Below are 115,343 nucleotides of genomic sequence, written 5' to 3'. Positions count from 1 at the left end.
TGTCCGTGCATGAAGGCGTCGAGCTCTTTGTCATCGGTGCCATTTTTCTGGCGTCTGGCATATCCAGCATCGCGGGCTTCGCCTTCTCCGCAGTCTGCGGCGCAATGCTGTTCCATCTCTCTGCCGACCCGGTGCAGATCGTCCAGATCATGATTGTCTGCAGCATCGCGAACCAGACAGCAATGGTCTGGTCACTCAAACGGGATATCCAGTGGCGGGCGCTGGCTGTTTTCCTGGTCGGCGGCGTGGTCGGATTGCCCTTGGGCATCACCGTACTGCTCACGCTGGATCGTCACGTCTACACCCACGTGCTTGGCGTGTTCCTGATTCTCTATGGGTGCTACATGCTCGCGAGGCGGCCGCTGGTCATCCGGCGCCAGGCGAAGGCACTCGATGTGTTAGCGGGATTTCTCGGCGGCATCACGGGTGGCGCGGCTGGCTTTCCCGGAGCATTTGTGACCATCTGGTGCGGGTTCAAGGGGTGGAACAAGGACCGCCAGCGTGCCATGTATCAGCCGTTTATCCTGATCACGCAGGTCGCCGCGCTCGCTGCAATCAGTCTCTTGCGACACTCCGCCGGCAAGACCGGTTTCGCCCCAGCCATTCTGCTCTGTATACCCGGGTCGCTGCTCGGAACCGCGATCGGCATGACGCTCTATAAACGGCTGTCGGACAATCATTTCGCACGGGTCGTGAACCTGCTGTTGATTGTCTCGGGGATCAGCTATTTTGGATAACTAGACGAATTCTGGCTGACCACCGTGATCGAAGGCAGGCCGATTTAGGGCGCCCGTGCGGTTTGAACGAAGAAACACCTTGACGAAAATACATGATGGACGAACAAACAACGGTCCATGGCGTCATGCAAGGGTCGCGGCTTCAATGATCCACATCCCATGGTTGCATCGTAGGCGACCATTCGGTGAGCGAACTCAAGTTTGTGGGAGTGCCCGCCATACAGGCCGAAAATCCGTCGGCCTGTAAGAGCCTGTGAATGACCGGTTGAACCTTGGAAGCGGCCGTATTGATCGCGCTGAGTCGACGGTCCGTAGTGGGTCGCAAGTACTCGTTCGCTTTCCGCGGGACAAGTCATTCCCGACCACCGACCTGTGAATGACGGGAAAGCGCCCCAAACCCGTCTGACCGGCACCGATGCTCGAATGACGGCTCAGGCCGAATTTTTGTCATTGAGCGAGAGTACCGGGTGACTGCCGGACTCTGATGCCCGGCGTCTGACCTCTCGCGTCGCGACGGGCGGCAGTGGGTCCGGCGCCCGCCTGATCAGTCCGGAGAAGAGCGGGATACCCGCGTCGTCCCTGCGTTCCGGCGCCCCCAAAGAAAAAGTCCGCGCGCGGCGGGCCGGAATCCATGCGGAGACATGGAGGAGACGGCTTAGGTATGAACCCTGGCTCGATCTTCTGCACGCCCGAGGGTGAAAGACCGTGTCACGGACCCGGCCCCCACGCCACGGCCGGGGAGGGCGCGCCGCGCCGGGGACGGGGAGTGTCTGTGCGCCCCGGCAGGCCGGCGAGGGCGGGGGCGGGCTGGCGGCGATAACCGGCGTTATCGCCGCCAGCGGGCGGCGGGGGGCCTTGTCGACGCGGAACGGAGGCAGAGAACCGTCCCCTGCGGAACCCAACTCAACTGGTGGTGCTCCCAGAATTTGGTCCGACAGCGTCCCTTGTGAGGGGTGGACTGCAAGTCGGTTGGCATATAGCGACACTCGTAGGTCGACTCACCCTCACGGCAGGAGACGCGTTCACACGCGAGGCGGCGAGGAATGGTCCACCTTCACGCACGCTTCCAGTCGCTTGCGGGCCGCCACGTGTCGGACGATGTGCGCGTCCGTTTCTCATTGATCGTTACGTCTGCCTAACCATTCGCTAGAACAAAATTCAATCCGCCTTGGTCTTAGTGACTCACGGGGTCATGCGATGGGGTTGTGCGCAGATCTCGTGAAGCAGTCGAAATTACCGGGAGCCGCCTTGGTAAGAGAGTGCCGACACGTTTTATCAGAAACACGTTTTGAATGGGTGAGGCCGCGGCGTCATCTGAGTGTGCGTGTCTCGCAAAGACGTCAGCACACTGTCTCGGCCACGCGAGCTTGACATCTCGTCATGAACAAGTTCGCTATCAATAGCAGGCTTGAATGTGGCGAAATCGCGGCATTCAAAGATATCTGCAGCCCGGCGCCAACAGGTGGGCGTCCGGGAGGCTCTCACAGTTGCCGGGTAGAAACATGTTCTAGCGAGCAGAGCAGGATTTTCTAATTAGCGTCCAAGGTGCAGAGCAGCAACCGCCTGCCCGGTGGACAGGGGTCCTTCACCACTTCCGCGCTTAGACCGATCTAGCGTCGACCGTGGAATTGCGTAACTTTGGAAGACGCAGATGGCCCCTCCAAGCTGGCCAGTTTTGCCTGCAGGTCGGCGTTCTCCATGGTTAGTTCGAGTATCTTCGTGTCGGCTTCAACCAGCAGCGACGCTGCGCGATCCCGCTGGGCTTCGATCTCTTTGATTCTCAGATTCAGGTCGCGATTTTCGCGCCGTTGGGTGAGAACTATCTGCCGTTGCGGCTGTGGTTTGTGCTGCGGATGGTCTCTAATCCAGCGCTGTATCTCGCTGATCAGAGCGGGATATCGCGCTTTACGAAGCGCGGACGGATCGCGGCCTGCTTCTCTTGCCACGTTGTTCTGCGTAACCGGGGTACCTCCGGGCAGCGTTTTTGGGACGCCATCTTTCAACCGACTGAATGCCCGACGAAATTCCGCTTCGGCGGACTCAGACGTATTGACGTCACTCTTCATTGAGGATTCCAAGCGCATTCTCCGCAGCAAGTTTCTGTGCATTGAGTGAGTCGTGGAGTGGTGAACCGGCAGGTGTGTCGGCCAATCTCTCGTCCAACACCTCGACGATCTTGGATATAAAAGGCCTCTGCTCTTGATCGAAGAAGGCATCATTGCACGGGCCGCGGCCGTCTCCTCCCCCACAACGGATGATGTTATCGATGCCCCCGTACTCGCATGGACCGCGACGTGTGCAGACCCCAAGCAGTGTCTGTCGGCAGGCTACTTGGCCGGATTTTCCCGCTGCCACAAGCTTCTTCGCATCGTTAGGGTCGATGAATCGCAGAATTTCTGCTTTTCGCTCCGGTCCGTAGGGACTGCGGAAGCGATCGGTGAACAGACGCGCGATTTCCTTACCCATCATCTCATACATTGTACGAATATACTCTTTTCGTGCGGACTCGTTCAGATGTACGTGAGAATATCCCTGCCCATAAAAGAGAGACATGGCGCGGGTTGCATGTTTTGCCTGATACTGCATCGACGAATCTGAGACGACTCCTGATGCCTGCATGTTTACCATGCCGGTGCGTCGCAGTTGGTGATATGCAAGTGGCCAGATTTCCCCCACCTGGAACTTCTTGCCATCGAGCGTAGGGGTCACAAGCTTGGCAATCTGCAGATCGCTTTCAGTGATGCGCAAAACATCAGAATCAAAAAGGTTCGGGCATGATCTGATCACTGCACGATATCCCGCTAGCGGCGAGCGCACGCTGATGGGTACGTCGCAGTTATCGTGCCCCCATGGTTCGTACGTACGTTGGAGTAAAGTAGGATTACTGATTTCGTAGGATTCTTCCAGAACATCAGGATAGCCTTCAGCGGCTCCTATTCTTAGTCGCGTAACGGCCTTTGCCGCGTTGATTGAAACTTCGACGGAGGGCGAGGCCACCCATCGGGCGTCGCTATCTTCTACGGTCTTGGTTGTAGCTCCTCTGATTAGATAAATCGAACCAAACGATGGGTCATGCTCTATCAGCAAGCAGTCAGCGCGCAAAGAGGCGACCTCAGATTTCCGCATCAGCGAAAAATTGAGGATATATATGAGACCGATTTTGCTGACGTTGGTTAAATAGCTCGAAAATATGCTGATCCTGGCATTATCGAGAGAAACACCTGGTGGCATACACCACCGTTGCAAAAGTGCATCAATGCCGAACCGTTTGGCGACATCAGAGAAGCGCCCGTGATATGTCCCGAGCCTATTGCGATCTCGCGAAAAAGGCGGGTTACATTGTTGTCGGTTGCCGGAACATACCGCATGGAGCGAACCAAAGTTTTCTATATAGGCGTTAAGGCAGAAGCGATAGCATTCCTCGATTTTTTTCTGATGCGCAAGGAAGTCATCGAGGAAAGTCCGCAGGCGTAGCAACTGGTAAGTCCAAATGCGAGGCGGGATATATGGCGTTTGTTGATTCTCGTGGTCCGGCAGGTCCGCGGCTAGGCGCCGCAAAGCCTCTCGATCCAGCAGGGTGAAACCGATCTCTTCCCGGCGCTCAAACAGCGTATGAAGTAGCACAAACGACGCTTCCGCACGCGCCGGATTTAACACGGCGGAGATTTTATCGATGACGGCTGGAAATCGGAACAGTGCGGATGCAAGAATGCCTTCTTGCGAACACAGAACAAAAATCGGCTTCAGGAGCTTAACATCGTGATAGATCGTGATAGGTTTTTTGACCTCGCGGCCACGGAACAATATCCACGCCGTAACCTGGCGCAGGAGTCGGGCGTTCTCAGGAGATACCACTCCTGCCCCCGTACGTTGGGGGCCATCACCAAATCTTAACGTGAGCGGATGGCCGTGCCACGGCGACATGTCCCAACTTGTATCTCCGTACCTGCTGACGACCTTCTGATGTCGGTCGATAATAATTGGGAAATCGTCAGATGGCGGCCATGTAGATGGCCGAAAATTTGGGCTCGATGGGACGATTAGCGTCGAATCCACCATGAGTCGCAACCTGCTGGTATCTGCGCTCATTTGCGAATCTCCGTCAGTTGGATGAATCCGTCCCACGCGGGGTGAAACACCCCTTCATCGATCCGCGTCAGGGCTTCGTTGACCCATTGTGCGTGCCGCGAATCGATTGAACGGAGCGCATCAAGTTTGGCACCTATTCTGCTAATCACTAGCGCCGCAGGGTGCGGGTCTTGCCGTTTGTTTGGCGGGCGGTATTTCGAGAGTTCCAGCGATTTCAGATAACGGTAGCTCGCGAGCGACCACACATAGTTCTCCTCGTCGAGATCGCGTTGGTGCTGACAGAACAGGCAACCCGCGGGGCTTACGCAGTCAGGTCGCGGTGCCCCGGACGGTGCGTTTGGCAAGGGTTCCGGGCTTTGGTCAATACATGCTCCCGGGCCCGGCGGTACGATGGTTGGATCGGATATGGAATGAAAATGGCTGATCTCGACCGCAGCAAGTTGGTGATTGGGATCTTCGTAGGTTCTCAACAGCGTCTCTTTGGCGTTCTGCGCCATCTCCGCCGTCACCTCTGGATCCTGCGTGCGCCGAAGGAGCCAGTTCGTGCGCGTCTTCCGGAGGACCTGAGGACCGCAGTAACGGATACCCAGAGTTTTGCACCGTTTTTTACAGCCTGAAAAGCAATTAAAACTGGTTCCTGAGTGCGGTCCGCTTGCCACCGCGGAAATAGCCGATCGTCGTTCGGGAACATCATTTGAAGCCAAACTAGATAGCGTTCAAGATGCTCACGATATTCTCGATAGATTTCGAACTCAACTTCGCCCTTGCGTCTGTCCTTGTAAATGCGACGGACTTGGTAGCCATCGAGGTGACTGGCATAGACAAAGCGCCCAAGTTTCAGCGTACGAGCTTGGGCGAGATTCATTCCCGTGCAGGCCATAAATATTAGCAACTCAGCTTCAATCCTGAGGTTTGCTAAGGGATGTCGGTTTTTGAGGGGATCATCCGGGTCTAGTTTCCTTCTTTCGACCGACCGGCGTTGATCGAAAGTCCCGAGGGCTAAGAATCTTGCACTATCCAGTGGTAGATATCCACACCACTCCTCAAGCAACTGCCCTGTCCGGAACCGAACCCGTACGGGCAACTGACCTCGAATCGTTTCGACTGTCAGTGCGTCCGTCAGATCGAGCAACATGTGGCCAAATGAAAACGCCTCGGAAATGTTTTGTTTATCGGCTTCCGTGCCCAAAACACGCTTCCGACGAGTCGACTCTCGAAGCCGAATTCGACTTTGCCCCAACAATGTGACAGGAGTGTCTGATAGCTTATCGAACACGCGTCCTACAACAGCCGCATACTTATAAAAAGCCCGGTGGCCCAGTTTGCCCGCAGCGCGTTGCAGCAACAGATACTCAGTCCAGTCGAGAAAATCGCTCCGTGCTGACGTGAGGGTAGGCGACCTTTCCACTTCGTCTGCCCAACGGTAAAAAACCCGAAGACAATAAATTGAATCCTGGACCGTGCGCTGGGATGTCCCGTTCGCAAGTTCATCCTGTAATGCTTGATGAAGTGCCACGATCATGGGCAACCGTTTAAAATCGATAGCCCCAAGCAATCGCTTGTCGATTCGGCTAAAGGCGCGCGTTGTCAGCTTCGCCGCGTTCGGATAGAGCATATAGTGGAGAACCCACGGAATCTGCCGCTCCGTAAAATTTGCGCCTGGAAAGGTCAGGTCAGGGATTCTCCGCTTGTACATCGTTCTTCTCCTGACGTGCACTTAGCAACCCAAGGAATTCCCGATCGAATGCGTTGCCAACTTCTTCCTTGACTTTAGTTTTCTCGACAAATTTCACGTAATGCATGGCAGCGGATTCGTTCTTCTGAAGCAGTGTCTCCCTGATAATCCCAATGGCAAAGAGAGAACCTCCGAGCCGAATTGCTAGGCGCGCGAGTTCAGTGGCGAAGGTGCAACGGCTTTGATGAAAGTGAAAATCTCGCATCGAGACAAGGCCGTTTGCCGCTGCGTTCTTTCTGAATGCGGCCATCTCAACATTTATGGCATTGCTATTGTGAGATCCTCGTTGGCAATATGGATTGCCATACCGTGTCAGAAATACCAGATCTTTGTTAACTCCAGATGCCTTCACCTCCCGTTTCAGCCGTCGCACACTGGATGCATATTCCCGGATTCGATCGAGATGTGCCTCGCAGATCGGAATCTGCCCGGTAACGCCGAACTTGGTTGCGACCGGGGGGGCGGTCGCAGGACCAACGAAGAGTTGGTAGAAGCCTTGAGCATTGGGATTCGGCACTGCGTTTTCAAGCGTCTGAATCTTGAGATCAGCAATCGTCCCAATCCGCATGCCCGTAAAGAAACCGAGCGTTAACATTAGGAACAGTTCTTCAGAGGAATGTCTATCAGCGAACTCAAGAGCGGCGTCCCGGTCGATAGCCGAAATGGGAAGCAGTCCATCTTCAAGGCGTTCTCCTGGCATGCTCCGGTTAGGTATACTCAGATCGGTAGTTATGACACTGATGGTGCGCTCAAATCCGACGGGATCTTTTAGGTGAATGCCGACAATGCGCTCCTCCCACATTGGCCACGAAGTTGACAGCAAGCCGCAGTCTCGAAGCCACCGATAGAATTGAATCGCGACCTGCATCCGGTGCGATGTGGTCGACGGCGCAAGACCACCGGCTCTCCGAGATCGGATAAGTTCGCCCCGATAACGAACGAGGCAGCGTTTCGCTCGAAGCATCGGAAATTCCCACCAATCCGTGCCTGTCGACTCTAACCAGTTTGCGTATGCCAACAAGGCGCTTGCCCGGGATTGCACAGTTCGGATGTCGATCTCCCCGGTGGTTGCGGCCTCCAGTGCCCAGACATTGGCCTCTCGCCAAGGTGCGCCGCACTTCCAGAAGATCATCGGAAGGCGCATTTCTTCCTTCTTTTCTGGAAGTGGTGCCCAGCGAACGCCGGCGCTTTCCACCAATGCACGGTGTGGCTTGAACAAAATCGACTCGAGTCGCGCCATAGCGCCTCCGTCTACGTCACCCCGAGGTTCGGCATTTTTTACCCGTGCCGATGCACTTGATGTTGCTGCGTCCCTAGCCCGAGAACAACGGAGTCGGACTCGCCGGCAACACCCTCGCTAGTCAATCTTTGCGACGATGAAAAAAAATTCAAAAAGAAATCTCTCGCTCAAGGTCAGCTCGCATTCGGTTCTCGACAACCTCATGAACGGATCCGTTGGTTGGCGTTCCCCGTGTGCACAACTAAGCTGCCCACACCGCAAGGGTGTGGACAGCCGCCTGCGGCGGTTCCTCAGTTGTACACACTCGAGCCTGACGCGCGCCTGCGGCGCTTGTCCCACAGAGAAAATATTCACAACCGAACGGCCGGGTCTTCGGACGGTCGGGTTTAAGCGGTAGGTGGGTTCATGTCGATAGGTCAATACCCTGAACCTAATTTTGTGCGATGTCAATGCCCAGAACTAATGCGTGGCGCACGACACGCTCGTGACCTACAACTGGATGTTCGGACCGCAACGCGCGCGGCCGTGCCCGATGTGCACGTCGCTACTGAGCGCGTGGGACGGCGAAATGCCCGATATCCTGCAGCGCGTCGCGTTCGCGGTGATCGGCCGCTCGCCGGTCGACAGGCTCGTCGCGTTCAAGCAGGAGCGCGGCTGGCGGCATCTGCGGCTGTATTCGTCGGGCGGCAACACGTTCAATCGCGATTACGCGGCCGAAGATCCCGCCGGCGACGACCTTCCCGCGCTGAACGTATTCACGCGCACGGGCGGCGTCGTGCGGCACTTCTGGGCCGAGGAGATGGGGCCGTCGACGTCGGACCCCGGACAGGACCCGCGCGGCGCGCCCGATCCGATGCCGTTGTGGACGATCCTCGACATGACGCCGGGCGGCCGTGGCACCGACTGGTATCCGAAGCTGGCGTATTGAGCGGCGCTGCCATGGAGCGATCGAGCGCTACGAATGCGTCTGCGCCGCGTGGCTCTGGGCCAGCGCGGTCCACAGAAACGTGCCGACCGCGCTCGCCCGCATCGGCAGGCTGAACAGATAGCCCTGCACCGCGCGCGCGCCGAGCGCCTTCACGACCTGGGCCTGCAACGGCGTTTCGAGTCCTTCCACCACGCATTCGAGCCCGAGGTTGCGGCATAGGTCGATCACGGATTTGATGATCTTCTTCGAGGCGCTGTTGGTATCGACGTCGCTCACGAAGCTGCGGTCGATCTTGATCGCGTCGAATGGCAGCCGATGCACGTAGCTGAGGCTCGAATAGCCGGTGCCGAAATCGTCGAGCGACAGCCGGCAGCCGGCCTGCTTCAGCATCGTCATCGCGCTGTGCGCCTGCTCGAAATCGCGCGTCAACGCGGTTTCGGTCATTTCGAACGTCACGCGATGCGGCGACACGCCGCTTGCCGCGACAATGTCGATCAGGCGGCGCGCGCGCGCCGACGTCGAGATATCGATCGCGGACAGGTTGAACGACAGATACAGATCGGCGGGCCAGTGCGCGACCTCGGCGAGCGCCTGGCGCAGCAGCACGTCGGTGATGCCGAGGATCAGCTCGGTCCGCTCTGCAATCCGAATGAATTCCTCCGGCCTGACCATGCCGAGCCGCGCGTTGTGCCATCGACCGAGCGCTTCGAGGCCGATCGGCCGGCGCGTGAGCAGATCGTAGATCGGCTGGAACTCGAGAAACAGTTCCGCTTCGAGGTCCGCATGGCGCAGCTCCTGCGTGACGAGGCTTAGACGCCGCATCTGCGTTTCGTGTTCGGTCGAGAAAATCACCGGCATGCCGCGGCGGTTTTCCTTGCCGACGTAGAGCGCGGCGTCGGCGCGTTCGAACACCTGCGCGACCGTCGAGCCCGCGTCGGGAAACGCGGCCCAGCCGATCGTGCCCGACAGCTGCGCGACATTGTCGGCGACTTGATAAGGCTGGCTGAGCGCATCGCAGATACGCAGCCCCAACTCGACCAGCGCTTCGTTCGACACCTTGTGGCGCACGAGCACGCCGAATTCATCGCCGCCCAGACGCGCGAACATCAAGCCCGTTTCGCCGATCAACACGAGCCGCGTGCCGACTTCCTGCAGCACGAGGTCGCCGCTCGCGTGACCGTAAATGTCGTTGACCTGCTTGAAGCCGTCCAGATCGATGAGGCCGACGTTGAAGCCGCCACCGGTTTCGAGCGCCTGCTCCGATATCGCGCTCAGCGCCGCGAAGAAACTGCGCCGGTTCGGCAGGCCGGTCAGACTGTCGATGCTGGCGAGCCGGTAGTTGTCGTCGCTGAGCCGTTGGGTGTTGTGCTGGCTTGCCTGCAGTTCGCGTTGCGCGTGCACCGCGTCTGCAAAGGTGCGCCAGTAAAGCTGGATGACCGCCGCGAGCGCGACGCCGACCAGCGCCATGTCGACGGCCATCGCGAAGAACACCGGCGAGCCGCTCGACACGAGGAAGCCGGAGAAACTCAGGATGACGATGCAAAGCAGCAGAAGCGCGGGCTTGCGCAGATGGATCAGGCAGAACATGCTGCCGACCAGCGTCGTCGCCATATAGAACGCGACCTGCCCCTGCTGGTAGGCGGTGCCGTACGGAAACAGCAGCACCGACCAGCCGCTGAACGCGACGCCGAACACGCCGACGATCCATGTCACGCTGCGCAATTCGCGGACCGCCTGAGCGTCCGTCATCTTATGGTTGCGTTTGCGCCACCAGCGCACGCAGCGAAACACACACAGCGCGCCGAGCGTGCCGGGCACATACATCGACAGCCAGGCCGGTGCGCTGTCCAGATGCGTCGCCGCCACCGCCGCCGTGTTGACGAGCAGGATGAAGTAGAGAAGCGGTACCTGGCGGCGGAACGCGTGCAACTGCGCACGCATCAGCTCCCGGTCACCCTCGGCGACCGACAGTACCTTCTTCAATCTCGCAAGCCAAGCCATCGCCATCCCTTTAACGTTTGCGCGCTAAACGCAGCTGTTTATATCGGCGCGAGGCTGATTAACTTGAGCGCTCAAAGGGGTAACGGAGCATCGCAGTCAAGGGTCCGTGAACCCGGCTGCGCGCTTACGGATAGTCGGGCGGTAAGTACTACCTGGCGGCGCGTGTTGGCGGCGCTGGAACCAGACGTTTGTGCCGGATGCCGATCGCGAGACTCGAGCAAAAGGCGGCCTTCGCGCATGCTCAAAGCGTGGGGCACGACAGGACCCGCTGCGGCCGCATGGCGGTGCCGGGCTGGCCGGCCGGCGCGGGTGTGCCACGCGGCGCGGCCGAGACGAGCCGGACCGCGTCGGCGCCAGCATTCGCGAGCACGTATTTTTCCGGGCTGTCATCCGGCTGCCAGTACGCGCGAAACACGTTGCCGTCGCTGAACACGAGCAGCTTGCCGTGCACCGTTTTTCCGCCGCCAACGAAGTCGACCGGTTCGCCGTCGCGCAGCGAAAAGCTCTGCGCGGCGCTGGAGTTCGTCGCACCGATGAGGGTCGCGCACGCGTTGTCGTCGGCCGCGGCCGCCGCCGACGACAACGCGGCGAGCAGCGCGCATGTTGCAAAGTGGCGAATTCTCACTTCTTTATGTCTTGCCGAAAGTTAACTTGTGACATGTGCCGCAAATGGCGCGCCCGCGCATCGCGAAAAGGGCTATCGTCATCGGGAAGCCGGCGCGGGATCGCGTAACGCGACCTAAAGTACTGAAATTGCAACGGATTGTGATGCGCGGCGAATGCTCATAAGGTGGCGCGCGTGCATAAGCTCGCGATTCTTATGGCAGTTTGGGGCGCAAAAACGTCAAACCGGCGGCTCTGCCTTGATACAAGCCTTACACCAAGGGTTTGCGCGAAGGTGCGCCTATGCGTTAGTGTGTCGGTCCCGGCGCCTCAGAGGGCGCCGGTTCCATGATTACCATACGGGAAGTGCTATGAACAAACAGGAACTGATTGATGCAGTCGCCGCAGCGACGGGCGAAAGCAAAGCGGCAACCGGCCAGACCATCGACGCGATCGTCGAGGCAGTGACCAAGGCCGTGGTGAGCGGCGATACGGTGCAACTGGTCGGTTTCGGTTCGTTCTCGACCGGCGCGCGCGCGGCACGCGTGGGGCGCAATCCGTCGACGGGCGAAGAGATTCAGATCGCCGCGGCCAAGACGGTGAAGTTCACCGCAGGCAAGGCGTTCAAGGAAGCCGTCAACGCGTCGTAAGCAACGCGCTTCACGCCGGAGCATTCGCGATGCGCGCCGCAGCCCCGCTGTGAGGCGCGCGTGAGTGATGCGTCGGGCGTGAGGATCACGCGCTGCCCAACCCGGCCGGGCGATTCGCCGGCAACTGGTGCGGCGCGTGTGTCTGGCTCCTTGAGCCAGGCGTTCGTGGGCTCGACCGGCTTCGATCGAGTCTAAAGCGGACCCGCCGCGGCCATCGCGATCGGGCGGTCCGTGCGTTGCCCTGTCAGCCCGCGCGACGCTTGCGGGTTGCCTCGGCGAGCGTGGCGAGCACCGGTTCGGTCTGCGCCCAGCTCACGCAGGCATCCGTGATCGACACGCCGTAACGCAACGGCACACCGGCCTTCAGGTCCTGACGGCCTTCTTCCAGATGACTTTCGAGCATCACACCGATGATGCGGCGCTCGCGCTCCGACAGTTGCCGCGCGATATCGTCCGCGACCTCGATCTGCCGCAAGTGCGATTTGTTCGAGTTCGCATGCGAGCAGTCGATCATCACCTGCTCGCGCAGACCCGCTGAACTTAGCGTTTCACAGGTCGCCTGCACCGACGCGCTGTCGTAGTTCGGCCCTTTCTTGCCGCCGCGCAGGATCACGTGCGCGTCGTCGTTGCCGCGCGTTTCGAAGATCGCGGCCATGCCCATTTTCGTCATGCCCATGAACGCGTGGCTCGCACGCGCCGCGACGATCGCGTCGGCGGCGATCTGCACGCCGCCGTCGGTGCCGTTCTTGAAGCCGATCGGGCAGCTCAGTCCCGACGCGAGCTGACGATGACTCTGGCTCTCGGTCGTGCGCGCGCCGATCGCACCCCACGCGATCAGATCGGCGATGTATTGCGGGCTCAACAGGTCGAGAAACTCGGTCGCCGTGGGCAGGCCCAGACCGTTGATGTCGAGCAGCAATTGCCGGGCGAGACGCAGGCCTTCGTTGATGCGGAAGCTGCCGTCCAGACGCGGATCGTTGATGTAGCCTTTCCAGCCCACCGTCGTGCGCGGTTTCTCGAAGTACACGCGCATCACGATCAGCAGATCGTCCCGGTAGTGATCGGCGGCGGCCTTCAGCTTGCGCGCGTATTCGATCGCCTGGTCGTGGTCGTGAATCGAACAGGGGCCGACGATCAGCACGAGCCGGTCGTCGCGGCTGTGCAGAATGTCGGCGATTTCGACGCGAGTCTTCTCGACCAGCGACTGCACCGCGGGCGGCACCGGCAGTTCGTCCTGCAGCAGCGCGGGGGAAATCAGCGGACGGACCGCGCCGATGCGCACGTCGTCGATGCGCGTGGTGTCCTGGGTGGCGTCGGCCGAGCCGACTTCCTGATCGTGCAGGGGATTGTCGAGGGCGCTCAAGATGTTCTCCGCAATCGGTTGATGAGGCGGCCTTGCCGCCTGATTATGCGAGCGCCGCCGCGATGAGGGCGTGCGGGCGCCGCGTGGGTTTGACGTGGACCGTGCGGATTGGGTTACTGCGTGCCTCGGGCGAGGTTTGACGCAAGGTCTCGCGTCGGGCTTGACGCGAAGCCGACGCGACCGCGCACGGATGCGCTGGCGCGATTATGACACCCGCGCCGGCCTCATGGCAGGTGGACCGGCGGGCAGGCGGCGCGGCGGATTCAGAGCTTCTTGAGCAACGCCATCGCGGCGGCCGGATTGCGCTCCTTGAAGCCGCTGATCACATATAGATAGACGTCGCGCGTGGCGGCTTTCGCGGGCGGCTCCGCGCAGGTCTCGAGCTCGTCGGGCGTGATGCCCGCGGCGAGCTGGCGCGCGCGTTCGGCCCATGCGTCGAGCGCTTTCGTCGAATAGCCGTTGGCTTGCTTTTCGCTCGTGCCCATGATGCGCACGTAGACGAACGGCGCGGTGATGTCGGCGATCTGCGGATACTCGCTGTCGGCCGCGAGCACGACCGCGACCTTGTACTTGCGCGCCAGCGCGATGAGTTCCGGTGTCCTGAACGAATCGTGACGAACCTCGACCGCGTGCCGCAGCTTCTGTCCTTCGATGCTCGCGGGCAGCAGCTTCAGAAAGGCCTCGAAATCGTCGGCGTCGAATTTTTTGGTCGGCGCGAACTGCCAGTTGATGGGCCCGAGCTTCTGCTTGAGCAGCAGCACCCCGCTTGCGAAGAATCGCTCGATCGTGTCGCCGGCTTCGGCGAGCACCTTGCGGTTGGTCGCGTAACGCGGCGCCTTTAGCGAGAACACGAAATCGTCGGGCGTCTCCTGATACCACTTCTCATAGCTGGCCGGTTTCTGCAAACCGTAGAACGTGCCGTTGATTTCGATCGACGTCAGATGCCGGCTCGCATATTCGAGTTCGCGGCTTTGCGTCAGGTCTTCCGGATAAAACGGCCCGCGCCACGGCGCATAGGTCCAGCCGCCGATGCCGATGCGAATGCGTGCGGCGGACGTGGATCTGGACGACGTTTCGGTTGATTTTTTCGTTGGCGCTTTCTTTGCGGCTTTCGGTTTGTCGCCGCGTTCTTCGCCAGACTTCTCGCTTCGCTTGTTGCTTTCCTTCGCGCTTGTCGCTGCGGGCACTTGGGCTCTCCTTCGGGCTGCGGCGGGAAAGCTCGTAGACTAGCCGCTTTTCTCGCGGCGCGCGGCGCTGGCTTCGTCGAAACGACGGCTCGCTGCGGCCACTTCCACGCGAAAGCGCTGCAACGCGCCGAGTGCGAGGTCGGGCGGCGTCAGCGCGACCCACAGCACGTCGATCAACTGATCGGCGGTGGCGTCGATATCGATCTGCCGGTTCGTCAGCGTCGCGTCCCACAGCACATGCTCCATCGGGCCGAACACCATCGAGCGCAACAGGCGCAGCGGCATGTCGGAGCGAATCTCGCCGCTCTGCTGGCCTTGCGCGAGCACGCGCATCAACGGCGCGGTGTAGCGGCGCTGCAGTTCGGTCAGCGCTTCGCTCAGTTCGTGATGCCGCGTGCGGCCTTCGGACAGCACCAGCGCGCACAGATCGGTGCCATTCACGAGCATCAGCCGCAGATGCATGCGCACGATGAACGCGAACTGCTGGCGCACGTTGCCGTCGCGCGGCAGGCCCGCTTCGATCGCGTCGATGATCTCGTCGTACCAATCGCGGATGACACGAGCGCACAACTCGCGCTTGCCGCGAAAGTAGCTGAACACCGTCGCCTCGGAAACGCCCAGGCGCTGCGCGATTTCCGCGGTCGTCGCGCGTTCGTAGCCCTTTTCGGAGAACACGTCGCGCCCCGCCTGAAGAATCTCCTTCACGCGCTGCTGCGACTTGCGCCCGGCTGGCTGGCGACGCGAGACAGGTAATCCGGCCTTCTCGGCAACCGTCATATGAGTCAAATTCAGATTTGTGATGCGGATTGGGGCTCGAGCTGGCGTTTGAACGCTGCGTCTGTGCCAGATGAACGCGATCGTAGCACCGAATCGGCCGGCTGACGCGGGTTTATAAATTTCTGAGTAACACTCAAAAATAGCTATTGACGCTTACGTCAATCTGGCGTGAAATGCGCGTTGACATGCTTTCGCGTGCCGCTTCGCGCTCCATCAGCGGCCGCCCACGAACTCAGGAGACACCGCAATGCCCAATCTGCCCGGTTTGCAGTTCCCGCTCGGCGAAGAGATCGAAATGCTGCGCGACAGCATTGCGTCGTTCGCCGCCAAAGAAATCGCGCCGCGCGCCGGGGAAATCGATCGCACCGATCAGTTCCCGATGGACCTGTGGCGCAAGTTCGGCGACCTCGGCGTGCTCGGCATGACGGTTTCCGAAGAGTACGGCGGCGCGAACATGGGCTATACCGCGCACATGGTCGCGATGGAGGAAATTTCGCGTGCGTCGGCATCGGTTGGCCTGTCGTACGGCGCGCATTCGAACCTGTGCGTGAACCAGATTCATCGCAACGGCACCGACGCGCAGAAGCGCAAGTATCTGCCGAAGCTCGTGTCGGGCGAGCACGTCGGCGCGCTCGCGATGAGCGAGCCGAATGCGGGCTCGGACGTGGTCAGCATGAAGCTGCGCGCCCAGAAGAAGGGCGATCGTTACGTGCTGAACGGCACCAAGATGTGGATCACCAACGGCCCCGACTGCGACACCCTGGTCGTCTATGCAAAGACCGATCCCGAAGCGAATTCGCGCGGCATTACCGCGTTCATCGTCGAGAAGGGCATGAAGGGGTTCTCGGTCGCGCAGAAGCTCGACAAGCTCGGCATGCGCGGCTCGCACACCGGCGAGCTGGTGTTTCAGGACGTCGAAGTGCCGGAGGAAAATATCCTTGGGGCATTGAACGGCGGCGTCAACGTGCTGATGAGCGGTCTCGACTACGAACGCGCGGTGCTCGCGGGAGGCCCGACCGGCATCATGGTCGCGGTGATGGACGCGGTCGTGCCGTATATCCACGACCGCAAGCAGTTCGGCCAGTCGATCGGCGAATTCCAGCTGATCCAGGGCAAGGTAGCCGATCTGTACACGACGCTGCAGGCATGCCGCGCGTATCTGTACGCGGTCGGCCGCCAACTCGACACGCTCGGCAACGACCATGTGCGCCAGGTCCGCAAGGACTGCGCGGGCGTGATTCTGTACACGGCCGAAAAGGCGACCTGGATGGCTGGCGAGGCGATCCAGATTCTCGGCGGCAATGGCTATATCAACGAGTATCCGGTCGGTCGTCTGTGGCGCGATGCGAAGCTCTATGAAATTGGCGCGGGCACGAGCGAAATTCGTCGCATGCTGATCGGCCGGGAGCTGTTTGCCGAAACGCTGTGATACAAGCGCGCTTGAGCCCCCTCAATACGCCGCACTTTGGAGAAGCGACGTCATGCCGATCATCGAATCGAAACTGAACCCACGCTCGGACGACTTTCGCGCGAACGCGGCGGCGCTCGAAGCGCTCGTTGCCGATCTGCGCGCGAAGATCGAGCAACTCGCGCAGGGCGGCGGCCAGGCCGCGCGCGACAAGCACACGAGCCGCGGCAAGCTGCTGCCGCGCGAGCGGATCGCGCAACTGCTCGATCCGGGCACGCCGTTTCTCGAACTGTCGCAACTCGCCGCGTACGGCATGTACAACGACGACGCGCCGGGCGCCGGCGTGATCACCGGCATCGGCCGGATCGCGGGACAGGAGTGCGTGATCGTCTGCAACGACGCGACCGTGAAGGGCGGCACCTACTATCCGGTCACCGTGAAGAAGCACGTGCGCGCGCAGGAAATCGCCAGCGAAAACTGCTTGCCGTGCGTGTACCTCGTCGACTCGGGTGGCGCGAATCTGCCGAATCAGGACGACGTATTTCCCGATCGCGATCACTTCGGCCGCATCTTCTACAACCAGGCGAATCTGTCGGCCGCGGGTATTCCGCAGATCGCGGTCGTGATGGGCTCGTGCACCGCGGGCGGCGCGTATGTGCCGGCGATGAGCGACGAGTCGATCATCGTCAAGAACCAGGGGACGATTTTTCTCGGCGGCCCACCGCTCGTCAAAGCCGCGACCGGCGAAGTGGTCAGCGCCGAAGATCTCGGCGGCGGCGACGTGCATACGCGTCTGTCGGGCGTCGTCGATCATCTTGCGCAGAACGATGCGCATGCGCTCGGGATCGCGCGCAGCATCGTCGGCCATCTGAACCGCGTGAAGCCGGCGCCGCTCGTATTGCAAGACCCGAAGCCGCCGCGCTACGACACCCAGAGCATCTACGGCGTGATTCCGGTCGACACGCGCAAGCCGTTCGATATCCGCGAGGTGATCGCGCGTATCGTCGACGATTCCGCATTCGACGAATTCAAGGCGCGCTACGGCACCACGCTCGTCTGCGGCTTCGCGCATATCTGGGGGCATCCGGTCGGTATCGTCGCGAACAACGGCATTCTGTTTTCCGAGTCGGCGCTGAAGGGCACCCACTTCATCGAGCTGTGCTGCCAGCGCAAGATTCCGCTCGTGTTCCTGCAGAACATCACGGGCTTCATGGTCGGCCGCAAGTACGAAAACGAAGGCATTGCGAGGAACGGCGCGAAGATGGTCACCGCGGTCGCGACCGCGAAGGTGCCGAAGTTCACGGTGATCATCGGCGGCTCGTTCGGCGCGGGCAACTACGGCATGTGCGGCCGCGCGTATTCGCCGCGCTTCCTGTGGATGTGGCCGAACGCGCGCATCTCGGTGATGGGCGGCGAGCAGGCCGCGTCGGTGCTCGCCACCGTCAAGCGCGACGGCATCGAAGCGAAGGGCGGCAACTGGAGCGCGGAGGAAGAAGAGGCGTTCAAGCAGCCAATCCGCGAGCAATACGAGCATCAGGGCCATCCGTACTACGCGAGCGCGCGGTTGTGGGACGACGGCGTGATCGACCCCGCGCAAACTCGCGACGTGCTTGGGCTGGGTTTGTCGGCGGCGATGAACGCGCCGATCGAAGACACGCGTTTCGGCGTGTTCAGAATGTGATGGCCCGCGTCACCGCGATGCGACCGCGTAAGGCAAAGGAGTGTTACGCATGCAATACGAAACGCTGAAGGTCGAGTTTGCCGGCCAGATCGCGACGGTCGCGCTCAATCGTCCGGACGTGCGCAACGCGTTCAACGAAACGATGATCGCCGAGCTGACCGCCGCATTCACCGCGCTCGACACGCACGACGACGTGCGCGCGGTCGTGCTCGCCGCGAACGGCAAGGCGTTCTGCGCGGGCGCCGACCTGAACTGGATGAAGAAAATGGCCGGCTACTCGGACGAGGAGAACCGCGCCGATGCGATGCGGCTCGCCGGCATGCTGTCGGCGGTATATCGCTGCAACAAGCCGGTGATCGCGCGCGTGAGCGGCGACGCATACGCGGGCGGCATGGGCCTGATTGCCGCATGCGATATCGTCGTCGCGGTCGACAGCGCACACTTCTGCCTGTCCGAGGCGCGGCTCGGGCTGATTCCCGCGACGATCGCGCCATACGTGATTCGTGCGCTCGGCGAGCAGGCGTCGCGGCGCTACTTCCTCACCGCCGAGGCGTTCGACTGCGCGACCGCGTTGCGGCTGGGTTTAGTCAGCGAAGCGGTCACCAGTGCGGAACAGCTCGATGCGACGGTCGCGCAGCTCGCGCAGACGCTGTGCGCGAACGGCCCGCAAGCGGTGCGCGCCTGCAAGCGGCTCGTGCAGGACATCGCGGGCCGCGAGTTGAGCGACGCGCTGATCGAGGACACCGCCGTGCGGATTGCGAAAACGCGGGCCGGCGCAGAGGGCCGCGAAGGCGTGGCGTCGTTCCTCGAAAAGCGCACGCCGGGCTGGCGCAACTGACATGCTCCGCTAACAACCATCGCCCCGTACCGCCCATTTCATCGAGACACTCATGTTCAACAAGATCCTGATCGCCAACCGGGGTGAAATTGCGTGCCGCGTCGCGGCGACCTGCAAGCGGCTCGGCATTGCGAGCGTGGCCGTCTATTCGGACGCCGACGCCAACGCGAAACACGTCGCCGCCTGCGACGAAGCGGTGCATATCGGCGGTTCGACGGCGGCGCAAAGCTATCTGCGCATCGAGCGCATCATCGAAGCCGCGCGCGCGACCGGCGCGCAGGCCGTGCATCCGGGCTACGGCTTTCTTTCGGAAAACGAAGACTTCGCGCATGCGTGCGAGGCGGCCGGCATCGTCTTTATCGGACCGCCGGTCGAAGCGATTGCCGCGATGGGCTCGAAGGCCGCCGCGAAAGCGCTGATGCACGCGGCCGCGGTGCCGCTCGTGCCCGGCTATCACGGCGACGACCAGGAGCCGCAGCTGTTGCAGCGCGAGGCGGACACGATCGGTTATCCGGTGCTGCTGAAGGCGAGCGCGGGCGGCGGCGGCAAGGGCATGCGCGTGGTCGAGCGCAGCGCGGACTTCGCGGCCGCGCTGCTGTCGTGCAAGCGAGAGGCGGCGAGCAGCTTCGGCAACGATCGCGTGCTGATCGAGAAGTATCTGACCCGGCCGCGTCACGTCGAGGTCCAGGTGTTCGCCGATCGGCACGGCGGCGCCGTTTATCTGTTCGACCGTGACTGTTCGGTGCAGCGGCGTCATCAGAAAGTGCTCGAGGAAGCGCCCGCGCCGGGGCTCTCGGCCGAGGTCAAGCGCGCGATGGGCGAAGCGGCCGTGGCCGCCGCGCGCGCGGTCAACTACGTTGGCGCGGGTACGGTCGAGTTCATCATGACGCCGACCGGCGAGTTCTATTTCATGGAGATGAACACGCGGCTGCAGGTCGAGCATCCCGTCACCGAGATGGTGACGGGGCAGGACCTCGTCGAATGGCAGTTGCGCGTTGCCGCGGGCGAGAGTTTGCCGGTCACCCAGCAGCAGTTGAAGCTCGACGGCCACGCGATCGAGGCGCGCATCTACGCAGAGCATCCGGCGCGCGGCTTCCTGCCGTCCACCGGCACGCTCAAGCATCTGCGCATGCCCGAAGGCGTCGAGTTCGCGATCGACGCGGCCGGGCTCGGCGAGCCGGGCCGCAAGGCGCCGGTGCGTATCGACAGCGGCGTGCGCGAGGGCGACACGATCACGCCGTTCTACGATCCGATGATCGCCAAGCTGATCGTGCACGGCGCGACGCGCGAGGAGGCATTGGCGCGCCTCGCGCGTGCGCTGCATGCCTGCGAGGTGGTCGGGCCGCACACGAACGTCGAGTTTCTGCGGCGCATCGTCGCGAGCGAACCGTTCGCGAGCGGCGAGCTCGACACCGGTTTGATCGAGCGTCATCACGACGTGCTGTTCGCGCCGGCACAGAAGCCGTTCAAGGAAGCGCTCGCGCTCGCGTGCGCCGCGTTGTTGACGCGCGAGGGCGGCACCGCGCACGGCGCATCGCCGTGGGACGCGTTGTCGCACTGGCGGCTCAATAGCGGCTACACGCAAACGCTCGGCTGGCGCGTGATCGACGACGGCGCCAACGACGACAGCCCCGACGCGTTCACGGTCGTTTTCGCGCGCAACGGGGACACGCGAGCGCTCGTGCAAACACTCGAACACGACGGCGTGCGCGAGGACTTCACATGGTCGGTCGGCGCGGGTGCCCATGAATTCCGCGCGACGATCGGCGATGCGCGCGTGACGGGGCGTGTATTCGTCGACGGCGACAGGTTCCACGTGTTCTGCCATGGTGAGACGCTCGCATTCGAATGGCAGAACCTGCTCGCGCATGCCGCGGATGCCGAGCATGGCGAAGGCCGTCTGACCGCGCCGATGCCGGGCAAAGTGATCGCGGTGCTGGTCGAACCAGGCGCGGTGGTCGAGAAGGGCGCGCCGCTGATCGTGATGGAAGCGATGAAGATGGAGCATACGATCGGCGCCCCGGCGGCGGGCACGGTCGCCGAGGTGCTGTATGCAGTCGGTGATCAGGTCGCCGACGGCGCGCAACTGCTGGTGCTGGAGGTGCAGCAGGCGGGTGAATAAGCGCGTCGAGTGGCAGATGAGCGTGTAGGTGAATCAAGCGAGCCGCGCGTAGCCCGCGGCGCGCGCTTCGCTTTCCAGCTCGCCGATGCGCGCGTAGTCGGTCAGCGGCAACCTCGAAAAACCCCTTAAACGCAGCCGTTTTGCGCGCTCGGGGCGGACGCTCAGCGCCTCGTTCAACGCGTCGCGCAACGCGGCGACCGTGGCCGGCGGCACATTGGCCGCGGCGATCAGCGGCAAGCCCGGCGAGGCGGCGGTCATGCCGATCGCGCGCACGCGCCCCGCGAGTTCCGGAAGCACGTCGCAAACGAAGGCGTAGGTCACGCAGTCGATCGCGGTGACGTCCGCGCGATTGTCCGCGACCGCGCGCAGCGAGCCGACATGCGAGCCCGTGCGCAGCACCGCGCCGAAGAACATGCCGGCGCGCGCGAGCGGCGCGACCGCGTGACGAAATGCGTTCATGCCGCTGTTCGAATCGTCCTGGTTGTAGGCGGCGCGTGCGCCTCGGCACGAGGCGAGTGAGTCGAAGCGCGCCTCGGCACGCGTGACCAGTACGCTCGAGTAATGCGCGCCGTCGCAGCCGGGCGCATCGAAACAGGGTGTCGCGACCAATTGCACCTGCGCGTGCAGCCCCTGCATCAGCGGATAACCGCAGGTCTGGGAAATCAGCAGATTCGGGCGCCGCCAGAAGCCGTGCAGTTCCTCGTCCGGTTCGACGATGCGGCACGCGGGCTTGACCCGGCGCAGCACGTCGTCGAGCCACTCGCGCCATTCGAGGTCGAGCGCGGGTGTCACGTTGTACATCGGCAGGGCGGCGATCCAGTTCATGAAGGCGTTTCTCGCGCCTAATGTCTGACCAATTTGAATTCATCGAGACCGAGCCGCACCGGCTCGCTCGGCGTGAATTGCCATCGCTGCGCGGCTACGGAGAGGATCTCGTCCTGCGCATCCTCGAACGCGACCAACAGGTCCTGCTTGCGACGGCTCACGGCGCCACAGAACTCGACCAGCGCGTCGGCGCTAACTTCAAAAATCTGCGCACGATCGTCGCAGCACACGCGGAACGCGACCGTCGCGCATTCCGTCACACAGGGCCGGAACCCTTCATCGACATAGACCGACATGGCGAACTCCTTCGGACGCCTGAATCGACAGGATGACAAACCGCGCCTGCCAGGTATGTGGGAGAACCGGCATTGACGGCCAAATGCCCGGCGCCGCGGCAGGCGCGACGGTCCGGAAACTGGCGAAAAGTAAGCCAGAAACTGGCGGCGGACTCGTTGAAGTCCGAGCCAGGGCCGCGGCGTGAACCGTGGCCGGAGGGAGACGGCGGCGGTTCGAGTCGCCATCGGTCTCGCCTGCTGGAGGGCCGCCCCGGGTCAGAATCGCGGCGGGCACTGCTCAGAAAACGCTTAAAACGGGCGCTCCAATCCAATGTCGAAATCGACGCGAGAGCCGCTCGCGCCGGTCTCGGACTGTGTTTGGATTTTCTCACCAACCTCGCGGTGCAGATCGGCGTAGGTATCCACTTTACGATTAGCGCGCGTTTTGTGCAGGCGATGCGTCCGGCGGGGCTGGCCGGGTTGCGTGAGCGGCCGGGATATTGAGCCGACGGATCAGCGGGCCCAATGTCGTCGCCTGAATCAGCAGGCTGAATACCACGACGAGATACGTGACGCCGATGAACATTTCGCGTCCGTGAAACTCCGGCAGCGACAGCGCGAGCGCAATCGAGATGCCGCCGCGTAGTCCGCCCCATGTCAGCACGACAGCCGAATGCGGACTGAGCCGCCGGAAGTTCTGCAGCGCGAGCAGCGGAATCGCGACGCTGACGCCGCGCGCGAACAGCACGACCGGAATCGCCGCGAGCCCGAGCCAAACGATCTCGACGCGCAGCGACAGCGCAATGATTTCGAGTCCGATCAGCCCGAACAGCACGAGATTGAGCAACTCGTCGAGCAGGTCCCAGAAGTTGAACAGATGCTCGCGCGTCTTCTCCGACATCGACGTCGACGCGCCGTGATTGCCGATCACGAGCCCCATGATCACGACAGCGAGAGGCGCTGACACGTGCAGCGCTTCGGCGAGACTATAGCCGCCGGTCGCGAGCGCGAGTGTGATCAGGATTTCGACCGGATAGCTGTCGATACCTCGCAGCAGCAGCGACGCGCCGAAGCCGAGCGCCGCGCCCAGCACGAGCGCTCCGGCGACTTCGCGCAGCAGATCGAATGCGATCGCGCCCGCGGAAAACTCGTTCGCGCCGGTCGCGAGTCCGACTAGCGTGACGAATGCGACGACGGCCGTGCCGTCGTTGAACAGCGATTCGCCGGTAATCTTGGTTTCGAGGCTTTCGGGCGCCGCCGCGCGCTTGAGCACGCTGAGTACCGCGATCGGATCGGTCGGCGAGATCAGCGCGCCGAACACGAGACACCACGGCAGGCTCACCGGCTGGCCGAGCCATTGCGCCGCGTAGTAAAAGCCGAAGCCGACCACCGCGATCGAAATCAATACGCCGATCGTCGCGAGCATCAGCACCGCGCGCCGCTGTGTGCGCATCTTCGACAGATCGACGTGCAGCGCGCCGGCGAACAGCAGCAGACTTAGCAGGCCGTGAAACACGATGTCGGCAAAATCGATCTGCACGACGATCTTGCGCGCGGCGATCGCCATCGCCGGATAGTAGAACCCGAGCGCAGAAATGCCGACGCAGACGACGAGCCCGACCGCGGTGATGCCGAGCGTGTCGGGCAACCTGATGAATCGATAATTGAGGACGCCAAACAGCGCGACGATGGCGAACAGCGCACCGGCAATCTGGAAGACGCTCATCGTGCACGCTCTCCCGCTTCGCGGCGGCGCGAGCGCGTGATCACGGTGGCACCGAGGTAACTCGCGCGACAAGGCATAAAGCAGGCAGGCAGAGAATGCCGACACAATTGCGATATTGAACCAGCGAGATGTTTCACCAGCAATTCCTTATTCAGGCTCATTCAATCCGATAAGCGATCTGCGGTCTGTAATGACACGATCTATGCCGCTGGCGATCGAGCGACGTACCGGGACGGACACTTTATTCAAACGCAGCGGACGATGCGGCCAGACGCAGCGTGCTTTTTATCGGACCACGAGCGGATGACGGCGAACCGGGCGGAGCCAGGCTCGCCGGACGGGCGCCACGATGGGCAATGGCAGTGTTCGGACTACTGAAGCGCCGGAGGAGTTCCGGTCTTTATTTTGGGATATAGCTTTTTATTTCGAGATGGTTCGCGGGGCTTGATTCGTCGAGGCTATTCAATCGAATCTGAATAAACGGTATGAATCTGTAATCCGAATTTGCCGGTCCGATGACTTCACATTGCATGGAGCCTTGTGACTCATTGTTCCAAAATCTGTAAAGCATATATCTAATCTCACAGTAAAACTGTTTTGCTCGTCATTGAGCATCGTTGACGCCGGAATTGGCAGGTCGAGAGCAGGGAAAGCTCTAACCGGGAATCGCCCAGGATATGACAATTGTTGACAAACGCGAGTCGAGAATGATGCAGCATCGATACATGGCGAAATGCTGTTGTGTAGCAATGGGTGAAGACGGAGAAGAGCATGGAGCAAACCTATCGTTATCGGGGATTCGACATCGTGGTCAACGCGTTGCGCGCGACCGATATGTCCACCCGTGTCGGCAGTGCCACGGCGCGGCGCGCGTACGTGGCGAGCGTCACGTTGAAGACGCGGCTGATCGGCGGCGAGTGGTCGACCGCTTTCCGGGTAGCTTCGGTGCCCGGTCGTTCGTCGACCGATCTGCGGGAAGTGCTGGCGGCTGGATTCGCGGCCGCCACTCGGGTCGTCGACGACGTGGTAAGCGTGATGGGCGACGGGTTCGCGCGCAAGGCGGCCTGAGTTCCACACGGGGCGCTCGGCGCCGTGGTGCCACGCGGCAGGCGTGAGCGCGCACAGGGGTGCCCAGGCGGTCCCGGCATTTCAAAGCACTCGCGATCATTGACCGTCGACTACGGTTGTCGGTTGTGGCGAGCGTCAAAATAACCACGCGTATCCCTGCGGTGCGTGTGGGTCCCAGGCAGGGCGTGCTCGTCTCCTCAGCGTCCTGTTGTTTTAATCCCGCCCCCTGTGCGGGATTTTTTTTGTCAGTCGACATTGCGGGCGCTCGGTAACGCACTGCCACATCCGCACGGCAGGGAAAAACAACGATTTTAACTTTTGTCTGCTTTGCGTTTCTTGCTTAATCGTTATAGTCGAACGGGAATCGCGAAAATGTGATTCGGGGTTCACTTTTTATATTTTATGCACAAGCGATACAATGAAAAGAGCATGTTTAGCTCGCGATTTATGGCGGCTGTGTGAAATGCGGGTGAAAAAGCAAGCGGAACAAATAATGCTTATTCGAAAATCCTTTCTGTTTGCCGTTATTGTCTCCGTCGCGGGGACGACTCAGACCGATAGTCCCGATCCTCACGAACGGCCCGCGCGCATGAATGCGGCGGACGGCACACCGGCCACGTGATCGCTTGCTAACGGGGCAGCAAGGAAAAAAGCCTCGAACACGAGGCGTGATCGAGGCTGCCGAAGGACAGACTCAATGCCTGTCTGGGAAGGTCGATCGGACCCGTGATCGACCTTGCCCACTATAGCGAGTTACCCGCCGAGCAACTGTGAACAAATGTCGCGGTCGAATCGACCGGCGAATTCCCGAATAGATCTGAATCGTAGCGTCGGATTCGACTGGCATGCGGATAACGCTGATTACCCACGCCCCTGCATCCGGCGTCGTATATGCAGCCGCCCCGGCGGCTCGAAATACGTGCCGAAGCGCACGAGCCCGGCCTTCTTCAAATGACATGTCATTTCGAAGCTGACCAGCACGCCGGGGTCGTCGTCCTCGAGGATGTCGATGTCGATCGCGCGAATACGAGGTTCATATTTCAGCAGCGTCGCTTCCATCTGCTGCTTCAGCGCGTGCGCCGACGACGGCAATGCCTTGTAGATGTTCGTCATGTCCGGCAGACCGTAATCGGGCAGGTGCTTCAATGCGCCCGCGCGCGTGTTCAGAATGCGCTGCACGTTCTGCTGCACGCTCAGGCATTCGAGCGTGCGGTCGTCGTATGCGTCGAGCGGCTCGCCGCCGATCTGGCCGAGCAGCATATCGTAGAGAGACGGTCCCGCCGGCATCGAGTGGCGCTCCGTTAGCCGTTCGCCGCATGTTCAGCCACGGCTTCTTCGCGATCGATGAAATCGATCGTCAGACTACCTTCGGGTGAACCGGTCAGCAGGATCCTGGCGGGCGCGATTCCATATGCCATGCGCGCGAGCAGTTCGCGCGACACCGTGGGCAGAATGCGCTGATTGACAAACGCATCGACGTTGCGCGCGCCCGATTCGCGCGCGAGACACAACGCGGCCATCGCATCGATCAGCGCTTCGTCGCAGCTCAGTTCGACACCGTGCTGGCGGTGCAGACGCTGCGCGACGTTACCGAGCTTCAGGCGCACGATCGAGGCCAGCGCGCTCGCATCGAGAGGGCGGTACACGAGCGTCTGGAAGCGCGCGAGCAGCGCCGGTTGAAAGTGGCCGACGAGCTGCGGATGAATCGCGTCGAGCAGTTCGTCGTGCGAGATCTGAGGGCTTTCCGTGGTCGTGTCATCGATTTGCGCGCTGCCGAGATTGGACGTCATCAGGATCACGCAATTGCGAAAGTCGATCTCGCGCCCCTCGCCATCGCGCATCATGCCGCGATCGAACACCTGATAGAACATGTCGAGCACGTCGCGGTGCGCCTTTTCGACTTCGTCGAGCAGCACGACACTGTACGGACGCTGCCGCACCGCCTCGGTCAGAATGCCGCCGCGTCCATAACCGATGTAGCCGGGCGGCGAGCCCTTCAGTTGCGAGACTGTGTGCGATTCCTGGTACTCGGACATATTGATCGTCGTGAGCGCGGCTTCACCGCCGAACAGCAGGTCGGCGAGCGCGAGCGCGGTTTCGGTCTTGCCGACGCCCGATGGTCCAGCAAGCAGAAACACGCCGAGCGGCGCGTGTTCATTCTTGAGCCCCGCCTTGGCGGTCCGCAGGCTTTCGGACAGGGCGGCGAGCGCGTCGTGCTGCGCGACGACGCGTGTCGCGAGCTGCGTTTCCAGCGTCAGCAGGCTTTGCAGTTCGTCTTCGACGAGACTGCCAACCGGCACGCCGGTCCACTCGGCGACGACGCGTGCGATCGCCTGGGCGTCGACGTCGGCGAAGATCAACGGGGCCTTGCCTTGTGCAGTCGTCAGTGCGCGACGTGCTTGCGCGAAAGCGCTGGCATCGCGCGAGACGGCATCGCTGTCGCGTTGGCGGTGCAGCGCCTGGACGAGTTCGAGCTCCTGTTCGTAACGTGTTTGCAGCGCCGCGAGTTCGGCCTTCGCGCTCGCGAGCGCGGCGTCCAGTGCGCCGCGGCGTGCTTCGCTATCGTCGATGCCGATGCGTTCGTCGTCTGCGAGCGCCGCGCGTTCGAGCTCCAGCGCGGCGACCGCGGCCCGCGCGCGTTGCAACTCGGCCGGCGGTGCTTCGAGGCCCATGCGTACGCGCGCGGCGGCCGTGTCGATCAGATCGACGGCCTTGTCCGGCAGTTGCCGCGCCGGGATGTAGCGACGCGACAGCTTGACCGCGGCGACCAGCGCTTCGTCGCGAATGTGTACATGGTGGTATCGGGCGTAGCGGCTTTTCAGGCCGCGTAGCATCAAGCAGGCCGCGTTGTCGTCGGGTTCTTCGACCTTGATCATCTGGAAGCGGCGTTCGAGTGCCGCGTCGCGCTCGAAGAATTGCTTGTATTCGGACCACGTGGTCGCCGCGATCGTGCGCAATTCGCCGCGCGCGAGCGCGGGCTTCAGCAGGTTCGCGGCGTCGGCGCCGCCCGCCGCGTTGCCGGCGCCGATCAGCGTGTGCGCTTCGTCGATGAACAGCAGGATCGGCACGGGTGAAGCCTGCACCTCGTCGATCACGGTCTTCAGGCGTTGCTCGAATTCGCCTTTCACGCCGGCGCCCGCTTGCAGCAGGCCGAGATCGAGCGTGAGGATGCGCACGTCGCTTATTACGTTCGGCACGCTGCCTTCGGCGACGCGCAACGCGAGCCCTTCGACGAGCGCGGTCTTGCCGACACCCGGTTCGCCGACGAGGATCGGATTGTTCTTGCGACGGCGCGCGAGCACGTCGACCATCTGCTGGATCTCGCGCTCGCGCCCGAACACAGGATCGATGTCGCCGCGGCGCGCCTTGTCGGTCAGGTCGATCGCAAAGCGGGCGAGGGCGTCGGCGCTGGCAGGTGTGGTTTCTTTTGCGCGAAAGACGCCGTTCGCCGCCGCGGCGCTTGCCGCAGGTTGCGGCTGTTCAGATCGTTGTTCCTCGTCTTCGCTTTCGATTTCACTTTCGCACGACCGATGCGCCATTCGCGGCAGCAACCGTTCGATCTGCGCACTGCTGACGGCAAGCAGTGGCCACGCATTCTGGGCGCGCAGCATATGCGGCGCATCGACGATCGCCTGCAGCAAATTCCCCGAGCGGATTCGCGCCTCGGCGCTCTCCGAAGATGCGTGAAGCCATGCATCCCTAAGCAGTGCCGCCAGCTGCGGCGACAGGGCGGGCTTGCCGCGCAGATTGCGCGGCAGACGGTCGATTGCACCGAGCAGCGCATCCCACAGCGCGTCGATATCGATCGTGCAACGCCGCAGGATAGCGGGGATGTCGCCGTCGCCGGCTTCGATCAGCTTCAGCAACCAGTGCTCGACCGTGATCTCGTCAGCCAGTCGCGTCTGGCAAAGACTCGCGGCCGCTTCGAGCGCCTGCGCGCAGTGCGGGTTGAGTCGGCGCAGCAGATGAGTGGTGTCCCAAAGGGCGCTTCTTCGGTCGTCGCGCAAGGTCATGTCGGCAGTTCGGTCACGGAGGGAAGCGGCAAGTGCGCTGTGCACTCGCCGATGAAAAAGGACCAGCCCGCCACGCGGACCGGTAAAGACGCGTCAACGCACGTCACGAGACCGGCGCTGCGCCGGTCCTACTTACCACGCTTACATCAGGAACGCTCGTTCCAGGTGTCCTTGTGGATGATGTTGCCGTCCTTGTACGACCACGTGATCGTCTCGTAGCGCAGCTCGACGTCTTCGATGTGGTTGTGCTTCTCGTAGTCGGGATTCTTGATGTCGAACATTTTGGGCTTGACCGCGACGATCTTCACGTTGTCCAGCTTCGTGTTGAAGTACTCCTTTTCCTTGCCGGCGTCGTCGATCTTGTACCACTTGATCTCGACCGACTTCAGTGTCTGGCCGCTCGTGACAGCCTTGTACAGATACGGCGTCGACGCATCGGTTTCCTTCGTCAGCGTGATCGGTTTGTGCACGCGGGTGCCGGTCAGCTTGCCGGTGTTGCCGTCGGTCGGGATATGCACGCCGTGATCGAACGCGACGAGCTCGACGCTGCCTTCGCGGCCTTGCACCGTCACCGAACCCTTGATGTCAGCGCCGCCGTCGTCCTTGAGCCACATGTAGGCCGGAATTGCCATACTTTCTACTCCTTGATTTTTCTACTGCTGCGACAACCGCCCGGAGCAGCCCCCGAGCGTCTGGATCCCGAAGCGCGATGCTTCAGGGGCGAAACACTGCGATTTTTTCGCCTATTGGTTTGAAGGAGCGTCCGGCACGAGCGTGATTTCGACTCGCCGGTTCTTCGCGCGTCCGTCGTCGGTAGCGTTGCTCGCGATCGGCCGCGTGTCGCCATAGCCCTGAATCGCAAACTGCGACGCCGTGAGGCCCGACACGTCGATCAGCCAGTCGCGCACGGCTTGCGCGCGAGCCGTGGACAACTTCAGATTGCTCTGCGGATTGCCGACGTTATCGGTGTGCCCGGCGACCAGAATCCGCTTGTCTGGATTCGTCCTGATCATTTCGAGTGCACCGACCATCGCGCGCGTCGAGCCGGGCTTCAGCTGAGCGCGGCCGCTGTCGAATAGCGACATGCTGTCGAGTGTGACGACCGCCGGCGGCGGAGCAGGCGGCACGTACGACGCGATCGCGGTGTCCAGCGCCGGCAGCAGTTGCGCACCGCGATACATGCCGAGCGAAAGTCGCAGCGGCACTCCGATGCGCGCGTAACGGTCGAGTTGATCGCGATCGGCGACGAGCGCTTGCAGCGCGTCGCGTTTGGCGTTGTCGTGCGCGGCCGGAATCATCGAATAGCGGCCGAGGTCGGTGCCGATGCGATCGAGCAGGGCTTCGTTGTTTCTCGCGGCGGACCACGACGCGACGGCGGCTGCGCAAGCGAGCAGCGCGAGCGCATGCGCGCAGGCAGTGCGGCGCGGCGACATCCAGTAGCGCCGCGGTGTTGCTTCGATCAGCGGTTGCGGTAGCGGCCACGGCAGCGGTGATGCGCCGACGGCGGCGCGGCTCACACAGGTTTTCATCTGCACGTCGCGTTCCCACGGATCGGCCGAACCGGTTGCCGAACCGCTTGCTGGACCGCAATCGATCCAACCCGCGCCGAACAACGCCCACGGCGTGGCGGGCTGCTGCGGGTCGGTCAACGTGCCGATCACGACCCGCTGCGTCCAGCCGACGAGCGACGCGAGCGCCGCCGCGCGCGCGGCACCCGTGGTAGGCGTGGTAGGCGTGGTAGCCGTGGTACTGCCCGCCTCGCCAGGCACGCGCTGAGGCTCGGCTTCGGCCGCGCGGACCACGAGTTCGAAACGCTCGGCATCGACGATTCGCGTCGCCGACGACACCCCGTACCACGCAGGCGCCGACAGACCAGGCGGGCACGTCGTCATCCGCTGATAGACGGCGACATAGCCCGGCAGCCGCGTGCCGAGCGTGCGAGCCGCATCGGCGACGCAATGGCGCACGACGCGCAGCTTCTGCGTGAGCATGTCGGCCCCGACATGCAGCGAGGGCGCCACCGACAGCACGACGCCATCGGGCGCACGTCCGTCGCGCCACTGTCTGAGCGCAACCGCGAGACGCGGTAACTGCTGCGGATGATCGACGCGCAACCAGATCGCGCCGTCGCCGACATGCGCGAAGCGCTCCTCGTGGTTGCGATCGAACAGAGCCGGCAGACCGTCGCCGGTAACGAGCACGAGCGGCATGCGGGTGCGCAGTCTCGGCGGAATTCCGGCGGTCGAGGCGCCGAGCGCGGCTAGGACCTGCGCGCTCTGTTCGCCCGCGCGGGACAGCCAGAGCGTGCGCCATCCGACGAGTACGCCCACGAGCAAGCCGACGACCGCCGTCAGCGCCCATGCGATGCCGCGTCCGCCCGGCAGCACGAACCAGATCGCCGCGAGCGCCAGCACGGCCGTGAACACGAGCATCGCGCGCAACGGGTAACCGAGTCTCTCGTACGCGCGATCGGGCGTGCGCGTCGGCGTTGCGGACAGGATGCGCAGATCGGACTTCACGGCTGCGTGGGCTTCGCGTGCGCGAGTTGCGCTAGCTGGCTGTCGAGCAGGGCCGACCAGATCACCCAGACGATGACGGCGACCACGCATGCGAGCCCTGCAATCGCCCACGGCGAGAGCCGGTAGAACCAGTCCGACAAGCGGCGGCCGGGGCGATCGGCGATGAAGGTGCGTGCGGGCGCTGGGCGAAGTTTTTCCAGCTGCGCATGCAGCGCTGTCGTCAACGCCGTGCGTTTCGCTTCGCCATCGCGCGCGAAACGGCCGATCAAGCCGAGGCTCAGAATCGCCGCGTAGCATTCGAGCAGCTCGATGTGCGGCGACGCTTCACGCATGCGCGCTTCGAGCCGTTCGAACACGCGCTCGCCCGCGTCGTGCAGGTTGAACAACTCGACTTGCAGCGGTTTCAGTTCCCACCCCGCGCGGCTTTCGGGCGGCAGATAGCGCAGCGCGACTTCATCGAGCAGCCCGCATTGCGCGAGTAGCGCTTCGCGCCGTACGTCGTCGGGATAGCCGCGCCGCTCGAGTGCAGTCGAGAAGTTGGCGATCAGCGAAGCGCAACGATTGCGGAAGTCGATTGCGTGACCCGCGTGACCGCCGGGCGTAAGCGTCGTGACGAGCAGCGCGGTGTCGCGCAGCAGGTCGCGAATGCCTTCGCGCGACGCGCGCGTCGCGCCGGGCGCGCTGTCGAGCAGCGCCGCTTCGTTGGGGCTTCGGCGCAGGGCGTTCATGAGCGCAGTACCGCGTAAAGTTCGAGCGATGCGTCGGGCACCGACGCCGGCAGATAGATCTGGCAGGCGCGCGCGGCGAGCATCTTCGCATGCGCGGCGTTCGCTGGATCGAGCGCGAAGTATTGGTTGTCGAGGCGCACCGGAATCGCGGCCGGCACGCGCGCTACCGCCTTGAGCGGGATGCCGAGCAGCGCCGAATTGATGATGTGCTCGACGTCGTCGGGCGCGCCGATCTTGCACAGACGCGGGAACTGCTCTGCGAGCTCGAACGCCGGCATCGGCGCGTTGACCGACAGATACCAGTCGGCCGCGCCTTCGACGATGCGCTCGTCGAGGAACTGACCCGCCCACGTGGTCGCGCTCTTGCGCGTGAGGCCGATCGACACGACGCGCGACGGAATGATCGCGTCGAGCAATTCGCGGATCGTGGCCTCGAGCTTTGTGAACACCTCGTCGGCGCGCGCGTGGTCGTAGGCGGGAATGTCGGTGAGTTGCACGCGCGTCGAGAACGTGATCAACGCGCTGACCAGTTGCGCGAGCGTCGTGTAGAGCTGCTCCGGTGAGCGGCGCGGATGCGCCGCGTAGAGCCGCAACTGCGGCCACGCCGCGTGAATGCAGTGCAAAAGCCAGAACAGCTGCACGTCGGCGACGCCATATTCGGCGACCTGTTCGAGCCGTTCGCTACGACGCGCGCCGAGCGCAACGCTCTTCGCCTGCAGGATATCGGCGAGGCGATTGATGCGCTCGACATGCAGTGGGTGGCTGCCGAGCGTCAGGCACGGCGGCACGAAACGGTGATCGACCTGGAACTGGCCGCTCGTGCTGCGCGTGAGCCGCGCGATGGCGCAGACCGTGTCGTCGGCATGCGATTCGAAATCGAACAGCAGACGCAGCGCGTGACGCTCGGACGCGATCTCGGTTTCGCTGCCGCCGTTCAGATCCACGACCTTGACGAATTCGCGATACGTGCGGCGTGGACGCGCAAGCGACGTTTCATCGAACCGGCAGTTGTCGCCGTTCGCATCGGGCAGCGCGAGCGCCGCGAACACGACGACGCTTTGCAGATCGGCGGGCACGCCTTGCGCCAGATCGCGCGCGGCGGGCAGAGCGTCGGTCAGCGTCGTGTCGACCGGCGTGCCGTCTGAAAAACGCAGCTTGAGCCGTGCGAGCTTCAGACGGCCGGTGGCCAACGCCTCTTCGTCGATCTCGACGCCGAGCGTGCCCCACGGCTGCGCGAGCGCGGACGTGGCGAGCTGCTGCAGCGCGAAGCCGGCCCATCGTTCTTGCTGCTGGAAGTGCTGCTGCGTGAGGATGAGGCCCTCATGCCAGAGCGGTTTGTCGATCCGCATAAGTATTTTGGTCTGATGCTTGTTGCTGATTTAATCTGGATTACCCGAGATTCCGGATTCTATATGTCGTATTCGCCGATCGTATACCCATATTTCGGCTGACGTTGAAAATATGACAAAAATTGACCAATTCAAATTTGAGATGCGGTTGAGATTTATTCTGAGAAAGCGAAATTAAATTTGAGATTGTGTCAAATAAATGCGTGGTGAATTAACTAAGTTTAATAAATGTTAAATTGCGTCAATTCCTCGTTCCCCGCTACGGGCGGTGCGATGGCAGAGAATCTGCGAAAACAGAATCTATTTAACCATTGTTCACACTGTTTGATTCCGCGTCTCGGTCAATATGCTTTGACGTAATGCGGAAAAACCTGCTTTAATATCGTCTGAATTTAAATGAGGTGCACTATCCGAAGTCGTGCAATGCGGTATCGTCGTCGTAATTCCCATTGCGAGTCGCGCATATCTTTTTAAGTGCGCGGGCATGCGCGAATGGAGCCACCGCATCGCCATGGGCGAGATCTGCGGGTTGTGTCGAATCTGATTACATGAGGAGTATGAATGGACAGCTTTCAGCGCGAAATTCCGAAGAGTCGCGTCTCGATCACGTTGGACCTGCACACGGGCGGCGCGCAGAAGAAGGTCGAACTGCCTCTCAAGCTGCTGGTCGCCGGCGATTTCAGTGCGGGCCGCGAGCAGGCGGCACTGGCGGAGCGCAAGAAGGTCAACATCGACAAAAATAATTTCGACGCGGTGCTCGCCGACTACGCACCCGACCTGAAGATCGCGGCCGAGAACACGCTCGCCGACGATGGTTCGGAGCTACCGGTCAAGCTCGCGTTTCGCTCGATGAAAGACTTCGAGCCGGAGCAGGTGGCGCGTCAGATTCCCGAATTGCAGGCGCTGCTGGCGATGCGCAATCTGCTGCGCGATCTGAAGTCCAATCTGCTCGACAACAGTACGTTCCGTCGCGAGTTCGAAAAGGTCCTGAAGGACCGGCGCCTGTCGGACAAACTGCGCGGCGAACTCGCGCAGATCGCCACTGCCGCGACCCAGCCGGAAGGCCATGCCTGAGCGGGGACGGTCGAAGCAAGCCGTCACCGCCTGGCGCAACCGCATTGCTGCAAAAACTCAGCCAGGAACACAAATGGAACAGAACGAATCCCGTCAGGGCGCGACCGAGACCGTTGTGCTCGATGCCGCGCAAGACATGTCTTTCGCCGGCGACAGCGTCTATGCGTCGCTGTGCAACAAGATCAACCTGAAGCCCGTATCCGAGGCGCGCCCGCTCGAGGCATTCCGCGATAGCGACATGCTGTCCGAGGCGTCGGCCGACGAGCGCATCGCGCGTGGTATCGGCGCGTTTCTCGAGCTGGTCGCGCAATCGAGCCAGCCTGTCGAGCGTCTCGACAAGTCGCTGCTCGATTTTCATATCGGCCAGCTCGACCGGCAGATCAGCCGACAGCTCGACGCGGTGCTGCATACCCCTGAGTTTCAGGCGCTGGAGGGCCGCTGGCGTGGCCTGAAGATGCTGGTGTCGCGCACGGATTTTCGCAAGAACGCGCGCATCGAAGTGCTGGACGTGTCGAAGGATGCGCTGCAACGCGACTTCGAAGACACGCCGGAGCTGATCCAGAGCGGCCTGTATCGCCTCACGTATATCGAGGAGTACGACACGCCGGGCGGCCAGCCGATCAGCGCGTTGATCAGCGACTTCGAGTTCGCCAATTCGCCGCAGGACGTAGCACTGCTGCGCAACATCTCGAAGGTCGCGGCGGCTGCGCATATGCCGTTCATCGGCTCGGTCGGCGCGGCATTCTTCGGCAAGAAGTCGATGGAGGAAGTCGCGGCGATCCAGGATATCGGCAACTACTTCGATCGCGCCGAGTACATCAAGTGGAAGAGCTTCCGCGACACGGACGACGCGCGTTACGTCGGTCTGACGATGCCGCGCGTGATCGGCCGCCTGCCGTATGGCAAGGACACGACGCCGGTGCGCGCGTTCAATTACGAGGAAGCGGTGAAGGGCCCGGACCATGACCGGTACCTGTGGGTCAACGCGTCGTTCGCGTTCGCGGCCAACATGACGCGCAGCTTCGTGAACAACGGCTGGTGCGTGCAGATCCGCGGCCCGCAGGCTGGTGGCAAGGTGGAAGACCTGCCGGTGCACCTGTACGACCTTGGCACCGGCGTGCAGCCGAAGATCCCGAGCGAAGTGCTGATTCCGGAAACGCGCGAATTCGAGTTCGCGAATCTGGGCTTCATTCCGCTGTCGTTCTACAAGAACCACGACTTCGCGTGCTTTTTCTCGGCGAATTCTGCACAGAAACCGGCACTGTACGAGACCAAGGAAGCGACGGCCAATAGCCGTATCAACGCACGGCTGCCGTACATCTTCCTGCTGTCGCGTATCGCGCACTACCTGAAGCTGATTCAGCGCGAAAACATCGGGACGACCAAGGATCGACGTCTGCTGGAGATCGAGCTCAACAACTGGATCAAGGGTCTCGTGACCGAGATGAAAGATCCGGGCGACGAGTTGCAGGCATCGCACCCGCTGCGTGAAGCGAAGGTGACCGTCGAAGACATCGAGGACAACCCGGGCTTTTTCCGCATCAAGCTCTTCATCATCCCGCACTTCCAGGTCGAGGGGATGGACATCGGGCTGTCGCTGGTGTCGCAAATGCCGAAGGCGAAGAGCTGATCCTGTAGCCCGTATGTGTCAGTCGCCTGGGCCATGACGGCTCCGGCGTCGCGTTTGTTCGCTCAACGGAGTTTCTGCATGTCGTCGATCCTGCCTACACAGGCCTACGAGTTGAAACTGGCGCCGCATCCGGCGCCCTTCTCCGTGCTCAAATTCACGGGCCGGGATGCGGTGAGCGAGCTGTACCGGTACGACATCGAATTTGCATGCCCCGTGTCCGGCATCCCGATGGATGAGGTGGTTGGCCGTCCCGCGAAATTTATCATTGCCCCGGTTGATCCGAACATGGACTATCTGCGCAAGATGTTCGGGGAGAACGCGGAGCAATTCAGCAAGATGCCGCCCTCATACACGATCCATGGCGTGATCACGGAGTTCGATGAGCATGCGACATCCGCCGACGTGACACACTATCGGGTCCGGCTTGAGCCCGCGCTCGCGGACCTGAACCGGGGCGTCACGAGCCGCCTGTTCCAGAAGCAGTCGGTCGAGGAAATCGTCACCGACACGCTGGGCCATTATGGCTACCGGGCAGGTGTCGACGTCGAATTTCAATTGCGCCACAAGTACAAGCGGCACGAGTACGTCACTCAATATCTCGAGACAACGTTTGCCTTCATCCAGCGCATCTGTGCGCAGGAGGGGATCTGGTTCCGCTGGGAGCAGAAGCAGGACCGGGCGGTGATGGTGTTCGGCGACGATCTGGACGCCTATGCGCGCAAGCAGCGTACGGTGCCGTACCGGCGCGACTCGGGGCTCGAGAGTTCCGGCACGGACGCCATCAAGACGCTCGAGAAGCGGTCCCGGCGCGTGCCCGAGGTCGTGCGGTTACACGACTACAACCATCGTGAGGCCGGCGTGTCGCTGCTCGTGGAGGAAAATGCTGCGCGCGTCGACAAGACGACGCACGGGATCGACTACCGCTGGGGCGAGCACTACCAGACGCCCGAAGAGGGCAAGAGCGTGGCCCGTTTGCGCCACGAGGAATATCTGGCGAAGCAGATCACCTTCAAGGGGACCGGCAATCCGTTCTGGCTCGGGGCGGGCGAAGTGATGCGCGCCGACCCGAATCCGGCCGATGCGAAGCACGGAATCTTCATCACCTCGGTCGAATCGAGCGGTGGCCGCAGCGAGTCGTACTGGGTCACCTTCGAGGGGATTCCATCGGACCGGGTCTGGCGTACTCCGATGGCCTCAATCGAGCGACCGTCAATCGACGGCATCCTGCCGGCCCGCATTACGTCACCGGGCAGCTACAAGTACGCGTACCTGACCGAGCAGGGCTGGTACGTGATCAAGCTGCCGTTCGACCTCGACGAATGGAGTCCGGGCGGCACGAGCCGGCCGGTGCGATTCGCGAAGCCGTACAGCGGCGACAATTACGGGCACCACTTCCCGCTGATCGATGGGGCGGAGGTGGCGATCGTCTTTACGGACGGTCATCCGGACAGGCCCGTGATTATCGGCGCGATGCACGACAGCCTGCATCCGGATCTCGTCAACAACCTGAACCATACTCGCAACCTTATCCGCACGGCCGCGCAGAACGAACTGCGGATGGAGGACAAGGAAGGTGTCGAGCACGTCCATCTGACCACGCCGCACCAGACTAGTGAGCTCAATCTCGGGCACATGGTCGACGGCGATCGCCAAAACCGCGGGCACGGCGCCGAATTGCGAACCGATGGGGCTGCGGCTGTTCGCGGCGCGAAGGGCGTGCTTGTCACCGCCGAAGAACAACCGGGTGCCGCGGGCCAGCAACTCGCCATGCAGGATGCCGACATGACGCTCGAGCAGGCCGAACAGGTCCTGCGTGCGCTGAATGACTCGGCGAACGCTGCGAAGGCGCTGCAGGCTGACATCGATCAACAGCGCGTGCTGATCCAGCAAAAGCTCAAGGGTCTGCAGAAGCCGGTAATTTTGGCGACAGCTCCGGAAGGTGTCGGTCTCGCGAGCGGCGGACAGATGCAATTTGCGGCTCGCAAGCAAATGTTCGTTACCGCAGGCGACGGTCTCGACATCGGCGTCATGAAGCGTATCGCGGTCGCCGCTGGCGAGGCGATTTCGCTTTTTGCGGCGCGGCTTGGAGTCCGGATCTTCGCCGCGAAGGGCAAGGTCCAGGTTCAGGCGCAATCCGACACGATGGAACTGATGTCAATGCAGGACATGACAGCCAGTTCATCGGATGGCGAAGTCATCGTCACGGGCCGCAAGGGCGTCACGATCGGTGACGGGTCCGGTGCCTACATCAAGGTCTCGGGCGGCAAGATCATTCTCGGCAGTCCGGCCGGAGAAATCGAGCTCAAGGGCAACCTGAAGGTCGACGACGCGGACGGTGGCAGTTTCAAATTTCCCGCCTGGTCCAAGGCGCCGCTCAACGACGTAAAGGACGCAACCAACTTCGGATTTTCTGAGTAAGCACAACCTAAGCACAGCCATGACGAGTCAACCTGCACCGAAGAAACCGCAAGCGCCCACGCCGGCCCCGGCCAGGCTGAAGCCGTTGCCGTTCGCCTTTCCGTTCCTGTGCAAGGGACGGGGCCAGTCCGGGGCTTCCGCACAATTCACCGACGAGCACGAGATCTACCGCCTGCTGGCCGAACGCGAGCCATCAGGCGCGTATCTCGTGAGCCGCAAGGGTATGTGGCACGGTGGCATCCACGTCACGGAGGCCGGCGCAGGGCAGTTGCTGGATCTCGACGCGGGGCTGCGCTGCATCGCCGATGGCGTGCTGATTGCGTTTCGCGCCAACAGGACCTATCCGCTTAGCGAGATTGCTGCAGCCGGTGGCGGAACAACGGTCCAGGCGCCGTATAGCACGGGCTTCGCGCTGGTGCGGCACACGATGGAGTTTCCGCCGGGCACGAAGCTGACGTTCTACAGCCTGTACATGCACCTGATGTCCTGGGAGGACTATGCGAACTTCCCGAAGCGTGACAAGCCGTCGTACTGGCCACGGCAATGGAAGGTCACCCCGCACGCGCAGGACAAGCCCTCGCCGGGCCCCAACGGGCAGATGGCCGATCCGTCGCAGCAGGGGTTGCGGGTTCGCAAGACCCCCAATGGCACGCCCGTTGGCATCCTGGCGCAGGGCGCGAGCGTGAGCATCGGCAAGAAGGAGAAAGTGCAGGGACAGGACTGGGGCCAGGTGACGGCGCTGCACGGGGCATCGCTGTATCCGCCGGAAGCCGGCGGATACGTCGAGCCGTCCCGTGCCATCGGTCGCTGGGTTTGTCTGGGCCAGGAAAACGGCGGGCCGGTCGCTGAGGAGGTCATCCCGGACTCGATGTTCGACCGGGTGATCGTCACGACGGATCAGACGTGCACGAAGGGAGATCCGCAAGGCGATGGCGGCGGCATTCCGGTCAAGGCCGGTGACCTGATTGGTCACCTTGGCCGCTACGACTCGCTGAATCAAGGCACGTCCGGAACGCGGATGGCGCACATCGAGGTGTTCTGCGACGACAGCATCCAGCCGTTCCTCGAGCAGGGGCGCGCATGGGTCAACCAGCACGGTCCGCACAAGGAGGACTGGGCGGCACTGGGCCTGCCGTACGAGCCGACGATCCTGCGGATCGCACCGGGCACGGTGCTGTGTCAACACCAGGACAAGAAGTTTGTCCTGGGCGCTGACCCGCAGTCGAGAAAGACGGACACCGTTCAGGTGTATTCGCTCGCCGAACTGGCGCGCGATTCGAATCGACGGATCCCCGAGCCGCACCCGCATCGCGATCCGGGTTACCCGGTGAGCTGGTGGCACGTCGACGGGGTGAATGCACAGGGTCAACCGGTCGACGGCTGGGTGTGCGACTTCAACCACCCGAGCGGTCGGGTGACGCCGGAGTTCGCGCAGAAGTGGGTCGACTTCGAGTGCCTGGCGGATGCCCATGATCCGGCGCATACGATTTTTGCGACCACCCAGAAGTGGGTTGATTATGCGAGCGGCGCCAATGTTGCCGACCTCGCTTCGCGTTCGAATCTCAGTCCGTTGATCCTCAAGGTATACGACGCCCTGTTCAGGAAAGGCGATGGGAAGCAGGCAGCTGATGAGCTCTGTACGCTGTCACAGACCGAGCGTGGCGGGTATCCGTGGCTGATGCAGGCGGCGTCCCGGCTGATTGTCAGGCACGAGAGCGAGTGGGCGAACCCGGCAAAATGGAAGCAACTGATCGCCGAGCTGGAGAAGCAGACGGGGCCCAAGCCGCAGCACGAGGAAGAGCGGAAGCGGATCGAGAAGCTCGCGTGGTGGGATGAGGTGAAGACCCATATCCCGGGTTTCCCTGCGCCAGATGTCTTTCACATTCATCCTATTGCACTTCGAGCGAACTTAGCCTCAGATCCTGACGAGTGCAAATGTGCATGCTGCTACGAAGAGGTGTTTCAGGTTACACGAATGGGGTCCAATTACGGTCCAGTGTACTGGGGTTCCAAGCCAATGGGAAAATCAACCGCACTCGGTGACATGGTGAGTGCCGGCGAACTGTCATCAAGCGAACAACGGATACTTATTGCCATGTCCGCAAACGAAGGAAAATTGGACTCTGTGCAGTCATACGACAGCGAAGTCGTAACTGCAGGCGCAATGCAAAAAACGATCAATTCGTCTGGAAACGGAGAATTCCCAGCTCAGGTTGCACAATTCAAGAAATCGAACGAGGCAGACTATCGAAACCTGTTTGAACAATGCGGCTGGGCGGTCGAAGGAACGGGTTTGACTGCCATCATGTATTACTCTCACCCGACACTTACGGGTGGAGAGGAAATTACCGGCGATAGATTAAAAAAGCTCATCAGAAATGGATGTTCGAACAGCAACTTCAGGGCTATGGTCAAGAATGTACCCTTGGCCGCAATCGTCCATGCGATTTCAAGCAAGCCGTACGAAAAACGTCAGTTGATGGATTTCGTTGATCGCCTCAGGAATGTAGTATTGCGCACTGTTCCGGCGCATTATTCACACACAGTTGGAGAATATTTCACCTCGGATTTAGGGCGTGCAACGGCGCTAGATCAGAGCGTAAACCGACCATCATACGTCGGGCGTGACATCGGCAAGGCGCTGAATACGTTCTTCTCCCGCCATCCATCTGTTCCTAAAAATCCGGGTGATTGGGGAGGTAATCACGAAGATTACGAGTCTGATATCTTGGAAATATATGGTCCAACCAGAGAGATGGCGAGGGTTGGCGGTGTCAGCGTCGCACCGGCAAGATATTCATCACTCAAGAGCAGTCTTGCTTAAAGGAGGGGTAATTGAATCCGATCCAATTTTCGTTAGTCCAATGTTTATCCTTGGCCTTGGTGATGAACTCGCAAATGTGCCGCGCGAGCGAGGACCATACGCCCCTTCTGGGCGGCGCTATGCTCGCATTCTCGGCACCGCTAACGGCTAAGGAGCAAAAAACCTTTGGATCTGGTTGGAAGACTGCTACATATACGAGTGCGGAAGGAGATAAATTCAATCTGTTCCCCTTGGAGGCATTAACCCCAACAGGGGGGGTGATATTTGGCAACTCTATTCCTCCAAGAGTATCTCCAACTGGCAAATATGCGGTAATTGACATACTCAGAGCTGGCATCGTCGATCCAGGACCCTCCGGGAAACCAGAGGTTCAGACTAGGCAATATTGTCCGGTATTAGAAACAAAGACCGGTTGCGTCGTAAGCAGCCAGTCTGGTGAGCTATGCGAAGGGCAGTGGGGAAAGCAGGGCGATCGTTGGGTAGTTTCCGGACTGACGGATGATGCGAGCAGTGAAATGCTCAAGCATCAATTTGGGGACGCAAATGCCTTATGGAAAGGATATGTAAACTCTGTCGGCAAGCCATTTAACCTTTCAATTCGAGAGGTGATTTCGTCAAACTTGGGGGTTTATAACTTGGTGGCATGCGATCGCCCGAGTGCGAACAATGTTGCGGCATACAAGAATATTGCAATGGAGCTAAAAAAGGTAGGAGATAATATGAGCTCAGAATATGTTTCGATGAAACTTCAAGGTATCGCCACCCAGAGAGGTCATATCGAGTTGCGCAAAATTATTGCCAAAATGGCGTTCCTGTTCGATGAACCAGGCGGCGAATATCAAACCAAAATGTACTTGGTTAAAGGCGATGACGTAAGGATCCTGAGCGCGAAGGAAAGGGAGTGGTTAAAAATAGAGTACGTAGAAAAGAGCGGGCGCTCGATTCAGAAATGGATCCGTTGGGAGTCTATTAATTGATGCAACATCGCATGCCGCTCGAACAATTCGCGAATAAAATGAGGAATCTCGCTTGTCGAATAGTCTCAGTTTTAATCATTGGCCTTGTTTCAGCGATGGGTGCGCATGCCGAAGGATTGTGTACAATAAATGAGACGGCAATCTTCAACTGCGAACTTGAAAAGTCTGTTTCATCGCTGTGTCAATCGACTGAAAATGGAACTCTGACCTATCGTAATGAGGTTGATGGAAAGATAAATTTGCAGATCTCAGACAGCAAAAGAAAAAAGAAGGATGTATTCTATTTTTCCAACACGCCATACGCGGGTGGCGGGGAGGCTCATATTCGATTTTCTCGCTTGGGCTACACGTATTATTTGTATGATAGGACCATTAAAACCGATGAAGGCCCGACGTTTTACGCTGGTATTGCAGTATATAAAGGAAAAAAAAAGCATTTCCAATCTTTCGTGCAATAACGATGCATCGATACGCGAAAGAGCCTATCAAGCAATTGCCATTGAAAAATATCGATCAATTGATGTACGCTAAGAGAAGTAATGTTTATTTTCAGGTTATTGTACAGCAAGTGCGATGCAGTTCGTTTTCACGCTCAGCGGATATGGGGCTGAAAGTGTCGTCATCGATTGCCCAGTGGCAAATGTAAAGAACAACGTGTTCGATGCATCTGCGTTGGTAAAAGATTCAAGGATTCCCATCGAAAACGGCACTGCCGAATATCCGTTGATTCTTGATTTCTATCGGCCGACGAAAAGCGGATGTGAAAAAGCCGAGCTTGCACGATACTCAATTGAGGGGAGTGCGCCCGTAGTCGAGTCGATTTTTTTATGTCTCTGCATGGTCGCGTCAATGTGTTTTCCATTGTTGCGTGGGATATAAACAATCGCGGCGATGGAACCTATGGGCGGCTTCATCAGGTGTACGCCTACAATTTTGATGAAAATGGAATGTTGGTGGAAAACAAGCGTGTCTCTGAAGACGATTCAATGACTGTGGTGGAGGGCTATGTCGACGGCAGGGCGTCTAAATTCCGATACAGAACATCCGCAGACGTTAAGAAATACTGGCGCAGCAAGCCGAGATAGATTTCGGTGATGAATCTGTCCGGCCGGCGTAATCGAGCTCAAGGGCAACCTGAAGGTCGACGACGCGGACGGTGGCAGTTTCAAATTTCCCGCCTGGTCCAGGGCGCCGCTCAACGACGTAAAGGACGCAACCAACTTCGGATTTTCTGAGTAAGCACAACCTAAGCACAGCCATGACGAGTCAACCTGCAGCGAAGAAACCGCAAGCGTCTACGCCGGCCCCGGCCAGGCTGAAGCCGTTGTCGTTCGCCTTTCCGTTCCTGCGCAAGGGACGGGGCCAGTCCGGGGCTTCCGCGCAATTCACCGATGAGCACGAGATCTACCGCCTGCTGGCCGAACGCGAGCCATCAGGCGCGTATCTCGTGAGCCGCAAGGGTATGTGGCACGGTGGCATCCACGTCACGGAGGCCGGCGCAGGGCAATTGCTGGATCTCGACGCGGGACTGCGCTGCATCGCCGATGGCGTGCTGATTGCGTTTCGCGTCAACAGGACCTATCCGCTTAGCGAGATTGCTGCAGCCGGTGACGGAGCACCGGTCCAGGCGCCGTATAGCACGGGCTTCGCGCTGGTGCGGCACATGATGGAGTTTCCGCCGGGCACGAAGCTGACGTTCTACAGCCTGTACATGCACCTGATGTCCTGGGAGGACTATGCGAACTTCCCGAAACGTGACAAGCCGTCGTACTGGCCACGGCAATGGAAGGTCACCCCGCACGCGCAGGACAAGCCCTCGCCGGGCCGCAACGGGCAGATGGCCGATCCGTCGCAGCAGGGGTTGCGGGTTCGCAAAAGCCATCCGCACGGCGAAATTATCGGCATTGTGCCGCAAGGGGCGAGCCTTAGCATCGGCAAAAGGGAGAGGGATTGGGGTCAGCTAACGGACCTGTACGGGGCATCGCTGTATCCGCCGGAAGCCGGCGGATACGTCGAGCCGTCCCGTGCCATCGGTCGCTGGGTTTGTCTGGGCCAGGAAAACGGCGGGCCGGTCGCCGAGGAGGTCATCCCGGACTCGGTGTTCGACCGGGTGATCGTCACGACGGATCAGACGTGCACGAAGGGAGATCCGCATGGCGATGGCGGCGGCATTCCGGTCAAGGCTGGTGACCTGATTGGTCACCTTGGCCGCTACGACTCGCTGAATCAAGGCACGTCCGGAACGCGGATGGCGCACATCGAGGTGTTCTGCGACGACAGCATCCAGCCGTTCCTCGAGCAGGGGCGCGCATGGGTCAACCAGCACGGTCCGCACAAGGAGGACTGGGCGGCACTGGGCCTGCCGTACGAGCCGACGATCCTGCGGACCGCACCGGGCACGGTGCTGTGTCAACACCAGGACAAGAAGTTTGTCCTGGGCGCTGACCCGCAGTCGAGAAAGACGGACACCGTTCAGGTGTATTCGCTCGCCGAACTGGCGCGCGATTCGAATCGACGGATCCCCGAGCCGCACCCGCATCCCGATCCGGGTTACCCGGTGAGCTGGTGGCACGTCGACGGGGTGAATGCACAGGGTCAACCGGTCGACGGCTGGGTGTGCGACTTCAACCACCCGAGCGGTCGGGTGACGCCGGAGTTCGCGCAGAAGTGGGTCGACTTCGAGTGCCTGGCGGATGCCCATGATCCGGCGCATACGATTTTTGCGACCACCCAGAAGTGGGTTGATTATGCGAGCGGCGCCAATGTTGCCGACCTCGCTTCGCGTTCGAATCTCAGTCCGTTGATCCTCAAGGTGTACGACGCCCTGTTCAGGAAAGGCGATGGGAAGCAGGCAGCTGATGAGCTATGCACGCTGTCACAGACTGAGCGTGGCGGGTATCCGTGGCTGATGCAGGCGGCGTCCCGGCTGATCGTCAGGCACGAGAGCGAGTGGGCGAACCCGGCAAAATGGAAGCAACTGATCGCCGAGCTGGAGAAGCAGACGGGGCCCAAGCCGCAGCACGAGGAAGAGCGGAAGCGGATCGAGAAGCTCGCGTGGTGGGATGAGGTGAAAGCCGAAGTATCGGGCTTCCCGGGCTCAGATGTGCATCATCTTAGCCCAATTGCCACAGTAGCAAATTTCGCCAGTAAAAATCTTGTCTGCAAGCGGTGCGGCGCAATAATCACATTGACCAGGGACTTCTTGAGAAAAATTGCCCCCAGCGCTGGGACAGATTTTGTTGTCGCGATGACCCGCGCATCCGTTGATTTATTTCCACAATATGGCGTTAACACCTGCCGCCAAATGAAGCATCTTTTGGCACAGGCCAAGCACGAGACACAGCGCTTTACAGCATTTAGAGAGTCGCTCTACTATAAAAAATACACAGGAAAAAGCTTATATGAGATGGCCCCCACAGCCATCAATAATGGATTTGCTCGCAAGAACATGACCTTCCCGACTCCTGCGGAAAAAATAGCATGGATTCAAAATCATCTTATCGCAAATGATGCTGCTTACGGGGAGCACTGCTTTGGCTCAAACGAACAACCTGGAAAAGATTTTCGCGGTCGCGGCCTGCTTCATTTGACTCATTACGAAACCTACAAACGCTGTGCGCACGCGATTGGCTATCCCACTGATAGCCAGCCGGAGCTTGTTGAAAATAACCCCAGAGTGATCATAGAAACTGGATTATGGTTCTGGAGCGATAGGGGAATTGGCTCGATCGCCGACAATCCGACGACTCTCGGTGATGAGGGTGTAAAAAAAGTTACTCACCCGATAAATCCTGGGTACAAAGGCATTTCCGAACGCCAGCAGTTCAAGCGAGAAATTTCCGCCATATTCGATCAAGATTTTTCATCTGGGTGCACTGATGATTAAGAATAGCATTATTCTGTCGATCATTCTTATAAGTAGTTCAGCATGCGCGAAGAGTACATGTGCAGATCTTCGAGGCAAGCAAAGTTATCCGCCATTGAATATAAAAGCCGGAACGATTTGCTTCGTTCAGGAATCGATAGTGGACGATAAGACAGGCGGGCCGAGTGGTCTTGATGGAATCTCATTGTATTTTATCGCTAATGGAAATGTACCAGTGGAGGCGGAAGGCCGAGGGCTGCCTTATGATGATACGCCCGGTGAAATTGTTGACGCCTTTTCCATGAACGTCGGTCGCGATCACCAGGAAGAAATTTTTGTAGTGCATTCTTTTGAGGTGCGAGACTCGCTCGCGGAGCCAAACTCATCCGGCAAGTTCTATTCCGTTTCTGTCTTTTATCCATCGGGGAATATCCTGCATCAGGACGAGCGTTCTACCGATTGGTTTGGGGTTGGTTACAGTTGGCTATCCGATGGAAAGAGGGTAATTTACAGATTCCCTTACCAGACGAAGGCCGACGTTCAGCAAGCAATAGATTCCCCTTTTGCTTCTCTTATGATTGACGGTGGCAACATTCCTGTCCGGGTGAAAACCAGATCCTACCTGTTCGAAGAGTCCAACGTTAGAAGTAAGACGAAAAAATACTTGGTCGCAGGAGACCGGGCGGTAGTTGAAAAAATTGCAGCAGGATGGTGCCAAGTCAATTATTCGGGAGGCGCAAAGTCAATAGACATGTGGCTGATGTGTAGCGCGCTTGATGTTGAGGCGAAGACAAAGAAGGTAAATTAGGATTTATTTGTGTGTCGCGCGACGTGAACAGCGTAATGGGTCTGGGATTTTCTAATATTCACGAGAAAAGATGGAAAAATGAAAAATCAAGCATATGGAGGCGACGCAACGAGCCGCGGCGGCAAGATCCTGCGCATCAAAGTGAAGGGTCGCCGGGCCGCCCGCATCGACGACAGGGCCTAATAAGAGGAAGACGGAAAGTATTGGTGGCAGAAGAGGACATTTCGCTAATGCCACCTCGCGGGCAAATTTCCATTGTGGATATTTCAAGATTATCCGATGGTTTACTGTGAATGTGATAAATAAGATCAGCGATCAAGATGCGTTGCTCAACGAAATCGCGGAACTTCGACGGCAATACTACACGGATATAACAGTGAGAAACCCTTCTCAGATAGTTTTCTTAAAGGGATGGCTTAATCGTGTTGATGATTGCCTCAATGTGAGGATTTGAATAATGAGCGGAGCAAAATTCTTTAAAGCATTATTTTGTCTGGTCGTCTTTATTTCTGGTGCCGCATTCTCTGTCGAGCCTTCTTTTTTTAATGGGAAATGGGAAAAAATTGAAAAAATCGGTGAATCGGAGAAGCCATATTCGGTTCTAGATCTGTCCCTGACTGAAGATGATGCAGGAAAATTAAAGGGATCGTATTGTTTTGTCTCTCAATACGGCAATAGAATTGACTGTAGTCCGGATGGTGATATTAATATAATTGGTCGCGTGACGAAGAGTAATCGGAAGAGGGCTACCGTAAATTTCAACACGTTTTTTGAAGCGAAAAATGGCGTCGCCGAGCTTGTAGTCAATGACGATGGCTCGATTGTATGGAGCGTGGTTACTCAACCTCAAGGGGGAGATTTTTTCGGTCCGAACCACGCTGTCTTAGGAAAAGTTACGTCCGAAGCACATGGTCAGACCGGAGGGAAATTGGTCGTCACAGATAGAGCTTACTTATATGATGCGCCTTCGTATTTAGGTCGCCACAAAGCATATTTGATAAGAGGCGATTATGTAAAGCTGATTGGTGTCTCGGTAGATTTGAAATTTTGGCAGATAGAATTCTTAAAAAAAGACGGAAATCCAATTAAGAAGTGGATCGGTTGTGGCGATATAGACTTTTGTGCGAAATGAAGCTCAGTCGGTGTTGCGGACGGACAATATATATTAAATAAGTAATGAATTGCATTTTTCGTGAATAACGTTTCAAGATAAAAAATTGAGAATGAATAATCTCGCATATGAAGGCGACACAACGAGCCATGGCGGCAATATCCTCACCGGCTCGGACCGCATCAAGGTGAACGGCCGCCGGGCCGCCCGCATCGGCGACAGGGTGTCTTGCCCGATTCACGGCGACAATGAAATCGTCGAAGGCAGTGACAGGATGAAGGATGGCACCACGCCGCTATCGCGCGACGGCGATCACACGCAGTGTGGGGCGGTCCTCATTGCCTCGTCCGGCGGAGCACAGGTTCGGTAAGCAATGCCTGTCGATTTCAATCGCGTGCCGCCGCGGGTAGACGTGCCGCCCCCACCTCGGGTCTCGATGATCGTCTGGACGGTCCTGCTGGTACTCGTCATGACAGCGGGGTCGGGTCTGACGATCATGCTCTGGCCAACGGGCAGTCCGACCAACACGCTGTGGTTCTGGTTCTGGTTCTGTGTCGCCGGTTATCCCTTTCTGGCCTGGGCATTTTTACTGTTCGCGTGGCTCGGATACGGTCACGTTCGTCGCAATCAAGGGATTGCGACGAACCGCGTCAGCGATGAAGCAGAGCAAGCGTGCCATGCATTAGCGAGCAGACCGCTGGCGATACTGGGCCATGCATGGTGCTTCGCCGCGGACGATTCGGAAAACTCCCTCGAAGGCGTACTGAGGGGGGCTGAGCTGGCGAAGCTCCGGCCGAGCGCCGCGACCGCGGATACGGACGTCAATGCGCGATGGCTCGACATCCCCGATATGCACTTTCAGCCGGGTAACGAACTCACCGAACATGCTCGCCATCATGCCGTATGTACATGGCTGCTCGAACGATTGATCGACCGCCTCGTGCCGCAGCTCAGGACTCTTCCACCGCGAACGAAGCTCCAGATCGAGCTTCATCATCAATCCAGGCTGAAATCCGAGGCAGTCGAAACCCGCATGCGGGAATTGATTGCCGAACGGGCGCCTGCGTTGAAGGTGGGCATGGTGTCGGGCGAACATTCGCCCTCCCTCTTCCGGACGGACGCGTTGCTTGACAATCGTGACGTCAACATGGCTCATCTGCTGGTCGCTATTGAGCTTCGCGATGCAATCAGTGCGGTCCTGTCCGATGGGGTTGCGGAGGCGGGCGTCGCCGTGCTCGTTGGGCGCCCGCGTCTTGTGTCATCGGCCAGTTCCAGCGGGGTGCTGCTGCATCGTCCTGCGAAAGCCACGCTTGATGCTGCCGCCCGGACGCTCGAGCTGGCTGCCCGTTGGGGACAATCCTCGCGTGACCGTCTGCGCACGGTGTGGGCGCATGGCTTGACCGGTGACAGTGTGAGTGCGGTTCGGCAAGCCGCCTCATTGGCGGACGAGACGCAATGGAACGCGCTCGAGACGTCCGTGGGTGACTGTTCGGGAGCGGGGGCATGGTTGGCCGTCGCCCTTGCGGCAGAAAGTGTCCGGATAACGGGCGACCCACAGATGGTGCTATGTGGCGAAGGTAAAGAACTGATCGCCCTCATGTGCAGAAAGCAGACATGAACGACAACAAGAATGAATACAGGACTCGACCGGCCGGCCTTTTCATTGGCATCGCGGCCGTTATCGTCTTCCTTGCGCTTGGCATTGCGGTATGGGTGGTGGGCCCTCGTCACGGATGGTCCCGCGATACGCGGATCATCATCGAGCTTTCCCTGTTTTCGGCGTTGCTGGTGGCAATCCTGCTGGTCAAGTACTTCGAAGGGGTGCTGCTTTGGATCGCGTCGTTGAGAGCTTTCCGCTGGTTTGCCCGATACGATGCCGGAAGGCGTGCAGCCTTTGTTGTCCACGAGGATCAGGACCAAGCACCGGGACAGGCCGACCGGGCCGCTGCGCTTTGCAATGCCCTGCGTGACCGGTACGGCGGGCGCTGGCGTTATCGCGAACGGTGGGTGCTCGTTGCCGGCGACGTACCTCTGGTAAAACGGCTGGCGCCTGGACTCGTGGAGGCGGGGTATCTGATCACGGGCGACACGGTCCTGCTGTACGCCAGGCAAACTCGCGACACGCTTGAGACTGAATGGCTCGACCAGATCCGCCGCCTGCGCCGCCGTCGCCCGGTCGACGCGATTGTGGCGGTGACACGGAACCGCGGTTCGGCCACCGCGCCATTCGGCACCGACGAGCTCGCCCAGCGGCTCGCACGCCATGCCCGCGCGCTGCGCTGGGCCGCGCCCACGTATCTGCTCAACGTCACCGATTTCGGCAGCGAGACGTCGAGCCCCGACGAGGTGATCGGCTTCACGTGGTCCAACGCGCGCGTCAGCGCGGAGGAAATCGACGTGTCGCTGCAAGACCTCACCTGCAACCTGGCGGATGCCGGCGTCGTGCGGCTGACGAAGGATGCAGACGACCGCTATCCTGCCGAGCTGTCGCAGCATATTTCGAACCTTCGTGGTGCGCTTTCGGGTCTGGTGCTGCAAACCACCCAGTCGCGTGTCTGGCGGCACGCGGTCCACGGGCTTCTTTTTGTACCGCTGTTCAAGGAACGGGAGCTGGCGCCGCCGGCGCTCGTCGACGCGAACGACGACGAGCCGGCGGTCGGGCCGCAACATCGAACGATCCCCCAAGGGGACTTCCTTCGGGGCGTCTGGCAGACCGTCGCCGGGCACAGCTGCAAGATCCACGGCCGTCGCGTTGGCTTCTCGCTGTCGACGACAGCGGCATGGATCACGACGGCTCTGGTTGGCTGCTGGATCGGTGGCACGATGCTGTCGGGCTCCATCAACCGCACCACGATCCAGAACGCGGCCGATACCGTCGCGCAGCTGTCCGCCGTCCAGGATCGCACGCAGGCCTTGCAAACCCTCAATGGGCTCGATCAACAGATCGATACGCTGGAAATCCATCAGCGCGATGGTGCGCCGTGGCAAGCGCGGTTCGGCCTGAACCGTGACGGCGCACTGCTCGATGCGCTGTGGCCGGGCTACGCCAATGCCGCGAGTCGCATCCTCGTTGCCCCGATCCGCCAGAAGCTCGAGGAGCACCTGCGCCAGCTTGCCTCCCTGTCGGATGCCGAGATCGCCGGTGGTGGCAATGCGCAGGTGCAGGCCGCCTACGACACGCTGAAGGCTTACCTGATGCTCGCGAGGCCCGAACGCGCGGTCGCCGCCTTCCTGACCCCGCAACTGGTCGCGACTGCCGCGCCGGCCCGTCCCGCGAACTCGCCCCTGTCGTCTGGTACCTGGGAAGACCTGCGCCAGCACGCGATCGCCTTTTTTGCGGACCACCTGGGCCGAAGCAGGGTGCCCGCCATGTCGCCAGATCTCGGGCTCGTTGCCTCGACGCGCCAGACGGTCATCAGCGTGCGCGGCATCCAGAATTCCACTGACGCGGTCTACCAGCAGACCCTCGACGACGCGAAGGCCAAATATCCGCCCGTCTCGCTCGCGACGCTGCTTGGCGACGCGACCAGCCGGGGTCTCTTCAACACGACGGCGACCGTGCCGGGCGTGTTCACGCGTGCCGCGTGGGACGAGCGCATCTCGAAAGCAATCGACGACGCGAGCGAGCAGCACAACGTCGCGGGCGACTGGGTGCTGCGTCCCGAAGGAGGTCCCCTCGGGGGATCCGACGACGTCAAGGCGACCCAGGCTGCACCTTCGACGCTGAAGGCCCAGCTTCGCCAGCGCTACTTCGACGATTACGCGCGCGCATGGGCGCTGTTTCTCAACAGCCTGCGCTGGCAGAGTGCGCCGACACTGTCGGCCACGGCTGACCAGCTGACGCTGCTCGGTGACCCGCAACGCTCGCCGCTTGTCGCGCTGATGAACGCGGTTGTCTACCAGGCAAGCGCAGGCGCGAACGCGCAGTCGCTCGCCGACAACCTGATCAGCAAGGCGCAACAACTCGTCGGTGGCGATGAGAAGGACCCGTCGAAGCAGACCCAACCGCAGCTTGCGCCGCTTGCCACAGCTTTCGGCCCGATCGTGCGCCTGACGGGCAGTGATCTGGTGTCCGGTGCGCCAGCGAAACGCACGGCGGCGGCGCAGCTCACCTCGACCGGTGATCTGAGTCTCGCGCGATACCTCGAGCGGGTCACGGCCATGCGTCTGAAGGCGTCGCAGATCGTCTCCGGCGCCGATCCAGACGCAATGGCGCGCCTCGCCGCACAGTCGGTCCTGCAAGGCAAAACGTCCGACATGGGCGAGAGCCGCGACTACGCGAGCCGCGTGGCCGCGAGCCTGGGCGACCAGTGGTCCGGGTTCGGTGAGCTGTTCCGGGCGCCGTTCGACCAGACCTGGCAGGTCGTGGTGCAGCCGGCCGCATCGAGTCTGAACGAGATCTGGCGCACCGCGATCGTGTCCGACTGGAACAGGGCATTCGGCGGTCGCTATCCGTTCGCGGACTCCGACAACGATGCGTCGCTGCCTGAGATGGCGCGCTTCATGCGGCCCGACAACGGCGTGATCACGCAGTTCGTGACGACGCAGCTCTCCGGCGTGGTCGAACGACAGGGCGACCGCTGGGTGGCGGCGCAGGGTGCCGACCATGGCGCGCTGACGATCGATCCCGCGTTCCTCGCCAACCTGAATAAGCTCGTGCGCATCTCGACGGTCCTGTTTCCGTCCGGGGATGCACACGTGCGATTCGACCTGCAGGCCGTGCCGACTCCCGGGGTCAACGACATGAAGTTCGTGCTGTCCGGGCGCGAGCTGCACTACTTCAACCAGAAGCAGGAATGGATGCCGTTCGAGTGGCCCGGCCAGTCGCTGGAAAATCTGTCGCACATCGAATGGCAGACCGAGCAGGGTGGCCTGCGCACGGCGCTCGATTCGCAGGGCCGGTTTGGCCTGATCCGGTTGCTTGAGCGCGCGAAGGTGTCCCAGCAGGATAGCGCGCGCTATCTGCTGACGTGGACGGCAGATACGAGCCAGGCCATTCCGCTCAAGGTGCAACTGCGCAGCGAAGCCGGTGCAGGGCCGCTGGACGTGCTGCAACTGCGTCACTTCACACTGCCGACACGGGTTTTTGTGACCGGTGCCTTGAATGTGGGCCCGAAGCGCTCGGCCATCAATCCGCCGCCGTTGCCGCCTTCCGCGATCGCGGCGGCAAAACATGCCGCGATGCCGTTGCCGCAGGGCGCGTTGCCGGAGGTCGAATGATGCTGGGAGGACTGTTCAAGAGCCTCTTTCCGGCGCGAGACGACGCGGAGCAGCTCGCGCGTTCGCGGCTTGACGCATGGAGTGCGTGGCTTCAGCCGCTCCCCGGCGAGGCCGGCGTCCCCCAAGGGGACTTCCTTCGGGGCGTGGGCCGCGATCCCGGCTATGAGGATAGGTTTTTCGAACTGCGGGAAGAAACCCAAAAACTCTCCGGCATTGATGACGGCTTGATCGTCCGCTCCTGCGAGCAGTTGCTGAAGGAAACCGGCAAGGATCTGCGTCTGGCCGGCTACTACGCGTTCGCCCGGCTGCGGCAGGACGGTCCCGCGGGCTTCGCGGACGGGCTTGAACTGGCTGCCGCGCTCGTCGACCGGTTCGGGGAAGCCGTGCTGCCCGCCCGAGCGGAGGCGAAGAAGGGCGCACTCGAAATGCTGGCCACGACGCGCGTGCTCGAGTTGCTCGAAAACCGCGGGGCGTTCGCGCCGGCGGATCTCGAACGCGCACTGGCCGCACTCGACGTGCTCGTCGCACACACTGGGAGCTGGCCCGAAGCCGCGCGTCCGAACCTGCAACCGCTGGTCTCGCGATTTGAACGGAAAGATGAACCCACGCGCAGCGTGGAGCACGATGGCGCAATGTCCTCGTCGCCTTCATCGACGACCGTAACCTCCGGCGCGATCGCGTCGACGCGGGACCTGCTCGACCAGGCGCGCGCGATGGCGGTTTGGCTCCGCGCTCAGGAGAACGGCTACCTGCCATCCGTGCGGCTCGTGCGCAGCGTGCGCTGGGACACGCTACACGAAGTGCCGCCGGCCGACGCGGCGTGCTGCACCCGTCTCGCACCGCCGCGCAGCGAGCTGCGGCAGCAGATGAAGCGGCTCGTACTGCAGAAGCAGTGGCACGAACTGCTCGAACGTATCGAAGGCGCGTTCATGGAGAGTGTCAATCATCTGTGGTTGGACCTCCAGTACTTCCAGCACGTCGCGCTCGACCACGTCGGTGCACCGTACAGCATGTGGCGCGAGCTGCTGCGCGCGGACTTCGCGCTGTTCCTCGAACGGCTGCCCGGCATCGAGCGGCTGACATTCAACGATGGGACACCGTTCGCCGAAGACACGACGCTCGAATGGATTGCGCGGCACGCCGTCGTCCGCGACCTGGAAGCGGGAGAGTCCATGGCGTGGCTGCCGGTGTCGGCCGACAGCGAGGGCGATGCCGGTGACTGGCCGGAGATCGAGGCGCAGGCACGGGAGCTGGCCGGACGCGACGGTGTCGAGGCGGCTTTCGGCTGGCTCGAAGCGCTGCCCGGACTGAGGACCGATCGTCATCGCTACCTGCAACGTCTGGTGATGGCGCGCCTCGCCGATCACGCAGGTCGCGCGGACACGGCGCTCCCGCTACTCGCCGAACTTGACGCGAGCGCGCGCTCGCTGCCGCTCACCCGCTGGGAGCCCGCGCTCGTCTTCGAGGTCAAGCAGCAACTGCTGCGCGCGCTGAAGGCGCTGAGCAGTCGTAAGGATGCCGATAAATCCGCGCTGGCACGCCGCATCGGCGAACTGCAAGCGGAGCTGACCGTGCTGGACCCGGCGCGGGCGCTGACCCTCTGATAACCATACCTAAGCATGGAACACGACGACCCCATCCTGCGCTACTACGAAGCCGAAATGCGCTACCTGCGCGAGGCCGGCAAGGAATTCGCGAAGGCGCATCCCGACCGCGCGCGCATGCTGAATCTCGATCGCGTTGGCGATCGCGATCCCTACGTCGAGCGGCTGCACGAAGGTTTCGCATTTCTGACCGGACGTCTTCAGCAAAAGCTCGACGACGAATTGCCGGAGCTGACCGAAGGCCTCGTGAGTCTGCTGTGGCCGCACTATCTGCGGATGATTCCGTCGCTGTCGATCGTCGAACTGCTGCCGCTCGCGGAGAAACTGCAGCGAACCGAGGTCGTGCCGGCCGGCGTGCCGGTGCGCTCGGCGCCGATCGCAGTGCCGAACGCGGCGGGTGTCGAGAGCACGAAGCCCAAGACCGTGCAATGTCTGTACCGGACCACGCAGCCGGTCACGCTGCAGCCGCTGTCGATCACGCACGCGGGCCCGGCCGTGCGCCACGATGGCCGCTCGATCATCCGGCTCGGCTTCGAGCTCGATCAGTCCGCGCGTCGCAAGGAAACCGATCTGTCGCGGCTGCGGGTGTATCTGAATGCCGATCTGCCGACCGCGTTCGCGATGCATGTCGCGCTCACGCGCGAGGTCGATGCAATCCACTGGCGCATTCCGGAAGTGCGCGACGGCGAAGCGCTGCCGCTCGCCAACGTGGCGATCGAGCCCGCTGGCTTCTCGGCCGACGAGAGGTTGTGGCCGAAGGCCGACGCGGCGTTTTCCGGGTATCAGTTGCTGCTCGAATACTTCACGTTCCGCGAGAAATTCCTGTTCGTCGATCTGTGTGGACTCGACGTGACCAAGCTACCGGAGAAGTCGACGCGCTTCGAACTGGAGATCTTGCTGAAGCACGCGTATCCGTCCGATCAGCGTTTCAGCGCGGAAAACCTGCGGCTTTTCTGCACGCCGGTGATCAACCTGTTCGAACTCGATGCCGAGCCGATCGAGATCGACCATCACGAAACGCAATACCGCGTGTTGCCGGCCGGCCATCAAGGCGAGCACGTCGAGACCTATTCCGTCGATGCAATCGACGCGTTCGATCACGACACCGCCGAGCGCTACGAGTACGTGCCGTTCGCGACGTTCCGGCATCGCGGCGGCATGCTGCGCCACGAGGCGCCGGAACGCTACTTCCATGCGCGCGTGCGGCCCGGTGTCGCGGGTCTGCATCAGACGTGGGTCGTGCTCGGCGGTCACGCGTGGGACACGATGGACACGCTGCCCGAGGAAAGCCTGTCGCTGCGCGTAACCGGCACGAACGGCATGCTGCCGCGCAAGGGCCTGCGCGAAGCCAGCATCGCCGAGCTGGCGGTCAGCACGCCGAACGTCGCGGGCGTGAATAATCTCGTCGCGCCGACCCTGCCGCTCTATCCGCCGACCGGCGATCGTTTCCAGTGGCGAGTGCTGTCGCACCTCGCGCCGAACTTCCTGTCGATGATGAACGCGGAAGTGCTGCGCGGCGCGCTCGCGCTCTACGACTGGACCAGCGACGAACTGAACCGCCGGCGCCTCGCGGGCATTCTGTGGGTGTCGCAGGAATTGCTCGAGGACGTGTCGGGGGGCTCGGTCGAGCGTGGCGTGCACATCGAGGTGACACTCGATTCACATGCGTTCGCGGGCGACGGCGACGTGATGCTGTTCGGCGAGTTGTTGCAACGCTTTTTCGCGCTGTACGCGGAGATCAATCTGTTCACGAAGCTGTCGATCGTCAGCCTACCGTCGCAGACCCGCACGGTCTGGCCGCGCAGCAAGGCGCAGCGGGCTCCGCTATGAGCGCGTACGCTAACGCTTTCGAAGCGCGCAATGACCCGCCCAATCTCGACCCGCTCGTCGCATCGCTCCTCGCGCGCGCGCCGCGGATGAACTTCATGCAGTTGTGCCGACTGCTCGAATTGCGGATGCCGCGGCAGCCGGGCTTCGGCACGCTCGATACACCGGCGCATGAACCAGTGCGCTTCCGGCCACGCGCGCGCACAGGCTTTCCGGCGGGCGAGATCGCCGCAGTCGAATTCGCTGCTGATCCGGATTCCCTGGTCAGTGCCGCGGCGCCGACCGTGCGCACGACGTTCATGGGTCTTTACGGCGTCGACGCGGCGATGCCGTCGCACATGATCGACGAGATCGTGATGCGCGAGGAAGGGCACGAAGCGGTCGAGGCCTTTCTCGATCAGTTCAATCATCGTTTCGTCACGCTGCTGTATCGGGCGTGGAAGAAGTACCGCTATCCGGAAAGCTTTCGCGCGGGCGGCCGCGATGCGCATTCGCGCAATCTGTTGTGCCTCGCCGGCTTTGGCTGGGGCGACAAGCCGCAACGCGCCGGCTTGTCCGATTCGCGGATGCTCGCGCTGCTCGGTCTGCTGATCCAGCGAACGCGCACACCTGAAGGGCTCGCGGGCGTGATCGCGCTCGCGGTGCCCGGCGCGGACGTGCGCGTCGATGAGTTCTTTCCCGCGCTCGCGCGCGCGGGCGAGCCGCAGCCGCTGACGTCGTCGGCCGCTCGTGCCGGGGCGGTGAACGAGGATGCGCGTCGCGGCCTCGGCGGCGGCTATGTGCTCGGCAAGCGGCTTGCGTATCGCAGTCGCGCGGTACGCGTGACGTTGCGGCCGGCCCATGCCACGCAGGCGCACGATCTGTTGCCGGGTGCGTGGCTGCATCGCGAGTTGATGGCGTTCGTGCAGTTGTATGTCGGGCTGAAGGCCGACGTGCATCTGCGGATGGCAATGTCGTCGCGCCTCGCGCCGCAGCCGTCGATCAACTCGCGTGGCCGGGTCGCTGCCGGATCGGCCGGACCCGCGCCGCGCCTCGGCTGGACGACCGTGCTGCCTGCCGTGAACGAACGCCTGATCGACGTCGCACTCGGGGTCTATCGGGCGCTTCCGAAGCCCGCTGCCAATCCGTACCTGACTCATGCCGCGTCATGAACGACGTGCCGAAAGGACCATTGATGAACCTTCGTTTTACCGTTTCCACCTTTGCGTCCGTCGCGTTGCTGTCGGCATGCGGCGCCTGGCAATCCGTATCGGACGCGTCGTCGAGCGCTTATCACGCGGTGTTTTACAAGCAGATCAAGGTGCTCGACATCGATCTGTCCGCGCGCGAAGCGCTGAACCCCGACGATGCCGGTCGTGCGACATCGGTCGCGGTGCGCGTGTATCAGCTGAAGGACCGCAAGATGTTCGATGGGGCGTCGTACGAGGATCTGCTGAAGAACGACCGCACGGTGCTCGCGCAGGACCTGCAGGCGAGCATGGCATCGGTGCTGAATCCCGGTGCGTCGGCAAGCCTGTCGCAGCCGATGCGGGTCGACACGAACTATGTGGCGGTCGTCGCGTTCTATCGCAATCCGGGTAGCGGGGATGGTTGGAAGTATGTGATCGGGAAGAAGAAGCTCGATGCGGACAAGCCGTTGAAGATCTCGTTGATGGATCAGTTTCTAGTGCCGGCGGGCAGTGCGGCCCACGATTAAGCGGGCCGCCGACTCAATCCGTGCGACCGAGATAGCCCGGTAGCCCCAATGCAGAGTCGCTCCTGGTCAGCTTCAAGGCTTCCTTGAGCAAAGCTGTGAACTTTTCGTCGCTATCGGGCCGCGGCAACGTCGCGCGAAAGAAGTCGGCCCAGCGAAATTCTTCCAGCGGGACACTGGTTTTTTCATAGCCGCCGGCATCGCGGACCGCTGCCGCGAGGCTTCGGTATTCATCGTCCTTCATTTCCCACACGTGCTCCGCCAATTCGGCAAACGGCCGGCGCACGCCTTGCGCGTCATACGGAAAGGTCCATCGTTGGTTTTCCATGCTGAGCCAGAACGATGTCCACGTGTACGACGAAAGATCCCGCACCAGCACGACCGGAACCGCGCGCACGCCCACCTGCCACAGCGCCGCCGCCACATGGTGATGATCGATCGCGAACGGTATGCCGTTGGGTCCGCAGACGACCGGTATCGGCTTTTCGGCGATCGCCATCTCCAGGTCATGGCTGCTCAGGGACCGGTATTGGCGGGTTTTTTCGCGGACCTCCCGCGCGCCGTGGGTCATTTGTGTGGGACGGAGCTCTTCGATTTGCCGCGTGTCCATGTCGGTCTCCTTGTCTGGATGCGTTGACGCGGCTCCCGCAAATTTCATGCCCCCGGGCGAGGCGTCGCCCACTTTCCGCCAGACGTCTACGGCGCATCGTCCACACACAGCACCGGATCGCTGACCATACAATCCGCATCAGACGCGGCAGGCCCGCCGCCGCGCGTTTTCAACGACGTCTGCTGCGCGGCGATGCGCAATCCCTTGGGCAGCAGCACCCACATGCGCAGCCGCTCTTTGGTGTGGCTCGCCTGGGTCTGCGCGGTTTGACCGAAGCCGTAGAAGTAGTCGGCTCTGACGGCGCCCTGAATCGCACCGCCCGAGTCCTGCGCGAGCATCAGGCGGTTGATCGCGCCGGGTGCCTGTGGGTCGTCACGCGTGGACACGAACACCGGCGCGCCGAGCGGCGTGGTGCGCGGATCGACGGCCACCGAGCGGCCCGCGGACAACGGCACGCCCAACGCGCCCAGCGGACCGTTCGGTGAATCGGGGATCACACGAAAAAACACATAGCTCGGATCCGAAACCGCATACACGGGATGAGGTTTCGGCGCGGTCGTCGCCAGGGTGAAACCGCGCAGCAACGGCGACGTGGGTTCGTCATCGTCACCGTCGGCGGGCGCCGCGTTGCCTTCGTTGCTCGTAGCAGGCGCGCCGTCGTCGCTGATGTCGACCTCCATCTCCATGCCGCGCACGACGAGCTTGCGCGCGCCGGCCGTCGCGTTGCCGCTGTGCGCGAGCGGCGGCAGGAACGGCCGGCCGTTCTGTTCCGCATAGGCGAAGCGGCGAATCGAGCCGTCGCTCATGCGGACCTTGCCCGCGCCTTGCAGCTGCATCGAGTACAACATCACGGGGTCGTCGACATAGGCGAGGATCGGCGCCTTCAATGCGCCGCGCTCGATCTCGGCGCGGGTGTAGTACGGCACGATGCGCCCGCCATCGAGCCGCAGGCGAATCTTCTTGTCGCGGATATCCGGCACGCAATCGCGCAGGTCCAGCGCGTAGACGCCTTTGAGGTCGCCACTCGTCGTATCGCTGAGCGGGATCACGTTACGTCCATCGATGCGAGCCGCGCTCACGTCACCTCGCGCGCGGTCCGGCAGGCGCCGCGCGTCGAGGTAGAGCATGTCGGCCGGCGTGCCATAGACCGGATAAAGGTAGGCGCCGCCGTACTGCTGGCTGCCATTGAGCAGCGGCTCGTAGTAGCCGGTCATCGTACCGTCGAGCGAGCGGTCGGGATTGCGGATCTGGTACGCATTGAAATACGTTTCGAAGAATCGCCGGATCGCCGCGGCGTTGCCAACGTCCACCGCTCGCGCGGCATTGCACGGTTCCGACCAGCCGCTGCGCGCGCCGAGCACGGTGCAGCTGCGGCGAAACGCTTCCCATGACGCGGTGACGTCGTCCGTGTCCCACCCGGGCAGGTCGGCGAAAGCGATCGGCTCGTAGTAAGCGTGGCGCGTGGCGAAGCCGCCGCTCAACGCAGGCTTGGGACGCGGGTTATTCGAGCCGGTGGACGTGCCCGAGACCGTCGCGTGTGTCGTTACGGGAGCCGGCATCGGCCCAGGCATCGTCGGCGGCGCGGGTGGCGATGCTTGCGCCGTCGGCGTCGCCTGCTCGACCGGCGACGTCGCCGTGTGGCTCGCGTCCCCCAGGATGACGCTGGTCGCGGGCGTGTTGCTCGCGCAAGCCGCGAGCGTGGCTGTCAGCGCAAGCAGGAGAAGCTGAGCCCGTTGCATGCGGCCTCCTTGCGGACCATCGCGAACGTCGCGCGCGCTAGCCTGGCGGCTTGACGGCATCGATGGTGAACGTGGCGGCGCCGAACGCGCCGGCGCAATCCGCCGTGCCTGCCGGGCAACGCGGCTTGCCCGCGAACGGCGAGTAGCGCGGGCCGCGACGCGCGGCCGCTTGCTGCTGGGCATCAGCGGGGAATGACTGGAACGGCGCCGCGGACTTCAAACCACCGTCGGAAAAATCGCGCGGCGTCGTCGACACCAGCGTCAGAAAGTGGTTGGGACCAGGTGGGTTGCCCGCCAGCATCGGCCAGTTGGCGCGCGGCAACGACAGCGTCTGACCGGCGGCGATCCGGTTGTTGCGATCGAGTCCGTTCGGAAACAGCATCAGGTACTGACCGTCCGGATCGACCATGAACACATACACGTAGCCCGCGCGGTTGCTGTCGAGTTTGAACTGCAGATAATCCTTGCCGATCGTGGCGGACGTGCTGCGCGGTGTGGCGGTGATCTGAATCGATGGATCGGCCAGCGTCACGATTCGCTCGAGTTCGCTCGCGGGGGTGAAGGGCGCGAGGTCGTCGGCCTGCGCGGGTGGTGTGGCGGGCGCGGCAACCGTGGCGGGCGAGGCAGGAGCAACAGGGGCAACAGGGGCAACAGCAGCAACGGCTGCCGGGCTTTGAGCGGCATTGCCAGGCGTCGGCGCAGCCGTGTCGCGCGCATCCGTGCTTGCCGTGACAGCCGGGCGCGCGGCCGGTGGCGAACGCATGGCAAACCACGTACCGACCGCCGCGAGCGCCACGACGCAAACGGCACCTGCTGCGATCAAGCCCGTGCGTTTCTTTTGACTACCGCCAGCCGCAGGAACGGCCGCTGTGCCTGGCTCATTGCGCTTCGCCTCGACTGTCGCGGCCGTCGTTGTTCGCGGCGCATTGGTACCTGCTGTCTCGACGGAAGCGCGAGTCGTGGGTTCGATCGCCGCAGCGGCGTCATCACGCGTATCGATGGCAATGCCCAGTTCGTCCGCCAGCGCCTGAACGCTTTGCGGGCGCTGTTCGGGGCGGACCGCGAGCGCATGGTCGATCGCGCGCAGGAACCGCTCGCTATAGCGGCCGGCCGCCGCCGTGGCGAGCGGCACATACGTGTCGCTCATCAGTCTGCCGACCGACGGCGGCGGTGTCTTGCCCTGAATCGCGAAATAGATGACCGCGGCGAGTGCGTACACATCGGTCCACGGCCCCTGTTTCAAGGCCGCCACTTCGGCATATTGCTCGACGGGCGCATAGCCGGGCTTCAGGATCACCGTCAAGGCCTGGGTCATGTCGCCGATCACGCGCCGCGCCGCGCCGAAGTCCAGCAGCACGGGGCGGCCGCTGCCCTTGAGCAGCATGATGTTGTCCGGCGCGATGTCGCGGTGATAGCACTGCGCCGCATGCAATACCGCCAGTGCTTCGAGCAGCGGCGCGAGCAGGGCGCGCAGCCATGCTTCATCGGGTGGGGCACTCATGCGGCGCAAGCCGTCGCGCAGCGTCACGCCCTCGTAGTACGGCATCACCATGTACGCGGTGCCGTTGGCCTCCCAGAACCGGTACACCTTGACGAGCGAATGATGATCGAAGCGGGCGAGCAGCCGCGCCTCGTTGATGAAGCTTTTCAGGCCGGCGCGAAAGGTGTCTTCATGACGTTCCGAGCGGACCGACACTTCGGCCGCGCCGACGCGCGAGGCCAGCGCAGCGGGAATGTATTCCTTCAGCGCGACGTGACGTCCTAGCTGGGTGTCGTAGGCGAGATAGACGATACCGAAGCCGCCTTCGCCAATCAGATCGACGATCTCGAACTCGCCGAGCCGTGTGCCCGCGGGCAGCGCATGTTGCGCGTTCGAACCCTGCGCGGCGGGGCGGGTGACGACTGTGCGATCGGCGTCCGCCGCTTCGGCGGGGTTCTGCTGGCCGTCCGGTCCGGACGCCCGTTGCACGATCACGGTTTTGTCGTCGGGGCTGCTCATCGGCTGTGGCTCCCTGGAGGGTACGACGGCAGAGCCCGGCACACGCGAGCGCCACCCTCACGCGCAGGCGCGTCCGTCTTTAAGACGAATGAGCGGGTCATTTTTTGAAATCAGGCGGGCGCGCGTGCCTGAGCGGTGGTCCACGTGCGGCCGCCGGTTTCAAAATCGGCCGGCCGGATTCGTCTATACGGTGTTAGTCAACCGCTGCGTGCAGCTTGCGGGTCGTACGCGCATTCCATCCCAGCCGCTTCCTTTTGCCTTCTTGCAGGAAGTTAAAGTGAACGAGCGCCAAGGCTTATCGAGCGGGATGGGACACCGCGTCGTGCGACGCGACTCGCGGCGCGCGCTCGTCGCATGGGCGCACCGGATCGATGCCGCGTGGATCACGGGCGCGCTCGTCATGGGCTCGATGCTGCTGGGCGCGGCGGGCAATACGCTGGCCGCTGGCACGTCCGCCGCCGCGGCGCGGCCCGCGAGCGCCGTGGCCCTTGCGCCCGAGTCGTTCGGCTTTCGTCAGGCCGATGAACGCGAACGCGACGCCGAAACGATCAACACGTTGACGTCCGAGGGACGTCTGCTGCTGTCGCGAGACCGCGTCAAACTCCCTGCCTACGACTATTGCAGCATGTCCGTCGCGGCCGCCGAGCGCGGCGACTTCCGCGACAGCGTCGATGCCGCGGCGCGCGCCCTGGTGGTGGCCGGGCAGACCAACAATGCGGATCTGGCGGCCCTGTCCAAACGCGATCTCGCGATCGCCTACAGCTATGCCGGCGACCTCGACAACGCCGAACGCTACGCCCGCGATGCGCTCGCTTCGACGCCGAAGGCGCCCGAGCAGGTCTTTGCTCCGGCCAACAAGGTGCTCGGCGATGTCGCGTTGCGCCGGGGCAAGCCGCAGCAGGCGCTGGCCGCCTACGAAGACGCGCTCACGACCGCCTCGCCGCGTTACAAACCGCTGGTGCTGATGTCGATCATCAACGCGCAGCTCGCCGAGGGCGATACGCCTGGCGCGCGTCAAACCTTCGATGCCGTCGGCGCACCGGCCACCGCGGAACTCGCGCCCGCCTACCGGCGCATCGAAGGCAATCTGCTGCTGGCCGAAGGCAAGCCCGAGGATGCGAAACACGCGTTCGAAGCGCTGTTGAGCCAAAGCGGCAATTCCAGCGACGCCAACTACGACCGCCTGTGGGCCCACGAAGGAATCGGCCGCGCCGACCTCGCGCTCGGCGACAAGCCGCATGCGCGCGAAGCCTACCTGCTGGCCGTCGACGACTCCGAGAAAATCCGCGCGCGGTTTCGCAGCGACGAGTTCAAGACGGCACTGTTCGGCGACACGCAAACGGTATTCGAAGAGGCCATCGCGCTGACGGTCGAAGCCGGCGACTACGAGAGCGCCTGGAGTCTGTCCGAACGCAGCCGGGCGCGTGCGCTGCTCGACGTCGTGCGCAACCGCGTCGACGCCGGCGTCGACGACCGTCAATTGAACGGGCAGGTGCCGAGTCTTGCCGCGACGCGCGGCGCGCTCCGGCCCAACGAGGCGATCGTCGAATTTCACAGCCTGCCCAACGAGCTGATCGTCTGGGTGGTGCGCAACGATGGCCTGACCGGCCACACCTTGCCGATCGCGCGCGCCGACATGGATGCCGCCGTGACCGACCTGCGCAATGCGATCGTGCGTCGGCGACCGGCCGCGCTGACCTATGGCGACAAGCTCGATGCGTTGCTGATCGCGCCGCTCGGCTTGCGCGCCAACGAGCGGCTCATCATCGTGCCGCACGGCGCGCTGCACTATCTGCCGTTTCAGGCGCTGCACGATGCCGACGGCTTTCTGATCGAACGCCATGCGATCGCGCTCGAACCATCGGCGAGCGTCGCGGTACAACTCGCGCAACGCCAGCAGAAGATCGCGAGCGATCTGGTCGCGTTCGGCAATCCGACCATCACACCTGCCTATGCGCTGCCAGGGGCCGAGGCGGAAGTGCAGGGCATCGCGCCGCTGTTCGCGCGCAACGAGGTGTTTCTGCATAGCGATGCCACGCGCCTGAGCTTTCGCGACAACGCGCCCGCCGGACGCGTGTTGCACGTGGCGACGCACGCCCAGGCCGACACGATCGATCCGTTGCACTCGAGCATCCTGCTCGCGCCCGCGACGCAGCCGGCCGACGGCCCGGACGCGCTGCTGGCCAAAGACATCTATAACCTGAAGCTCAACAACGTCTCGCTCGTCACGCTGTCGGCCTGCGAGACGGGGCTTGGCCGGATCGCGCGCGGCGACGAAATTCTCGGCTTCACGCGCGCGTTCTTCTATGCGGGCGCCACCAGCCTGATCGTGTCGATGTGGCCGGTCGCGGACGAATCGAGCGCGCTGACGATGCGCACCTTCTACGCGCAACTCGCGCAAGGCCATGACGCGATCGACGGGATGCGCACCGCGCAACTGGCGGTTCTGCACACGCCGCGCTTCGCGCATCCGTTCTTCTGGGCGCCATTCGACCTGATGGGTGGCTGGCGTTTGACCATCGCGCGTCAGCAGCAGGGATGAACCAAACAAACCCTAGACCGATGAACAGACTCCGACTGATCGCCGCGGCGGTGTCCTGCAGTAGTGCGCTCGCGTGGGGCCAGACGCTGCCGAACGCGGGCAGCATCCTGAACCAGACGGCGCCGCGCGAGACCCGGCCGGCGCCGCCGGGCGGCACTCAGGCGTTACCCGCCGTTCCGCCGCCGGCGGCGCCCGTGACGGCGCCCGGCCCGACCTTCCTGCTGAAGAGCATCACGTTGAAGGGCAACGACACGATCGCCAGCGACGCGCTGCTTGCGCCCGTTCAGGACAAGCTCGGCAAGCAAACCAGCTTCGCCGGGCTCGAAGAGATTGCCGCGCGTATCACGCAGATTTATCGCGATCACGGCTATCTGCTCGCCCAGGTGGTGATCCCGCCGCAGGACGTCACGTCCGGCAACGTCGAAATGAGCGTGCTCGAAGGGCGCGTCGGCCATGTGCGGCTCGACATCGCGGCCGGCACGCCGATCCGCGAAGATCTGTTGCGCGCGCGGGTCGCGCAGATTCCGTTGGGCAAGCCGCTGCAGCAGCACGAACTCGAACGGACCATGCTGCTGCTGTCCGATCTGCCGGGTATTCAGGTCTCCTCGGCAATCGAAGCGGGCGAGGAGCCGGGCACGGTCGATCTGACCGTCAACGTCGCGCCGGCCAAACGCTGGACCTTTGCGCTCGATGTCGACAACTTCGGGGCGGAGTCCAGCGGTACCTGGCGGCTCGGCGCGCTCGCGCGTCTGAACTCGCCGTTCATGATCGGCGACAACCTGGACCTGCGGCTGCTCGGCAGCGAACGCGGCGACACCCTATACGGGCGCGTCGGCTACGAAGCACCGATCAATGCGCAAGGCACGCGCGTCGGGGTCGCGGTGTCGCGGCTCAACTATGTGCTCGGCCAGGAATTCGCGTCGCTCGACGCGCAGGGCGAGGCGACCGTGGTGGACTTCACGCTCACGCATCCGCTCGTGCGCACACGCAATCAGAGCCTGTTGGGGCGCGTCAATCTCGAGTATCGCGACCTGATCGACAACGTCGGCATCGTCGATCAACACAATCCCAGATCGCTGGTGGAGGGCAGTATCGGCCTGAGCTATGAAAGCCGCGACGCGCTGTTCGGCGGCGGCTTCAATAGCGCGGATGTCGAGCTGTTGATCGGCAGTCTGCATTTCCGCAACGCGCAAGCCGAGGCGCTCGATGCGTCGCCGCTCGGGCGCGACACGCAAGGCACCGAAGTGCGCGCCACTTTCTTCGCCAACCGCCTGAACGCGATCACCGAGCGGCTCAGCGTATTCGCCGGCGTGTCCGGCCAGTGGGCCGGAACCACGCTCGACAGTTCGTCGCGCTTCCTGCTCGGCGGCCCGCACGCGGTGCGCGCTTATTCGCCGTCCGAGGCACTGGTCGACGAGGGGTTCGTCGCCACCCTCGAAGGGCGCTTTGCGATCGATGCGCGGGCGACCGTGTTCACGTTCTTCGACTTCGGTACCGGTTGGTACAACGCCACGCCGCGTCCGGGCCAAGGGTCGAACGTGATCACGCGCAGTGGCGCAGGTCTCGGCGCGTTCTGGGCCGCGCCGGGCGGCATTGCGCTACAGGGCACGGTCGCATGGCGCACGACCGGGCCCGATACGACCGGCAACGACAGGCTGCCGCGCTTTTATGTGCAACTGAACAAGACGTTCTAGCAGGCAGCGAAACGCAACGAAACGAAACGCAACGACAAGCAGCAGCAATCTGCACCGAGGTGTGCGATGAACAAGCCATGCAACGTGCGACCGGGGCATGTGAGCACGATCGCCGGCGCGGTCGCCGCGTTGTTCGCGGCGTCGTATATGCCGCTCGCGCTCGCGAATCCGACCGGCGCCCAGGTGGTGGCCGGCACGGTCAGCATCAACTCGCCGGGCGCGGGACAGATGCACATCACGCAGGGCTCGTCCAATGCGATCGTCAACTGGAACACGTTTTCGATCGGTAGCGGCGAAGCGGTCAGGATCTCGCAGCCGTCGGCTTCCGCCGCGCTGCTCAACCGCGTGACGGGCAACGACCCCAGCTTGATCGCCGGACGCCTGCAGGCCAACGGCAAGGTGTTTCTCGTCAATCCGGCGGGGGTGATCTTTGCGCCGGGATCGTCGGTGAACGTGGGGTCGATGATCGCCTCGACACTCAATATCTCCAATGCCGATTTCCTCGCGGGCAACTTCCATTTCGTCGGCGCGTCCGCGGCGGCGCTCAGCAATGCGGGGTCGCTGACGGCGGCCGCGGGCGGCACCATCGCGTTGCTCGGCGGCACGGTCAGCAATAGCGGCACGGTCAGCGCAAAACTGGGCAGCGTCGCGCTGGGCGCGGGCAACGACATCACCGTCGATTTTGCCGGCGACGGTTTGACCACCCTGAAGATCAACCAGGGCGCGGCGCACGCGCTGATCGGCAATACCGGCACGCTGGCCGCCGACGGCGGCACCGTGGTGATGAGCGCACAGACGGCCGACGCGCTGGCGGGCACCGTCATCAACCAGCAAGGCATCGTGCGCGCGCAGAGCCTGAGCGAACACGACGGCCGCATTCTGCTCGACGGCGGCACGAACGGCGTGACACAGGTGAGCGGGACGCTCGACGCCAGCGGCGGCGCGGGGCAAACCGGCGGCAGGATCGACGTGACCGGCTACGACGTGGCGCTGCTGGCCGGAGCGTACGTCGATGCGAGCGGCGCCGCGGGCGGCGGAACCGTCCACTTCGGCGGCGGCCCGGCGGGTGCGGACCCCTCCGTTCGCAATGCCAATGCGATCTGGATGTCGCCGACCGCCAGCCTCCATGCGGATGCGCTCGTCGACGGCAATGGCGGCAACGTCGTGGCTTACAGCGAAACGGCCAGCCGCATTTACGGCACGTTGACCGCGAAGGGCGGGCCGCAGGGCGGCGACGGCGGCTTGATCGAAACGTCCGGCCACACGCTCGACACGACCGGCATGAGCGTCGACGCATCGGCGGCGAAGGGTCAGGGCGGCAGGTGGCTGCTCGATCCGTTCGAGGTCGACATCGTGACGCAGGTGCCGGATGTCACCGCGGCGCCGGTCCCGACGCAAACCGCAGCCGATTCGAACACGATGACGTTCGGGCCGATCACGGGCAGCACGTCCATCCTGAACACGGCGCTTACCGGTCCGCTGAGCCTCGGCACGTCGGTGACAGTACTGACAGGGACCGATCCCAACTTCGGCGCGGGCGATATCGTCGTCGACGCGCCGCTCAACCTCACGACCGGCACGCTTCCCGCCACGCTGAAGCTGAGCGCGACGGGATCGGTGCTGGTCAACAACACCATTACGTCGAGCGCGGGGCCGCTCAGCCTCGTATTCGATGCGAACGTGGGCGGCACGAGTCCGCTCAGCCTGGTCTCGTTCCAGGGCGTCACGGTGAAGACCAACGGCGGCGGCGTGACGTTGGGAAGCGGTGGCGCGAGCCCGGTCCTGATCCAGAACTCGAACATCGACACCGCGGGCGGCGATCTGACAGTCACCGGCACGTTCCCGATCAATGGCGTGGCGATTGGCTATCTGATCACGTCGTCGTCGGGCATTTTCATCGACTCGTCGACCATTTCCGCGGAGGGCGGCGTGTTCTCGCTGTCGGGTGTCGCGCTGGGCCCGAACGCCAACGGTGTGGCGATCAACGGCACCAGCTCGCTCTCGACGACGAGCGGCGCGCTTCGCATCACCGGCACGGCGACCGCCGGCGGCGGAGGCAACGACGGCGTGATCGCGCAAGGTGACAATACGATTCAAACCGGCAGCGGCGCGCTCACCATCAGCGGCGCCGGCAGTTCGAATATCGAGGATCAGGGCATTGGCGTGCTTCTATCCGGCACTTCAGCCAGCACGACGAGCGGGGCACTGAGCGTGAACGGCAGTTCTTCTGGCAGCAGCGCGATGGGCGTGTTCCTGAGCGGCGGTGCCACGGTGGGCGAGGGTCCCGCGCTGCAGCCCGGACTCAGCAGTTCGGGCGGCGCGATCACGGTCAACGGTAGCGTGACGCAAAGCGCGCAAGGGGGCTTCGGCGTCGAGATTCAGAACACCACGATCTCCAACACGACCGGCTCGATCGGCGTGACGGGCAATGTCACCGGTACAGCCGCCGGCGGCACCTTCGCGGACGGCGTCTATTTCTATGGCACCACGTTGAGCACCGGCAGCGGCGACATTTCCGCCACCGGCAGCGTGTCGTCGAACATGAACGTCAGCATCGGCCTCGACATGCATGGGTCGTCGGTCCAGTCGACGAGCGGCAACCTCGAGTTCACCGGACAAAGCGTGGGAGCCGCGGTCAACGGCGACTCGGTGATCGGGCTGATGTTCGAGAACACGCTATGCGTGGACTGCATCCAGACGGCCCCCGTATCGGTGACGACCGGCACGGGCACGGTGAGCCTGTTCGGCAGCGGCACCGGTCCGTTCGTGCAGGGTGTGCTGATCACCGACGGCACGACGATCACGTCGACCAACGGCGGGGCGATCGATATCCGCGGCGCGGTGAGCGGCCCGGCCGGCAGCAGTCCGAACCTGCAGAACGACTATGGCGTGCTGATCGCCAATGGCGCGATCAGCGCGACCGGGACGCGTACCACCACGATCGGCATTGCCGGTTCGACCACGACGTCCGATCCGGGCGTCGCGATCGGCCTTGCGGTGCCCGAGATCGAGCAGAGCGAGTTTGGGCTGATCAATCCGACCTCCATCTTCACCGGCGGCGGCGTGACGAGCGCGGTCGCCAATGCCACCGCCGACAACGTGACGATCTCGACGACGAATCCCGCTTCGATCGTGTTGCGCGCATTCAACGACGGCACGGCGAGCAGCCTCGCCATCACGCAGGCGACGCTGTCGTCGCCGGGCGGCGTGCTGTCGATCATGCCGGCGTCGGTGGACCCGTCGAGCTTCACGATCACCGCTCAGAACGCGACGCCGATCACGCTGCTCGGCACGGGCGGCGGTCTCAGCATCGACGCCCCGACTTTCTCGACCTTCGCGTCGATTCCCAGCATCGTGCTCGGGTCCAGCACGCAAACCGGGCGCATCACCGTCGACGGGCAGTGCGTATCGGGCGGCTCGCCTTGCGTGCCGACGCGTCCGGGCTTCGCGAACAATCTCACGCTGTCCAACCCGGGCGCGGGCAGTCAAGGGATCGCGCTGACCTACGGCATCTCGACTCCGGGCCACACCTTGATGCTGCTGTCGGCGGGTCCCGTCACGGACCCCGGCGGAATCCAGGCCGCCGGGCTGATTCTCGCCGGCCCCGGTACCTTCACGCTGACCGATCCGCAAAACGACGTCGGCGTGCTGGCGATGGCCAACGCGGGGAGCGTCGACTTCTCGAACTCGCATGGCTTCGTGATCGGCCCGCTGACGAGCCAGACGTTCGACTCCGCCGCGAGCCAGTTGAGCCCGATGAGCGTGACGAACTCCACGCTGACCGGCAGCCTCGTCGCGACCGCTGCGACCGGCAATATCGGGCTGGGCGCGAGCACGCCGTCCGCGACGGCTCCGAATACGAATCTGAGCGCGGTCGGCTCGATCGATCTGGTGATGGAGAACGGCGTGTTCGTCGATGCGAACTCCGGCACACTTGGCGCCGGCAACGCATGGCGAGTCTGGGCCAGCACCTGGAACGGCGAGACACGCGGCAGCGTGCAGCCGAACACCGCGCAGCCCAATTTCTACGGCTGCCTGTTTGGCTCGGGCTGTAGTTGGGGCGGCACGGTGCCCACCACCGGCAATCATTTCGTCTATGTCGCACGGCCGACGGTCACGGTCAGCACGGACGGCGCGACGCGCTACGTCGGCGTGCCGAACCCGGCGTTCACCTACACGACGAGCGGTCTGATCAACGGCGACACCGCAGCGGGCACGTTGAGCGGCTCGGAGACGACCACGGCCACTCTGACTTCGCCGGCGGGCGGCTATCCGATCGACCCCAACTTCACGTCCAGCGTGGGCTATATCGTCAACGAAGTGCCGGGCACGCTGACGGTGATTCCGTTTCAGAGCACGATCCTGAATCCGCAGGGCCCGATCCCCAATCCGGTCGCGCAAAGCGGTCTGCAAACGTTTTTCAGCAGCCAGGAGCAGACGTTCGTCTACGAAAACAATCTGCAGGGCACCAACATCTGCATCGGCTCGAACCAGCCGCTCTTCAGCACGACGCCGCCTGGCGAGAAACAGGACATCCTCGCGGTCGAATGGAAGCGGGTGCGTTCGCAACCGAACCTGAACAGCTGCATGCTGACCAACACCCAGCACGGCTGCGGTGACTTCTAGCGGGAGCCAGGCGAAGCGGACGGGACGGGTGGCGCGGCGCCTGCGGGCGAATGCAGCGCGCGCAGTTGCGCGATGGCGGCCTCGGCGCTCGCGACGAACCGTTGCGAGAGCCGCCATGCTTCGACGACCTCCTGATGGACGGGCTGCTCCATCCCGAGGTGAATCCGGAAGAATCGTTCAGCGTGGATGGCCGGGTGGTAATGCTGGCGCACCCGCTTCGCGTCGATCAGCCGCCGGTTGCCGAACAGCCTGCTCAAGGCCCACGAAAACGCGCCGTCTTCTCCGCCGACGCGACGAAAGAACGCGTCGAGCGGAAACCCGCCCAGCGCGCGATACACCGCCCGCCGGATCACGAGACTGCTCGGCACGGTGTTGCTGAGGATTGCGGCATATTTATCGAAATCGGGATGCTCCACGATCGCGCGCGGAAAGCCCGCATAGTCGACATCGAGCCGCACCGATGCCTCGCCCGGACAACGCTGCAGATAGCCACTCGCCGCGGCCAGCGCGCCGGGCAGATATTCGTCGTCGGCGTCGATGAATCCGAGCAGATCCTCGCTCGCGTGCATCGCGGCCCAATTGCGCGCGGCGGCGACGCCGCCATTCACGTACATGCGCAGTACTTCCACGCGCGCGTCGAGGCGGCCGTAATGTTGCGCGACTTCGATCGACGCATCGGTCGAGCCATCGTCGACGACGATGATTTGCGCGGCCTCCGGCTGGATCAGGCAGCTTTCCAGTGCGCGGCCAAGCGTTGCCGCCATCTGCAGACAGGGAATGATGATCGAGATCGGCATGATGCGAGCCCCGTTCCGATGCTGATCCGCTGCGTTACGCCTGTGCCGGGCCGGGCATCAATTGCGTCGCCTCTGCGTCGTCGTCGCCGACCCACACCGCGAACGCCGTGAAGTTGTCGTGATTCGTGCTGGCGCTCGCGCGCACCTGTTGCGCGAGCGCGTCGAGCCAGGCGCCGGGTGTCGCCGCATGGGCCAGCGCGTCGGCGATGCCGGCGTCGTCGGCGTACTCCCACAGGCCGTCCGTGCAGATCAGGAAAGCGTCGCCGTCATGCAGCGCGAAGGTACCGTCGACGCCCGCAATGGAGAGTGCGTCGCGCGTGCCCAGCGCCGCATACAGCACGTTGCGGCGCGGATGATGACGCATCTCCTCCTCGGCGAGCAGCCGCGCGTCGACCATCTGCTGAACCATGCTGTGGTCGCGCGTGCGCGCGCAGATCTCGCCGTGGCGGAAACAGTAGAGGCGGGTGTCGCCGCAATGGGCCCACGCGGCCGTCGCGCACTCGCGGTCGATGGCGAGCACCACGGCCGTCGAGCGCATGTCTTTTTCATTGCCTTTGCCGCGCAACTGTTCTTCGACGATGTTCTCATTGGCATGCGTGAGCGCGCTGATCAGCCGGTCGCCCGTCGGCGGCAATTCGGCAACGGTCAGGTAGCGCAAATCCGCCAGCACCGAAGCGACGACGAGGCGCGAGGCGGTGTCGCCGCCGCCGTGTCCGCCGGCGCCGTCGGCGACGACGCAATAGTAGAGCCGTTCGCTCGACCAGTCGCCGAACGAATCTTCGTTGCGCGGGCGGTCGCCCCGGTCGGTCAGGCTTGCGGTGGCAAGTTGCACCGTTGACCTCTCATATGCTCGTGGTCTGTCGAGCTCATTCCTGTGCGTGCGACTGCGCGGACAGAATGCCCAGAACCAGCAGGATGGCGATGCGATTGCCCGGCGAGATGTCGATGCCGAGGCTGTGCTCGATCCATTGGCCGATTTGCGTGCGGGCGAAGTCGGCGGGTATCGAGCCTTTTTTCAGCGTGACGCCAAGCTTGCGCGCCCGGTAGTGATACGACGCGATGCCGTAACGCGCGGCCACCTGCGACAGACCGCCTTTCTCGTTCGACAGCCAGCCGAGACTGCCGGCGAGCAGCATGCGGTCGGCGTCGTCGAGCGAAGCGATGAAATGCGACGCGGAGTCGCGTACCTCGGCTTCGTGCAGACCGTATTGCAACAGGACCGAGCCGATCGGATCGGGATGAAAAGCCGTTTGCCGGTCGATTTCGAGCATCACGTCGCCTTCGTCGAGCGACACGTTGCGCTGATGGCTCGCGCTGCGCAGACAGTCGATCAGATAGCGGCGGAAATAGGCGCACACGGCATGGCTGGTCGAAGGCGCGCTGTGCAGCGGGAAAGTGGGCAATGCCGTCGGCGCGGTATCGAGGCGGAACACCTTGAGATAGAGGAACTGCGAGATCAGTTCTTCCTTGTCCTCGCCCAGCGCCTGCAATTCCGACGGATGGTAGCCGGTCAGTGCGCGGCGCACGATCGTATAGATCGACGCCATTTCGTCGTGGCTCAGGCAGGTGCGGCGTTGCCACAGGTCGGGCAGTGCGCTTTCTCCAGCGTGGTCGGCAATTGCAGCGCTTTGGATATCTGCCACTTTTCACCCCGGAGGTGGTGAGCCCCGCTTCTTAAGGGCGGAGCCCGGCTGCTGACACTACCCATTTCGCCGCGTGTGTGGTGCGCCCGCTTTCTGTCCCCAATGAATCCGGCACTCGCTTTGCCGCCATATCGGGCAGATTGCGTATGCAAAACGCTTGCAATACCGGCAATTCCGCCGTGCAACCGGCGCGTGATTGGAAAACAGACTTAGTCTATTGGCACGCTTTATTTATTACAAGGTAAAACTTAATATGTTATTCACCGCTCTGGCGACGGGTTCTATCGCTATCAGGACTAACCCTAAACGCAACGTAAGCGCTTACCGGCAATCCGGGAAGGTCAAATTTTTTAAAAAATCCGGGCACCTGATTCGTTTACCCAGATGTCGGGCGATCCCGCCAATCGACCGTCCTGAAAGGGCGCGCTGGTGAGGTCGTAAGACGACTGTCCGAGCTTGTGATTGTAATGGTGCCGGAACGAAAAGGTCAAAACGTATTAAGTGTTTATGGAGTTGAATGGTATTACATATACTTTTCGCTTAATCAAACAAAATCCGTTTCTATTGCTATCCGGCTTTGATTTTCCGGGCTGCGTGCTATTCTCATATCGGATTGCCGCCGAGAAAGGACAACGCTCGCTAAAAACATCGCAATAGCTGGCGAAGGCAATCTAATCAGAGTTAACACGTATTTCCGGGAACGCTGATTCCTGGCGGGCAAGGGCAACCCGTACCGGTCACTTACGGTGCGTCGAGACTACTCATCCGAGACCGATACCAGACATGGCCACGCTTCTCGCGGGCGAAATGCTTGCCGACATATCAGCTGCCAGTCCATGCGGGGACGACCTCGAGTACGACCCTGACTTCCTTGCGCTCGAGCAGGTCGTCCACGGCAAGCCGGAGGTGCAGTTCGGCGAGACCATGGTCGCCGCCACGCCGCCTGACTGGAAAGTGGCCGAAGCGCTATCGCTCGATCTGCTCGCAAAAGGCCGCGACTTGCGCGTCGCGGTGCACCTGGCGCGCGCGCTACTCAATCGCCGTCGTTTCGCCGGCTTCGCCGAGGGCCTCGCGCTCGTCGAAGGCCTGCTCGAACAGCGCTGGGACCATGTCTATCCACAGCTCGATCCCGACGACGACAACGATCCGACCGCTCGCGTCAACGCGCTCGCCGCCCTCGTCGAACCGTCCGGCATGCTGGTGGACGTGCGCGACGCACCGCTCGCGTCGTCGCGCGCGCACGGTGGCGTCAGTTTGCGCGACATCGAATATGCGACCGGCGAAGTGCCGCTGCCCAAGGGCGTCGAGGCGGCGTCGCTGAGCTCGATCGACGCGGTGATCGCCGACGCCCAAGAAGACGCCGCCGAAGCGCACACGGCCTTGCTCGCGGCCACGCATAGCGCGATGCGCATCGAGACGGTATTGACCGAGCGTGTCGGCGCGGCGCGCTCCATCGATCTGTCGCCGCTATCGAGGCTGCTGCGCCGTGCAGCCGACTTTCTCGGCGAGCGTCTCGACGTCCCGGGCGGAGCGCCGCAAGCATCGCCGAACGGCGACCTGACCCCGGGCGAAAGCGCCGGCGCGGCGCCGGCACCCGTGCCGCTGTCCGGCGACATCACGGACCGTCAGGACGTGATCCGCATGATCGACAAGATCTGCGCGTACTACGAGCGTCACGAACCCTCCAGCCCGTTGCCGCTGCTGCTGCTGCGCGCGCGCCGGCTGGTCGACAGGAACTTCCTGGAAATTCTGCAGGACCTCGCGCCCGAAGGCGTGCGCCAGGCCAGGCAGGCCGGCGGTATCGAAAACGAGTAAGCAGTCAGGCGGGGATGGGCTTTTTCGCTTCTAGCAACGCCAGTCATGCGCCACGCTGCTCGCGGCCGTGAGGCGTCAACCAGGGGAATGGTCGTGGCCAAGGAAAGCAGCCAGAAATTCATCGCGCGCAATCGAGCGCCGCGAGTTCAGATCGAATATGACGTCGAAGTCTACGGGTCGGAGAAAAAGGTCAATCTGCCCTTCGTCATGGGCGTGCTGGCCGATCTCTCCGGTCAGCCGGCGGACCCGCTCGCGCCGGTGGCGGATCGAAAGTTTCTCGAGATCGACGTCGACAACTTCGACGAGCGTCTGAAGTCGATGAAACCGCGCGTCGCCGTGCAGGTGCCGAACATGCTGACCGGTCAGGGCAACCTCGCGGTCGACATGACCTTCGAGAGCATGGACGACTTTTCGCCCGCGGCGGTCGCGCGCAAGGTGGACGCGTTGTCGAAGCTGCTGGAGGCGCGCGGCCAGTTGCAAAACCTGCTGACCTATATGGACGGCAAGACCGGCGCCGAGGAGCTGATCGCGAAACTGCTCAACGATCCTGCATTGCTGCAGTCGTTGGCGTCCGCACCGAAGCCGCAGCAATGAGCGTGATCTACAGGGGAGTCTGACCATGGCTGAACCTAGCACCCAAGGGCAAGCGCAACCCGGCGAGGCGTCGCTTGAAACGAGCGATTTCGCGAATCTGCTGCAAAAGGAATTCAAGCCGAAGAGCGAGAAGGCGAAGGAAGCCGTCGAGACGGCGGTGCGCACGCTCGCCGAACAGGCGCTGCGCGATACGAACGTGATTTCGGGCGATGTGCTCGCGACGATCGAATCGCTGATCGCGCAGATCGACGAGAAGCTGACCGCCCAGATCAATCAGATCATCCACTCGGAAGAGTTCCAGAAAGTCGAGAGCGCGTGGCGCGGCTTGCACTATCTGGTCAACAACACCGAGACGGACGAGACGTTGAAGATCCGCGTGATGAACGTATCGAAGGGCGATCTGTACAAGACGCTCAAGAAGTACAAGGGCACCGCGTGGGATCAAAGCCCGATCTTCAAGAAGCTCTACGAAGAGGAATACGGCCAGTTCGGCGGCGAGCCGTATGGCGCGCTGGTGGCTGATTATTACTTCGACAACGGCGGGCCCGACGTCGATCTGCTGACGCAGATATCAAAGATCTCGGCCGCCGCGCATGCGCCGTTCATCGCCGGCGCCGATCCCGCGGTGATGCTGATGGATTCATGGCAGGAGCTGGCCAATCCGCGCGACCTGACGAAAATCTTCCAGACGCCTGAGCATGCCGCGTGGCGCTCGCTGCGCGAATCCGAGGATGCGCGCTACGTCGGTCTCGCGATGCCGCGTTTTCTCGCGCGCGCGCCGTATGGCGCCAAGACCAATCCGGTCGAGGAATTCGATTTCGAGGAAGACACGGCCGGCGCGGACAGCGGCAAATACGCATGGGCCAATGCCGCCTATGCGATGGCGACCAATATCAACCGCTCGTTCAAGATGTACGGCTGGTGTTCGCGGATTCGCGGCATCGAGTCGGGGGGCGCCGTCGAGAACCTGCCGGTGCACGCGTTCCCCACCGACGACGGCGGCATCGACATGAAGTGCCCGACCGAAATCGCCATTAGCGATCGCCGCGAAGCCGAACTCGCGAAGAACGGCTTCATGCCGCTCGTGCACAAGAAGAACTCCGATTTCGCCGCCTTCATCGGCGCGCAGTCGCTGCACAAGCCCGCCGAGTTCGAAGACCCCGATGCCACCGCGAACGCGAACCTGGCCGCGCGTCTGCCCTACCTGTTCGCCTGCAGCCGCTTCGCTCACTACCTGAAGTGCATCGTGCGCGACAAGATCGGCAGTTTCAAGGAGAGGGACGACATGCAGCGCTGGCTGCAGAACTGGATCCTTCAGTACGTCGACGGCGATCCGGCGCACTCGACGGAAGAGTCCAAGGCACGACGCCCGCTCGCGGCCGCCGAGGTGGTCGTCGAGGAAGTCGAAGGCAATCCCGGTTATTACACCTCGAAGTTTTTCCTGCGTCCGCACTACCAGTTGGAAGGCCTGACCGTATCGCTACGGTTGGTTTCGAAGCTTCCGTCCGCCAAGGCGGCATGACGGAAATCCCCATTGAGTGACGAATTGCTTTGAGCGGAGAAGAAGATGGCCATCGACATGTTCATGAAGCTGGGCGATATCAAGGGCGAGTCTCAGGACAAGACCCACAAGGAAGAAATCGAAGTGCTCGCGTGGAGCTGGGGCATGAGCCAGAGCGGCACGATGCACATGGGCACGGGCGGCGGCGCCGGCAAGGTGTCGGTGCAGGACCTGTCATTTACCAAATACAGCGACAAGGCGAGTCCGCCGATCATGGCAGCCTGCACCAAAGGCACGCACATCGACACGGCGTTGCTGACGGTGCGCAAGGCAGGTGGCGACAATCCGCTCGAGTACTACAAGATCACGTTGAACGGCGTACTGATCAGCTCGTATTCGACCGGCGGCTCGGGCGGCGAAGAACGCTTCACCGAGAACGTCACGCTCAACTTCGAAAAATTCCATGTCGAGTACCAGCCGCAAAACGCGAAGGGCGAGAAGGAAGGCGGGGTGGTCGAAGTGAAGTGGAACATCCCCGCCAACGCGACTACCTGATCGGCTGAGCGCAAAGGGCGACTGCACTGCGGCGGTCCTGCCGTCGCAGTGCGGCGGCGGGTGGGACGACTCGAGCCAGACCGGAGCGAACCGGCATGAACGCAGAAGAATGCTTGCGCGAAGGCGATCTCGACGGATGTCTGCGCGAATTGCAAAAGCAGGTTCGCAAGGATCCGTCGAAAGGCGCTTATCGCGTCTTTCTCTTCCAGTTGCTCGCGGTGACGGGCGCCTGGGATCGCGCATTGACGCAACTGAACGTCGTCGGCGAACTCGACGCGGCCGCGTTGCCGATGGTGCAAACCTATCGTGAAGCGTTGCAATGCGAGGCGCTGCGCGAAGCGGTTTTCAAAGGCGAGCGCGCGCCGCTGATCTTCGGCGAGCCGACCGGCTGGCTTGCGTTGCTCCTCGAGGCATTGCGGCTCGACACCGCGGGCGATAGCGGCGCGGCGGCCGCCGCGCGCGCGCGGGCGCTCGACGAGGCGCCCGCCAGCGCCGGCGCATTGAATGGCGAACCGTTCAGGTGGCTCGCCGACGCCGACAACCGGCTCGGCCCGACACTCGAAGCCGTGCTGAACGGCCGCTATTACTGGATTCCTTTTTCGCGCATCAAACGGATCGAAATCGAGCCGCCGTCCGACCTGCGCGACCGCGTCTGGATGCCGGCCGTTTTCACGTGGGCCAACGACGGCCAGGCCGCCGGTCTGATTCCCGCCCGCTATCCGGGCACGCTCGCCGAGCCGAATCGAGCGTTGTGGCTCGCGCGCCTGACCGAATGGATCGGTGACGATCCCGTGCTCGCGCGGCCGGTGGGACAGCGTATGTTCGCCTCCGATGCGAACGACTACGCGCTCTTCGACGTGCGCACCATCGAACTGACGAGCGGCGACGCGCCTGCCGAACAGGACGGCGCGGCCGCTCCGGATCATGGCTGAACTGACCGCGCGTGATCGCCTGCAACCGTCGCTGCTCGACCGGCTGACCGATCTCGAACCGGAGGCGAAGCAGGAAGCGCGCGAGCGGCGCGTTCTGTCGATGCGCGCGCTGCGCGAGAGCGTGCAGCGCGACCTCGGTTGGCTGCTGAACGCGAATGGCCTCGCGTCGGTGCAGGATCTGAGCGGCTATCCGTATGTCGCGACATCCGTGATCAATTTCGGCCTGCCGGACATTGCCGGCAAGACTGCCTCAGGCATCGATCCGTCGCGGCTCGAGCGGCTCGTGCGCGATGCGATCTGGGCGTTCGAGCCGCGCATTCTGCGCGACACCGTGCGGGTCAGTTCGATGCAACTCGAAGAGACGACCGGGCGCCACAACACCGTGTCGTTTCTGGTGGAGGGCGATCTGTGGGCGCAGCCGTATCCGGAGCGGCTCTACTTCAGGACCGAACTCGACCTGGAAGTCGGCGAAATCCGCGTGATCGACCAGGGCGGGCCGCGCTGAAGCCATGAATCCAGACCTGATCAAATACTACAGCCAGGAACTGCAGCATCTTCGGGAGATGGGCGGCGAGTTCGCGCGCGAATTTCCGAAGATCGCCGGGCGCCTCGGACTGGAAAACCTCGAATGCGCGGACCCCTACGTGGAGCGTCTGCTCGAAGGCTTCAGTTTCCTCGCGGCGCGCGTGCAACTGAAGATCGACGACGAGTTTCCGCGCTTCACCCAGCATCTCGCGGAGCTGGTGTACCCGCATTACCTCGCGCCCACGCCGTCGATGGCCGTGGTGCAGATCCAGCCGGACCTGACCAGCTCCAATCTCGCGGACGGCGTGCGGGTTCCACGCGGCAGTACGCTGCGCAGCGTGCTCGACAAGAACGGCTCGACGCGCTGCGAATACCGCAGCGCGCACGAACTGAAGCTTTGGCCGCTTGAAATCACGGAAGCGCGGTTTTTTACGCACGCGGGCTCGCTCGGTGGCATCGACAGCGCGCTGCCGGCGAGCATGGCGGCGGGCGCCGCTATCAAGGCCGGCCTCAGGCTGCGCCTACGCGCCACCGCTGGTCTGAGAATCAACCAGCTGAAACTCGACCGGCTAACGCTGTATCTGCGCGGCGCGGACGGGATGGCCACGCGAATCCACGAGCGTCTGCTCGGTTCGGTGAGCGGCGTCGTCGTGATGCCGGCCAAACGCCCGGCGTCCTGGCATGTGCAGTTGCCGGCGAGCGCGCTGCGGCCGCTCGGGTTTGCCGACGATGAAGCACTGCTGCCGGTCAGCCGGCAGTCGTTCCAGGGCTACCGGCTGTTGCAGGAGTATTTCGCGTTTGCGCAGCGCTTCATGTTTCTCGCCATCGACGGTTTGCACGCGGCGTTGCGGCGTTGCGCGGACACCGAAATCGAAGTCATCGTGTTGCTCAAACGCGGTGATCCGCTGCTCGAACAATCGCTCGATGCCAATAATTTCGCGCTGCATTGCACGCCCGCGATCAATCTCTTTCCGCGGCGTACCGATCGCATCGCGCTGTCGGACGAACAGTTCGAATATCACGTGGTGGCCGATCGCACCCGGCCGATGGACTTCGAGATCTATCAGATCGAGAGTGCGACCGGCTATAGCGCAGGCGCCGGCGGCGAGCAGCGCTTCGAGCCGTTCTATCACGCGCGCGATCTCGGCGCGACGTATCGCGCCGGCGCGTACTACCAGGTGCGCCGCGAAAAACGTCTGCCGTCGGCGCGTCAGCATGAGCGCGGCCCGCGGACGAGCTACCTCGGCAGCGAGATGTTCATCGCGCTGGTGGACGCGAGCAATGCGCCGTTTCGCGGTGACCTGCGGCAACTCGGCTTGCAGGTGCTGTGCACGAATCGCGACCTGCCACTGACGATGCCGGTCGGCGTCGGCCCCGCCGATTTCACGCTCGATGTCGAAGCGCCGGTGCAGAGCGTGCGCTGCGTGAGCGGCCCGAGCCGGCCGCTGCCGTCGTATGCGCACGGGGCCGTGGCGTGGCGGCTGTTGAGTCACCTGTCGTTGAACTACTCGTCGCTGCTCGATAACGATGCACGGGAGGGCGCCCGCGCGCTGCGCGATCTGCTGAGTCTCTACTGTCCCGCCGACGAGATCGCGAGTCAGCGGCTGATCGAGGGCGTGCGCTCGATCGATTCGCGCTCGGTGACGCGACGCTTGCCGGGCGCGGGACCGATCGTATTCGGCCGCGGTCTCGAAGTGACGCTGACGCTCGACGAAGCCGCGTTCGAAGGCGCGGGCGCGTTTCTGCTCGGTGCCGTGCTCGCGCAATATTTCGCGCAATACGTATCGATCAACTCGTTCACCGAGACCGTCGTGAAGACGCTGTCGCGCGGCGAGATCATGCGCTGGCCAGCGAGGGTCGGACAATGCCGGACGCTCTGACACTGTTGCGCCGGCTCGAAGACGATGCGCGCCGCTTCGACTTCTTCCAGGTCGTGCGGCTGCTGGAGAACGCGTATGCGGACAAACCGCGCGTCGGCGAGTCGATGCAGCCGCGCGACGATGCGATCCGTTTCGTGCAGGAGCCCGAACTGGTTTTCCATCCGACGACGCTCGGTGACTTCACCCCGGCCGGCGAGCATCACGCCGCGCGCCTCGCGGTCAAGTTCTTCGGCCTGCTCGGGCCGCATGGTCCGTTGCCCACCCATCTGACCGAGTACGCTCGCGACCGCGCCCGCAATGCGAACGATCCGACCTTCGCGCGCTTTCTCGATGTCTTTCACCACCGGATGGTGTCGCTGTTCTATCGCGCGTGGGCCAATGCGCAACCGGCCGTGAGTCTCGACCGTCCGGGACGCGATCGCTTTTCCTTTTATGTCGGCAGCGTGTTCGGGCTGGGCGAGCCGACGCTGCGCGATCGCGACGCGGTGCCCGATTTCGCCAAACTGCACTTCGCCGGATTGCTGGGCGGGCCGACCCGTCCGGCCGCCGGTTTGAAACTCGTGCTGGCGCGTTTTTTCAACCTGCCGGTCGACATCGAGCAGTGGGTCGGCCATTGGATGACGCTGCCCGCGAATTCGTTGTTGCGCCTGGGCGCACCGGACGGTTCGGCCGCGCTCGGCGTGTCGACGCTGCTCGGCGCGCGCGTCTGGGATTGCCAGCATAAATTCCGCATCGTCATCGGACCGTTGAGCCGCGCTGATTACGAGCGCTTCCTGCCGGGCGGCGAGAGTCTGAAGCGCCTCGTCGACTGGGTGCGCAATTACGCGCGCGACGGGCTCGATTGGGATCTCCGGCTGGTGCTAAAACAGGAGGAGGTGCCACGCCTGAAGCTCGGGCGCCACACGCGGCTCGGTTACACCACGTGGACGCTCGGCCACCCGGCGCGCGGCGATCAGCGGCAGCTGGTGTTGCGGCCGACCGGTCCGGACGGCCGTTCACGGATTGCCGTGGCGGCCCGCGAGGCGTCCGCGGGGGCGCCGCCATCGACATCATCGAGGGAATAGAAAAATGGCCGAGATCAAACGGGCAGCGTTGTTCGGCAAGCTGAACAAGCTCGGATTCCGCGCAATCGAGAGCGCGAACGTGTTTTGCAAGTTGCGCGGCAATCCTTATATCGAGCTGTCGCACTGGTTCCACCAGATCCTGCAACTGCAGGACTCCGACCTGCACCGCATCATCAAACACTACGGGCTCGAGCCTTCCGCGTTGGCGCGCGATCTGACCGAAGCGCTCGACCGTCTGCCGCGCGGTTCGGCTTCGGTGACCGACATCTCGTCGCAAGTCGAGGAGGCGGTCGAACGTGGCTGGGTGTTCGGCTCGCTGATGTTCGGCGAGTCGCAGGTGCGCACCGGCCATCTGGTGGTCGGCCTCCTGAAGACGCCGTCGCTGCGCAACGGGCTCTATGGCATCTCGCGTCAGTTCGAGCGCATCAAGCTCGATTCGCTCGTCGACGAATTTCACAGCCTGCTGCGCGAGTCGCCGGAAGCGGCGATGAGCGCGAGCGATGGTTTTCAGGCGGGCGGCGCGCAGCGCGAAGGCGGCGACGCGGACACCACGGGCGGCCCGGTGCCGGCCGCCGCGCTGGGCAAGCAGGAGGCGCTGCGGCGCTTCACCACCGATCTGACCGAACAGGCGCGCAACGGCAAGCTCGACCCGATCGTCGGGCGCGACGAGGAAATTCGCCAGGTGATCGACATCCTGATGCGCCGCCGCCAGAACAATCCGATCCTGACGGGCGAAGCGGGCGTCGGCAAAACCGCGGTGGTCGAAGGCTTCGCGCAGCGCATCGCGGCGGGCGACGTGCCGCCGTCGCTGCACGACGTGCAGTTGCGCACGCTCGACGTCGGTCTGTTGCAGGCGGGCGCGAGCATGAGGGGCGAGTTCGAGAACCGCTTGCGGCAGGTGATCGAGGAAGTGCAGGCCTCGGAAAAGCCGATCATCCTGTTCATCGACGAAGCGCACACGCTGGTCGGCGCGGGCGGGGCGGCCGGCACCGGCGACGCGGCGAATCTGCTGAAGCCGGCGCTCGCGCGCGGCACGCTGCGCACGGTGGCCGCGACCACGTGGGCCGAATACAAGAAGCACATCGAGAAGGACCCCGCACTGACGCGGCGCTTCCAGGTCGTGCAGGTCAGCGAGCCGGACGAGACCCGCGCGATCCTGATGATGCGGGGCGTCACCTCGACGATGGAGCAGCACCACAAGGTGCAGGTGCTCGACGAAGCGCTCGAAGCCGCGGTACGTCTGTCGCATCGCTACATTCCGGCGCGGCAGTTGCCCGACAAGGCGGTCAGCCTGCTCGACACCGCCTGCGCGCGCGTGGCGGTCAGCCAGCATGCGACGCCCGCAGCGGTCGACGATTCGCGCAAGCGGATCGTCGCGCTCGAAACCGAGCTGGCGATCATCGGCCGAGAAAGCGCGGTGGGCGTCGACACGCGGGAGCGTGAAGCCGCCGCGGCGGAAAAGCTCGCCGCCGAACAGGCGCGTCTCGCCACGCTCGACACCCGCTGGCAGGCGGAAAAACAACTGGTGACGCGGATTCTCGCGCTGCGCGCGCAACTGCGCGGCGAGACCGGCAAGGTGGAAGGCGCGGCGCAAGCCAGCCGCACGAACGAAGCGAACGAAGCTGCGAACGGAACGGTAGACGAAACAGCGGCCACCGGCGCGACCGACAACCCCGCCAGCGACACCGCGACGCGCGAAGCGCGGCTCGCCGAACTGCGCGAGTTGCAGGCGCAGCTCGCGCAGCATCAAGGCGAAGACCCTTTGATCCTGCCGACCGTCGACCAGCAGGCGGTCGCCTCCGTCGTGCAGGACTGGACCGGCATACCGGTGGGCCGGATGGTCCGCAACGAAATCGAAAACGTCCTGAAGCTCGCGGAGAACCTGAACCGGCGCATCATCGGCCAGGCTCATGCGACGGAGATGATCGCGCGGCGCATTCAGACTTCGCGCGCGGGTCTCGACAATCCGAACAAGCCGATCGGCGTGTTCATGCTCGCCGGCACCTCCGGAGTCGGCAAGACCGAGACCGCGCTGGCGCTCGCCGAGGTGCTGTATGGCGGCGAGCAGAACGTCATCACGATCAACATGAGCGAGTATCAGGAAGCGCATACGGTGTCGTCGCTGAAGGGCGCGCCGCCCGGCTACGTCGGCTACGGCGAAGGCGGCGTGCTGACCGAGGCGGTGCGCCGCCGTCCATACAGCGTGGTGCTGCTCGACGAGGTCGAGAAGGCGCATCCCGACGTCCACGAGCTGTTCTTCCAGGTGTTCGACAAGGGCTGGATGGAAGACGGCGAGGGCCGCGTGATCGACTTCAAGAACACGCTGATCCTGTTGACCACCAATGTCGGCACGGATCTGATCACGAGCCTGTGCAAGGACCCGGAGCTGATGCCGGAGCCGGAGGGTATTGCGAAAGCGCTGCGCGAGCCGTTGCTGAAGGTGTTTCCGCCGGCCTTGCTGGGGCGCGTCGTGGTCATTCCGTACTTTCCGCTGTCCGACGAGATGCTCGGCGCGATCATCCGGCTGCAGCTCGGCCGGATCGAGAAACGCATCCGCGTGTCGCACAAGATTCCGTTCAGCTACGACGACGACGTCGTGAAGCTGATCGGCAGCCGCTGCACCGAACTCGAAAGCGGCGGACGCATGATCGACGCAATCCTGACCAACACGCTGTTGCCGCGCATCAGCACCGAGTTTCTGACGCGCATGATGAACGGCAGCCCGGTCACGAAAGTGCAGATCGGCGCGCGCGACGGTGAATTTCTCTATACGTTCGATTGATCGAAAGCGGAGGATGCCTTCTTATGCCGCAACAAGTCAGCATGGGCGCGACGCTGCAATGTTCGTTCGGCGCGGCGCCTTCGACGCTCGTGGTGTTGCCGGTCAACCGGGTGATGGGCGAAGGGCCGCCCGCGGCCAACATCATGGATCACATTCCACTCGTCAACATCATGCCGTTCGGCGTGTGCAGCTCGCCCGCCAATCCGACCGTCGCCGCCGCGACGGCGGCGGCGTTGGGCGTGCTGACGCCGATGCCGTGCATTCCGGCCACCATGACGCCGTGGACGCCGGGCGCGCCGACCGTGCTGCTCGGCAACCAGCCGTCGCTCGACAACGTGTCGACCTGCATGTGCAACTGGGGTGGCGTGGTCACGATCGTCAATCCGGCGACAGTCAAGACCATGATTCCGTGACATGACCACGCAAAACCCGAACCGACACGTCACCGTCAGTTGCGCGCCTGCCGGCGAGGATCTGCTGTTTCTGCATCTGAGCGGCACCGAGGAGTTGGGGCGCCTGAGCGAATGGCGGCTCGATCTGCTTGGCAAGCGCAACGATGTGCAGGCCGGCGATCTGCTCGGGCATGACATCTCGATTGCGCTGTCGTTGCCAGAGGACGGCGAGCGGCAATTCAACGGTATCGTCACGGCGTTCCGGATCGTCGCACCGGGCGACAACACCCGCAACCGCATGGCGCGCTATGAAGCGGTGGTGCGTCCGCGGCTGTGGCTGCTCACGCGCGCGTCGCACAGCCGCTTTTTCCATGAAAAGAGCGTGCTCGATATCGTGACCGGCGTGCTGCAGGACTACAACATCGACGTCAGCAATAAATGCCAGGCGACCTATCCGCCGCTGCAGCACTGCGCGCAATACCGGGAGACCGATTTCGCCTTCGTGAGCCGCCTGATGGAGCACGAGGGCATGTACTACTACTTCGAGCACAAAGGGGGCAAGCACACGCTGGTGTTGACCGATTCGAGCGACGTTCACGGACCGATCGAACACTATGCGTCGATTTCGTACGATGCGTGGTACGAGCCTTCGAACGAGAAGGAATGCGTGTATGCGTGGAGTTCGGGCGCGGAATTGCAGACCGGCAAGTACGAAGTCAACGACTACGATTTCGAAAAGCCCACGTTGAGCAATCAGCAAGGCCTGCTGTCGCGCGCGACGCGGCCGAAAGTCTACGATCCGCCGGTGTACGCGATGCAGGAACATCTGAGCGGCCACGCGCAGTCGAGCGATGGCGACCGCTATGCGAAGGTCGGTATCGAGATCCGTCAGGCGCGCAACGACAGCATTTCGGGCCGATCGAGCGCGCGCGGCATCTGGCCGGGCGGTCAGTTCAAGCTCGAGAATCACGCCTGCGATGCGCAGAACCACGAGTATCTGGTGGTCAGCGCCGCGTACGAGATCAATTCGGATGTCTATGTGTCGACGGTGCGCCACGATCCTTCGCTGCCGCTCTTCGACTGCGCGTTTACCGTGTTGCGCAAGGAAAACCACTTCCGCTCTGAGCGGCTGACGCCGCAGCCGGTCGTGGCGGGCCCGCAGACCGCCATGGTGGTCGGCCCGGACGGCGAAGAAATCCTCACCGATAAATATGGCCGCATCAAGGTGCAGTTTCATTGGGAGCAGTTCGCTCCGCCGGCCGATGCCGAGGCGCGCATGAAGCGGTGCTGGGTGAGGGTGTCGCAGAGCTGGGCCGGCAAACGCTGGGGCACGTTCTTCTTGCCGCGAATCGGTCAGGAGGTGGTCGTCGAGTTCGTCGAGGGCGATCCGAACCGGCCGCTCGTGACCGGTTGCGTCTACAACGCGAACACGATGCCGCCGTACGAACTGCCGGCCAATCAGATGTTCTCGACGCTGAAGAGCAATTCGACCAAGGGCGGCAGCGGTTTCAACGAAATGCGTTTCGACGACGACAAGGGCAGCGAGCAACTGTTCTTCCACGCCGAGAAGGACCACGAGACCTGGGTCAAGAACGACATGCTGAGTAACGTCGGCAACGACCGGCATCTGAAAGTGACCGGCAACGAGTTCGTGGCGATCACCGGCGCGCGCCACGACGCCGTGACGGGCGACCAGAACGCCCAGGTCGATGGCAACGCGTCGCTGAAGGTCGGGCAGAAGTTGCAGGAAAAGGTCGGCATGGACTATGCGATCGACGCCGGCATGAATATCCACATCAAGGCCGGCATGAACATCGTGATCGAAGCGGGCGCGAGCATTACGCTGAAGGCGGGCGGCGCCTTCGTGGTGGTCGGGCCGGTCAGCGTGGCGGTGTCGGGCACACCGATCCTGCTCAATTCGGGCGGCTCGGCGGGCTCCGGCAGCGGCTCGTCACCGACCGCGCCGAGCGCGCCCAAAGACGCCGACGACGGAACCAAAAAAATCAAATCGTGAGTGATGCACCTGACCGCTCGTGGGGAGCCAAGTGAACTATCCGATTCTTTCGCTGCGGGTTGCGCGATTCAACGACGAGACGCTGGCCGAGCCGATCGCGATCGCGTTCGGCCCCGCCGGAGGCACGATTGGCCGGGCCAACGACTGCACGCTGGTGCTGCCCGATCAACAACGCGCGATCTCGCGCGTTCACGCGCGCGTCGAGTTTCGCGGCGGCGACTATCTGCTGTGCGATCTGGGCAGCAATCCGAGCGTGCTGAATCAGCGCGCGTTGGGCGGCACGCGCGAGGCGCGGCTCGCGGACGGCGACCGTCTGCTGATCGGACCGTATCTGCTCGAGGTGTCGATCGGCGAGCAGGCGGCCGGCGTGCGCGGTCTGACGGGCGGGCGTGATCCGCTGAGTGCCGCGCAGGTGCTCAGTGGACCGTTGCCGGCCGATTCGCAAGGCGACGCGTTGCAGATGGGCGCGCTCGATCCACTCGGGCAGCCGGGCTTCGGCGAACCGCAGCGGATCTCATCGGGTCCGGGCTTTGCGGGCTCGGAAAGCGATCATGTGTCGCCGGAGTTGCAGGCGTTTTCGGCGCCGCAACCGTCCCGGCCCAATCCTGGCCGGCCTGCCACACCCGCGGGCGGTATTCCGGCGGACTACGACCCGCTCGCGGAGGCGTTGGCGCAATGGGAAACGCCCGGGCAGCCGGGTAGCGGCTCGCCGGCCGCGCCGCATCCTTCGCACGAGTTGCCGGGGTGGCCCACTGCGCCCGCGCCGGCGGCCGCGCCTTTGGGCGGCCCGACCGGCTTGCCGCCGGGATTGCTCGATCCCGGCGCGGCAGGGTCGGCGGCGACACCGTTCGATGATCTGTTCGGGATACCGACAACGCCGTCGACGCAGTTTGCGCCACCGACCCCTCTGGCTCCCGTGGTGCCGGTGGTCGTGCCGGTGGTCGCGCCGCAGGCCGCCACCGCGCGGGTGGCTGTGCCTGGGGCGGCGCCGGGGCCGTCGTCCGCTGCGCAGCCCGCGTTGGAGCCCGTTGCGCAGCAGCTTCAGCAGCCGGCCCCGTCCGCGGGCCCGATCACGTCAGCGCCTGCCGCGCCGGCGCCGATCGCCCAGCCGGCCCCGGTTCGCCACGCGGCCGCCGCCACTTCCGCGAGCCAGAACCCGGCCACCCTGCAGGCGCTGCTCGAAGGCCTCGGCCTCGATCCGTCGCGCGCGCCGAACCTGCCCGAAGCGGAGTTCGCGCGTCTGATCGGCACGATGCTGCGCGACGCGCTGCGCGGCACGATGGGCGTGCTGCGCGCGCGCTCGATGACCAAACGCGAAGCCCGTCTCGACACGACGATGATCGTCGCGCGCGACAACAATCCGCTCAAGTTTTTCCCGGACGTCGACAGCGCGCTGGCGCAGATGCTGACTGGCCGCTCGGCCGGTTATCTGCCGCCCGACGAGGCGCTCAGGCGCGCCTTCGACGATATCGAGGCGCACGAGCTCGCGGTGCTCGCCGGCATGCGCGCGGCGCTCGCGCACGTGCTCGGACGCTTCGATCCCGCTTCGATCGAAGCGCAGCTGAAAGACTCCGGTGCGCTCGAAAAAGTGCTGTCCAACCGCAAGGCGAAACTGTGGGATCTGTTCGTCGCATTGCAGGGCGCCGTCGCGCGCGAAGCCGACGACGATTTCCAGAAGCTCTTCGGTCAGGCGTTCAATGACGCGTACGAGGCCCAGATCGACGAACTGCGCGCGGCCCGCGAGCGTCAGCCGAAGCATCCCGCCGATCCCACCTAGAAACGTTTGAACGAGACAACATGTCCTGGAACAGCAAAGTCATCTGGTCGGAGGGGATGTTTCTGCAGCCCCAGCACTTGCAGCAGCACGACCGCTATCTGCAGCGGCAACTGGAGACGCGCGCGGCCGGCCTGCGTCCGTACAGTTGGGGCTTTACCGCGCTGGAGATCGACGAGTCGCTGCTCAAGCTCGGCAAGCTCGCGCTGCTGTCGTGCGCCGGCGTGATGCCGGACGGCACACCGTTCGATCTGCCCGCCGACGATGACTTGCCCGAGCCGCTGGAGATTCCCGAAGGCACCCGCAACATGCTGGTCCAACTGGCGTTGCCGGTGCGCAGGCCGGGTGTCGCCGAAACCGGCAACGAAGCCAGCGAGGAGAACTTCGCGCGACACCGTGTCACCGAATTCGACGTCAGCGACAGCAACGATCCGAATGCCGGCGCGGCGTTGCTGCAGATCGGCAAACTGCGCGTGCGTCTCGCGCTCGCCCCCGAAGTGGCGAATGCCTACACCGCGCTCGGCGTCGCGCGTGTAATCGAGCGTCTGCCGGACAACCGCGTCGTGCTCGAAAACGACTACAGCGCGCCGTGTCTCGACTACCGGGTGGCGCGCCGTCTCGCGGCGTTCGTCGACGACCTCGTGGGCCTTCTGCATCAACGCGGTGAAGCGCTGGCCGGACGCCTTGCGCAGCCCGGCGTGACGGGTGTCGCGGAAGTGGCCGATTTCCTGTTGCTGCAGTTGATCAATCGCCTCGAGCCGCTGGCCGCGCATCTATCGACGATGACCGGTCTGCATCCCGAGGCGCTGTACCAGGCGGCGGTGCAGTTGGCCGGCGAGCTGGCGACCTTCAGCCAGGCGTCGAAGCGGCCGCCGGCGTATCCGGTGTATCGCCATGAGTGGTTGCGCGAAACCTTCGCACCGGTGATCGACGACATTCGCGCGTCGCTGAGCATGGTGATGGACCCGCACGCGGTGGCGATCCCGCTCGAAGAGCGCAAGTTCGGCTTGCGCGTGGCGATCGTGCCGGACAAGACGCTGTTTGCCGGCGCCACCTTCGTGCTCGCGGTGCGCGCGCAAATGCCGGCCGAGCACATCCTGACCGGCTTCGCGCCACAGGTGAAGATCGGCCCGATCGAACGCATTCGCGATCTCGTCAATCTGCAATTGCCGGGCGTCGGCCTGCGCGCGTTGCCCGTGGCGCCCCGACAACTGCCGTTCCATGCGGGCTTTACCTACTTCGAACTCGATCGCGGCAACGAACTGTGGAAACAGTTCGCGAATTCCGCGGGCATGGCGTTGCACGTCGCCGGCGACTTTCCCGGACTGACGATGGAGTTCTGGGCAATTCGCCGCTGATGCATTGATTGAGGAAGTTCATCGTGAGTCCAGACGAACCGCGTGGCCCCGCCGACGACCCCGGCGCGACGATTCTGATTCCGACACCGGGCGGCGCGCGGGCGGCGTTCATGGCGGCCGCGGCAACGCCCGCGCCGATGCTGCCCGCCGGCGGCGGTCTGAATCCGCTGTTGCGCGCGGCCAACCCGCTGATCGAACTGGCGCTGCCGTTGCGGCAGTTGCCGACCCATCCGAATGTGGAAGACCTGCGCAACCAGCTGATGCAAATGGTGCGCAACTTCGAGACGCAAGGCCGCGCCAACGGCATCGACGACGAGAAGCTCGGCGCCTCGCGCTATTGCCTGTGCACGTTCCTCGACGAAGCGATCGCCAGCACGCCGTGGGGGGCGGGCTTGTGGGGCAGCCGCAGCTTGCTGGTGACGTTCCACAACGAGGCCTCGGGTGGCGAGCGCTTTTTCCTGATCCTGCAGCGTCTCGCGCAGAACCCCGCGGGCAATATCGACGTGCTCGAATTGATCTACGTGATTCTCGGCCTCGGTTTCGAAGGACGTTACCGTCTGATCGACGGTGGCCGCACGCAGCTCGACACGATCCGCGAACGCCTCGAACAGATGATTCGCGGCCAGCGCGGCGCGGCCGAACGCGATCTGTCGCCGCACTGGCTGCCGGTCAAGGTCGAACGCAAGCCGTTGCTGCAACTCGTGCCGTTGTGGGTGGCGGCGGCAATCCCCTGCCTCGTGCTGGTGATCGTCAATCTGGTCTTGAGCTTCAGGCTCAACGACATGTCCGACCGCGTGTTCGAAGCGCTGCACGCGATCCGGGTCGCGCCGGCTCCCGTGCTTGCCTCGAAGCTGGCGGCGGCGCCCAAACCTGCGCCGAAGCTATCGCAGTTCCTCGCGCCTGAAATCGCCCAAGGCCTCGTGCGTGTCTCGGAGTTGCCCGACCGGACCGTCGTCACGATCAATGGCGACGGCCTGTTCGGCTCGGGCAGCGCCGATCTGGCCGCGGGCTTCGTCCCGCTCATCCAGCGTATCGGCGACGCGTTGAAGGAAGTGCCGGGCAACGTGGTGGTCGCGGGTCACACAGACAGCCAGCGAGTCTTGTCCGCGCGCTTCCCGTCGAACTGGCATCTGTCGCAGGCGCGCGCCGAAGCGGTGCGCGACATGCTCGCGTCGCGGGCCGGCAACCCCGCCCGCTTCAGCGCCGAAGGGCGCGGCGACGCCGAGCCGATCGCACCGAACGACACCGCCGCGAATCGTGCGCGCAACCGCCGCGTCGATATCACGGTGCTGGCGCCGGGAGCGGCGTCGTGAAGGCCTTCGGGATGAGTCCGTCGCGGGTGGCACAGGGGAGCCGGATATGAAAATCTTTGGCTGGCTCAGACGAGCCATCGTGCTGTCGTTGCTCGGCGTGCTCGCACTGTCGCTGATCGTGTGGGTCGAGGGGCCGCTCGTCGCGTACGCGGGTCATGAGCCGCTCGAAAGCAACAGCAGCCGCTGGGCCGTGATCATCGTGTTGCTGCTGGTGTGGGCGGTGTACTGGAGCGTGCGCTGGATCGCGGTGCGTCTCGCCAACATCCAGTTCACTCGCGTGGTGGCAGAGGGACCGGCCGAGCCCGCGCCCGGCAAGAGAGAATCCGAGGCCGACATCGCCGCGTTGAAGCAGCGTTTCGAAGCCGCCATGGCGACCTTGCGCAAGGCGCGGGTCAAGGGGCGCTTCGGTAGTCAGTACGTGTACCAGTTGCCGTGGTACATGTTCGTCGGCGCGCCCGGCACGGGCAAAACCACCGCGCTGTTGAACTCCGGACTCAAGTTTCCGCTCGCCGAGCGGCTCGGCAAGCAGTCGATCGGTGGCGTGGGCGGCACGCGCAATTGCGACTGGTGGTTCACCGACGATGCGGTGCTGCTCGATACCGCGGGCCGCTTCACCACCCAGGATAGTTTCGCCGAAGCCGACCAGGCCGCGTGGGCCGGCTTCCTGCAACTGCTGCGCAAGTATCGGCCACGCCGGCCGCTGAATGGCGTGATCGTGGCCTTGTCGACGCGCGACCTGCTGCAACTGTCCGACCCGCAACGCGCGCAGCAGGCGCAAGCCGTGCGCGAGCGTCTCAGGGAACTGTACGGCAAGCTCGGCATGCGTTTTCCGGTCTACGTGATCGTGACCAAATGCGATCTGCTCGCGGGTTTCGCGGAATTCTTCGACGACCTCGGCCGCGACGAGCGCGAACAGGTCTGGGGCATGACGTTCCCGTTCACCGAGCAAGGCTCGCCGGACGACGCACTGGCCACATTTCCCGCCGAATTCGACGCGCTGGAAAAGCAGCTGCAAGCCCGCGTGCTGAACCGTATGCAGCGCGAGACCGATGTGCGCCGGCGTGCGCTCGTCTATGGATTTCCGCAGCAGTTCGCGGGTCTGCAAGCCGTACTGAAAAGCTTTCTCGACGAAACCTTCAGTACCTCGCGCTTCGAGGAGTCCGCGTTGCTGCGCGGCGTGTATTTCACGAGCGGCACCCAGGAAGGCCGGCCGATCGATCGCGTGATGAGCGCGGTCGCCTCGGCGCTCGGCTTCCAGCAACAGGTCGTGTTGCCCGATCCGGCGAGCGGGCGCGCTTACTTCATCACGCGGCTGCTGCGCGGCGTGATCTTCGAGGAAGCCGGACTCGCGGGCGTGAACCAGAAGCTGGAGCGGCGCCGCGCCTGGTTTCAGCGCGCCGCGCTGGCGGCGATCGGCATCGTCACGGTGCTGGCGCTGGTTCTGTTCTTCGTCAGCTATCAACGCAATCGCGCTTACGTCGCCGATGTTCGACAGCACGTTGCCGAGTTGCAGAAGCTCGCGCAGACCACCCAGCCGGGCGACAACCCGCTTGCGCTGCTGCCGCTGCTCAATGCCGCGCGCGACCTTCCCGGCGGTTACGCGGACCGTGACAGGAGCGTGCCGTGGCTGTCGCGCCTCGGCCTTTATCAGGGCGACAAGCTCGGCCTCGAAGCGCAGACCAGTTATCGGCGGCTGTTGCGGCAGACCCTGTTGCCTCTGGTCGTGAGCCGCATGGAAGAAGAACTGCGCCGCGGTGACGCGAACAATCCCGACTTCCAGTACGAAGTCTTGCGCGCATATCTGATGCTGGGCGATTCGCTGCACTTCGACGCCGACTCGGTGCGCTTGTGGGCCGATGTCGATTGGCGCCGCGGGCCGTTGCGCGATGCCAGCGACGATCAGCGCAACGATCTCGACGGCCATCTCGCCGCGCTGTTCCAGCCGGCGCGCTTCGATGCGTCGCTGCCGCTCGACAAGGATCTGATCGCGCAGGCGCGCGCGACGCTCGCCAAAATGCCGCTGACGCAGCGTCTGTTCAACCGCGTCAAACGCGATCTCGAACAGAGCAGACTGCCGGAGTTCAGTGTCGCCAACGCGGCCGGGCGCAATGCCGCGCTGGTGCTCGTGCGCAAGAGCGGCGCGCCGTTGACGCGCGGTGTTTCAGGCGCGTACACGCGGGCCGGCTATCAGAAGTTCGGCCAGTTGCGCGACGCGGCGGTGATCGATATCGCAAAGGACGATTGGGTGCTCGGCCGTCAGGAATCGGTATTGACGCCGACCGGTATCGAGGATCTGAAGGCGGGCATCACCCGGCTTTACTACGACGCGTACATCCGCCAGTGGGACGCGTTGCTCAACGATATCGACGTGGTGCCGTTCGACGGCGTGCAGCAGGGGGCACGCGTGGCGAATGTGCTCGCGGCGCCCGACTCGCCGCTGCGCTCGCTGATGCTGGCCGCGGCGCAGGAAACCACGCTGGGCAGCACCAAAACGGGTGGTTCGCTGACGGAGCAGGGCGTTGCCGCGTTGACCAACAAGCTCGATGCGGCCAAAAAACGCCTCGAGAGCGCGCTCGGCAACCAGCCGGAAGACGCGGCACCGCCCGCGCCGTCCGAACTCAATCCGGTCGACGCGCATTTCCAGGCGCTGCACGAACTGGCCGGCAAACCCGGTGCACCGGGCCCGGCTCCGCTGGACGCGCAACTCGCCGCGCTGAAGGACGCCGCGACCTATCTGGAGGCCGCGGACTCGGCGCGCCGTCAGGGCTTGCCGCCGCCGCCCGGCGATGCGTTGAACAAGCTCAAACTGGTGGCCCAGGGGTCGCCGCCGCCGCTCGCGACGGTGGCCACCAGCGTCGCGAGCGGGGCGGGGTCGCTGATGGTGGGCGGCGAGCGGGCGCGCCTGAACGCGTTGTGGCAGGCGAACGTGGCGCAGCTGTGCCGGCAGGCGCTCGACGGTCGCTATCCTCTCGTGCGCGGCTCGACGCGCGACGTCGCGCCCGACGATTTCGGCAGGCTGCTGAGCCCAGGCGGCCTGATCGACGATTTCTTCCAGAAGAATCTGGCAACGATGGTCGACATGTCGGGACCGCAGTGGAAATGGCGCAGCGGCGTCGATACGCTCGGCATCCCGGTCGACGTGCTCGGCCAGTTCCAGCGCGCCGCGCAGATCCGCGACGCGTTCTTCCGGGCCGGCGGCCGGGACGTGTCGGTGCGCTTCACGGTGAAGCCGCTCACCATCGATCCATCGATTACCCAGTTCACGCTCGACATCGATGGGCAGCAAATGGTCGTCAAACCCGACACGCCGCAATCGATGGTGTTCCAGTGGCCGAGCGGCAAGGGCACCGGCCAGGCCCACGTCGAGTTCACGCCGGCGGGCAGCACACCGGCGGCGCGCGCCGACGGACCGTGGGCACTGCTGCATCTGATGGACGATGCGCGTCTGCAACCCACCGCGCAACCCGACCGCTTTCGCCTGAGCTTCGACTCGGATGGTCGGCGCGCGGAGTTCGAACTGGCAGCCAGCAGCATCGTGAATCCGTTTCGCCGTGCCATGCTCGAGCAGTTTCGCTGTCCGGATCGGCTATGAGCGGCGAGCTTGCGCAGGAGCCGACATCCGGGCCCGGCTTCTTCGGCAAGGTGCGCACGCATGGCGACTTCGTGGGACGGCGCTTGCCAGTCGAGTTCGTCACGCGTTGGGATGAGCGCTTGCAGGAAGCCATGTTGCTCGCGCGGCAGCGCTTTGGCGCGCAATGGCTGGAACTGTATCTGAATGCCCCGGTGTGGTGTTTCGCGCTGGGCGCGGGTCTGTATGGCCCGAGCGCGTGGGCGGGCGTTCTGACGCCGGGCGTGGACCGTGTGGGACGCTATTTTCCGTTCACGATCGCTGAGGCGATCGACGGCGCCGAACTCGCACGGCGACTGGCCGATGCGCAAGGATGGTATGACCGCCTGGTGGCGCTCGCATTGTCGACACTGACGCAGGAATTCGCCCTCGATGCTTTCGACGCGGCGTTGCGAGCCGAGAGCCTGTTCAATCGGGATCGCGCATCGATGCCGTGGCGGCTCGCCATCCCTGATGCAGCCGACGGCGGATTCGCCGCCTTGCTCGAACAGACCGTCGCCATGGGACACGCGCTCTGGTGGAGCGACGGATCGCCGGCCGTGCCGGCTTCGGCGAGAGTTTCCGCGGGCGCGACGACCGGCTTGCAGTTCGCGAGTCTGCTCGACGTCGGCACGCAAGAGTGGGATTCGGTGATCGACGTGATTTCGAACCCGGGCGCACAGCAACGGCATCACTGACGTCGCCGCCGCGGGTAAGCGGTAAGCGTTTCAAATTGACTTCCCATCATTCGTCTTTAAAGGATGAGGCTGTCATACGCCGGTTCCCGCCGGTGTTCGCCGACGGTCCGTAAAGGGGCGCTGGCGGCCTCACCGCAACTCCATTCTGCGGAGATCGCCGTATGTCACGCCTGACCCATCCGTCTTCCGCACGACGCATTCCGGGCGGCGTTCTGTCCGCCACGCTGTGCTTGCTCGTATTGCTGTGCACGGCCTCGCGCGCAGCCGAACCGGTCCTGAACGAGCAGGACATCAACGAGCAGTCGGTGACGCGCGCGCTCGAGCCCGACCAGTCGAGCGAGTCGGGCGAGAACGTCCTGACGCGCGGCTTCGTGCTGTCGAACAAGCCGCCGTCCGCCGCGCCGCGCCCCGCGCCCGCGAGAAAACCCGCCGCGCAAATCCTGATCACGTTCGCCACCAATTCGGCCACGCTCACCGACAGCGCGAAGGCCGCGCTCGACAAGGTCGCCGGTGCATTGCAATCGGAGAAACTCGCGGCGTACCGGTTTCGCGTCGAAGGGCATGCCGATCCGCGCGGGTCGCCCGATGCCAACATGAAGCTCTCCGAAGACCGTGCGGCCGCGGTGGTCGCATATCTGACGCAGAAAGACGGTATCTCGGCGGAGCGGCTATCGTCGCTCGGCAAAGGTTCTTCCGATCCGTTGAACAAGCGCAATCCGACTGCGCCCGAGAACCGTCGGGTGACGATCGTCACGGTCACGGATTAGGCGCTGTCGAGGTTGCCGCCGATGACACGTTATCGCGTGTATTGCAACGTGGCGACGGGCGCGGCGCTGCTGTTCGCGTGCGTCACCACGATCGCGCTCGCCGCGGGTCCGCAGGATTCGAACAACGCCGCCGACAGACCCGCGGCCGTCGACGACGACACCGGAGCGGTGCGCTTGCCGCTTGCCCGGCTCGCCGCCGCGTTGGCCCCCGACGCGCGCCTGCAACTGTTCACCGTGACGGACCAACCCGGCCTCCATGTGATGCAGGCGGCCAGCCTCGAGCAACAGGGCGCGATGTTCACGCGCGTGGTGGCATTGCTCGAACGCCGCGATATGCCGCGCGACCGCGTGGTGTCGGCGGCGGCCATCGCGGCTCACGCGCGGCGCTTTGGCACCGACCCCGCCGGGCTGACGGCGGGCAACAACTTCAGCACGGAGGAGTTGACGCATTTTTTCGAACTCGCGCGCGAGCAGGGCGTGGTGCTGAACCAGGGCGAGCGCACGTTGCAGACGATTCTCGTGCGATGGCGTTTGATTCGCGAGGAGCAGGGGATCTGGAAAGCGACGAACGCACACGATTTTCTGATCACCATTCCCGGGCTGGGTCGCGCGCCAGGCGGCGAGACGATCGACGCCACCGTCAGGGCCGCAATCCTCAGTCACGAATTGGGCCATTGGCGGTACTTTTCGGACGGCGCATACGCACATGCGTGCCGCGCGTTCTGGTGGCAGGTATTGAGCTTCGAGGAACGCGCGGAGTTGACCCGGCAACTGGAGAATCTCGGCTACGACCCGAGCGACCGGATCGTGATCGATGAGATGCAGGCCTATTTGCTGCATACGCCTGCGCGCTATATGCCGATCATCGACACGCCGGGACCCGGCGGCGTCGATGTCGGCAAGGTGCGGCGGCGCTTGCAGGAGGCGGTTGCGAGAGCGGGCGGATAGCAAGGACGAAGCGAGCCGCGCGAATCGCGCGACACACGCTGTCGAGGTGACGCATGACGGATTACGCAGAACTCAACCGCATTTTGCCGCGCCTGTCGCACGCGCATGCGACCGCTGCGTTTAGCGACGAGGTGGCCCCGCTGCTGGTCGACCTGTGGGCTGATGATTATGTTCGGCGCGTGGCATCGTGCGAATTGCTCGAAACTTCCGTGGGCCAGTTTTCATATCTGTTCGATATGACGACCGAGCGCCTCATTGCAGCGTGGGGAATCAGTCAGGGAAAGAGTACGGTGCCGCGCAAGGAAATCGCGACGCGGATGCGCGGACATCCGCTCGCCAACGGCGGGACCTATCACCGGGGGCACGCCATTCCGCACACGCTCGGCGGTTCGACCGATATCAACCTCGTGCCGCAGCTGGGCAAGATCAATTCGGGGCCGTTCCAGGCGTTGGAACGACTGGCGGTCAGCCAAGCGGGAGCGCTTTACTTCACCTACTGGCTGTACGGGCCGGGCAATAGTCAGGTGCCCGTTGGCGTGGAGCAGGGGCTTCTGATGCCGGGGGCGACTGCGTGCACGTTCAAGCTGGCGACGTTTGGGAATTGAGGCAAGCGCGGCGGTCCGCAATAAACGACGCTATGCGCGTCTTTTTGAAAGCCGCGCGCCGCGATTGGGGAAATACGCCGTGTGTCGGCCTTCGTCGGTGAACCCCTCGACGAATCGGACCGTCTACGATAAACAGTACCGCAGACACCGACGTAACGGACCCCGATGATGCCATCCGCTCGCCGTTTCCTCGTCATGCTGGCGTCAGCCTTCCTGCGCGCACGCGCGGGCGGCGCGCTGGCGCTGTTTGCGTCGGCGGTGCCGCTCGTCCACGCGGACGTCGTCGTCTCTTTCGCCGAGAGTCCCGTGTCGGTGATTCGCGGCGCCTCGCTGTATCGGACGGGCGAGGGCGCCAGGCTGCGCGACGACGACATCATCGAAACCGACGCCGGCAAATCCGCGCAGCTCGAAGACGGTGCGGGGACGCTGATCGCGCTCGGGCCGCAAACGCAAATACTGCTCAAAACGCCGTCGGCGCCGCAAAACGCCGCGGCGGGACCGCTGCGAATCACGATGCTGAGCGGCTGGCTCAAGGTTGGCTGCAAGGTGAGCGCAGGCGCGCAACCGCCGCTGTCGATCGAGCTTCACGGCCTCGACATCAAACCTTCAGGCAATGGTCCGTGGTCGGTCGTCGCGATGACCACCGGCGAGCGCGCCGCAATCTTCGCGGAGTCCGGGGATGACGCGATCGTCGTTGTTCGCGCCCCTGCCAAGCCGCCCAGGCAGATCCTGCACGCGGGCCAGTACCTCGAGCGACATGCCGACGGGCCCCTGCGCGCGCAAGCCCGGCCATCCGCGGAGTTCATCGGCACGATGCCGCCAGGCTTCCGGGACGCGCTGGTCGGGATGGCGGGACGGCTCGCGAGCAGGCACGAACTTGCCGCGCCACTGCGCGCCGTCGATTACGCCGACGTCTCCGACTGGCTCACGAGCAGCGTCAGCGAGCGTGCCACCTTCGTCAAACGCTTTGTGCCCCGCCTGAAGACAGCGGCCTTCCGCGCGCAGGTCGACGCCCATCTGGACGTTTTGCCGGAATGGCGGCCGATTTTGCATCCACCGCCGCCGCACCCGGCGAGCGAGCCACACAAAAGGCCCGCGCAAGCGCCGCCGGCGGTGCGTCCCGAAGCGAGCGAGCCACAAAAAAGGCCCGCGCAAGCGCCGCCGGCGGTGCGTCCCGAATCCGGCCCCAACTGGCTATACCGGCACTAACCTGCGCCGGACGACGCCGACGCGCATTGACGTACCATGCACCACCAGGCGTTGACGCCCTTGCACACCATTCGCGTGGAGCAGCCATGAACCTGTCGTTGACTGTGAAGTTCAATCTCGCCTTCCTCGTCGTGTTCGCCGCGGGATTCGCCGCGACGAGTTTCGTGGCCGACCGGGTGTTGCAGGAAAACGCGGTGCAGACAACCGTGCGCGACGCGAGCCTGATGATCGAAGCCGCTACCGCAGCGCAGAACTACACGTCCGATCAGGTGACACCGCTGCTTTCCACGCAGATCAAATACGCGTTCGTCCCGCAGTCGATTCCCGCGTATTCCGCCGTCGAGAGCCTGCTCGCGATCCAGAAGAAGTTTCCGGGCTTCTCGTACAAGAGCGCGATGCTCGATCCGACCAACCCGCGCGACCGCGCCACGGACTGGGAGACCGATGTGATCCGACGCCTGCATGACCACCCCGAATTGCCCGAACTGATTGGCGAACGCGCGACGCCGTCGGGCCCCAGCCTGTACATCGCGCGGCCCACCCGCATCGACTCGGCCGCGTGCCTCGAATGCCACAGCACGCCCAGCGCGGCGCCGCGCACGATGATCGACAAATACGGGCCGGCGAACGGCTTCAACTGGCCCCTGCATGAAACGATCGGCGCGCAGGTCGTGTCCGTGCCGATGTCGCTGCCGCTGGGACAGGCGCACAGCGTCTGGCGCACGTTCATGCTGTCGTTCGCCGCGGTGTTCGGATGCGTGCTGATCGCGCTGAACCTGATGGTGCATTTCCTCGTGACGAAGCGGCTCAAGGCTTTGTCGCGCGCGGCCGACGAAGTCAGCCTCGGCAAGCTCGACACCGCATCGTTTTCGACGCGCGGCGGCGACGAAATCGCCTCGCTCGCGGTCTCGTTCAACCGCATGAAAACGAGTCTCGTCGAAGCGCTGCGGATGCTGGGGGCGTAAGCTGGCGTGATCGGCCAGCGCCCCTCGACCGGAACCCGAATGAGCCACGAAGCAACGCCTACGCGCATTGGCAAGTACCGCATCGACCGCGTGCTGGGGACGGGCGCCATGGGCGTCGTCTATCTCGCGTTCGACCCGCACCTGGAAAGACCGGTGGCGCTGAAAACCGTGCGTCGCGAACTGCTCGCCGGCGAGGGCAGGAGCGGCGACATGCTGCTGCGTTTTCGCAACGAGGCACGCGCGGCCGGTCGGCTCGCGCATCCGAACATCGTCACGGTCCACGATTTCGGCGAAGACGGCGATACGGCTTATATCGTGATGGAGTACGTCGCCGGGCATGGCCTCGATACATTGCTGGTGCCGGGCCACGCATTGCCGCTGTCGGACGCTTTCCACTGGCTCGCGCAACTGCTCGCCGCGCTCGCGTATGCGCATGAGGCCGGCGTCGTGCACCGCGATATCAAGCCCGCGAATCTGCTCCTCACGGCGGCAGGGCTTCTGAAGGTCGCCGATTTTGGCGTCGCGCGCATCGGCTCATCCGCAACGTCGTCCGGGTGGATGATCGGCACGCCGAGCTACATGTCGCCCGAGCAGTTCGAGGGCGAATCGGTCGATGCCCGCGCGGACCTGTTCTCGGCCGGCGTCGTGCTGTACCGGATGCTGACCGGCCGCCAGCCGTTCGTCGGCTCGCCGGCCACGATCAGGCAAAAGATCATCAAAGATGCGCCGGCCCGGCCATCGGAAATCGTCTCCGCGTTGCCGCCGGCGCTCGACGCGATGGTCGCGAGAGCACTCGCGAGGCGGCCGGACGACCGCTTCGGTTCGGCCGCGCAATGGCTCGCGAGCTTGAGGTCGTTGGCCGTCTCACTGGCGGCGGCCGACGATGACCGGACTATCGTGACGCCGTCCGCGCATTGGTCCGCGTCCGCTTCCTTGCCAGCGCATGCGACGGGCGTCGACCCCGCACCTGTGCCCGTGCCTTCGGCGCCGCCGAGTTGGCCGCCCGAGATGCTCGCGCGCATCGAACGCCAACTCGCGACCCAGATGGGCCCGCTCGCGAGCCTTCTGGTGCGACGCGCGGCCACCCAGACGAACGACCTGCCGACGCTCGGCGCGCAGCTGGCGGCGGCGTTGCCGGACACGGCGCGGCTCGAATTCGAGCAGGCCTTCGCGCGGCTGACGGCTGGCTTGCCCGATATGTCGATGATGACCTCGTCATCGCCGGGCTCACGCGTCGCGACGGCTGCCGCAAAGGTATCGGCTGTATCGCCCGCGAGCGCCGCGGGCACGTCACCAGACAGTGCGATCGGTCAGGCCAGCATCGATGCCGTCGCCGTTAAACTGGCCGTCTATCTGGGCCCGATCGCGAAGATGATCGCCAGTCGCGAGGCGCGGCATGCCGCGAATTTCGACGAGTTCGTCCAGCGGGTCGAGGACTGCATCACCGACCCCGCGCAACGCCGTCGATTCCGGCACGATGTCGATTCATCCAGTTAGCGCCGCGACCGGCAAGCCTCTCCATGACCGGCTTCACTGCACGCAGGTAAACGAGCTCGCGCTATTCACGTCGCCCGCGCCGTTATAGCTGGGCCACGCCGGATACTGGCATAGCGGCCGCGTGCGTCCCGGCACACCCGCCGTGTCGGTGACCACCTGATGCGCCGGCGGTGTGCCGTGCTCGACCCAGTTCTCCAGCGTCGTCAGCGAGTCCCACGACGCATTGAACTCGGTGCCGACCGCGTGCTGCAGCCCCGGAATCTCATAGAAGCGCGCGAACGAGCCGACCGCGCCAAAGCCCATCGTCACCAGCATGCGCTGATAGTAGATCTCGGTTGCCCGCGTGCTGACGGTCTGATCGACGGTGCCGTGCGCCATCAGCAACTTGCCGCCGTGCCGCATGAAGGGCGTCAGGTTCGCATCGGTCGCGTCAAGCCCCGACAGCATGCTGACGCGGCCGGACCATCGACCGGCAATCGCGGGGTTGTACTTCAGCGAGTCTGCGTCCGGGTCGTCCATCACCGTGTAGCGGACGAAGTCGTCGGCGATCTGGCCGTCGAACATCGCGGTGCTTTGCAGCGGATACGACGGCTGCGTCGTGCCGAGCGCGAGCGTCGTGACGGTGCCTTCTAGCGGTGAACTGCTGCCCACCCCGAGATCGGCGCCATACACGTTATAGCCGGGATACAGCGTTTCGCCGCTTTCGAGCGGGTACGCAAACACGAGCGGCGTGTTCATCGTGTTCAGCGCCGCGATCTGCCGGTCCGACAGGCACGTGTCGCCGCGCGCGATACCGCCGGCGCAACGCAAAGGCTTGCCGTCGACGCTGGCCGTCGCCGGGTTGAACGTCGCATTGCACGCCTGCACGTTGCTGATGAGACCGTCGACTACGCCGTCGAGTCCGTCGCAAGCCTGCATGACCGCGTTGAGCAGCAGCGCGCGCTGCGCTGTGTCGAGATACGCGCCGGGCGCTGCGAAGCCTTCGGTCACGCGCAATTGCTGAAGGCTCAGCGTCGTAAAGTCGTACGCGGGATAGAACGCGATGATGCCGTCCCAGTCACGCGGCCAGCGCTGCCCGACGGTCAGCGCCTCGCGCCCGCCAGTTGAGCCGCCCGCGAAATACGCCCTGGACGGATGCGTGCCGTAGTGCGCGTCGATGATCACGAGCGAGGCGTCATGCGTTTTCTTCAGCGCTTCTCCCATGAAGTTGTCGTAGGCCTCGGCGTTGACGGAGAACGCGCCGTTCACCGAACCGTTGGTCGCCTCGTGCCCGGAATCGCTCGCGAACACGGCGTAGCCGCGCGACAACGGTCCCGGCAGAGCCGCCGGCGCGCTCGGCACGTTACCTGTGATGGCGGGAATCGAGCCGTCGAAACCCCCGCCGCCGAGCATCAGGATCTTGCCGTTCCACTGGTCCGGCAACGCGACGTTGAACAGGATGTCTGGCGCGGATGGATCGACCGGATGAATCGCGCCGGCCACGAGGCAGTACGACCCGGTAGCCGTCGCGCCGCTGCCGCTCGCCGCCACCTGGGTCGTCGAGGTGACGACGGCGCCTGTCGTCGGCAAGCCGATCTCACGGGCGCGGATGGTCAATCCATTCAGATTCGGACAGCTGAGTTTCGATCGGGGTGGTGGCTCGTGCCTTTTGCATGCCTCGCCCTGGCATTGTCCTGCTGTCGAACCCGCGTACGCGCCGTGGCTCCACATCGCGCACAGCGCCAGCACACAGCAGGCCCCCACCCACGACGGCACGCGCCCACGCGCGCGCCACGACTCTCTGCTCAAGTTCATCGCCGTGTCTCCTTCCAGTGAGGCCTGGAGACGGCACCGGACGTCGCGGCATCAGCCCCCTATGCCATGACGTACCCATGACCTTTGACCTTTGTTGTTTTTGCCAACGGCGCGGCCACCGCGTGCGCAACGCCACGTCGCGTCTTGCGCGCAATACCGCCCGACACCGCATATCCGCACTTGCATTCGATTTGGTAGAAGTCTTTCATCGGCCTGTCGATGTGGTTCCGGTCGGCCAGAATCAACCAGTCAATCATAGTCGCTAACTCACGCAACGCGCGCCGAATCGTCATCGCGGGCACACCAGAGTGTCGTACTCGCTCGACACTGCGAAGCCACGTAAATCGAATCGGGAATAACCACCGCATCCCCGCGGTCTTGCAGGTAAGACTGACGGCAAATGGGTGATCAAATGAACATCGTCGATATGGCCCGCGCATCGGAACAGGTCGTGACGCACGAGACCAGCGGGAGCGTTGTACGGGGCGGCCGCGCTGCATTTCGCGCTGGCGATGCGAACGATCTATGCGCGCCGTCATTGGGCGTTGCCTCCGGTGGGGTGGGTGCGTCTGTGGGCAGGACTCGGCCTGCCGCTGCTGCTGATCCGTCATGCGGTGACGACCCGGCTCGCGTCCTCGCTGTATGGTTTCGAACCGGACTACGAGCGCGTCGTGATCCAGTTGCTAACGACAGGTACGCAAGGTGTGCAGCTTGCGCTGCTCGCGCCCGGATGGATACACGGATGCCTCGGACTATGGTTTCGCTTGCGTCACATGCCATGGGCGCTTCGCATGAAGCCTGTGCTGTTCACTTTGGTCATCGTGCTGCCATTGCTGTCCGCGGCGTGCTTTGTCCGGATGATGCGAACCGTCGAAGCGAAGGTCGCGGCCATGCATCGAGCGGAAAGAGGCGCGGCGATGAGTGCGGGATAGAGCGGGCAACCGGTGCGCGCGCATTGAGGGCAAAGGCGAGAACCGGAACGGAACCGGGTTGGCTGCGTCATCGTATGTAGGTCGAGGCCGGCAATCGCTAATTGCGCCCGGTCGTCGCGGAGCTGTTCGTCAGTGGGAGCAGTAGCTGGTTGCTCCCGCTGCGGACAAAGGCACGAAGCTTTCGCACTGAACCAGATTCTCCGCATTCATCGGCTTCGTCAAAAAGAACCCTTGCACGTAGTCGCAGCCTGCGTCGCGCAGCGCATGCAGCTGTTGATTCGTTTCGACACCTTCGGCCGTCACTTTGATGCCGAGTTCGTGCGACATCTGAATGATGCCCCGAACGATCGAGGCGGCCGCCGCGTCGCGTCCCAGCGTTGCCGTAAACGAGCGGTCGATCTTGACGATGTCCGGCGAAAAATCGGCCAGATAACGCAGGCTCGAGTATCCCGTTCCGAAGTCGTCGATGGCGATGCGCACGCCAAGCCGCTTGAGCGCCATCAGCGTTGCCTGCGCGAGCGAGGGGTTTTCCATCAACGCGCTTTCGGTCAGTTCGATCTGGAGGCAGCGCGGCGGCACCCGGTGTTTTCGCAGCGCCTGGTCGACTATGGCGACAAGCGAGTCATCCCTGAGCTGACGCGCGGACACGTTCACCGACATGGACAGCTCTTTCCTTCCGGCGGCCTGCCAGACGGCCAGTTGAGCGAGGGCCGCGTCCACGACCCATGCCCCGACTTCGACGATGAACCCGCTTTCTTCGAGGATCGGAATGAAGCTGCCCGGACCCACCAGGCCTCGTGCTGGATGATTCCATCGAACCAGTGCTTCGACGCCTTTCACCGCCAGAGAGGCTGGCTCATGAATACCCTGGAAATGCAGCACGAATTGGTTCGACGCCAGCGCCGTGGGCAGATTGCACTCGAGTTCGAAATCGCCGAGCACATCGCTGGATGCTTCGTCGGCGAACCGGAAGCCGTTGCGACCGCCTTTTTTCGCCGCATACATCGCGATATCCGCGCTCGTCAGCAGCGCCTCGTGATCGCGGCCGTGCTCGGGAAAGATCGATATGCCGATCGACGCCGTGACGAATGGCGCGGCGTGGTCTTTTCGAACGTCGCTTGAAAACAGGTTGAGAAGAGACTGCGCCAGGCTCGCCAACGTGGCCTTGTCGCTCTCGCCCCTGACGATCACCGCGAACTCGTCTCCGCCGAGGCGCGCTACACAGGCATCCGGCGCAAGCGCTCCCTGAATGACTTTGGCGATGTCCTGCAACAGACGGTCAGCTGCCGTATGGCCCAGCGTATCGTTCAGGACCTTGAATCGGTCGAGATCGACGAACATCAGACTGAAGGCGACGTTCTGCCTGCAAAGCGTCTTCATCTGGCGGATCAGCGCGCCCCGGTTAGCCAAACCCGTCAGACCATCGGTGTAGGCCAGATGGTCGAGCGCCGCGAGGCGTTCCTGTTCCAGCGTGATGTCTTCGCTGACACCGACGATGCGCACCACGTTCGCGGAGCCGTCGCACACGGGATAGGCCGTGCTTCTGATCCAGCGCAGGCAACCATCCGGACGGCGGATGCGGTATTCGACGCGACCTTCCGCCACCTCGGACGCGACGCGGTTCATCTCGGCGAGCAACGGCTCCAGATCCTCCGGCACCACGAGATCGAGCCACGCGGAAGGCCTGTTGCCAAGCTCTTGAGGCGTAATGCCGAACACGCTTTCGACACCTGCGCTGACATGATGACAGTGTTCAAAATGCGAGCTATACGAATAGAACACGAGCCGGACATGCAACTCCATCTCATGCATCAATTCATCGCGTTCGCGCAGTGTCTTCAACAGCTCGGATTGCTGGGTGACGTCCTCGGAAGCACAAAGCAGCGCGCTCACCGCACCGTCGTCGCCCGTCACTGGCGTGAGCGTGGAGTTCCACCACCTGGTACGCCCCCTCGTCGTCGCACAGCTTCCAGTGAACGATGTGCTCTTGCCGGAAACGGCGCCCGCCAAAGCCTTCTCGGCCGCCGTGCGGTCCTCGCCGGTCCAGAATGCGAGCCAGTCCGCGCCGGACAGTTGCTCCGGTGACTCCGCTTCCATCAACATCGCGCCATGCTCCGACACCCGCAGCATTTTTCCGTCGGTAGCGAGCACCTTCAGGCAGTCGCGATTCGCGTGCAGAAGCCCGCTCGCCAGTGCGGTGGCGGCGCTTTGCCGCGCGTAATCCAGGCCGAGTTTGCGACGAACGATCGCGAGACCGGCGACGCCCGACACGATCGACAATGCGACACGTAGGGTAATCGCCGCTTCACCGGCCGCTTGATGCACAAGAGCACCGATGCCAACGCCGGCAACGACGGCAATGCAAAGACTCGACAACGGGATGGTCCTGCGTTGACCGTACCGCGACAGGAAATAGGAAAGAAACTGCTGGTTGCGGGCTGACCAGCCATTGGCATGCGCGTCGCTATCGACCCGGGACTCAATCGGGTTGGTTTCTTTAGGGCACGAAGCCGCTTTGAATCTCACGCTGTTCTCCGACTACCGGGTCGAGCGACGGCTCGAACGCTGCGAGCCGCCTCACTTTTATTATTACGGTAGGAAGTCACAAATCTTTAATGCGGGGAAACGCGCGGGAACCGCGGTTCGCATGAGATCGGGGGCGGATTGCGCGCCCATCAGCCTTGCTGGGGCTTGACCTGCGCGAACTGACGAATGCGCTCCGCAAGAGCGGGTATTCCCGAGTCGCGAGCCACGTAGTGAGCGACCTGCCGGGTGGCCAGATCGATGGTCACCTGATCGTCGGGGGTCTTCGTGTTGGGTCCGTCAACGGCGGGATGGTATTCGATACGCAGTTGCCTCGCGTTGGCGACGAGCCGTAAATAGCCGAAGTTGCGGTCGTCGTAGCTTTCGAGGACCACGGCATCCGTGTCTTTCGACGCAGCCTGGATCAGTTGCGGCGCGCGAAGGGGCGGCTGTCCGTTGGTGGTGAGTCGCTGTACGGCGTGACCGCCGTTCCCGCAAACGATGTAAGGGATGTGGGTGCCATCGGAACGGGTTCGCGTAAAGCGCTGATAGTTGTGCGCGTGTCCCGCGAGGTCGGCATGCGGCCAGATACCGACCTCATTGCAAACAGTATCGATCTGCTGTTGCATGTCGACGCTCCAGCCATGACGGCCACGCGCCACATAGGGCGGATGGTGATGCGCGAAAAGCAGGGCGCCTCGATAGTTCTCTTTCTTCACCCGCAATAACGCCGCTTTCAGGAACTTCAGCTGGCTGTTGCCGATGTGACGGTCCGCGATCACGCCTGGGTCCTCGAGCGTATTGCTGTACAACGCAATGATGCGCACGAACGGCGCCTCGAACGTGAAGAAAACGCCTGGCTGAATTTGCGCCGTCCGTGAAAGGTTGCCCGCATCGGGAGAGACCTGGAAGCAGTCGGAGCAGAAGTTCCTCAGAAACGCCTGCAGGCTCTTCTCATGCTGCAACGGCGAAACCATTCCGTCGTGATTGCCGGCAGCGGCGAGAATCGGCGCATGATAGTTGCGGTACGGCTCATAGAACTGATCGTAGTAGTACTGCGCTTCGCCAAAGCTGTAGACGATGTCGCCCAGCAGGAAGTTGAATTGCGGCACCTCGGCGGGATCGGCTTCGTCGAAGTCGCTGACCATCTTGTCCGAAACTTCATTCTGGGTGGCCGGACCTTTCGTACTGCCGCAATCGCCGGTGGCGTGAAAGACGATCTGTCCGTTCGCGCTGATCGTATCGAGGAGCTTCTGGTTGTTGTCCACCACCTCCGCAAACGTCAGCCGGGGCTCGGTGCCGCCGCGCGGTGGCGGAAACGGCAGCGCCTTCAGCTTGTGCTCGCGGTTCAGTTCGTCGATGACCTTGTAGGCTGCGGCATCGGATGCGTGCCTGACCACGAAAGTTTGCGGGTCCGGCGTGGGTTGTGGCTGCGAGAAAACGGGCGCGGCGAGAATCCTGTCGCTGCGGTTGCCGCGTGCGGCTGATGATTCATCTGAACGCTTTTTCGGCATTTGCAATCCTCCTTGATCGTCGAACGGGAGCGGCCACGCTGTTGTCGGCAAACCGTCGGCATGTGACGGCGCTGGCGCTGGCCGGATGCACCGTTCAGACGAACCTGAAACGGGGAAGTTCAGATTCGCTTGCCGTTGCGCAACCCGTGCGGCCCGAATTGCGGCGCACCGCTGTTCCGTGCGCAAGCCGGGTTCACGGTGGCACGCGTCTGTTACGACGGTACGAACACGCCTACAGCCGCCAGCGCCATCGCGAGCGTTGCGAGCCATCCTCCCCAGGCCAGCACGCCCTTGACTGCGAACTGTCCCATGACCCGCCGGCTTCGCGCCATCAGCATCATGATGACCATGATCGGCACCGCGGTAACGCCATTGATCACCGCGCTCCAGTACAGCGCGCGGATCGGGTCGAAATGCATGAAGGTGATGGCCACACCGCCCAGGATGGCCAGTGCGATCACCGCATAGAATTCACGCGCGAGTGTCAGATGCAACGCGAGACTGCTGCGCCAGCGAAAGCTGCCCGCGGCGGCGTAGGCGGCCGAGCCGGCGAGGACCGGCAGCGCGAGCAGGCCGGTTCCGATGATGCCGAGCGCAAACAGGACGTAAGCGAAGCGCCCGGCAAACGGCTCGAGCGCGCGCGCGGCATCGGCCGAGGTCTTCACGTCGATGTGATGCAGATGCAGCGTAGCCGCCGCCGTCAACATGATGAAGAATGCAACGAAGTTGGACACCCCCATGCCAACCCACGTATCGAAACGGATCCTTCGCAACTGCGCGGGCGCCTGGTGCGGTACGCGGCGCAACGGCGCCTGTTCCGGTGCCGAGCGCATTTCTTCGACTTCCTGCGACGCCTGCCAGAAGAACAGGTACGGACTGATCGTCGTGCCCAGCACCGCGACGACCATGGTCAGATAGTCCGACGTCAGCGAGATGCGCGGCAACACAATGGCGCGCGCGACTTCACCCCAGGGGATCGGAACGATGAATGCGACCGCGACGTACGAAAGAAGCGAGAGGGCGGTCCACTTCAGAATGCGCGCATAACTGTCGTAGGGGACAAAAATCTGCAGAACGACGCAGAGCGTCCCGAGGCCGACGACATAAAGGTGCTGCAGACCTGGCAGCAGCAATCCGGCCGCGGCGCCCATCGCAGACAGATCGGCGGCGATGTTGATCACGTTCGCCACGACGAGCAGGGCGACCGCGCCGTACAGCAGCCATGCCGGATAATGCGCGCGTATGTTGGACGCGAGGCCCTTGCCGGTTACCCGGCCAATCTGCGCGCTCACCAGTTGTATTGCGGTCATCAATGGATACGTGATCAGGATCACCCACAGAAGATTGAATCCGAACTGCGCGCCGGCCTGCGAATAGGTGCCGATTCCTGACGGATCGTCGTCCGCGGCGCCCGTGATCAGGCCAGGGCCCAGGCGTCTGATCCAGGATCGCTCCACGGAATCGCGTACGGCGGATTCCGGCTCGATCAATTCTTCGTCGTTCATATATGTGTCACCTCGCGGCAACGTTTAGCAAGTCGCGGGCCCGGGCGTTCGTGCCAGCGTCGCGCGGCTTCGGGAGGCGGGCATAGGAATCGGCTGCACATCATGGACGCGCTCGACGAGCGCACCGGCGAAGATGCGCAAGGCGCCTGCGCTGACAGTGCGCGGAAATGCGGGTTTCTAAACGGGAGTAACGAACTTTGGGCCGTGCCGGCGGACACCGTCACGCATGGTGCGCAAGAGGCTTCGTCCGCAACTGGATCTCGTCGATCGCGTCAGGCAAGTCTTCGAGCACGATTGGCTTGGCGCGACTCAGTCCATGCGCGGCTCAGTCCAGTCGCGGCTTGAACGCATACTGCTCAATCTCGCCGCCGCGCGCGACCACCGCCGTGCTCTCGGGAATTTCCTCCCAAAAGCCCGCCAAGTCCTCGAGCGGCTCGGACAACACGAGGAACGCATTCTCGCCGGCCGCCTTGATGCGCTCGTCGTCGGGATACAACTCGCGCAGATGACGGACCGACGTGCTGTGAAACAGCGAGCGCGACTGTCCTTCGCTCGAATAGCGGACAGCGATGATCTGCTCGCCGTCGGTCGCGCACACGGTCATGTTCAGCGGTTCATCCACGCCATGCCGGCGGCCGGTGGCTTCGACGAATCCGACCATCCGTTCGAGCGCGGTGACGGGCGCGAACTCCAGCCCGAAGGTCAGCGCGAGAAAAAACAGCACCTCGGAATCGGTCGAGCCTTCGATGGACGGGAACAGATCGGGGTCGATCTTTACCATCAGGTCGCGGCGCACCGCCGGATAGTTGCGCACCAGGCCGTTGTGCGCGAACAGCCAGCGGCCGTGGCGGAACGGATGACAGTTGGTTTCCTGCGACGGCGTGTCGGTCGCCGCGCGCACGTGCGCGACGAACAGCGGCGAGTGGATTGCCCGCGCGGCCTCGCGTAGATTGCGGTCGCTCCACGCGGGCTGGATGCAGCGGTAGCGAAACGGAATGTCAGTGGGATGTCCATACCAGCCGATCCCGAAACCGTCGCCATTGGTGGTGGTGGCGCCGAGCCGGGAATGCATGCTCTGATCAATCAGCGAATGCCGGGCGTGGAACAGCACGGTTTCGAGCTGAAGCGGATTGCCGGTATAAGCGAGCCAGCGGCACATGATTGCTCTCCTGTCGGTTGCGCGTGACAACCCTACACCACCAGCGGGCGGCGATTGTAGGACCAAAGTCCGATTGAGGCAGACACCGTACCTGTCACTATGCCAGATGGCGTTTAGCTGCTTGCGTGCTGGGCATCGCTTTGAGCTTGCACCGGCCTGATCTGATAGAGGCAGGACGCGCATGAGCCACTTTCTGGACAGGTTACGTTACTTCACGGCCCCCCGTCCCCAGTTCTCGGATGGTCATGGTGCTGTCACATCCTGCTGGATTTTTTCAGGGTGCGTTCCACCTGTTTCATGTTCCTGTACGGGATCGTCTGGGTTTCGCTGATCCTGATCTACCTGTCGGAAGTGCGGCGCACACCGGTCGTGGGTTCCGTCGCTTAGCCGTGTTCGTGTTTGCTCCGCGCGAGTGGTCGACTGCGCCGTTGCCGCTCGACGGACCGCCCCGCAAAAGACGAGGCGGCAAATCTGCAGCACTGAGATTCGCGCAGGCTGCAGGCTCTGCCTGCCAGCCTGCTTTTTTGCTGATGGAGGTGCCGATGAAACGCCGTGAACTGTTGGTTGCGCTGGCCGCAGGCGCGCTCGCCGAGGGTTCTACCGGCCTGGCGCAGGCAAGCCAGGCGAAATTCACCGGTCAGATCGATCTGCCCAAGCCCAACCTCAAAGGCACGATATCCCTCGAAGAAGCCATCGAGAAGCGCAGGTCCGTGCGCAGATTCGCGCCAAAGCCGCTGCCGGTCGAGGCCATTGGCCAACTGCTGTGGGCCGGGCAGGGCATCACCAGCTCGGACGGCAAGCGCGCGGCTCCGGCGGCCGGCGCTTTGTACGCGCTCGAACTTTACGTGGTGACCCCCACGGAGGTGATGCACTACCTGCCTGATGGCCACCGGGCCGAGACGCGGGCGACCCACGACCTGCGCCCCGAGCTGAGAGCACTGGCGGTCAACCAGGCGTCCGTCGAGGCGGCCCCGGCCTTGCTCGTGGTGGCCGCCGACCCCAGTCGGCTGACCGCGAGGTATGGCGGGAGAGCGAATCTGTATGCCGATCTCGAGGTCGGGCACGCGACCCAGAACATGTTGCTCCAGGTCGTCACGCTTGGGCTCGTCGCGGTGACCGTGGGCGCCGTCGACGGAGCTCCGGCGGCGCGCAAGCTCGGCCTGCCTCACGCCCAGACCGTCGTCTATCTGGTCCCGGTAGGTTTTCCGGTCTAAGTCATTGCGTGAGAATGAAATGAACGCGCCCCACCCGCGAACGAAAGGTGCTCGATACTTTCAAACAGGACCTGGACCTCACGTTCGATAAGCTGACGGCAATAGAAGACACCTACAAGGCACCGCCCGCTCCCTGACACGCGGGCTCGAGGACTGGGGTCCTTCCCGGCGCGACGGCATGCGCGGACATCGATGCACCGGCCAGCAGTGCGGCAAACACGAACTTCGAAGGAGCGGGTATCGTGTGTGCCATGTCAACTCCGCGTGGTGCCTATGAAGCCGATTCTCGTGCGCTCGACCCTGGTGGAATATTCGAAGCGTCGTGCTGTCCGTTTCGCGATGACGGTGATCGCGACGATCATGGCCGGATGCGTTTCCTCCTCACAGCTGAGCGGTCATGTCACGCCTTCGCAAGCTTCCGAGGCGAAGGCGCTCGACCTGGCGGTCACCAATCCGCAACGCAGTCAGACCGCCCGGGCGCGCGACGTCTATCGTCACCCGGCGCAGACGTTGCGCTTCTTCGATCTGAGTCCGACGCAAACCGTGCTGGAGATCGCGCCGGGCGGCGGGTGGTACACGGACATTCTGGCGCCCTATCTGCACGACGCGGGTCACCTGTACGAAGCACAATATCTGAGCACGGCCGCGGACCTGGCCTCGGAAGACCGGTCAATCGATGCAGAGTATTTGCGCAAGCTCGCGGGCGCCCCCGCAATCTACGGGAACGTCGTGGTCGGCACATTGCACGCGGGCCAGTTTTTCGGCTTCGATGCACACGAGCGGTTCGATCGCGTGCTTACTTTTCGCAACATTCACAACTGGATCAAGGATGGGCAGCTCGATGCCAATCTGCGTGCGTTCCATGACGCGCTGAAGCACGGGGGCGAACTTGGCGTGGAAGAACATCGCGCCCGGCCCGGCTCGACGGTACAGCAGATGATCGAAACCGGATATGTGACTGAAGCTTTCGTGATTGACCGGGCACAGGCGGCCGGCTTCGTGCTCGCGCAACGCAGCGAAATCAACGCGAACGCGCGAGATACGAAAGATTATCCGCATGGCGTATGGTCGCTGCCGCCGGGCTACGCGGGCGGTGACGTCGACCGCTCGCGCTACGCCGCAATCGGTGAATCGGATCGCATGACGCTGAGATTCGTCAAGCCTTAGCGTGTTCTACGGGCGCCAGCCGCGGGCGGTAAGCGGCCGACGCGTTGGGCTGCGCTCAGTTTGTTGCACGACCCGCAGTAGCGTATCGACGGCAGGACGGCCGGGTAGCTGCATCGTCGCGCTCGGAAACAAATCGTTGGTTCGAACGGGGTTCTCTCTTGCGATTCAGACTACAGC

Annotated in this window: 85 protein-coding genes and 3 pseudogenes (2 of these 88 running past the window's edge); 55 read left to right on the top strand and 33 right to left on the bottom strand. The window is 63.2% G+C overall.

Translation table 11 applies throughout. The annotated features are described in order from the left end of the window. On the top strand, window positions 1–737 hold the 3' portion of the coding sequence (locus tag OKW29_RS13700) for a sulfite exporter TauE/SafE family protein (RefSeq protein ID WP_429291439.1). Its footprint begins 139 nt before the window's first position; 737 of the gene's 876 nt are visible here — the last part of the coding sequence; the start codon falls outside the window, past its left edge; the stop codon is at window positions 735–737. Window positions 738–2,347: 1,610 nt separating this feature from the next. Here OKW29_RS13700 and OKW29_RS13695 read toward each other — a convergent pair. From OKW29_RS13695 to OKW29_RS13675, 5 genes are read right to left on the bottom strand one after another with little or no spacing between them, the layout of a single operon-like run. Next, window positions 2,348–2,803, bottom strand: coding sequence for a hypothetical protein (locus OKW29_RS13695; protein ID WP_429291438.1), 456 nt, complete (start codon window positions 2,801–2,803; stop codon window positions 2,348–2,350). Beyond that, entirely contained in the window at window positions 2,793–4,826 is a 2,034-nt protein-coding gene (locus tag OKW29_RS13690) for a hypothetical protein (protein ID WP_429291437.1), read from the bottom strand. Before OKW29_RS13690 ends, OKW29_RS13695 begins: the two co-directional genes overlap by 11 nt. Further along, on the bottom strand, window positions 4,823–5,335 hold the full coding sequence (locus OKW29_RS13685; RefSeq protein WP_429291436.1) for a hypothetical protein: 513 nt from the start codon (window positions 5,333–5,335) through the stop codon (window positions 4,823–4,825). Before OKW29_RS13685 ends, OKW29_RS13690 begins: the two co-directional genes overlap by 4 nt. Continuing rightward, window positions 5,332–6,522 carry a hypothetical protein gene (locus OKW29_RS13680; protein WP_429291435.1) on the bottom strand — a complete coding sequence of 397 codons (1,191 nt, stop codon included), beginning with the start codon at window positions 6,520–6,522 and terminating at the stop codon, window positions 5,332–5,334. The genes OKW29_RS13685 and OKW29_RS13680 overlap by 4 nt, the downstream gene beginning before the upstream one ends. Then, window positions 6,500–7,801: a site-specific integrase gene (locus tag OKW29_RS13675; protein ID WP_429291434.1), complete on the bottom strand. Its 1,302-nt coding sequence runs from the start codon at window positions 7,799–7,801 to the stop codon at window positions 6,500–6,502. Before OKW29_RS13675 ends, OKW29_RS13680 begins: the two co-directional genes overlap by 23 nt. Before the next feature lie 469 nt (window positions 7,802–8,270). On the opposite strand from OKW29_RS13675, the pseudogene OKW29_RS13670 reads away from it, so the two are divergent. After that, window positions 8,271–8,729: pseudogene (locus OKW29_RS13670) on the top strand (DUF899 family protein); the annotation flags it as partial. A 27-nt stretch (window positions 8,730–8,756) separates the two neighbouring features. Here the strand turns inward: OKW29_RS13670 and OKW29_RS13665 are convergent. Together OKW29_RS13665 and OKW29_RS13660 are read right to left on the bottom strand one after the other, a co-directional pair. Beyond that, window positions 8,757–10,730, bottom strand: a complete 1,974-nt coding sequence (locus OKW29_RS13665; protein ID WP_429291433.1) for a putative bifunctional diguanylate cyclase/phosphodiesterase — start codon at window positions 10,728–10,730, stop codon at window positions 8,757–8,759. A gap of 241 nt (window positions 10,731–10,971) precedes the next feature. Beyond that, the gene (locus OKW29_RS13660) at window positions 10,972–11,355 is read right to left on the bottom strand and encodes a hypothetical protein (RefSeq protein WP_429291432.1); all 384 of its coding nucleotides are present in this window, start codon (window positions 11,353–11,355) and stop codon (window positions 10,972–10,974) included. Between the two features lie 349 nt (window positions 11,356–11,704). On the opposite strand from OKW29_RS13660, the gene OKW29_RS13655 reads away from it, so the two are divergent. Next, window positions 11,705–11,983: an HU family DNA-binding protein gene (locus tag OKW29_RS13655; RefSeq protein WP_013092091.1), complete on the top strand. Its 279-nt coding sequence runs from the start codon at window positions 11,705–11,707 to the stop codon at window positions 11,981–11,983. 244 nt (window positions 11,984–12,227) lie between these two features. On the opposite strand, the gene OKW29_RS13650 is transcribed toward OKW29_RS13655, so the two are convergent. The 3 genes from OKW29_RS13650 to OKW29_RS13640 all read right to left on the bottom strand — a co-directional run bounded on the left by OKW29_RS13650 (window position 12,228) and on the right by OKW29_RS13640 (window position 15,310). Beyond that, window positions 12,228–13,346, bottom strand: a complete 1,119-nt coding sequence (locus OKW29_RS13650; protein WP_429291431.1) for a 3-deoxy-7-phosphoheptulonate synthase — start codon at window positions 13,344–13,346, stop codon at window positions 12,228–12,230. A 263-nt stretch (window positions 13,347–13,609) separates the two neighbouring features. After that, on the bottom strand, window positions 13,610–14,533 hold the full coding sequence (locus OKW29_RS13645) for a DUF72 domain-containing protein (RefSeq protein ID WP_429291430.1): 924 nt from the start codon (window positions 14,531–14,533) through the stop codon (window positions 13,610–13,612). Between the two features lie 39 nt (window positions 14,534–14,572). Further along, window positions 14,573–15,310, bottom strand: coding sequence for a TetR/AcrR family transcriptional regulator (locus OKW29_RS13640; protein ID WP_429291429.1), 738 nt, complete (start codon window positions 15,308–15,310; stop codon window positions 14,573–14,575). A 247-nt stretch (window positions 15,311–15,557) separates the two neighbouring features. Here OKW29_RS13640 and OKW29_RS13635 point away from each other — a divergent pair, with 247 nt between their 5' ends. Genes OKW29_RS13635 through OKW29_RS13620 form a run of 4 tightly spaced genes read left to right on the top strand, consistent with a single transcriptional unit; the run spans window position 15,558 to window position 21,359 of the window. Beyond that, on the top strand, window positions 15,558–16,739 hold the full coding sequence (locus OKW29_RS13635) for an isovaleryl-CoA dehydrogenase (RefSeq protein WP_018423017.1): 1,182 nt from the start codon (window positions 15,558–15,560) through the stop codon (window positions 16,737–16,739). Between the two features lie 52 nt (window positions 16,740–16,791). Beyond that, complete coding sequence (locus OKW29_RS13630; protein WP_429291428.1) at window positions 16,792–18,399, top strand: carboxyl transferase domain-containing protein; 1,608 nt, start codon at window positions 16,792–16,794, stop codon at window positions 18,397–18,399. Window positions 18,400–18,448: 49 nt separating this feature from the next. Next, window positions 18,449–19,237, top strand: coding sequence for an enoyl-CoA hydratase/isomerase family protein (locus tag OKW29_RS13625; protein WP_429291427.1), 789 nt, complete (start codon window positions 18,449–18,451; stop codon window positions 19,235–19,237). Between the two features lie 52 nt (window positions 19,238–19,289). Continuing rightward, window positions 19,290–21,359, top strand: coding sequence for an acetyl/propionyl/methylcrotonyl-CoA carboxylase subunit alpha (locus tag OKW29_RS13620; protein WP_429291426.1), 2,070 nt, complete (start codon window positions 19,290–19,292; stop codon window positions 21,357–21,359). 33 nt (window positions 21,360–21,392) lie between these two features. On the opposite strand, the gene OKW29_RS13615 is transcribed toward OKW29_RS13620, so the two are convergent. The 3 genes from OKW29_RS13615 to OKW29_RS13605 all read right to left on the bottom strand — a co-directional run bounded on the left by OKW29_RS13615 (window position 21,393) and on the right by OKW29_RS13605 (window position 24,185). After that, window positions 21,393–22,184, bottom strand: coding sequence for a phosphate/phosphite/phosphonate ABC transporter substrate-binding protein (locus tag OKW29_RS13615; protein ID WP_429291425.1), 792 nt, complete (start codon window positions 22,182–22,184; stop codon window positions 21,393–21,395). A gap of 17 nt (window positions 22,185–22,201) precedes the next feature. Beyond that, the gene (locus tag OKW29_RS13610) at window positions 22,202–22,480 is read right to left on the bottom strand and encodes a DUF1488 family protein (RefSeq protein WP_018423012.1); all 279 of its coding nucleotides are present in this window, start codon (window positions 22,478–22,480) and stop codon (window positions 22,202–22,204) included. Between the two features lie 412 nt (window positions 22,481–22,892). Next, a complete protein-coding gene (locus OKW29_RS13605) occupies window positions 22,893–24,185 on the bottom strand; it encodes a cation:proton antiporter (protein ID WP_187626475.1) in 1,293 nt (430 codons plus the stop codon). Window positions 24,186–24,956: 771 nt separating this feature from the next. On the opposite strand from OKW29_RS13605, the gene OKW29_RS13600 reads away from it, so the two are divergent. Next, window positions 24,957–25,253, top strand: a complete 297-nt coding sequence (locus tag OKW29_RS13600) for a hypothetical protein (RefSeq protein WP_184032152.1) — start codon at window positions 24,957–24,959, stop codon at window positions 25,251–25,253. Window positions 25,254–26,114: 861 nt separating this feature from the next. Here OKW29_RS13600 and tssE (OKW29_RS13595) read toward each other — a convergent pair. From tssE (OKW29_RS13595) to tssK (OKW29_RS13570), 6 genes are all read right to left on the bottom strand, one after another. Further along, the gene (gene tssE / locus OKW29_RS13595) at window positions 26,115–26,540 is read right to left on the bottom strand and encodes a type VI secretion system baseplate subunit TssE (protein ID WP_184010942.1); all 426 of its coding nucleotides are present in this window, start codon (window positions 26,538–26,540) and stop codon (window positions 26,115–26,117) included. Window positions 26,541–26,554: 14 nt separating this feature from the next. After that, the gene (gene tssH, locus OKW29_RS13590) at window positions 26,555–29,266 is read right to left on the bottom strand and encodes a type VI secretion system ATPase TssH (RefSeq protein ID WP_429291424.1); all 2,712 of its coding nucleotides are present in this window, start codon (window positions 29,264–29,266) and stop codon (window positions 26,555–26,557) included. Between the two features lie 146 nt (window positions 29,267–29,412). Next, the gene (locus OKW29_RS13585; RefSeq protein WP_184062887.1) at window positions 29,413–29,898 is read right to left on the bottom strand and encodes an Hcp family type VI secretion system effector; all 486 of its coding nucleotides are present in this window, start codon (window positions 29,896–29,898) and stop codon (window positions 29,413–29,415) included. 111 nt (window positions 29,899–30,009) lie between these two features. After that, window positions 30,010–31,785: an OmpA family protein gene (locus tag OKW29_RS13580; RefSeq protein ID WP_429291423.1), complete on the bottom strand. Its 1,776-nt coding sequence runs from the start codon at window positions 31,783–31,785 to the stop codon at window positions 30,010–30,012. Next, the gene (locus OKW29_RS13575; RefSeq protein ID WP_429291422.1) at window positions 31,782–32,513 is read right to left on the bottom strand and encodes a DotU family type IV/VI secretion system protein; all 732 of its coding nucleotides are present in this window, start codon (window positions 32,511–32,513) and stop codon (window positions 31,782–31,784) included. The genes OKW29_RS13580 and OKW29_RS13575 overlap by 4 nt, the downstream gene beginning before the upstream one ends. Continuing rightward, window positions 32,510–33,862, bottom strand: coding sequence for a type VI secretion system baseplate subunit TssK (tssK, locus tag OKW29_RS13570; protein WP_429291421.1), 1,353 nt, complete (start codon window positions 33,860–33,862; stop codon window positions 32,510–32,512). The genes OKW29_RS13575 and tssK (OKW29_RS13570) overlap by 4 nt, the downstream gene beginning before the upstream one ends. A 561-nt stretch (window positions 33,863–34,423) precedes the next feature. Here tssK (OKW29_RS13570) and tssB (OKW29_RS13565) point away from each other — a divergent pair. The 9 genes from tssB (OKW29_RS13565) to OKW29_RS13525 all read left to right on the top strand — a co-directional run bounded on the left by tssB (OKW29_RS13565) (window position 34,424) and on the right by OKW29_RS13525 (window position 47,458). Next, window positions 34,424–34,936, top strand: a complete 513-nt coding sequence (gene tssB / locus OKW29_RS13565; protein ID WP_184010923.1) for a type VI secretion system contractile sheath small subunit — start codon at window positions 34,424–34,426, stop codon at window positions 34,934–34,936. A 73-nt stretch (window positions 34,937–35,009) separates the two neighbouring features. Next, window positions 35,010–36,566: a type VI secretion system contractile sheath large subunit gene (gene tssC, locus OKW29_RS13560; RefSeq protein WP_429291420.1), complete on the top strand. Its 1,557-nt coding sequence runs from the start codon at window positions 35,010–35,012 to the stop codon at window positions 36,564–36,566. A gap of 78 nt (window positions 36,567–36,644) precedes the next feature. Next, window positions 36,645–38,984 (top strand): type VI secretion system Vgr family protein, encoded by a 2,340-nt coding sequence (locus tag OKW29_RS13555; RefSeq protein WP_429291419.1) that lies wholly within the window; start codon window positions 36,645–36,647, stop codon window positions 38,982–38,984. 19 nt (window positions 38,985–39,003) lie between these two features. After that, entirely contained in the window at window positions 39,004–41,808 is a 2,805-nt protein-coding gene (locus OKW29_RS13550; protein ID WP_429291418.1) for a glycoside hydrolase family 19 protein, read from the top strand. Window positions 41,809–41,819: 11 nt separating this feature from the next. After that, window positions 41,820–42,785, top strand: coding sequence for a hypothetical protein (locus OKW29_RS13545; protein ID WP_429291417.1), 966 nt, complete (start codon window positions 41,820–41,822; stop codon window positions 42,783–42,785). An 11-nt stretch (window positions 42,786–42,796) separates the two neighbouring features. Further along, on the top strand, window positions 42,797–43,243 hold the full coding sequence (locus tag OKW29_RS13540; protein WP_429291416.1) for a hypothetical protein: 447 nt from the start codon (window positions 42,797–42,799) through the stop codon (window positions 43,241–43,243). A gap of 369 nt (window positions 43,244–43,612) precedes the next feature. Beyond that, window positions 43,613–43,870, top strand: a complete 258-nt coding sequence (locus OKW29_RS13535; RefSeq protein ID WP_429291415.1) for a hypothetical protein — start codon at window positions 43,613–43,615, stop codon at window positions 43,868–43,870. A 173-nt stretch (window positions 43,871–44,043) separates the two neighbouring features. Continuing rightward, window positions 44,044–46,671: a glycoside hydrolase family 19 protein gene (locus tag OKW29_RS13530; RefSeq protein ID WP_429291414.1), complete on the top strand. Its 2,628-nt coding sequence runs from the start codon at window positions 44,044–44,046 to the stop codon at window positions 46,669–46,671. Window positions 46,672–46,810: 139 nt separating this feature from the next. Then, on the top strand, window positions 46,811–47,458 hold the full coding sequence (locus tag OKW29_RS13525; RefSeq protein ID WP_429291413.1) for a hypothetical protein: 648 nt from the start codon (window positions 46,811–46,813) through the stop codon (window positions 47,456–47,458). Between the two features lie 51 nt (window positions 47,459–47,509). Here OKW29_RS13525 and OKW29_RS13520 read toward each other — a convergent pair whose 3' ends face one another. Beyond that, entirely contained in the window at window positions 47,510–47,728 is a 219-nt protein-coding gene (locus OKW29_RS13520) for a hypothetical protein (RefSeq protein WP_429291412.1), read from the bottom strand. A gap of 19 nt (window positions 47,729–47,747) precedes the next feature. On the opposite strand from OKW29_RS13520, the gene OKW29_RS13515 reads away from it, so the two are divergent. The 9 genes from OKW29_RS13515 (at window position 47,748) to tssJ (ending at window position 58,916) form a co-directional block, all read left to right on the top strand. Further along, complete coding sequence (locus tag OKW29_RS13515) at window positions 47,748–47,912, top strand: putative peptidoglycan-binding domain-containing protein (RefSeq protein WP_429291411.1); 165 nt, start codon at window positions 47,748–47,750, stop codon at window positions 47,910–47,912. 3 nt (window positions 47,913–47,915) lie between these two features. Then, window positions 47,916–48,590: a hypothetical protein gene (locus OKW29_RS13510; protein WP_429291410.1), complete on the top strand. Its 675-nt coding sequence runs from the start codon at window positions 47,916–47,918 to the stop codon at window positions 48,588–48,590. Between the two features lie 91 nt (window positions 48,591–48,681). Then, the gene (locus OKW29_RS13505; RefSeq protein WP_429291409.1) at window positions 48,682–48,939 is read left to right on the top strand and encodes a PAAR domain-containing protein; all 258 of its coding nucleotides are present in this window, start codon (window positions 48,682–48,684) and stop codon (window positions 48,937–48,939) included. A gap of 3 nt (window positions 48,940–48,942) precedes the next feature. Further along, window positions 48,943–50,187 carry a hypothetical protein gene (locus tag OKW29_RS13500; protein ID WP_429291408.1) on the top strand — a complete coding sequence of 415 codons (1,245 nt, stop codon included), beginning with the start codon at window positions 48,943–48,945 and terminating at the stop codon, window positions 50,185–50,187. Then, on the top strand, window positions 50,184–53,789 hold the full coding sequence (locus tag OKW29_RS13495; protein WP_429291407.1) for an ImcF-related family protein: 3,606 nt from the start codon (window positions 50,184–50,186) through the stop codon (window positions 53,787–53,789). Before OKW29_RS13500 ends, OKW29_RS13495 begins: the two co-directional genes overlap by 4 nt. Continuing rightward, complete coding sequence (gene tssA, locus OKW29_RS13490; RefSeq protein ID WP_429291406.1) at window positions 53,786–55,393, top strand: type VI secretion system protein TssA; 1,608 nt, start codon at window positions 53,786–53,788, stop codon at window positions 55,391–55,393. Before OKW29_RS13495 ends, tssA (OKW29_RS13490) begins: the two co-directional genes overlap by 4 nt. A 15-nt stretch (window positions 55,394–55,408) precedes the next feature. Then, complete coding sequence (gene tssF / locus OKW29_RS13485; RefSeq protein ID WP_429291405.1) at window positions 55,409–57,223, top strand: type VI secretion system baseplate subunit TssF; 1,815 nt, start codon at window positions 55,409–55,411, stop codon at window positions 57,221–57,223. Beyond that, the gene (tssG, locus tag OKW29_RS13480; RefSeq protein ID WP_429291404.1) at window positions 57,220–58,371 is read left to right on the top strand and encodes a type VI secretion system baseplate subunit TssG; all 1,152 of its coding nucleotides are present in this window, start codon (window positions 57,220–57,222) and stop codon (window positions 58,369–58,371) included. The genes tssF (OKW29_RS13485) and tssG (OKW29_RS13480) overlap by 4 nt, the downstream gene beginning before the upstream one ends. Window positions 58,372–58,394: 23 nt before the next feature. Continuing rightward, a complete protein-coding gene (gene tssJ / locus OKW29_RS13475; protein ID WP_429291403.1) occupies window positions 58,395–58,916 on the top strand; it encodes a type VI secretion system lipoprotein TssJ in 522 nt (173 codons plus the stop codon). 13 nt (window positions 58,917–58,929) lie between these two features. Here the strand turns inward: tssJ and OKW29_RS13470 are convergent, their stop codons facing one another. From OKW29_RS13470 to OKW29_RS13460, 3 genes are all read right to left on the bottom strand, one after another. Beyond that, window positions 58,930–59,523, bottom strand: coding sequence for a ParB-like protein (locus tag OKW29_RS13470; RefSeq protein ID WP_429291402.1), 594 nt, complete (start codon window positions 59,521–59,523; stop codon window positions 58,930–58,932). An 86-nt stretch (window positions 59,524–59,609) separates the two neighbouring features. Next, window positions 59,610–61,262, bottom strand: coding sequence for a murein transglycosylase A (gene mltA / locus OKW29_RS13465; RefSeq protein WP_429291401.1), 1,653 nt, complete (start codon window positions 61,260–61,262; stop codon window positions 59,610–59,612). Between the two features lie 37 nt (window positions 61,263–61,299). Next, window positions 61,300–63,261: a protein kinase domain-containing protein gene (locus tag OKW29_RS13460; RefSeq protein WP_429291400.1), complete on the bottom strand. Its 1,962-nt coding sequence runs from the start codon at window positions 63,259–63,261 to the stop codon at window positions 61,300–61,302. 277 nt (window positions 63,262–63,538) lie between these two features. Between OKW29_RS13460 and OKW29_RS13455 the strand changes: the two genes are divergently transcribed. The 3 genes from OKW29_RS13455 (at window position 63,539) to OKW29_RS13445 (ending at window position 72,123) form a co-directional block, all read left to right on the top strand. After that, on the top strand, window positions 63,539–65,803 hold the full coding sequence (locus OKW29_RS13455) for a CHAT domain-containing protein (protein ID WP_429291399.1): 2,265 nt from the start codon (window positions 63,539–63,541) through the stop codon (window positions 65,801–65,803). Between the two features lie 20 nt (window positions 65,804–65,823). Further along, window positions 65,824–67,497 (top strand): ShlB/FhaC/HecB family hemolysin secretion/activation protein, encoded by a 1,674-nt coding sequence (locus tag OKW29_RS13450; RefSeq protein WP_429291398.1) that lies wholly within the window; start codon window positions 65,824–65,826, stop codon window positions 67,495–67,497. A 66-nt stretch (window positions 67,498–67,563) separates the two neighbouring features. Further along, the gene (locus tag OKW29_RS13445; protein ID WP_429291397.1) at window positions 67,564–72,123 is read left to right on the top strand and encodes a beta strand repeat-containing protein; all 4,560 of its coding nucleotides are present in this window, start codon (window positions 67,564–67,566) and stop codon (window positions 72,121–72,123) included. On the opposite strand, the gene OKW29_RS13440 is transcribed toward OKW29_RS13445, so the two are convergent. The 3 genes from OKW29_RS13440 to OKW29_RS13430 are packed head-to-tail and all read right to left on the bottom strand — an operon-like array spanning window position 72,120 to window position 74,563. Continuing rightward, entirely contained in the window at window positions 72,120–72,923 is an 804-nt protein-coding gene (locus OKW29_RS13440) for a glycosyltransferase family 2 protein (protein WP_429292503.1), read from the bottom strand. The genes OKW29_RS13445 and OKW29_RS13440 overlap by 4 nt on opposite strands. Before the next feature lie 31 nt (window positions 72,924–72,954). Further along, window positions 72,955–73,752 (bottom strand): PP2C family protein-serine/threonine phosphatase, encoded by a 798-nt coding sequence (locus OKW29_RS13435; RefSeq protein ID WP_429291396.1) that lies wholly within the window; start codon window positions 73,750–73,752, stop codon window positions 72,955–72,957. A 34-nt stretch (window positions 73,753–73,786) separates the two neighbouring features. After that, window positions 73,787–74,563, bottom strand: a complete 777-nt coding sequence (locus OKW29_RS13430) for a hypothetical protein (protein WP_429291395.1) — start codon at window positions 74,561–74,563, stop codon at window positions 73,787–73,789. A 783-nt stretch (window positions 74,564–75,346) separates the two neighbouring features. Between OKW29_RS13430 and tssA (OKW29_RS13425) the strand changes: the two genes are divergently transcribed. The 22 genes from tssA (OKW29_RS13425) to OKW29_RS13320 all read left to right on the top strand — a co-directional run bounded on the left by tssA (OKW29_RS13425) (window position 75,347) and on the right by OKW29_RS13320 (window position 103,358). Beyond that, on the top strand, window positions 75,347–76,378 hold the full coding sequence (gene tssA, locus OKW29_RS13425; protein WP_429291394.1) for a type VI secretion system protein TssA: 1,032 nt from the start codon (window positions 75,347–75,349) through the stop codon (window positions 76,376–76,378). An 87-nt stretch (window positions 76,379–76,465) separates the two neighbouring features. Beyond that, window positions 76,466–76,972, top strand: coding sequence for a type VI secretion system contractile sheath small subunit (gene tssB / locus OKW29_RS13420; protein ID WP_221311450.1), 507 nt, complete (start codon window positions 76,466–76,468; stop codon window positions 76,970–76,972). A gap of 25 nt (window positions 76,973–76,997) precedes the next feature. Then, on the top strand, window positions 76,998–78,494 hold the full coding sequence (gene tssC, locus OKW29_RS13415; protein WP_184062841.1) for a type VI secretion system contractile sheath large subunit: 1,497 nt from the start codon (window positions 76,998–77,000) through the stop codon (window positions 78,492–78,494). Window positions 78,495–78,539: 45 nt separating this feature from the next. Next, complete coding sequence (locus OKW29_RS13410; protein ID WP_184031795.1) at window positions 78,540–79,028, top strand: Hcp family type VI secretion system effector; 489 nt, start codon at window positions 78,540–78,542, stop codon at window positions 79,026–79,028. Window positions 79,029–79,123: 95 nt separating this feature from the next. Then, window positions 79,124–79,960, top strand: coding sequence for a type VI secretion system accessory protein TagJ (locus tag OKW29_RS13405; RefSeq protein ID WP_429291393.1), 837 nt, complete (start codon window positions 79,124–79,126; stop codon window positions 79,958–79,960). Then, window positions 79,953–80,465 carry a type VI secretion system baseplate subunit TssE gene (gene tssE / locus OKW29_RS13400; RefSeq protein WP_018422993.1) on the top strand — a complete coding sequence of 171 codons (513 nt, stop codon included), beginning with the start codon at window positions 79,953–79,955 and terminating at the stop codon, window positions 80,463–80,465. The genes OKW29_RS13405 and tssE (OKW29_RS13400) overlap by 8 nt, the downstream gene beginning before the upstream one ends. 4 nt (window positions 80,466–80,469) lie before the next feature. After that, window positions 80,470–82,365: a type VI secretion system baseplate subunit TssF gene (gene tssF, locus OKW29_RS13395; RefSeq protein WP_429291392.1), complete on the top strand. Its 1,896-nt coding sequence runs from the start codon at window positions 80,470–80,472 to the stop codon at window positions 82,363–82,365. Continuing rightward, on the top strand, window positions 82,350–83,429 hold the full coding sequence (gene tssG / locus OKW29_RS13390) for a type VI secretion system baseplate subunit TssG (RefSeq protein ID WP_429291391.1): 1,080 nt from the start codon (window positions 82,350–82,352) through the stop codon (window positions 83,427–83,429). The genes tssF (OKW29_RS13395) and tssG (OKW29_RS13390) overlap by 16 nt, the downstream gene beginning before the upstream one ends. 4 nt (window positions 83,430–83,433) lie before the next feature. After that, a complete protein-coding gene (tssH, locus tag OKW29_RS13385; protein ID WP_429291390.1) occupies window positions 83,434–86,211 on the top strand; it encodes a type VI secretion system ATPase TssH in 2,778 nt (925 codons plus the stop codon). A gap of 23 nt (window positions 86,212–86,234) precedes the next feature. Continuing rightward, the gene (locus OKW29_RS13380) at window positions 86,235–86,624 is read left to right on the top strand and encodes a DUF4280 domain-containing protein (RefSeq protein ID WP_018422989.1); all 390 of its coding nucleotides are present in this window, start codon (window positions 86,235–86,237) and stop codon (window positions 86,622–86,624) included. A 1-nt stretch (window position 86,625) separates the two neighbouring features. Further along, entirely contained in the window at window positions 86,626–88,617 is a 1,992-nt protein-coding gene (locus tag OKW29_RS13375; RefSeq protein WP_429291389.1) for a type VI secretion system Vgr family protein, read from the top strand. 31 nt (window positions 88,618–88,648) lie between these two features. Beyond that, window positions 88,649–90,394: a type VI secretion system-associated FHA domain protein TagH gene (gene tagH, locus OKW29_RS13370; protein WP_429291388.1), complete on the top strand. Its 1,746-nt coding sequence runs from the start codon at window positions 88,649–88,651 to the stop codon at window positions 90,392–90,394. Window positions 90,395–90,414: 20 nt separating this feature from the next. Beyond that, window positions 90,415–91,749, top strand: a complete 1,335-nt coding sequence (gene tssK / locus OKW29_RS13365) for a type VI secretion system baseplate subunit TssK (RefSeq protein WP_429291387.1) — start codon at window positions 90,415–90,417, stop codon at window positions 91,747–91,749. Between the two features lie 23 nt (window positions 91,750–91,772). Continuing rightward, complete coding sequence (tssL, locus tag OKW29_RS13360; protein WP_429291386.1) at window positions 91,773–93,062, top strand: type VI secretion system protein TssL, long form; 1,290 nt, start codon at window positions 91,773–91,775, stop codon at window positions 93,060–93,062. 46 nt (window positions 93,063–93,108) lie between these two features. Next, window positions 93,109–96,654 (top strand): type VI secretion system membrane subunit TssM, encoded by a 3,546-nt coding sequence (gene tssM / locus OKW29_RS13355; RefSeq protein WP_429291385.1) that lies wholly within the window; start codon window positions 93,109–93,111, stop codon window positions 96,652–96,654. Beyond that, a complete protein-coding gene (gene tagF, locus OKW29_RS13350) occupies window positions 96,651–97,367 on the top strand; it encodes a type VI secretion system-associated protein TagF (protein ID WP_429291384.1) in 717 nt (238 codons plus the stop codon). Before tssM ends, tagF begins: the two co-directional genes overlap by 4 nt. Window positions 97,368–97,528: 161 nt before the next feature. Then, window positions 97,529–98,134 carry an OmpA family protein gene (locus OKW29_RS13345; RefSeq protein ID WP_429291383.1) on the top strand — a complete coding sequence of 202 codons (606 nt, stop codon included), beginning with the start codon at window positions 97,529–97,531 and terminating at the stop codon, window positions 98,132–98,134. Between the two features lie 21 nt (window positions 98,135–98,155). Then, the gene (locus OKW29_RS13340; RefSeq protein ID WP_429291382.1) at window positions 98,156–99,082 is read left to right on the top strand and encodes a hypothetical protein; all 927 of its coding nucleotides are present in this window, start codon (window positions 98,156–98,158) and stop codon (window positions 99,080–99,082) included. A gap of 53 nt (window positions 99,083–99,135) precedes the next feature. Beyond that, the gene (locus tag OKW29_RS13335) at window positions 99,136–99,687 is read left to right on the top strand and encodes a hypothetical protein (RefSeq protein WP_429291381.1); all 552 of its coding nucleotides are present in this window, start codon (window positions 99,136–99,138) and stop codon (window positions 99,685–99,687) included. Window positions 99,688–99,852: 165 nt separating this feature from the next. Further along, window positions 99,853–100,896: a hypothetical protein gene (locus OKW29_RS13330; protein WP_429291380.1), complete on the top strand. Its 1,044-nt coding sequence runs from the start codon at window positions 99,853–99,855 to the stop codon at window positions 100,894–100,896. 86 nt (window positions 100,897–100,982) lie between these two features. Further along, window positions 100,983–101,861: a c-type heme family protein gene (locus OKW29_RS13325; protein ID WP_429291379.1), complete on the top strand. Its 879-nt coding sequence runs from the start codon at window positions 100,983–100,985 to the stop codon at window positions 101,859–101,861. Window positions 101,862–101,900: 39 nt separating this feature from the next. Beyond that, window positions 101,901–103,358, top strand: coding sequence for a serine/threonine-protein kinase (locus OKW29_RS13320; protein WP_429291378.1), 1,458 nt, complete (start codon window positions 101,901–101,903; stop codon window positions 103,356–103,358). A 33-nt stretch (window positions 103,359–103,391) separates the two neighbouring features. Here OKW29_RS13320 and OKW29_RS13315 read toward each other — a convergent pair whose 3' ends face one another. Then, window positions 103,392–105,152 (bottom strand): tannase/feruloyl esterase family alpha/beta hydrolase, encoded by a 1,761-nt coding sequence (locus OKW29_RS13315; protein ID WP_429291377.1) that lies wholly within the window; start codon window positions 105,150–105,152, stop codon window positions 103,392–103,394. Window positions 105,153–105,211: 59 nt separating this feature from the next. Further along, complete coding sequence (locus OKW29_RS13310; protein WP_184066277.1) at window positions 105,212–105,445, bottom strand: hypothetical protein; 234 nt, start codon at window positions 105,443–105,445, stop codon at window positions 105,212–105,214. A 180-nt stretch (window positions 105,446–105,625) separates the two neighbouring features. Between OKW29_RS13310 and OKW29_RS13305 the strand changes: the two are divergent. Then, window positions 105,626–106,033: pseudogene (locus OKW29_RS13305) on the top strand (hypothetical protein); the annotation flags it as partial. A gap of 180 nt (window positions 106,034–106,213) precedes the next feature. On the opposite strand, the gene OKW29_RS13300 reads toward OKW29_RS13305, so the two are convergent. The 4 genes from OKW29_RS13300 to OKW29_RS13285 all read right to left on the bottom strand — a co-directional run bounded on the left by OKW29_RS13300 (window position 106,214) and on the right by OKW29_RS13285 (window position 112,785). Continuing rightward, on the bottom strand, window positions 106,214–108,610 hold the full coding sequence (locus OKW29_RS13300; RefSeq protein ID WP_429291376.1) for a sensor domain-containing protein: 2,397 nt from the start codon (window positions 108,608–108,610) through the stop codon (window positions 106,214–106,216). Window positions 108,611–108,759: 149 nt separating this feature from the next. Beyond that, a complete protein-coding gene (locus OKW29_RS13295) occupies window positions 108,760–110,121 on the bottom strand; it encodes a metallophosphoesterase family protein (protein ID WP_429291375.1) in 1,362 nt (453 codons plus the stop codon). Window positions 110,122–110,333: 212 nt separating this feature from the next. Then, window positions 110,334–111,626 carry an NRAMP family divalent metal transporter gene (locus OKW29_RS13290; protein ID WP_429291374.1) on the bottom strand — a complete coding sequence of 431 codons (1,293 nt, stop codon included), beginning with the start codon at window positions 111,624–111,626 and terminating at the stop codon, window positions 110,334–110,336. A 325-nt stretch (window positions 111,627–111,951) separates the two neighbouring features. Then, window positions 111,952–112,785 carry a class II glutamine amidotransferase gene (locus tag OKW29_RS13285; RefSeq protein WP_429291373.1) on the bottom strand — a complete coding sequence of 278 codons (834 nt, stop codon included), beginning with the start codon at window positions 112,783–112,785 and terminating at the stop codon, window positions 111,952–111,954. 181 nt (window positions 112,786–112,966) lie between these two features. Between OKW29_RS13285 and OKW29_RS13280 the strand changes: the two are divergent. The 3 genes and pseudogenes from OKW29_RS13280 to OKW29_RS13270 form a co-directional block, all read left to right on the top strand. Beyond that, window positions 112,967–113,044 (top strand): annotated as a pseudogene (locus tag OKW29_RS13280) (nitrate reductase); the annotation flags it as partial. Between the two features lie 283 nt (window positions 113,045–113,327). Further along, the gene (locus OKW29_RS13275; RefSeq protein ID WP_429291372.1) at window positions 113,328–113,999 is read left to right on the top strand and encodes a SagB/ThcOx family dehydrogenase; all 672 of its coding nucleotides are present in this window, start codon (window positions 113,328–113,330) and stop codon (window positions 113,997–113,999) included. A gap of 273 nt (window positions 114,000–114,272) precedes the next feature. Further along, window positions 114,273–115,166: a class I SAM-dependent methyltransferase gene (locus tag OKW29_RS13270; protein WP_429291371.1), complete on the top strand. Its 894-nt coding sequence runs from the start codon at window positions 114,273–114,275 to the stop codon at window positions 115,164–115,166. Between the two features lie 165 nt (window positions 115,167–115,331). Here OKW29_RS13270 and OKW29_RS13265 read toward each other — a convergent pair whose 3' ends face one another. After that, on the bottom strand, window positions 115,332–115,343 hold the 3' end of the coding sequence (locus OKW29_RS13265) for a molybdopterin-containing oxidoreductase family protein (RefSeq protein ID WP_429291370.1). 2,136 nt of this gene lie beyond the right edge of the window; the window shows 12 of its 2,148 coding nt (coding positions 2,137–2,148); its start codon lies beyond the right edge, outside the window — the gene reads right to left on this strand; it ends in the stop codon at window positions 115,332–115,334.

The organism is Paraburkholderia sp. CI3 (genome assembly GCF_050436505.1).
GTDB classification, from domain to species: domain Bacteria; phylum Pseudomonadota; class Gammaproteobacteria; order Burkholderiales; family Burkholderiaceae; genus Paraburkholderia; species Paraburkholderia tuberum.
Note: the sequence above shows the minus strand (reverse complement) of the source record. Positions and strands in the feature narration are given on the sequence as shown.

What these genes read in the sequence shown, in the direction of transcription:
- OKW29_RS13695 (WP_429291438.1), bottom strand. Translation starts at nt 2,803, where the DNA reads ATGAAGAGTGACGTCAATACGTCTGAGTCCGCCGAAGCGGAATTTCGT.
- OKW29_RS13690 (WP_429291437.1), bottom strand. Translation starts at nt 4,826, where the DNA reads ATGAGCGCAGATACCAGCAGGTTGCGACTCATGGTGGATTCGACGCTA.
- OKW29_RS13680 (WP_429291435.1), bottom strand. Translation starts at nt 6,522, where the DNA reads ATGTACAAGCGGAGAATCCCTGACCTGACCTTTCCAGGCGCAAATTTT.
- OKW29_RS13675 (WP_429291434.1), bottom strand. Translation starts at nt 7,801, where the DNA reads ATGGCGCGACTCGAGTCGATTTTGTTCAAGCCACACCGTGCATTGGTG.
- OKW29_RS13665 (WP_429291433.1), bottom strand. Translation starts at nt 10,730, where the DNA reads ATGGCTTGGCTTGCGAGATTGAAGAAGGTACTGTCGGTCGCCGAGGGT.
- OKW29_RS13655 (WP_013092091.1), top strand. Translation starts at nt 11,705, where the DNA reads ATGAACAAACAGGAACTGATTGATGCAGTCGCCGCAGCGACGGGCGAA.
- OKW29_RS13640 (WP_429291429.1), bottom strand. Translation starts at nt 15,310, where the DNA reads ATGACGGTTGCCGAGAAGGCCGGATTACCTGTCTCGCGTCGCCAGCCA.
- OKW29_RS13635 (WP_018423017.1), top strand. Translation starts at nt 15,558, where the DNA reads ATGCCCAATCTGCCCGGTTTGCAGTTCCCGCTCGGCGAAGAGATCGAA.
- OKW29_RS13630 (WP_429291428.1), top strand. Translation starts at nt 16,792, where the DNA reads ATGCCGATCATCGAATCGAAACTGAACCCACGCTCGGACGACTTTCGC.
- OKW29_RS13625 (WP_429291427.1), top strand. Translation starts at nt 18,449, where the DNA reads ATGCAATACGAAACGCTGAAGGTCGAGTTTGCCGGCCAGATCGCGACG.
- OKW29_RS13620 (WP_429291426.1), top strand. Translation starts at nt 19,290, where the DNA reads ATGTTCAACAAGATCCTGATCGCCAACCGGGGTGAAATTGCGTGCCGC.
- OKW29_RS13615 (WP_429291425.1), bottom strand. Translation starts at nt 22,184, where the DNA reads ATGAACTGGATCGCCGCCCTGCCGATGTACAACGTGACACCCGCGCTC.
- OKW29_RS13610 (WP_018423012.1), bottom strand. Translation starts at nt 22,480, where the DNA reads ATGTCGGTCTATGTCGATGAAGGGTTCCGGCCCTGTGTGACGGAATGC.
- OKW29_RS13605 (WP_187626475.1), bottom strand. Translation starts at nt 24,185, where the DNA reads ATGAGCGTCTTCCAGATTGCCGGTGCGCTGTTCGCCATCGTCGCGCTG.
- OKW29_RS13600 (WP_184032152.1), top strand. Translation starts at nt 24,957, where the DNA reads ATGGAGCAAACCTATCGTTATCGGGGATTCGACATCGTGGTCAACGCG.
- tssE (WP_184010942.1), bottom strand. Translation starts at nt 26,540, where the DNA reads ATGCCGGCGGGACCGTCTCTCTACGATATGCTGCTCGGCCAGATCGGC.
- tssH (WP_429291424.1), bottom strand. Translation starts at nt 29,266, where the DNA reads ATGACCTTGCGCGACGACCGAAGAAGCGCCCTTTGGGACACCACTCAT.
- OKW29_RS13585 (WP_184062887.1), bottom strand. Translation starts at nt 29,898, where the DNA reads ATGGCAATTCCGGCCTACATGTGGCTCAAGGACGACGGCGGCGCTGAC.
- OKW29_RS13575 (WP_429291422.1), bottom strand. Translation starts at nt 32,513, where the DNA reads ATGAACGCCCTGCGCCGAAGCCCCAACGAAGCGGCGCTGCTCGACAGC.
- tssK (WP_429291421.1), bottom strand. Translation starts at nt 33,862, where the DNA reads ATGCGGATCGACAAACCGCTCTGGCATGAGGGCCTCATCCTCACGCAG.
- tssB (WP_184010923.1), top strand. Translation starts at nt 34,424, where the DNA reads ATGGACAGCTTTCAGCGCGAAATTCCGAAGAGTCGCGTCTCGATCACG.
- tssC (WP_429291420.1), top strand. Translation starts at nt 35,010, where the DNA reads ATGGAACAGAACGAATCCCGTCAGGGCGCGACCGAGACCGTTGTGCTC.
- OKW29_RS13555 (WP_429291419.1), top strand. Translation starts at nt 36,645, where the DNA reads ATGTCGTCGATCCTGCCTACACAGGCCTACGAGTTGAAACTGGCGCCG.
- OKW29_RS13550 (WP_429291418.1), top strand. Translation starts at nt 39,004, where the DNA reads ATGACGAGTCAACCTGCACCGAAGAAACCGCAAGCGCCCACGCCGGCC.
- OKW29_RS13540 (WP_429291416.1), top strand. Translation starts at nt 42,797, where the DNA reads ATGCCGCTCGAACAATTCGCGAATAAAATGAGGAATCTCGCTTGTCGA.
- OKW29_RS13535 (WP_429291415.1), top strand. Translation starts at nt 43,613, where the DNA reads ATGTCTCTGCATGGTCGCGTCAATGTGTTTTCCATTGTTGCGTGGGAT.
- OKW29_RS13530 (WP_429291414.1), top strand. Translation starts at nt 44,044, where the DNA reads ATGACGAGTCAACCTGCAGCGAAGAAACCGCAAGCGTCTACGCCGGCC.
- OKW29_RS13510 (WP_429291410.1), top strand. Translation starts at nt 47,916, where the DNA reads ATGAGCGGAGCAAAATTCTTTAAAGCATTATTTTGTCTGGTCGTCTTT.
- OKW29_RS13505 (WP_429291409.1), top strand. Translation starts at nt 48,682, where the DNA reads ATGAATAATCTCGCATATGAAGGCGACACAACGAGCCATGGCGGCAAT.
- OKW29_RS13500 (WP_429291408.1), top strand. Translation starts at nt 48,943, where the DNA reads ATGCCTGTCGATTTCAATCGCGTGCCGCCGCGGGTAGACGTGCCGCCC.
- OKW29_RS13495 (WP_429291407.1), top strand. Translation starts at nt 50,184, where the DNA reads ATGAACGACAACAAGAATGAATACAGGACTCGACCGGCCGGCCTTTTC.
- tssA (WP_429291406.1), top strand. Translation starts at nt 53,786, where the DNA reads ATGATGCTGGGAGGACTGTTCAAGAGCCTCTTTCCGGCGCGAGACGAC.
- tssF (WP_429291405.1), top strand. Translation starts at nt 55,409, where the DNA reads ATGGAACACGACGACCCCATCCTGCGCTACTACGAAGCCGAAATGCGC.
- tssG (WP_429291404.1), top strand. Translation starts at nt 57,220, where the DNA reads ATGAGCGCGTACGCTAACGCTTTCGAAGCGCGCAATGACCCGCCCAAT.
- tssJ (WP_429291403.1), top strand. Translation starts at nt 58,395, where the DNA reads ATGAACCTTCGTTTTACCGTTTCCACCTTTGCGTCCGTCGCGTTGCTG.
- OKW29_RS13470 (WP_429291402.1), bottom strand. Translation starts at nt 59,523, where the DNA reads ATGGACACGCGGCAAATCGAAGAGCTCCGTCCCACACAAATGACCCAC.
- mltA (WP_429291401.1), bottom strand. Translation starts at nt 61,262, where the DNA reads ATGCAACGGGCTCAGCTTCTCCTGCTTGCGCTGACAGCCACGCTCGCG.
- OKW29_RS13460 (WP_429291400.1), bottom strand. Translation starts at nt 63,261, where the DNA reads ATGAGCAGCCCCGACGACAAAACCGTGATCGTGCAACGGGCGTCCGGA.
- OKW29_RS13450 (WP_429291398.1), top strand. Translation starts at nt 65,824, where the DNA reads ATGAACAGACTCCGACTGATCGCCGCGGCGGTGTCCTGCAGTAGTGCG.
- OKW29_RS13445 (WP_429291397.1), top strand. Translation starts at nt 67,564, where the DNA reads ATGAACAAGCCATGCAACGTGCGACCGGGGCATGTGAGCACGATCGCC.
- tssA (WP_429291394.1), top strand. Translation starts at nt 75,347, where the DNA reads ATGGCCACGCTTCTCGCGGGCGAAATGCTTGCCGACATATCAGCTGCC.
- tssB (WP_221311450.1), top strand. Translation starts at nt 76,466, where the DNA reads ATGGTCGTGGCCAAGGAAAGCAGCCAGAAATTCATCGCGCGCAATCGA.
- tssC (WP_184062841.1), top strand. Translation starts at nt 76,998, where the DNA reads ATGGCTGAACCTAGCACCCAAGGGCAAGCGCAACCCGGCGAGGCGTCG.
- OKW29_RS13410 (WP_184031795.1), top strand. Translation starts at nt 78,540, where the DNA reads ATGGCCATCGACATGTTCATGAAGCTGGGCGATATCAAGGGCGAGTCT.
- OKW29_RS13405 (WP_429291393.1), top strand. Translation starts at nt 79,124, where the DNA reads ATGAACGCAGAAGAATGCTTGCGCGAAGGCGATCTCGACGGATGTCTG.
- tssE (WP_018422993.1), top strand. Translation starts at nt 79,953, where the DNA reads ATGGCTGAACTGACCGCGCGTGATCGCCTGCAACCGTCGCTGCTCGAC.
- tssF (WP_429291392.1), top strand. Translation starts at nt 80,470, where the DNA reads ATGAATCCAGACCTGATCAAATACTACAGCCAGGAACTGCAGCATCTT.
- tssG (WP_429291391.1), top strand. Translation starts at nt 82,350, where the DNA reads ATGCCGGACGCTCTGACACTGTTGCGCCGGCTCGAAGACGATGCGCGC.
- tssH (WP_429291390.1), top strand. Translation starts at nt 83,434, where the DNA reads ATGGCCGAGATCAAACGGGCAGCGTTGTTCGGCAAGCTGAACAAGCTC.
- OKW29_RS13380 (WP_018422989.1), top strand. Translation starts at nt 86,235, where the DNA reads ATGCCGCAACAAGTCAGCATGGGCGCGACGCTGCAATGTTCGTTCGGC.
- OKW29_RS13375 (WP_429291389.1), top strand. Translation starts at nt 86,626, where the DNA reads ATGACCACGCAAAACCCGAACCGACACGTCACCGTCAGTTGCGCGCCT.
- tssK (WP_429291387.1), top strand. Translation starts at nt 90,415, where the DNA reads ATGTCCTGGAACAGCAAAGTCATCTGGTCGGAGGGGATGTTTCTGCAG.
- tssM (WP_429291385.1), top strand. Translation starts at nt 93,109, where the DNA reads ATGAAAATCTTTGGCTGGCTCAGACGAGCCATCGTGCTGTCGTTGCTC.
- tagF (WP_429291384.1), top strand. Translation starts at nt 96,651, where the DNA reads ATGAGCGGCGAGCTTGCGCAGGAGCCGACATCCGGGCCCGGCTTCTTC.
- OKW29_RS13345 (WP_429291383.1), top strand. Translation starts at nt 97,529, where the DNA reads ATGTCACGCCTGACCCATCCGTCTTCCGCACGACGCATTCCGGGCGGC.
- OKW29_RS13340 (WP_429291382.1), top strand. Translation starts at nt 98,156, where the DNA reads ATGACACGTTATCGCGTGTATTGCAACGTGGCGACGGGCGCGGCGCTG.
- OKW29_RS13335 (WP_429291381.1), top strand. Translation starts at nt 99,136, where the DNA reads ATGACGGATTACGCAGAACTCAACCGCATTTTGCCGCGCCTGTCGCAC.
- OKW29_RS13330 (WP_429291380.1), top strand. Translation starts at nt 99,853, where the DNA reads ATGATGCCATCCGCTCGCCGTTTCCTCGTCATGCTGGCGTCAGCCTTC.
- OKW29_RS13325 (WP_429291379.1), top strand. Translation starts at nt 100,983, where the DNA reads ATGAACCTGTCGTTGACTGTGAAGTTCAATCTCGCCTTCCTCGTCGTG.
- OKW29_RS13320 (WP_429291378.1), top strand. Translation starts at nt 101,901, where the DNA reads ATGAGCCACGAAGCAACGCCTACGCGCATTGGCAAGTACCGCATCGAC.
- OKW29_RS13315 (WP_429291377.1), bottom strand. Translation starts at nt 105,152, where the DNA reads ATGAACTTGAGCAGAGAGTCGTGGCGCGCGCGTGGGCGCGTGCCGTCG.
- OKW29_RS13310 (WP_184066277.1), bottom strand. Translation starts at nt 105,445, where the DNA reads ATGACGATTCGGCGCGCGTTGCGTGAGTTAGCGACTATGATTGACTGG.
- OKW29_RS13295 (WP_429291375.1), bottom strand. Translation starts at nt 110,121, where the DNA reads ATGCCGAAAAAGCGTTCAGATGAATCATCAGCCGCACGCGGCAACCGC.
- OKW29_RS13290 (WP_429291374.1), bottom strand. Translation starts at nt 111,626, where the DNA reads ATGAACGACGAAGAATTGATCGAGCCGGAATCCGCCGTACGCGATTCC.
- OKW29_RS13285 (WP_429291373.1), bottom strand. Translation starts at nt 112,785, where the DNA reads ATGTGCCGCTGGCTCGCTTATACCGGCAATCCGCTTCAGCTCGAAACC.
- OKW29_RS13275 (WP_429291372.1), top strand. Translation starts at nt 113,328, where the DNA reads ATGAAACGCCGTGAACTGTTGGTTGCGCTGGCCGCAGGCGCGCTCGCC.
- OKW29_RS13270 (WP_429291371.1), top strand. Translation starts at nt 114,273, where the DNA reads ATGAAGCCGATTCTCGTGCGCTCGACCCTGGTGGAATATTCGAAGCGT.